Annotated in this window: 111 protein-coding genes and 7 pseudogenes (1 of these 118 only partly in view); 45 read left to right on the plus strand and 73 right to left on the minus strand. The window is 53.7% G+C overall.

From position 1 onward, the window contains the following. The first annotated feature begins 336 nt into the window (after positions 1–336). The 3 genes from JMV15_RS09720 to JMV15_RS09730 are packed head-to-tail and all read left to right on the plus strand — an operon-like array spanning position 337 to position 2,070. Complete coding sequence (locus tag JMV15_RS09720; RefSeq protein WP_201491358.1) at positions 337–1,119, plus strand: PFL_4669 family integrating conjugative element protein; 783 nt, start codon at positions 337–339, stop codon at positions 1,117–1,119. Beyond that, on the plus strand, positions 1,106–1,678 hold the full coding sequence (locus tag JMV15_RS09725) for a DUF3158 family protein (RefSeq protein ID WP_235991932.1): 573 nt from the start codon (positions 1,106–1,108) through the stop codon (positions 1,676–1,678). The genes JMV15_RS09720 and JMV15_RS09725 overlap by 14 nt, the downstream gene beginning before the upstream one ends. Before the next feature lie 2 nt (positions 1,679–1,680). Continuing rightward, positions 1,681–2,070, plus strand: a complete 390-nt coding sequence (locus JMV15_RS09730) for a single-stranded DNA-binding protein (RefSeq protein ID WP_201491359.1) — start codon at positions 1,681–1,683, stop codon at positions 2,068–2,070. Between the two features lie 310 nt (positions 2,071–2,380). On the opposite strand, the gene JMV15_RS09735 is transcribed toward JMV15_RS09730, so the two are convergent. Next, entirely contained in the window at positions 2,381–2,692 is a 312-nt protein-coding gene (locus JMV15_RS09735) for a hypothetical protein (RefSeq protein WP_201491360.1), read from the minus strand. Positions 2,693–2,711: 19 nt separating this feature from the next. Further along, on the minus strand, positions 2,712–3,269 hold the full coding sequence (locus JMV15_RS09740) for a hypothetical protein (RefSeq protein ID WP_201491361.1): 558 nt from the start codon (positions 3,267–3,269) through the stop codon (positions 2,712–2,714). Positions 3,270–3,600: 331 nt separating this feature from the next. Between JMV15_RS09740 and JMV15_RS09745 the strand changes: the two genes are divergently transcribed. Then, the gene (locus JMV15_RS09745) at positions 3,601–4,242 is read left to right on the plus strand and encodes a hypothetical protein (protein WP_201491362.1); all 642 of its coding nucleotides are present in this window, start codon (positions 3,601–3,603) and stop codon (positions 4,240–4,242) included. 143 nt (positions 4,243–4,385) lie between these two features. On the opposite strand, the gene JMV15_RS09750 is transcribed toward JMV15_RS09745, so the two are convergent. Beyond that, positions 4,386–5,072 carry an SOS response-associated peptidase family protein gene (locus tag JMV15_RS09750; protein WP_201491363.1) on the minus strand — a complete coding sequence of 229 codons (687 nt, stop codon included), beginning with the start codon at positions 5,070–5,072 and terminating at the stop codon, positions 4,386–4,388. 388 nt (positions 5,073–5,460) lie between these two features. Here JMV15_RS09750 and JMV15_RS09755 point away from each other — a divergent pair, with 388 nt between their 5' ends. Beyond that, entirely contained in the window at positions 5,461–5,886 is a 426-nt protein-coding gene (locus JMV15_RS09755; RefSeq protein ID WP_201491364.1) for a LexA family protein, read from the plus strand. Then, complete coding sequence (gene umuC / locus JMV15_RS09760) at positions 5,879–7,153, plus strand: translesion error-prone DNA polymerase V subunit UmuC (protein WP_201491365.1); 1,275 nt, start codon at positions 5,879–5,881, stop codon at positions 7,151–7,153. The genes JMV15_RS09755 and umuC overlap by 8 nt, the downstream gene beginning before the upstream one ends. A gap of 94 nt (positions 7,154–7,247) precedes the next feature. On the opposite strand, the gene JMV15_RS09765 is transcribed toward umuC, so the two are convergent. Next, positions 7,248–8,198, minus strand: a complete 951-nt coding sequence (locus tag JMV15_RS09765) for a LysR family transcriptional regulator (protein ID WP_235991933.1) — start codon at positions 8,196–8,198, stop codon at positions 7,248–7,250. 102 nt (positions 8,199–8,300) lie between these two features. Between JMV15_RS09765 and JMV15_RS09770 the strand changes: the two genes are divergently transcribed. Further along, positions 8,301–9,521 carry an FAD-dependent monooxygenase gene (locus JMV15_RS09770; protein WP_201491366.1) on the plus strand — a complete coding sequence of 407 codons (1,221 nt, stop codon included), beginning with the start codon at positions 8,301–8,303 and terminating at the stop codon, positions 9,519–9,521. A gap of 203 nt (positions 9,522–9,724) precedes the next feature. Continuing rightward, positions 9,725–10,345 carry a tyrosine-type recombinase/integrase gene (locus tag JMV15_RS09775; RefSeq protein WP_201491367.1) on the plus strand — a complete coding sequence of 207 codons (621 nt, stop codon included), beginning with the start codon at positions 9,725–9,727 and terminating at the stop codon, positions 10,343–10,345. Between the two features lie 336 nt (positions 10,346–10,681). On the opposite strand, the gene JMV15_RS09780 is transcribed toward JMV15_RS09775, so the two are convergent. The 3 genes from JMV15_RS09780 to JMV15_RS09790 form a co-directional block, all read right to left on the minus strand. Further along, complete coding sequence (locus tag JMV15_RS09780; protein ID WP_073454119.1) at positions 10,682–10,990, minus strand: hypothetical protein; 309 nt, start codon at positions 10,988–10,990, stop codon at positions 10,682–10,684. A 29-nt stretch (positions 10,991–11,019) separates the two neighbouring features. Further along, positions 11,020–11,622, minus strand: coding sequence for a hypothetical protein (locus JMV15_RS09785; protein WP_003192635.1), 603 nt, complete (start codon positions 11,620–11,622; stop codon positions 11,020–11,022). A gap of 80 nt (positions 11,623–11,702) precedes the next feature. Beyond that, on the minus strand, positions 11,703–13,253 hold the full coding sequence (locus JMV15_RS09790; RefSeq protein ID WP_201491368.1) for an MFS transporter: 1,551 nt from the start codon (positions 13,251–13,253) through the stop codon (positions 11,703–11,705). A 116-nt stretch (positions 13,254–13,369) separates the two neighbouring features. Between JMV15_RS09790 and JMV15_RS09795 the strand changes: the two genes are divergently transcribed. Next, positions 13,370–14,008 carry a TetR/AcrR family transcriptional regulator gene (locus JMV15_RS09795; RefSeq protein ID WP_003192639.1) on the plus strand — a complete coding sequence of 213 codons (639 nt, stop codon included), beginning with the start codon at positions 13,370–13,372 and terminating at the stop codon, positions 14,006–14,008. A gap of 837 nt (positions 14,009–14,845) precedes the next feature. Next, the gene (locus tag JMV15_RS09800) at positions 14,846–15,454 is read left to right on the plus strand and encodes an RBBP9/YdeN family alpha/beta hydrolase (protein WP_003192641.1); all 609 of its coding nucleotides are present in this window, start codon (positions 14,846–14,848) and stop codon (positions 15,452–15,454) included. A gap of 802 nt (positions 15,455–16,256) precedes the next feature. Here the strand turns inward: JMV15_RS09800 and JMV15_RS09805 are convergent. From JMV15_RS09805 to JMV15_RS09830, 6 genes are all read right to left on the minus strand, one after another. Further along, a complete protein-coding gene (locus JMV15_RS09805; RefSeq protein ID WP_032900782.1) occupies positions 16,257–16,541 on the minus strand; it encodes a hypothetical protein in 285 nt (94 codons plus the stop codon). Between the two features lie 159 nt (positions 16,542–16,700). Then, complete coding sequence (locus JMV15_RS09810) at positions 16,701–17,057, minus strand: hypothetical protein (RefSeq protein ID WP_003192646.1); 357 nt, start codon at positions 17,055–17,057, stop codon at positions 16,701–16,703. A gap of 293 nt (positions 17,058–17,350) precedes the next feature. After that, positions 17,351–17,833: a Mov34/MPN/PAD-1 family protein gene (locus JMV15_RS09815; RefSeq protein WP_201491369.1), complete on the minus strand. Its 483-nt coding sequence runs from the start codon at positions 17,831–17,833 to the stop codon at positions 17,351–17,353. Then, positions 17,818–19,485 carry a ThiF family adenylyltransferase gene (locus JMV15_RS09820; RefSeq protein ID WP_201491370.1) on the minus strand — a complete coding sequence of 556 codons (1,668 nt, stop codon included), beginning with the start codon at positions 19,483–19,485 and terminating at the stop codon, positions 17,818–17,820. The genes JMV15_RS09815 and JMV15_RS09820 overlap by 16 nt, the downstream gene beginning before the upstream one ends. An 8-nt stretch (positions 19,486–19,493) precedes the next feature. Then, positions 19,494–20,663, minus strand: a complete 1,170-nt coding sequence (locus JMV15_RS09825) for a CBASS cGAMP synthase (protein ID WP_201491371.1) — start codon at positions 20,661–20,663, stop codon at positions 19,494–19,496. Beyond that, the gene (locus JMV15_RS09830; RefSeq protein ID WP_235991934.1) at positions 20,647–21,678 is read right to left on the minus strand and encodes a CBASS cGAMP-activated phospholipase; all 1,032 of its coding nucleotides are present in this window, start codon (positions 21,676–21,678) and stop codon (positions 20,647–20,649) included. Before JMV15_RS09830 ends, JMV15_RS09825 begins: the two co-directional genes overlap by 17 nt. Positions 21,679–22,370: 692 nt before the next feature. On the opposite strand from JMV15_RS09830, the gene JMV15_RS09835 reads away from it, so the two are divergent. The 10 genes from JMV15_RS09835 (at position 22,371) to JMV15_RS09870 (ending at position 28,192) form a co-directional block, all read left to right on the plus strand. Next, a complete protein-coding gene (locus JMV15_RS09835) occupies positions 22,371–22,856 on the plus strand; it encodes a hypothetical protein (protein WP_201491373.1) in 486 nt (161 codons plus the stop codon). After that, positions 22,849–23,520, plus strand: a complete 672-nt coding sequence (locus tag JMV15_RS09840) for a Cap15 family cyclic dinucleotide receptor domain-containing protein (RefSeq protein WP_201491374.1) — start codon at positions 22,849–22,851, stop codon at positions 23,518–23,520. Before JMV15_RS09835 ends, JMV15_RS09840 begins: the two co-directional genes overlap by 8 nt. 337 nt (positions 23,521–23,857) lie before the next feature. Next, positions 23,858–24,391 carry a site-specific integrase gene (locus tag JMV15_RS09845; RefSeq protein WP_235991935.1) on the plus strand — a complete coding sequence of 178 codons (534 nt, stop codon included), beginning with the start codon at positions 23,858–23,860 and terminating at the stop codon, positions 24,389–24,391. A gap of 241 nt (positions 24,392–24,632) precedes the next feature. Next, on the plus strand, positions 24,633–24,938 hold the full coding sequence (locus JMV15_RS09850; RefSeq protein WP_057402048.1) for a hypothetical protein: 306 nt from the start codon (positions 24,633–24,635) through the stop codon (positions 24,936–24,938). 99 nt (positions 24,939–25,037) lie between these two features. Then, positions 25,038–25,160, plus strand: a complete 123-nt coding sequence (locus JMV15_RS28590; protein ID WP_268968797.1) for a hypothetical protein — start codon at positions 25,038–25,040, stop codon at positions 25,158–25,160. A gap of 84 nt (positions 25,161–25,244) precedes the next feature. Beyond that, positions 25,245–25,373 carry a hypothetical protein gene (locus JMV15_RS28595; protein WP_268968798.1) on the plus strand — a complete coding sequence of 43 codons (129 nt, stop codon included), beginning with the start codon at positions 25,245–25,247 and terminating at the stop codon, positions 25,371–25,373. A 93-nt stretch (positions 25,374–25,466) separates the two neighbouring features. Further along, positions 25,467–25,766, plus strand: coding sequence for a hypothetical protein (locus tag JMV15_RS09855; protein WP_201491375.1), 300 nt, complete (start codon positions 25,467–25,469; stop codon positions 25,764–25,766). Positions 25,767–25,983: 217 nt separating this feature from the next. Continuing rightward, positions 25,984–26,772: a hypothetical protein gene (locus tag JMV15_RS09860; protein ID WP_201491376.1), complete on the plus strand. Its 789-nt coding sequence runs from the start codon at positions 25,984–25,986 to the stop codon at positions 26,770–26,772. Positions 26,773–27,054: 282 nt separating this feature from the next. After that, on the plus strand, positions 27,055–27,351 hold the full coding sequence (locus JMV15_RS09865; RefSeq protein ID WP_201491377.1) for a DUF7706 family protein: 297 nt from the start codon (positions 27,055–27,057) through the stop codon (positions 27,349–27,351). Positions 27,352–27,829: 478 nt separating this feature from the next. After that, positions 27,830–28,192, plus strand: a complete 363-nt coding sequence (locus JMV15_RS09870) for a DUF3742 family protein (RefSeq protein WP_201491378.1) — start codon at positions 27,830–27,832, stop codon at positions 28,190–28,192. 37 nt (positions 28,193–28,229) lie between these two features. Here the strand turns inward: JMV15_RS09870 and JMV15_RS09875 are convergent, their stop codons facing one another. The 4 genes from JMV15_RS09875 to JMV15_RS09890 are packed head-to-tail and all read right to left on the minus strand — an operon-like array spanning position 28,230 to position 32,443. Then, positions 28,230–29,732, minus strand: coding sequence for a conjugal transfer protein TraG N-terminal domain-containing protein (locus JMV15_RS09875; protein WP_201491379.1), 1,503 nt, complete (start codon positions 29,730–29,732; stop codon positions 28,230–28,232). 1 nt (position 29,733) lies between these two features. Beyond that, positions 29,734–30,078 carry a hypothetical protein gene (locus JMV15_RS09880; RefSeq protein WP_201491380.1) on the minus strand — a complete coding sequence of 115 codons (345 nt, stop codon included), beginning with the start codon at positions 30,076–30,078 and terminating at the stop codon, positions 29,734–29,736. Continuing rightward, positions 30,075–31,472 (minus strand): integrating conjugative element protein, encoded by a 1,398-nt coding sequence (locus tag JMV15_RS09885; RefSeq protein WP_201491381.1) that lies wholly within the window; start codon positions 31,470–31,472, stop codon positions 30,075–30,077. The genes JMV15_RS09880 and JMV15_RS09885 overlap by 4 nt, the downstream gene beginning before the upstream one ends. Positions 31,473–31,495: 23 nt before the next feature. Continuing rightward, entirely contained in the window at positions 31,496–32,443 is a 948-nt protein-coding gene (locus JMV15_RS09890) for a TIGR03756 family integrating conjugative element protein (protein ID WP_201491382.1), read from the minus strand. Positions 32,444–32,839: 396 nt separating this feature from the next. Between JMV15_RS09890 and parS the strand changes: the two genes are divergently transcribed. The 3 genes and pseudogenes from parS to JMV15_RS28305 form a co-directional block, all read left to right on the plus strand. Further along, complete coding sequence (gene parS, locus JMV15_RS09895) at positions 32,840–33,313, plus strand: type II RES/Xre toxin-antitoxin system antitoxin (protein WP_201491383.1); 474 nt, start codon at positions 32,840–32,842, stop codon at positions 33,311–33,313. After that, entirely contained in the window at positions 33,313–33,804 is a 492-nt protein-coding gene (locus JMV15_RS09900) for an RES family NAD+ phosphorylase (RefSeq protein ID WP_201491384.1), read from the plus strand. Before parS ends, JMV15_RS09900 begins: the two co-directional genes overlap by 1 nt. A 157-nt stretch (positions 33,805–33,961) precedes the next feature. Further along, positions 33,962–34,203: pseudogene (locus JMV15_RS28305) on the plus strand (IS66 family transposase zinc-finger binding domain-containing protein); the annotation flags it as partial. A 51-nt stretch (positions 34,204–34,254) separates the two neighbouring features. Here the strand turns inward: JMV15_RS28305 and JMV15_RS09905 are convergent. Next, the gene (locus tag JMV15_RS09905) at positions 34,255–36,795 is read right to left on the minus strand and encodes an amidohydrolase family protein (RefSeq protein WP_201491385.1); all 2,541 of its coding nucleotides are present in this window, start codon (positions 36,793–36,795) and stop codon (positions 34,255–34,257) included. Continuing rightward, positions 36,792–39,431, minus strand: coding sequence for a P-loop NTPase fold protein (locus tag JMV15_RS09910; protein ID WP_201491386.1), 2,640 nt, complete (start codon positions 39,429–39,431; stop codon positions 36,792–36,794). The genes JMV15_RS09905 and JMV15_RS09910 overlap by 4 nt, the downstream gene beginning before the upstream one ends. Positions 39,432–40,029: 598 nt before the next feature. Here JMV15_RS09910 and JMV15_RS09915 point away from each other — a divergent pair. Next, positions 40,030–41,256, plus strand: coding sequence for a hypothetical protein (locus JMV15_RS09915; RefSeq protein WP_122732538.1), 1,227 nt, complete (start codon positions 40,030–40,032; stop codon positions 41,254–41,256). Between the two features lie 138 nt (positions 41,257–41,394). On the opposite strand, the gene JMV15_RS09920 is transcribed toward JMV15_RS09915, so the two are convergent. From JMV15_RS09920 to JMV15_RS28600, 14 genes are all read right to left on the minus strand, one after another. Beyond that, a complete protein-coding gene (locus JMV15_RS09920) occupies positions 41,395–44,193 on the minus strand; it encodes a conjugative transfer ATPase (protein WP_201491387.1) in 2,799 nt (932 codons plus the stop codon). Continuing rightward, entirely contained in the window at positions 44,193–44,612 is a 420-nt protein-coding gene (locus JMV15_RS09925) for a TIGR03751 family conjugal transfer lipoprotein (protein ID WP_201491388.1), read from the minus strand. The genes JMV15_RS09920 and JMV15_RS09925 overlap by 1 nt, the downstream gene beginning before the upstream one ends. Further along, positions 44,593–46,074: a TIGR03752 family integrating conjugative element protein gene (locus JMV15_RS09930; protein ID WP_201491389.1), complete on the minus strand. Its 1,482-nt coding sequence runs from the start codon at positions 46,072–46,074 to the stop codon at positions 44,593–44,595. The genes JMV15_RS09925 and JMV15_RS09930 overlap by 20 nt, the downstream gene beginning before the upstream one ends. Continuing rightward, complete coding sequence (locus JMV15_RS09935; RefSeq protein WP_201491390.1) at positions 46,064–46,951, minus strand: TIGR03749 family integrating conjugative element protein; 888 nt, start codon at positions 46,949–46,951, stop codon at positions 46,064–46,066. The genes JMV15_RS09930 and JMV15_RS09935 overlap by 11 nt, the downstream gene beginning before the upstream one ends. 15 nt (positions 46,952–46,966) lie before the next feature. Continuing rightward, entirely contained in the window at positions 46,967–47,623 is a 657-nt protein-coding gene (locus JMV15_RS09940) for a PFL_4703 family integrating conjugative element protein (protein ID WP_201491391.1), read from the minus strand. Next, on the minus strand, positions 47,620–48,021 hold the full coding sequence (locus tag JMV15_RS09945) for a TIGR03750 family conjugal transfer protein (RefSeq protein ID WP_201491392.1): 402 nt from the start codon (positions 48,019–48,021) through the stop codon (positions 47,620–47,622). The genes JMV15_RS09940 and JMV15_RS09945 overlap by 4 nt, the downstream gene beginning before the upstream one ends. 12 nt (positions 48,022–48,033) lie before the next feature. Continuing rightward, positions 48,034–48,396 carry a TIGR03745 family integrating conjugative element membrane protein gene (locus JMV15_RS09950; protein WP_201491393.1) on the minus strand — a complete coding sequence of 121 codons (363 nt, stop codon included), beginning with the start codon at positions 48,394–48,396 and terminating at the stop codon, positions 48,034–48,036. A 39-nt stretch (positions 48,397–48,435) separates the two neighbouring features. After that, entirely contained in the window at positions 48,436–48,669 is a 234-nt protein-coding gene (locus JMV15_RS09955; RefSeq protein ID WP_235991936.1) for a TIGR03758 family integrating conjugative element protein, read from the minus strand. Positions 48,670–48,671: 2 nt separating this feature from the next. Next, positions 48,672–49,010, minus strand: coding sequence for an integrative conjugative element protein, RAQPRD family (locus JMV15_RS28675; RefSeq protein WP_408003994.1), 339 nt, complete (start codon positions 49,008–49,010; stop codon positions 48,672–48,674). Between the two features lie 278 nt (positions 49,011–49,288). Continuing rightward, positions 49,289–51,250 carry a hypothetical protein gene (locus JMV15_RS09965; RefSeq protein WP_201491396.1) on the minus strand — a complete coding sequence of 654 codons (1,962 nt, stop codon included), beginning with the start codon at positions 51,248–51,250 and terminating at the stop codon, positions 49,289–49,291. Positions 51,251–52,650: 1,400 nt separating this feature from the next. Then, the gene (locus JMV15_RS09970; RefSeq protein ID WP_201491397.1) at positions 52,651–53,079 is read right to left on the minus strand and encodes a hypothetical protein; all 429 of its coding nucleotides are present in this window, start codon (positions 53,077–53,079) and stop codon (positions 52,651–52,653) included. Continuing rightward, a complete protein-coding gene (locus JMV15_RS09975; protein ID WP_201491398.1) occupies positions 53,076–53,510 on the minus strand; it encodes a hypothetical protein in 435 nt (144 codons plus the stop codon). The genes JMV15_RS09970 and JMV15_RS09975 overlap by 4 nt, the downstream gene beginning before the upstream one ends. A 464-nt stretch (positions 53,511–53,974) precedes the next feature. Further along, positions 53,975–54,622 carry a hypothetical protein gene (locus JMV15_RS09980; protein WP_201491399.1) on the minus strand — a complete coding sequence of 216 codons (648 nt, stop codon included), beginning with the start codon at positions 54,620–54,622 and terminating at the stop codon, positions 53,975–53,977. A gap of 363 nt (positions 54,623–54,985) precedes the next feature. Next, complete coding sequence (locus JMV15_RS28600) at positions 54,986–55,117, minus strand: hypothetical protein (protein ID WP_268968799.1); 132 nt, start codon at positions 55,115–55,117, stop codon at positions 54,986–54,988. Between the two features lie 252 nt (positions 55,118–55,369). Here JMV15_RS28600 and JMV15_RS09990 point away from each other — a divergent pair, with 252 nt between their 5' ends. From JMV15_RS09990 to JMV15_RS28310, 6 genes and pseudogenes are all read left to right on the plus strand, one after another. After that, positions 55,370–61,618, plus strand: a complete 6,249-nt coding sequence (locus tag JMV15_RS09990; RefSeq protein WP_201491400.1) for an NACHT domain-containing protein — start codon at positions 55,370–55,372, stop codon at positions 61,616–61,618. Continuing rightward, positions 61,596–62,300, plus strand: a complete 705-nt coding sequence (locus tag JMV15_RS09995; RefSeq protein WP_060691153.1) for a hypothetical protein — start codon at positions 61,596–61,598, stop codon at positions 62,298–62,300. The genes JMV15_RS09990 and JMV15_RS09995 overlap by 23 nt, the downstream gene beginning before the upstream one ends. 94 nt (positions 62,301–62,394) lie before the next feature. Continuing rightward, positions 62,395–62,526, plus strand: a pseudogene (locus tag JMV15_RS10000) (transposase domain-containing protein); the annotation flags it as partial. 153 nt (positions 62,527–62,679) lie between these two features. Next, a complete protein-coding gene (locus tag JMV15_RS10005; RefSeq protein ID WP_201491401.1) occupies positions 62,680–64,452 on the plus strand; it encodes an SIR2 family protein in 1,773 nt (590 codons plus the stop codon). A gap of 497 nt (positions 64,453–64,949) precedes the next feature. Next, a complete protein-coding gene (locus tag JMV15_RS10010; RefSeq protein ID WP_201491402.1) occupies positions 64,950–65,264 on the plus strand; it encodes a hypothetical protein in 315 nt (104 codons plus the stop codon). Between the two features lie 70 nt (positions 65,265–65,334). Continuing rightward, on the plus strand, positions 65,335–66,420 hold the full coding sequence (locus JMV15_RS28310) for an HNH endonuclease (RefSeq protein ID WP_235991937.1): 1,086 nt from the start codon (positions 65,335–65,337) through the stop codon (positions 66,418–66,420). A gap of 166 nt (positions 66,421–66,586) precedes the next feature. Here JMV15_RS28310 and JMV15_RS10020 read toward each other — a convergent pair whose 3' ends face one another. From JMV15_RS10020 to pilL2, 12 genes are all read right to left on the minus strand, one after another. After that, positions 66,587–66,910, minus strand: coding sequence for a low molecular weight protein tyrosine phosphatase family protein (locus JMV15_RS10020; RefSeq protein WP_201491403.1), 324 nt, complete (start codon positions 66,908–66,910; stop codon positions 66,587–66,589). 218 nt (positions 66,911–67,128) lie between these two features. Further along, positions 67,129–67,398, minus strand: a complete 270-nt coding sequence (locus tag JMV15_RS10025; protein WP_201491404.1) for a hypothetical protein — start codon at positions 67,396–67,398, stop codon at positions 67,129–67,131. Positions 67,399–67,676: 278 nt separating this feature from the next. Further along, positions 67,677–68,723 carry a ComEC/Rec2 family competence protein gene (locus JMV15_RS10030; protein WP_201491405.1) on the minus strand — a complete coding sequence of 349 codons (1,047 nt, stop codon included), beginning with the start codon at positions 68,721–68,723 and terminating at the stop codon, positions 67,677–67,679. Between the two features lie 15 nt (positions 68,724–68,738). Then, positions 68,739–70,259, minus strand: coding sequence for a hypothetical protein (locus tag JMV15_RS10035; RefSeq protein WP_201491406.1), 1,521 nt, complete (start codon positions 70,257–70,259; stop codon positions 68,739–68,741). A gap of 1,248 nt (positions 70,260–71,507) precedes the next feature. Then, positions 71,508–72,434, minus strand: a complete 927-nt coding sequence (locus JMV15_RS10040) for an FRG domain-containing protein (RefSeq protein WP_235991938.1) — start codon at positions 72,432–72,434, stop codon at positions 71,508–71,510. A 428-nt stretch (positions 72,435–72,862) separates the two neighbouring features. Beyond that, positions 72,863–73,612 carry a TIGR03747 family integrating conjugative element membrane protein gene (locus JMV15_RS10045; RefSeq protein WP_201491407.1) on the minus strand — a complete coding sequence of 250 codons (750 nt, stop codon included), beginning with the start codon at positions 73,610–73,612 and terminating at the stop codon, positions 72,863–72,865. A gap of 270 nt (positions 73,613–73,882) precedes the next feature. After that, the gene (gene traD, locus JMV15_RS10050; protein ID WP_201491408.1) at positions 73,883–76,051 is read right to left on the minus strand and encodes a type IV conjugative transfer system coupling protein TraD; all 2,169 of its coding nucleotides are present in this window, start codon (positions 76,049–76,051) and stop codon (positions 73,883–73,885) included. A 2-nt stretch (positions 76,052–76,053) separates the two neighbouring features. Continuing rightward, the gene (locus JMV15_RS10055) at positions 76,054–76,569 is read right to left on the minus strand and encodes an integrating conjugative element protein (protein WP_201491409.1); all 516 of its coding nucleotides are present in this window, start codon (positions 76,567–76,569) and stop codon (positions 76,054–76,056) included. Next, complete coding sequence (locus JMV15_RS10060) at positions 76,566–77,081, minus strand: lysozyme family protein (protein ID WP_408003967.1); 516 nt, start codon at positions 77,079–77,081, stop codon at positions 76,566–76,568. The genes JMV15_RS10055 and JMV15_RS10060 overlap by 4 nt, the downstream gene beginning before the upstream one ends. Positions 77,082–77,110: 29 nt before the next feature. Beyond that, entirely contained in the window at positions 77,111–77,833 is a 723-nt protein-coding gene (locus JMV15_RS10065) for a TIGR03759 family integrating conjugative element protein (RefSeq protein ID WP_201491411.1), read from the minus strand. Positions 77,834–77,842: 9 nt separating this feature from the next. Continuing rightward, positions 77,843–78,511 (minus strand): hypothetical protein, encoded by a 669-nt coding sequence (locus JMV15_RS10070; protein WP_201491412.1) that lies wholly within the window; start codon positions 78,509–78,511, stop codon positions 77,843–77,845. Beyond that, complete coding sequence (gene pilL2 / locus JMV15_RS10075; protein ID WP_201491413.1) at positions 78,508–79,083, minus strand: PFGI-1 class ICE element type IV pilus protein PilL2; 576 nt, start codon at positions 79,081–79,083, stop codon at positions 78,508–78,510. The genes JMV15_RS10070 and pilL2 overlap by 4 nt, the downstream gene beginning before the upstream one ends. A gap of 247 nt (positions 79,084–79,330) precedes the next feature. On the opposite strand from pilL2, the gene JMV15_RS10080 reads away from it, so the two are divergent. Further along, positions 79,331–80,176: a DNA/RNA non-specific endonuclease gene (locus JMV15_RS10080; protein ID WP_201491414.1), complete on the plus strand. Its 846-nt coding sequence runs from the start codon at positions 79,331–79,333 to the stop codon at positions 80,174–80,176. A 91-nt stretch (positions 80,177–80,267) separates the two neighbouring features. Here JMV15_RS10080 and JMV15_RS28625 read toward each other — a convergent pair whose 3' ends face one another. From JMV15_RS28625 to JMV15_RS10090, 3 genes are all read right to left on the minus strand, one after another. Continuing rightward, positions 80,268–80,534, minus strand: coding sequence for an HNH endonuclease (locus tag JMV15_RS28625; protein ID WP_328822003.1), 267 nt, complete (start codon positions 80,532–80,534; stop codon positions 80,268–80,270). A gap of 295 nt (positions 80,535–80,829) precedes the next feature. Continuing rightward, complete coding sequence (locus JMV15_RS28315) at positions 80,830–81,468, minus strand: hypothetical protein (RefSeq protein ID WP_235991939.1); 639 nt, start codon at positions 81,466–81,468, stop codon at positions 80,830–80,832. Positions 81,469–81,630: 162 nt separating this feature from the next. Further along, positions 81,631–82,005, minus strand: a complete 375-nt coding sequence (locus JMV15_RS10090; protein ID WP_122734487.1) for a DUF1640 domain-containing protein — start codon at positions 82,003–82,005, stop codon at positions 81,631–81,633. Positions 82,006–82,597: 592 nt separating this feature from the next. Between JMV15_RS10090 and JMV15_RS10095 the strand changes: the two genes are divergently transcribed. Then, the gene (locus JMV15_RS10095; protein ID WP_201491415.1) at positions 82,598–83,479 is read left to right on the plus strand and encodes an FRG domain-containing protein; all 882 of its coding nucleotides are present in this window, start codon (positions 82,598–82,600) and stop codon (positions 83,477–83,479) included. Here the strand turns inward: JMV15_RS10095 and JMV15_RS10100 are convergent. The 13 genes and pseudogenes from JMV15_RS10100 to JMV15_RS10155 form a co-directional block, all read right to left on the minus strand. Continuing rightward, positions 83,472–83,825 (minus strand): annotated as a pseudogene (locus tag JMV15_RS10100) (helix-turn-helix domain-containing protein); the annotation flags it as partial. The gene JMV15_RS10095 and the pseudogene JMV15_RS10100 overlap by 8 nt on opposite strands. 104 nt (positions 83,826–83,929) lie before the next feature. Next, positions 83,930–84,643: a hypothetical protein gene (locus JMV15_RS10105; RefSeq protein WP_201491416.1), complete on the minus strand. Its 714-nt coding sequence runs from the start codon at positions 84,641–84,643 to the stop codon at positions 83,930–83,932. A 118-nt stretch (positions 84,644–84,761) separates the two neighbouring features. Beyond that, a complete protein-coding gene (locus JMV15_RS10110; RefSeq protein WP_201491417.1) occupies positions 84,762–85,028 on the minus strand; it encodes a DUF6953 family protein in 267 nt (88 codons plus the stop codon). Continuing rightward, positions 85,028–85,222, minus strand: a complete 195-nt coding sequence (locus tag JMV15_RS10115) for a YodC family protein (protein ID WP_201491418.1) — start codon at positions 85,220–85,222, stop codon at positions 85,028–85,030. The genes JMV15_RS10110 and JMV15_RS10115 overlap by 1 nt, the downstream gene beginning before the upstream one ends. A gap of 239 nt (positions 85,223–85,461) precedes the next feature. After that, positions 85,462–85,656 (minus strand): annotated as a pseudogene (locus JMV15_RS28320) (recombinase family protein); the annotation flags it as partial. A gap of 155 nt (positions 85,657–85,811) precedes the next feature. Next, positions 85,812–86,306: a RadC family protein gene (radC, locus tag JMV15_RS10120; protein WP_201491419.1), complete on the minus strand. Its 495-nt coding sequence runs from the start codon at positions 86,304–86,306 to the stop codon at positions 85,812–85,814. Between the two features lie 105 nt (positions 86,307–86,411). Then, on the minus strand, positions 86,412–86,882 hold the full coding sequence (locus tag JMV15_RS10125; protein WP_201491420.1) for a DUF3577 domain-containing protein: 471 nt from the start codon (positions 86,880–86,882) through the stop codon (positions 86,412–86,414). Positions 86,883–87,224: 342 nt separating this feature from the next. Beyond that, positions 87,225–88,580, minus strand: coding sequence for a hypothetical protein (locus JMV15_RS10130; protein ID WP_201491421.1), 1,356 nt, complete (start codon positions 88,578–88,580; stop codon positions 87,225–87,227). 286 nt (positions 88,581–88,866) lie between these two features. Next, on the minus strand, positions 88,867–89,199 hold the full coding sequence (locus JMV15_RS10135; RefSeq protein WP_201491422.1) for a hypothetical protein: 333 nt from the start codon (positions 89,197–89,199) through the stop codon (positions 88,867–88,869). Then, the gene (locus JMV15_RS10140; protein WP_201491423.1) at positions 89,199–89,420 is read right to left on the minus strand and encodes a hypothetical protein; all 222 of its coding nucleotides are present in this window, start codon (positions 89,418–89,420) and stop codon (positions 89,199–89,201) included. The genes JMV15_RS10135 and JMV15_RS10140 overlap by 1 nt, the downstream gene beginning before the upstream one ends. Further along, complete coding sequence (locus tag JMV15_RS10145; protein ID WP_201491424.1) at positions 89,420–89,683, minus strand: hypothetical protein; 264 nt, start codon at positions 89,681–89,683, stop codon at positions 89,420–89,422. Before JMV15_RS10145 ends, JMV15_RS10140 begins: the two co-directional genes overlap by 1 nt. Continuing rightward, on the minus strand, positions 89,680–90,027 hold the full coding sequence (locus JMV15_RS10150; RefSeq protein ID WP_201491425.1) for a hypothetical protein: 348 nt from the start codon (positions 90,025–90,027) through the stop codon (positions 89,680–89,682). Before JMV15_RS10150 ends, JMV15_RS10145 begins: the two co-directional genes overlap by 4 nt. After that, the gene (locus JMV15_RS10155) at positions 90,024–90,338 is read right to left on the minus strand and encodes a hypothetical protein (protein ID WP_201491426.1); all 315 of its coding nucleotides are present in this window, start codon (positions 90,336–90,338) and stop codon (positions 90,024–90,026) included. Before JMV15_RS10155 ends, JMV15_RS10150 begins: the two co-directional genes overlap by 4 nt. A gap of 594 nt (positions 90,339–90,932) precedes the next feature. Between JMV15_RS10155 and mobH the strand changes: the two genes are divergently transcribed. The 3 genes and pseudogenes from mobH to JMV15_RS10170 all read left to right on the plus strand — a co-directional run. Further along, positions 90,933–92,819, plus strand: coding sequence for a MobH family relaxase (gene mobH, locus JMV15_RS10160; protein ID WP_201491427.1), 1,887 nt, complete (start codon positions 90,933–90,935; stop codon positions 92,817–92,819). After that, complete coding sequence (locus JMV15_RS10165; protein WP_201491428.1) at positions 92,810–93,733, plus strand: tyrosine-type recombinase/integrase; 924 nt, start codon at positions 92,810–92,812, stop codon at positions 93,731–93,733. The genes mobH and JMV15_RS10165 overlap by 10 nt, the downstream gene beginning before the upstream one ends. Positions 93,734–94,032: 299 nt before the next feature. Then, a pseudogene (locus JMV15_RS10170) lies at positions 94,033–94,125 on the plus strand (transposase domain-containing protein); the annotation flags it as partial. Here JMV15_RS10170 and JMV15_RS10175 read toward each other — a convergent pair. From JMV15_RS10175 to JMV15_RS10190, 4 genes and pseudogenes are all read right to left on the minus strand, one after another. Continuing rightward, positions 94,122–94,648 (minus strand): annotated as a pseudogene (locus tag JMV15_RS10175) (zinc-dependent alcohol dehydrogenase family protein); the annotation flags it as partial. The pseudogenes JMV15_RS10170 and JMV15_RS10175 sit on opposite strands and share 4 nt — an antisense overlap. An 80-nt stretch (positions 94,649–94,728) precedes the next feature. Further along, a complete protein-coding gene (locus JMV15_RS10180) occupies positions 94,729–95,280 on the minus strand; it encodes a hypothetical protein (protein ID WP_019817530.1) in 552 nt (183 codons plus the stop codon). Positions 95,281–95,491: 211 nt separating this feature from the next. Beyond that, positions 95,492–95,857: pseudogene (locus JMV15_RS28325) on the minus strand (BrnA antitoxin family protein). 285 nt (positions 95,858–96,142) lie between these two features. Further along, on the minus strand, positions 96,143–97,366 hold the full coding sequence (locus JMV15_RS10190; RefSeq protein WP_003192716.1) for a benzoate/H(+) symporter BenE family transporter: 1,224 nt from the start codon (positions 97,364–97,366) through the stop codon (positions 96,143–96,145). A gap of 95 nt (positions 97,367–97,461) precedes the next feature. Between JMV15_RS10190 and pdxR the strand changes: the two genes are divergently transcribed. Next, positions 97,462–98,961, plus strand: coding sequence for a MocR-like pyridoxine biosynthesis transcription factor PdxR (gene pdxR, locus JMV15_RS10195; RefSeq protein WP_038450964.1), 1,500 nt, complete (start codon positions 97,462–97,464; stop codon positions 98,959–98,961). Positions 98,962–98,988: 27 nt separating this feature from the next. On the opposite strand, the gene JMV15_RS10200 is transcribed toward pdxR, so the two are convergent. Then, positions 98,989–99,336: a hypothetical protein gene (locus JMV15_RS10200; RefSeq protein WP_038450963.1), complete on the minus strand. Its 348-nt coding sequence runs from the start codon at positions 99,334–99,336 to the stop codon at positions 98,989–98,991. Between JMV15_RS10200 and JMV15_RS28605 the strand changes: the two genes are divergently transcribed. The 3 genes from JMV15_RS28605 (at position 99,335) to JMV15_RS10210 (ending at position 101,605) form a co-directional block, all read left to right on the plus strand. Beyond that, positions 99,335–99,457: a hypothetical protein gene (locus tag JMV15_RS28605; protein WP_256200684.1), complete on the plus strand. Its 123-nt coding sequence runs from the start codon at positions 99,335–99,337 to the stop codon at positions 99,455–99,457. The two genes, JMV15_RS10200 and JMV15_RS28605, sit on opposite strands and share 2 nt — an antisense overlap. A 170-nt stretch (positions 99,458–99,627) precedes the next feature. Then, positions 99,628–100,302, plus strand: a complete 675-nt coding sequence (locus JMV15_RS10205) for a response regulator transcription factor (protein WP_019817535.1) — start codon at positions 99,628–99,630, stop codon at positions 100,300–100,302. Then, positions 100,295–101,605, plus strand: a complete 1,311-nt coding sequence (locus JMV15_RS10210) for a sensor histidine kinase (protein WP_038450961.1) — start codon at positions 100,295–100,297, stop codon at positions 101,603–101,605. Before JMV15_RS10205 ends, JMV15_RS10210 begins: the two co-directional genes overlap by 8 nt. A 126-nt stretch (positions 101,606–101,731) precedes the next feature. Here the strand turns inward: JMV15_RS10210 and JMV15_RS10215 are convergent, their stop codons facing one another. Beyond that, positions 101,732–103,594 carry a DUF3857 domain-containing transglutaminase family protein gene (locus JMV15_RS10215; RefSeq protein WP_038450959.1) on the minus strand — a complete coding sequence of 621 codons (1,863 nt, stop codon included), beginning with the start codon at positions 103,592–103,594 and terminating at the stop codon, positions 101,732–101,734. A gap of 511 nt (positions 103,595–104,105) precedes the next feature. Continuing rightward, positions 104,106–104,546 (minus strand): hotdog fold domain-containing protein, encoded by a 441-nt coding sequence (locus JMV15_RS10220; RefSeq protein WP_003192702.1) that lies wholly within the window; start codon positions 104,544–104,546, stop codon positions 104,106–104,108. Between the two features lie 134 nt (positions 104,547–104,680). On the opposite strand from JMV15_RS10220, the gene JMV15_RS10225 reads away from it, so the two are divergent. The 5 genes from JMV15_RS10225 to JMV15_RS10245 all read left to right on the plus strand — a co-directional run bounded on the left by JMV15_RS10225 (position 104,681) and on the right by JMV15_RS10245 (position 109,384). Further along, positions 104,681–105,298 (plus strand): TetR/AcrR family transcriptional regulator, encoded by a 618-nt coding sequence (locus JMV15_RS10225; protein WP_014719222.1) that lies wholly within the window; start codon positions 104,681–104,683, stop codon positions 105,296–105,298. A 717-nt stretch (positions 105,299–106,015) separates the two neighbouring features. Further along, entirely contained in the window at positions 106,016–107,227 is a 1,212-nt protein-coding gene (locus JMV15_RS10230) for a YeeE/YedE family protein (RefSeq protein ID WP_038450957.1), read from the plus strand. Beyond that, a complete protein-coding gene (locus JMV15_RS10235) occupies positions 107,217–107,750 on the plus strand; it encodes a GNAT family N-acetyltransferase (protein ID WP_038450955.1) in 534 nt (177 codons plus the stop codon). Before JMV15_RS10230 ends, JMV15_RS10235 begins: the two co-directional genes overlap by 11 nt. Positions 107,751–107,841: 91 nt before the next feature. Next, positions 107,842–108,384, plus strand: coding sequence for a cysteine hydrolase family protein (locus tag JMV15_RS10240; RefSeq protein WP_038450953.1), 543 nt, complete (start codon positions 107,842–107,844; stop codon positions 108,382–108,384). 4 nt (positions 108,385–108,388) lie between these two features. Further along, complete coding sequence (locus JMV15_RS10245) at positions 108,389–109,384, plus strand: GlxA family transcriptional regulator (protein WP_014719218.1); 996 nt, start codon at positions 108,389–108,391, stop codon at positions 109,382–109,384. Here JMV15_RS10245 and JMV15_RS10250 read toward each other — a convergent pair. From JMV15_RS10250 to JMV15_RS10260, 3 genes are all read right to left on the minus strand, one after another. Beyond that, complete coding sequence (locus tag JMV15_RS10250) at positions 109,356–109,526, minus strand: DUF2986 domain-containing protein (RefSeq protein ID WP_014719217.1); 171 nt, start codon at positions 109,524–109,526, stop codon at positions 109,356–109,358. The two genes, JMV15_RS10245 and JMV15_RS10250, sit on opposite strands and share 29 nt — an antisense overlap. Before the next feature lie 43 nt (positions 109,527–109,569). Next, a complete protein-coding gene (locus JMV15_RS10255) occupies positions 109,570–110,595 on the minus strand; it encodes an alpha/beta hydrolase family protein (RefSeq protein WP_014719216.1) in 1,026 nt (341 codons plus the stop codon). 95 nt (positions 110,596–110,690) lie between these two features. Then, positions 110,691–111,521: an alpha/beta fold hydrolase gene (locus JMV15_RS10260; protein ID WP_019817542.1), complete on the minus strand. Its 831-nt coding sequence runs from the start codon at positions 111,519–111,521 to the stop codon at positions 110,691–110,693. Positions 111,522–111,698: 177 nt separating this feature from the next. Between JMV15_RS10260 and JMV15_RS10265 the strand changes: the two genes are divergently transcribed. Continuing rightward, a complete protein-coding gene (locus tag JMV15_RS10265) occupies positions 111,699–112,157 on the plus strand; it encodes a MerR family transcriptional regulator (RefSeq protein WP_014719214.1) in 459 nt (152 codons plus the stop codon). 14 nt (positions 112,158–112,171) lie between these two features. Here JMV15_RS10265 and JMV15_RS10270 read toward each other — a convergent pair whose 3' ends face one another. Both JMV15_RS10270 and JMV15_RS10275 read right to left on the minus strand, forming a co-directional pair. Then, entirely contained in the window at positions 112,172–113,098 is a 927-nt protein-coding gene (locus tag JMV15_RS10270; RefSeq protein WP_019817544.1) for an acetoacetate decarboxylase family protein, read from the minus strand. 106 nt (positions 113,099–113,204) lie between these two features. Then, on the minus strand, positions 113,205–113,784 hold the 3' portion of the coding sequence (locus JMV15_RS10275; protein ID WP_038450951.1) for a type 1 glutamine amidotransferase domain-containing protein. It continues 161 nt past the right edge of the window; only the last 580 of its 741 coding nucleotides appear in the window; its start codon lies beyond the right edge, outside the window — the gene reads right to left on this strand; its stop codon occupies positions 113,205–113,207.

Raw genomic sequence — 113,784 nt, forward strand, 5'->3', positions numbered from 1 at the left:
CATCATTTCCATACTGATCACCCTGTGTTCTCCTGCTCAAAAATTGAGCAGAAGCAGTTGAACACCTGGGTCAGTTTTCAGTCGGCAGAACAGCCTCTACTGGGTCAGTTTTCGGTCAGCGGCAACATCATGCTGACCGGTCGAAGAGGGTGATTCCACTGGAATCACTTAGATGATGGGAGGGAGGGCGATTCCACTGGAATCAGGTCTCATGAATTTGGTGTGTAAGCGGTTCTTAAGGGGCAAAACACCGGCTCTGTAATTCTGTTTCCTGGCTGACGGGCTTGATGCTCCTATTAACACTGCTCGCGTGACATCTACATGCAGGAGCAATCCATGTCTGACCTTTTTCAATTGAATCTCGGCCCATTACGTAGCGACATGAGCCTCACACTGCACACCCACCACGCAGCTCGCGTTTGGCATGGCAGACCATCGACGGAGGGAAAGAACGGCATTATCGGACTGAGTGGTTTTGTAGCTTTGATGAATAAGATCAGGCGTAGGGCTGAGCAGGATGATCCCTATGCTGACTTTTGGATGATTCAAATTCAAGAAAAGTTAGAGTCATCTAAATCAGAGCTGCAAAACATCAAAATTCGCTTGGACCAATCCATGAGTGGGCTACCTGATGCTTTAAGCGTGGGTGAAAATGTCAATGTGCATCCCGTTACGCTGCCCGTTTTTATTAGCTCACCCTTTGGCTTTTTAGCCGTCTATTTACTCATCGCATACGACGATATCGTTCGACGCTTGTTGTTGGCTCACCACACGGCATTGATGGGGCGGCGGGATATGGAAATCTGGATCAACGCAGGGGGCAAGGTGTTGCGTAGCCTATTCGGGTTGGCGCAACGTTACAAAGTGTCTGGGGCTACTCGCGATGATTTCATCGTTAACAACGCCGTCGCACGTCAGGCGCGGGAAAAATTTGGAGAGTTGCCACAGGACGTACTGGAAGGAGTTCGTCGCTCGGATTACGCCCCACCGATCTTTCTGCCTCCGCCGCGGGATGAGCTTCATGGCGACTGCGCCGATGACGACATTCCCAATGCGTTGCGAGATGGTGACGCGGTTATGCCAGAAGCTCCAGAAGGGGAGCGCTATGGATCATTCTGAAAGCCTCACTATGCCGTCAGCACCAGAGGATTCAAGGAACTGCGCAAAACACACGCCCTTCCAGCCGCTGCAACAGTCCGCCTTCTCCGCGTTAGAACACACGGCCTTCCTTAAAGGGCTTTTAAAGCCTTTTAAGGGTAAGGGGGACCTAATGCAATTTGGTGATGATTGCAGTCAGTTAATGAACGGTTTGGTGCAGTTGGCTAACGAGCAGGTTTTGGCTCAAGCAGAGCGCTATCCATTTACGTTGTTGCCTATCCGCCTGACGAGGCAGTCCACCGGGGCAGGGACTGTATTCCTTCGTTGGAGTCGAATGGATCGAAGCAAAATGGGAGTCGAATTATGGGGAGACCTGCTTTTGGATGGCAGGACACCAGATGGACTGGTCCCGGAGTTATTAGCCATTGAGCGGCAGCGCGTGACTATTAACATGCAAATTAGCCTGATCCATAGCATCAGCCGCCAAGCGTTCCTTTGCGCTTCCAAAATTAGTGCTGCGGAGCAAATTTATCAGCGGCGAATCTCTTCGCATCATGGAAGAAACACAACGGAGGGATGAGCATGTCTACCAAGTTTTGGGGTGAAGGAAACATCGGCACGAAACCAGAGTTCAGGGAATTTGCGAATGGCAACAAAGAGCCCAGGCGATTGCTCCGTCTCAATGTCTATTTTGATAACCCGGTGCCAAAAGGCGATGGTGAGTATGAGGATCGAGGAGGTTTTTGGGCCAATGTGGAGCTTTGGCACAAAGATGCCGAGCGCTATTCGGAGCTATACAGCAAAAGCATGAGGGTGGTGGTCATTGGTAGGTTGGTGATGGATAAATGGGAGGATGACAGTGGAGGGGAGTGCAGAGCAATGAAGGTGCAGGCCAGTAGGGTTGGAGTTCTGCCGCATCGTATTCAGACCGTTCTGATGACAGCCACTGATCAGACTGCCCTAGAAAATTAGATTGGCGACATTTTTGGTATCGCTAATATAGCAAGCCTAGTCGCAGGCAATTGGTGTTCCGGTGGGCGTCTCCAGTGAAGCCCCGAGGGCTGGTCAGATTTCCCGACGCTTGCCGCATCTTCCTGCACGCTCTCAATCGATCGATTAGCAACGTTTCCTCAGCAGATGATTCGCTCGATAAAACAAAGTGAACGTTGATTCCCGCCGTAAAGAATGCTTCATTAAGAGTACTTGAGCAGAGATTTTTATGTGCGGGAAGCAAGAGTGGAGGGGATGACTCGTTGCCATTGGTACGATAGCCGAGTTTTCACTACTTCGCAGGTTTGACGGAAACTACCTCAATGAACCGATATTTCTTCTGTGCCATTTTCTTCGCATCAAGTTCAGCCTGAAGCGTGCTTAATGTATCGACTTCGTAGACAAATAGCTCGGTGTCCCCTTCAAACACGTTACCTACGCGTAACATGACCTGCAGCTTTGGTACAAATCGTTTGGCCACCTTCCGCGTGCTGGCTACTGTCGAAGGCGCGACGACGATGGCATCCGAGTGAATCTGTGGATCCGTTAACTGCTCAGCATGCGCCGATCCAAACAATGCTTGACGCATATCTTCTTCAGTCATGATGTTCTCCGTTAATGATTTATTTTTCCTGAAGAGAGGTAGAAAAAGCACCGAGGGCATCGTCAGTGAGTGCTTTCAGCTCTATCGCCTGCTCACGAATGTAATCCAGGTTATTTCTGTAGTAGCCTGGCGATCCGGAGCGTTGGATTGCAGGGATTGAATCAAGCCAGTGCTGCATATCTATCAACTGATAAATCAACACCCTTAGCGGTCGAGCCACAGCTGAAGGAAGTTGCGTGAGTGTAGATGTCGCAGTCAGCAAGTCTGGAATGTGTTTCTGGAAATCTCCATCGTATGGATCGATGTTGATGAATTCATCATCCTCGGAATATGAAGGTTCGCTTGTTTCTATGAAACGTTCTAATGAACGATGCATTTTGAGCAGTGGAGCGTAGAAGCTGAGAATGAGATTTTTCGCTTTTTCACCATCCTCAGCTACCTTGACTCGTCTTTGGTTCCAGTTGGTAATAGCGGGTATAGCGACAGCCACGCAGATGGCTGCAATTGAGCCTACTGCTTGAACCCACGCGGCCTGTTCTGATGAGGACAAGGCGGACCACCAAAGGATAAGCTCCATATCAGTTTCCTATTACAGTTCACGCTCGCGGCGGTGGGTGGCAGCTTTGAGTTGATGTAGCTGCTGTGCCACTTTTCCCCAAGAACGTCTAAACGGATTTTTGGTCGATTCCCACTCTTTTTTCAGTAGATGTCGATTCACGTTTGTACACCTCTACTACTTTAACTCTGGGTACAGCGTCAGTGCTTGCAGCGTTTTCTACCTACCTTGATAGCGAAGCGGGGATGGAAAAAACGAATTAAATCTTGCAGACCTCACACGGCAATCTATATTCAGCTTGAGCTGGATAGCCACATGCCATCTTTTCATTCTCGAATTGCTGGAGAATACCTTGAAAAAGCTGTTCGTCGCTTCGACTTGTGTCGCTCTGCTATCTGGTTGTGTCGGTGATTTTGCCCCGACACCGGAATGGCCATGGAAGAAAACATCTCCATGTTCAGGAGCCTGTACCGACGAAGCGGCCGACAAAGCTTACTCAGATGCGATGACCTATTGCAGTGAGACGCAGGAATATTTCTATCGCGGTGGTAAGTACATTGCCGGAGGACGTTTTGCTACAGCTGCTGTGGGCACAATTGCAGGAGCTGTATTAGCACCAATCACAAGTGGTACAGCGTCCACTGCTTGGTCAGGTATCTCAGGTTCTTCTAACGCCTTGCAAGCGTCTATGGATGACAACTTCGCTCAGGCTGCAGCTGTACGTCGCAGAGCAAGCGTTGCCGAAGCAGGGAAAACTGGGATTCTGGCGTACAGCAATGCGACTACTCCTGGATCAAAGGTCACTATTGCGGTTTCTATGGCTTTTAACTGCAGCGTTGCCGGCGCATCTGCAGATGCATCCAGCTTGCAGGCAATTGCAGCGGCACCGGTCAATACGCCTAGTGGTTCAGCCGTCACGCCAACTTCGTTTCCGTCGGCTCCCGTGACAGTTCCTCCTGAAGCTCCCGCCGCGGCCCCCCCTAAAGATAAATAAAGGTACCACCCGTGTTTGCTAGAGCATTAGCGGCTGACCAAGGAGCTTTGGGGAGCAACTGAATGAGCTGATGCGGGAATTTAATTTTGCTTACTGCCAGGGGAATTTTCCAAGTGATATTCATCAGGATTTTCCTCAATCACTTAATCAGGTGTAATCAACTCCGGTCCCTGATTCCTGACATTACCCACAGCCTTCCCTACCGGAAACCATTCAAATTCCTCTGTTGGACGGCAATGCTCTTTTGCAATTTCTTCAGCTCGTGACGATGTAATCCCGGGATCAAGCCATTCATTGGCGTACTCCGCTGCCAACACCAAGGGACGGCGATCGTGGATGTCCACCATCCCTTGGTCACTTGCGGCGGTGATAATTACGAATCCATCCCCCTCATGAGGTTCGACTCCAGAGTGGACCTCAGCAAGAGCCCCGAAGAACATGGGGCGCCTGCTTTTAAGACGGATGAAATAGGGCTGATTCTTCTTCGGATCATTCGGATCTTTTACCCATTCATACCAGCCTTCGCTGGGCACAATCGCACGACCGTTTGGCCACAGCTGTTTAAAGAACTTTCCGGTGGTAACCGTCTCGACTCTTGCATTGATTGGGTCAGGTCGCTTTCCCTTGGCCCAGAACGGCGCCCATCCCCAGCGCACTGCATCAATGTGCAAGCTATCCTCATTGGTATGCAACACCTGCACGCGTGTCGTCGGCGCGACATTGAATCGGTTGATCGGCTCCGCATCATAGCCGCTGAATAATTCGATCTGAGGACTCAATTCCTCAATAAAGATTGCCATTCCTTCGTACTGCACAAATCGTCCGCACATAAAACTCTCCGCACGTCAGAAGCCTGGAACGGCTGGAACCGATTGCTCTCTACACGATAGACCTTCGCGAGAGAGGTTCGTCGTGACCTTCGATAACCATCAAATAACCGAGGCGGAACTTTGGTTTGACCTAACGATAGTCTTGCTCCTATAGCCGGCTTACTCGAATACCGTGATGGGGCGCGCTTGACCTTGGCTGATGATCTCTAGAGCCGCGAAGTCATCAATGCATACGGATGGCTTGAACTGGTAGCGGAGGGCGTTCGCGCCTACTTCGAGGGGCTCTGCTGACTCTGCCGCTTGTCAGATATCTCTTACGCAAAATTGACCGCATTCTCGTCTCAATATTAACTGTACGTTCATACAGTAATTGTAGAAGGGCAGCGTCATGAGCTTCAACATCCTGGGTTCCATAGCTACTGGCGGCGCTCAGTTGCCTCTGTGCTCGTTTCAGGTGCCGGCGGGCTTTCCGTCGCCGGCGGCCGATCACATCGAGCAGCATATTTCCCTAGATGAAGTGCTCAACATCAGGGCACCTCATGTTTACTTGGTGATGATCACAGGCGATAGCATGCAGGGAGTTGGGATTTTCGAAGGCGACTTGGCGATTGTTGATCGCTCGATTGAGCCGGCTCACGGGAATATTGTGGTGGCGCTGCTGAACAACGATCCTATGTGTAAGCGTCTCTGTAAGCGCGGTAAGGACGTGATTCTGCTATCCGAAAACCCGAAATATCCGGCTCGATACATTCTGGAAGGTGATGAGCTATCGATCTGGGGCGTGATCACCAGCACAGTGCGCAGTCATGTCTAAATCGCCGGTGTTCGCACTTGTCGACTGCAACCGCTTCTACGCTAGCTGTGAGCGCGTGTTTCGTCCGGATCTGGCGCGCGTCCCGATCGTCGTCTTGAGTAACAACGATGGCTGTGTCATTGCACGTAGCTATGAAGCCTCTCCCTTCGTCAAAATGGGCGAACCGTACTTTCAAATTAAGCACAAGCTCAGACAGCACGGGATTGTGGCCTTCTCGTCGAATTACGCGCTGTACGGGGATATGAGCGAACGAGTGATGACCCTTATCGAGAGCATGGTGCCTGCCGTTGAGATCTACAGTATCGACGAGGCTTTTGCGGATCTCACAGGGGTGGATGGCCTCGATGCGCTGGGACGTCAGATCCGAGCCCGAGTCCTTCGCTGCACAGGTATTCCTGTTGGCGTTGGCATAGCCAATACCAAGACGTTGGCAAAATTAGCTAACCACACGGCAAAACGCCTACAGGCTCAGACTGGTGGTGTGGTGAATATCACCGATCCGGTGAAGCGTGACTGGGTATTGCGGAATACCGATGTGGCAGAAGTTTGGGGCGTCGGCCGCAAGATGAAACTGCAGCTAAATGCTCTGGGGATCAAGTCAGCTATGGACCTGGCCAACGCTGATCCGTGGACGCTCCGAAAAAAATTCAGCGTGGTGGTCGAAAAGACCGCTCGGGAGCTGAGTGGTATGCCTTGCCTAGAGCTAGATGAACCAGATCCTCCAAAGCAAGAGATCTGCTGCAGCCGCATGTTCGGTAAGCGTCTGACGGAGTTAGCCCCAATAAAGGAGGCAGTGGCTACCTACATGATGCGAGCTTCTGAAAAGCTCCGAGCTCAGAAGTCGTTGTGCAAGAAGGTGCGGGTGTGTATCCGCACGGGCATGTTCAATCCCGAGGAGGCGAAGTATGCCAATGGAGTTGTGATGGATATGCCATACCCCACTGACGATGTGCGCCTGCTGACTCAGGCGGCGGTAGGTGCGCTTGATCGCATATTTAGACCTGGGTTTAAGTACAGCAAAGCTGAGGTGATGTTGCTCAACCTTTGCCAGCCCGGCGAGTACACCGATGATCTGTTCGCTACATCGCAACCCGTGGAGGCCACACGGGTGATGACAGTGTTGGATGAGATCAACGGGCGGTGGGGAAGGGGAACATTACGTTCGGCGAGTGTTCCGGTGGGTCCTGATTGGGGTATGCGACGTGAAATGATGAGTCAGAGTTACACGACTAGGCTTGACCAGCTCTGGTCAGTAGATTGTAAGTGAAGTCAGCTATCGGCCAATTGCAGTCATACAGGAAAGGCAGAAAACGACCCGGGGTAGGACCTCGGCCGTTCGGACGCTGCCCTCATTACGACTTTCATCTTGAGCCGCTCCCAACTCGTTCCAACCGCAGCTGTATAAATTCCAGCAACGCCCGAACCCGCGCGGTCACGGAATGGCGGTGGCTGTACGCGCCAAGCAATTGCAGCGGCGCAGCGCGAAGGTCCAGCGACACTTCCCGCAATCGGCCCGCGGCAAGATCTTCCTGGCATGGATAGGCTGCCACTATCGCGAAACCGATGCCTTGCCGCGCGCCCGCCAACGCAAGCTCTCCGCTGTTGACACGATAGCGACTACGCACAGACACCTTCACGATTTCGCCTGTGCCGTCGAGAAACAGCCAGGGCTGGCCCTTCAATGCGCTCAGTGTAGTAATGCACGGCAAGGACTCTAGTTCGCGCACTTGTCGCGGAGTTCCCGTTTTGGCTAACAGAGCGGGAGCCGCGACCACAATGCTGGGTAGCGTAGCGAGTTCGCGGGTGATGATGGTGCTGTCATCCTGGCGCCCACGATGGAAGACGATGGAGAGGTCCACGTCTTCCCGGAGCGCTTCTAAACCGGTCAGGCGTGTGTCGCACTCCAATTCGACGCCGGGATGGAGGCTACAGAATTCGGCCAGGATAGGGGCCAGTAGCCTTGGCGCTTCGCCTGGCATGCACATCCTCAAGGGCCCCCGCAGTTCACGCTGCACCGCGCCAAGTTCTTCCTCAGTGGAGAGCAAGGAGTCGAGCAAAGGTTTTGCACGTTCGTAGAGAAGTCTGCCGGCTTCAGTCATGCGCAGGTGGCGAGTACTTCGCTCCAGCAAGCGAACGCCCAATCTGCGTTCCAGCGAGGCGACGTGGCGGCTGACGTTAGAAGATGGCAGGGACAGCAGGCGCGCCGCGCCGGCAAAGCTTTGTGCATCGACGACCGCCACGTATACACGGACGGTGTTCAGGTCGAGGGCATTGCGCATGATTATCCCGATTAAGGTATTAAAGTCGCCCATTTTTACATAATAGTTCTCCCCATTGACGGAATCTAAGATGCTGTCTCGTCCGATGGGTTGTCGCCGATGGCGCGTTGGGGCGGATTGAATAGGAGATCCAGCGTGGAAATCGGAATACTTGGCGGCGGAATTGCGGGGTTGAGCATGGCGCTTGCCTTGCGCAAGCGGGGACACAGTCCCCGGGTATATGAGCGCCGGGCGGGGCCAGCGACCATGGGGGCTGGCGTGACGCTTTGGCCCAACGCTGGCTTTGTGCTGGAGGAACTGGACCTCCTCCAAGACATCGCGGCAGCGGGTGGCCGGCCAGTGGTAGTGCGCCGCCAGGACGCTGCGGGCAATTCGTTGGGGGGCATAGATATCGCGCTGCTGGACGAGACAATGGGATATCCGACTCATACCATTTTGCGGAGGGACTTGCAGGCCGTGCTGCTGAAGCATGCGGCACAGAGCGGAATCCCGGTGGAGTTCGGGCATCGGGCGGTGGGGATAGATCTGGAGGCTAATGGCAAAGCGGTGGCGCGCTTCCAGAACGGGGTGAGTATCCGTCCAGATCTGCTTATCGGCGCCGATGGCCGTATGGGGTCGGTGGCACGCGAGTTCGTTGCGGGGGATAACACGCCGGTTTATCAGGGATTTGTGAACTGGATAGGTGTGGCGCAGGGGGAAAGTGCGTTGGTGAGCGATATAGCGATTCAGGACTATTGGGGTTCGGGCAATCGCTTCGGTTGCGTGCCGGTCCGGCCGGAGTTGGTCTACTGGGCAGCGGCGCAGGCGCGGCCATTGTCAGGGCCGACGCCCGCAGCCGATATGCGCAAGGAGATCGAGGATCTGTTCGCGGGATGGCCGGAGCCTATCGCCCGTATCATCCAGGCAACGCCGACGCACGCCATCCGAATGATTGCCGTGCACGACTTGGAGCCGCTGCATGCGTGGAGCCGGGCTAATGTGCTGCTTGTGGGAGATGCGGCGCACGCGCCGTTGCCGACATCGGGCCAGGGCGCTTGTCAGGCGTTGGAAGACGCTTGGCACCTTGCTAGATGCCTGGAAGGAACGAACGGCCTTGATGAAGCCTTGCAGCGCTTCGCGGAGATCCGCGGGCCGAAGACCGCCAAGCTGGCCGAGCAGGGTCGAGTCTTCGCTCGAGGTCTGTTTGCCACTGATCCTGAAACCTGCCGCATTCGCAATGAACGCGCCAAGGCGTCCGATCCCTTGCGTGACGTGCAGGCCTTGGCGACAGGATGGTCACAGGGTTTGCCGATGACGGGCTGCATGGAGAGCACGCCGATGGATGGCGCTGACTTCGGCAGTCTGTACCGCCTCTGAAAGACTGTGGCAATCTGGACACCGCATGGCGTCTCCGGCCCCGAGACGCCTCACTGTAAACCGTGGCCCATGACATTGCCCGCCGCGCTGGAGCGCCAAGTCTGGCAGCTCACACTGATGCTCTTCATATGTCGGCTTCTGGCCGGTTAGCGACCGTTGCTCTGATTAGTCATCCTTGTCCTTCACCACGTGGAGGACTTGTCGTGAACATCATCGCTACCTGCAGCCGTCAGCCCTGGAACAAAGGAAAACTGGTCGGGCGGAAAACCCCACTCCGACTGAGCGATATCTGGGCCATCCGAGTAAGGCTTCAAATTGCGGAAAGAACCCGAGATCTGGCTCTCTTCGATCTGGCCATCGACAGCAAGCTTCGAGCCTGCGACTTAACCAAGCTCCGCGTGCGCGATGTCGCTCATGGCGAGCACGTATCATCACGAGCCATGGTGATGCAGCAGAAAACGCAGCGGCCTGTGCAGTTTGAGATCACTGAGCAAACACGGTCTGCTCTCGCGGCCTGGATACACCGGGCCCAGCTACACAGCGAGGACTGCCTTTTTCCTAGCCGGCTGCATACTTCAGACCATCTATCTACTCGTCAATACGCTCGTATCGTCAAAGGCTGGGTTAAAGCCGTAGGCCTTGATCCTGCGATGTATGGCACACACACAATGAGACGTACGAAAGCATCACTGATCTATCGCAGGACGAAGAACCTGCGGGCGGTTCAGTTGCTGCTCGGACATACAAAACTGGAGAGCACTGTGCGATACCTGGGGATTGAGGTCGATGACGCCCTGGAAATGGCGGAACAGACTGAGGTTTGACCATGTATAGCGACGGTCGAAGTCAGACCGTCGCGAACCGGCCAGAAGCAGTCATCCCGTGATCACTCTACAACCTCTACGCGCAGTATCAGCCAAAAGAGCATCAACGCAGTGAGGAACAATACGGTGTGAGCGGTTTATAAAATGCTCTATTGCACAAGCGCGCGGATGGGGATGGATAAGCTGGCATATTTGAGGGTGTGCTGCTGAAAGCCGACGCGATTTTTGCAGAGAAACTCCCTGAAGAGCGGTTTAGATGCCTATTGAGCTGACCGTCGGGTCGTTGTTCGCCGCAATCCGACTTCTGGGCACTTTGCGTGAGACCAGCGTGATGGTTCAGCCTCCAGATGATTCTGCATCGCACAAAAGCTCCAGCAATTCATTCGCCAGGGCCGCCGCTTCTTGTCGATAGTCGGTATTCCAGCGGCTCGACCAGTTAATAGGCTTTCCCTCATCCTCCCACTGCGCCAATGCAAGCCAGTTGAGTATTTCCAGCTCGAACCAAATACGCTGCCAGGCGACGGCGTCCTGGACTGACGCTGTGTCTTTCCACTGGAATTCTGTTTGCGCGACAAATGCCGCCCATGCGAACACATCTTCTGAGGCTCGCTCGCCGAGCGTTCGGAAGTATTTCGCGCTAGCCAATTAACGATTCCTTGTAGTCGTGCACCTGTCTAGTAAATGTCCATCCCCGGATACAGAGCTTCAGGTGGATGATAATCGGGGTCCTCAAACCTACTGTTCTGGTAATAGGTTTGGGCCGTCGGTCCATCACCGTTGTAGGTCACCTGCGGATTCGGCGTGAGATGCCAACCGTTTCCTTCTGTGTCGCGCTCAATCAGCGATGCGTACACCCTACAGCTGCCTGATGAGCCGGATGTTAGCCTGAACTGGTAATAGAGTCCGGCTTGGGGAGTAAACTTCGTCGAGATGTGGCAGGAGCGAGTGCGTGACCCCTCCCAGAAAAGATCCACCTGCGTTTCGATACCGGGTCGGATCCGCGTTTCGTAATAGTCCCATGTGAGGTCTTGCCCTGCCTTGGGCATGCCCACGTCTTGTGTATGGGTGAACGGCAGGAGGCCGGTGCGAACAGCGCCGCCCGAACGTTTACCGTTTTCGTATTGGTAAACTTCGGCATGTTGCGTGTAGTCGACGATACGTACCCAGGCAGGATTGGGCTCGTTTTCGGGCGCGGTGAAGTAGTTGGTGTGGGGCAAATACTGGCAACCTGCGAACAACGGCAGCGTCAGGAAACAGAGGGTACGGCGAATAGACATAAAACAGTCCTTTACGGGATTGTTGTACAGACCACAGAACTGCAGGTGAATTTCAAGGCTGGCTCCACTCTGAAGCAAAGTCAGCCGCCATCTGTGTGTTTCGGTGGGGGCGATGGCAAGGTGTCGGCCTCAAAAGAGGTGATTAACAGCATCAGGGCCACCAGTGCACAGGCGAGCCCGGAAACCATCATTGCCACATGAAACCCGTGCTCCATCGCGGGAACAAAAAGTGTAGAAACAATCAGCGAGTCACTTGATGCCACACCATGAGCAATCACATACCGCGCAATCTCATGCGCTTTGGCTACCCCTTGATCACGCAGCGCGGCAGCTAGCACTCGTGACGCCTCGCTGCTCATGAGCGTGCCCAAAAAGGCGACGCCGATTGTCATGCCCATCTGACGCAACGCGTTCATCGTGGTAGAGGCCACCCCCATACGATCAATCGGTGCGGCGGTCATAACCGCCATGCTGGTGGCAGGTACTGCGAGACCGGCTCCGAGCCCCAGAAGCCCGAACAGGGTGCCCACAATCCAATAAGGGGTATGTGCTGTGAAGGTCACCATGGTAGACATCGCCAGCGCCGTCACGCCATAACCGGCCACCAGAAGTCTTCGCGATGTCATCACTGCGCTCAAGCGCCCGTACAAAATCGACACGCAGCCGGTGACCAGAAACTGCGGCATCATTCGCCAACCCGTTTCTACCACTGACAAGCCTTGAATCGTCTGTAAATAGATCGAGAAGAAGAACAGGCAGCTGTAGTACGAAAAACCCAGGGTAAAAGAGGCCAGGTTGACCACGGCAAACGAACGCCTGCGAAACAGCGAAAGTGGCAATAACGGTCGATCTACACACCGCTCTACAAACATAAACAAAATAAACACCACCAGGGCAACTGCCAGCGCCGCTATGGGTATCAAAGAGTTCAAGCCCGGCTGGCCGATACTGATGAGCCCATAAGTCAGGCTGGCAAGACACACGACGCTGAGCACTTGCCCTGCCGGATCCAGCGCTGTGCGCGCTTGCTGTTTGTGCTCCCTGATCCCCCAGATGCCCAGGCCTATGGCAATCATCCCAAGAGGCAGGTTGATAACAAAAATACTCTGCCAACCTATGCCATGGAGCAACAAGCCACCCAGCAATGGCCCCAGGATAAGCGCCAATGCGCTGAACGCCGACCAGCCACCAATGACGTGAGCACGCTCTTCAGCGTCTGGAAATGCATGGCTGAGAATTGGCAGGGCACCCGGGATCAGAAGCGCACCGGCGACTCCCTGCACCGCCCTCCCGAACAGCAGTAAATCCAGGTTGGATGCCATAGCGCAAACTGCTGAGCCGACAGTAAACACCCCTACACCTGCCAGCCAGGCCCGCTTATGCCCATAACGATCGGCGATTGGCCCCGAAGACAGCATGAAGGCTGACAAACAGATCGTGTATGCATTGACGATCCATTGAAGACCGGAAATATCCGTTTGCAACGCGTCTTGCAGTGTCGGTAGTGCCACGTTCACGACGCTGATATCCAGCGTAGCGAGAAACGTGCCGAGGTAGGCTGCACATAGCGCCGCTACGCGGGGAAAGCGGCGGGTGACCGGGTTATCTGAGGCGGAGCGATCAATGTTCATGCCTCATGATATTTGCCGACTGACCGTCGGTCAATGGATCATTCCAACTTTTTCCCACCTCGATTGGTTCCCTCCTTTACACTGATTTCCTTTGACGAATTGTTTGAAACGAGACGATGAAAACCAAAGCCCCCGTAAAAGCTCCGGCGACAGAACGTGCTCCCAAGCCCCGGACCAAACCCGCCGAAGTACGTCTGGATGAACTGATGGCGGCAGCCGAGAAGCTTTTTCTAGCTCAGGGGGTCGAGGCCACCACGATCAACGAGATCGTTGAGTCAGCTCAAGTGGCCAAGGGCACGTTTTATCACTACTTTTCTTCCAAGAACGAAATGCTTGACGCTCTGGCCGTGCGCTATACCGAGCGCTTCATGCTCAGCCTGGACAATGCAATGGCGCGCTGCGCTGCCGATGACTGGGAAGAGCGTCTTCGCGCCTGGATTCACGCCAACATCGAAACCTACGTCAAGACATATCGTATCCACGATATCGTCTACGTGAACCACCACCATCATGATCGTGCCAACGGCTCGAAGAACGCTATTCTCGAGCAATTGCTTGCGATTATTGAAGGGGGCAAGCTGGCCGGCAATTGGGCGCCAGAACATCCGAACGTTGTGGCATTGCTCATTTATGCGGGCGTCCATGGCGCGACTGATAACATCATCGCCGCTAATACCGAGGACTTCGCCCCGTTTGCCCATGCCGTTGCTGATGCTTGCCTGCTGATGTTACCCAACGGCGTCAAACAAGCCTGATCGGAGGCGGTGCTTCGGCCAGAAGCAGACGCTCGCCAGTATATTTTGGTGCCTTATCGTTCTACTTGGCGTTGCCTCAGGATATCGGTGGCTGAAGGGAGCTACCATGTGCCTCGTAACCGACCGGGGCACATGAAATGCTCAGGCTTGCCTGGCTGGAAAGGCGCTGACCTGGCGCTATGCATACGTCCCCCCGACATCTCACGCCTGTAGGCGCGAGCTTGCTCGCGAAAACCCCATCAGCCCTCCAACTCGCCAGCCCGATAAATCGCAGTGTGATTGTGAGCCACCCACGCCCTCGACGGTTTGGTTTGTTAGGATCTTTACAGGTAGGTCGACTGACTTAAGTGGACGGTTACGCTGACATTTTCGCATGATCGGAAAAGCGTACGACAACGGTATACCAAGGAAGCTGCTTATGCGCAGACGTCACCTAGGAGCCATCCGCCACATCCAAATCAGTGATCCATTGCCATTGCCGCCTGTGCCGCAAAAAACACGACTGCATCGCTTCTTGCGGCAGGGCGAGTTTGCCGAAATCAGGCCTTGTGTCACTCATGCGAAATTGGCCCTCACTTGACCACTCGTTTGCATCGCATTTGACCAGCCATTTTCAACGGAGTGACCAGCACGAGTCGTGGTCATTGACGGCCACGAATTGCCATCAGCCCTAGATTACAACCGCATTGCCGATGGCCGCGATTGGACGCATACCACGACACGCGTTGCAGGGAATCATCCAGATCGCTCAATTTATCAGCTGTGACATCCTCGCCGGCCGAAAGCAGAAAGTGTAGTATCTGCGACCGATCAATCCGCTGATCTCTGATACCCAATATGCATGCAGCCAACAGAACATCGAACCGCTATGACGGTAAACACGTTGTAATTGTGCATGGTTATACTGCCTCGCCCAATGTGAACTGGTTTCCTTGGTTGGCGGAGGTGCTACGGGAGCAAGGCGCGCAAGTTAGCATTCCAGCTATGCCTGATTCGTTCAATCCTGATCCAATAAAATGGGCATTGGCGTTGCAGCAATCACTGCCAGCAGCTGACACAAACACGATCCTCATAGGGCATAGTCTTGGATGCATCGCTGCTCTACGGCACTTGTTGTCCTTACCCGCACACACCCTAACTGGCGGAGTCTTGCTGGTCTCCGGCTTCGATAGAACGGTGTCTACGTTGCCAGAGCTACACGCCTTCACAGATGCACCGCTGGACCACGCGGAAGTTTGCCGTCGTACACAGAAAATCATCTCGCTGTTTTCCGACAACGATTCAATTGTTGAGCCGGCAGCATCTATCGAACTGTCCCGCAACCTCAAAGCCGAGCAAGAAGTCGTTAGTGGTGGGGGACATTTTCTCGACCGCGAGGGATTTGTACAGTTTCCAGAAATATGTACGGTTATTGCGAGGCTTCTTGGGCACGAGACACAGATTTAGCCGCTGGCGTATCCACGGGACACGCACTCGTTACTGCTATGTCTCGGCGAAGTTCACGCTCCAAGCCGGACGCTATTACCAATTCATGTTGACATCCGGTTCGGGCGGGACATGTACGTTGTATCCGTCGCTGATCGAACGCGACAAAGATGGGACCGGATGGCATCTGACTCCCAATTCTGAGGTGACGTACGAAGGCGAGGGGCCTACTGCCAAAATGCATTACAACAATAGTCGTTTTGAAGATCCCGATTACCACCCACCTGCGGATCTTTATCCTGGCATCGATGTTAACTGAAGGGCGTGTGATTCACGCCTAGCCGATGGCTGCCACTTACGGATCAATGTCAGGGGATATTTTATGGGTGCCAGGACGTACTGGCTCAGCGAGAGCGAACAAGCGTCGGAGAATCTCTTTGCATGGTCGGCTTTTGTCGCGCAAACCATCGCGCAAATTCTGCACTGAACCATCCACGAAAGGTTCGAACGAATCCAAGCCCAAGCCGTTCTGGTCTCGGCGTGTAAAAGACGCAATGGCAGTTTCGGATCGGACGCTGCCTAGGGCATTAGGCAACCTTGACAGCTTTAAGTGCAACGTCGAGCTGCGATCTGGCATTCGACTCATAGCGGCAGGCGAGCAGTCAAATTACCGAACTCTACAATGTCCGAAACGGATTCCTTCTGAGGCCTTGAGGGCTGCAACGTCTTGCGAGCGATCATCGGAAGGGGCTCCTCTTGATCAGTTGCGGTTCTCACTCGTCTTTTAACGCCGAGTCAGGAACAGGCCCGGTAGCTGCTCTAGCTACCATGTAATCCGATCAATTTCCTCTTGGTTCATCGCACGCCAATCAGTCTGGTGGATACCGTAATCAGCTTGAGCGTACTCAAGTGCCTCCTCCAGCGAAAGCATCAGATGGTCCCCTTCAATCTGCTGGCTGGTGTAATCAATGAAGCGAATCTCCATATAAACCGGTGGTTCGTCCTCACCCTCAACCTCGAGACCAAACAGCACGATAGCCGTAACACTGGGGCGATACTCACAAATGCACCGCACCTTGGCAAAGAGGTACAAGGGGGGCTTTTTCATATAGGGACTCCTTCACTGCTCAAGTGGTGCATGGGGTACAAGCGACAGCACAGGGTCGGTTGCAGCCTATCTCTACCGGCAGCTGACGACCCACAGGCGTCAGCAACCAGAGTCAGAGCGGAGGCCGGGGCTCGCGTCGTATAGCCATCGCGTTCCTGGCTACCACACCAAGATGGGAAATATATCGTGCCGCGTACTCACGACATAAGACTCCAATCCATTTTTCTCAGGATGGATTTGCAAGATCATTTGCGTACTGAAGGTGATGGTGAAAACCCCAAAACTATCAATTGAAAAAGCTTCTACATCGTGGTTTAGAAAGTCGAAAAGTAAAGGGCTTGTGGCAGCATCTTCACCATGCCCCCACTTGCATACCCTATTGATATCACAAGCGAATGGGCACTGAATTAACACGCTAGCCATATCGCCAAAAAGCAGGATCTGCGAACCGATCCCGACAGTTACACCTGTTAGCGCGGAAGGAATCATTTCGGCCAAATCTGAATCATTTATCATCGTGCCGTGCTCTTTTCATACAGGTGGTTGTTGAAGAAGCATAGGCCTGAATCGGCTCTCATTTAGTAGGCAGATCATATAACCATTTGTTAGCGCGGCCACCCAGGCTGACCGTCCGACGTTAGCGGAAGCGGCTTGGGTGACGTCAGCTTTTGGCCGAAAACGGTACTTGGATGAATGACCGCTTTTGGCCGATTGCGGCCCTTCGCGAGAGGCAGCAATCTGCCAATAGCTGCCGGTGGCTACAGAATGCACTGGGCTAAGAAACCTAATCACCAATCGCCTCGAAGTAGCTAAGCCCCCTCGGTGGTGGTTGGGCTGCATTTGATTAGCGCGTTGTTAACAGAGAGCCCCAACCATATAGTTCCTGTCAAACCTAAAATCATAAACACCATAGGCTTGGTTTGACGATTTGTGATCTTGACCCACTCATTGATATCCACGCCTGAAGGAGATGGATTGATTTCTGGATGTGTGTGCCATTCGCCCAGATAGTCCATGGTCTTTTCACTAACATGCCATTGGTCCAAGGCGATTTGCTGATGATGATGAGCGGACCTGTCAAATCGGAAGCGGCGGCACCGGTCGGTCAACTGCGGAACTGTAACTTGGACGATGTGAAGGTGTGGACCTTTCCGATATCCCAGTAAAATCCCGCCCGCTTCGGTTTTGTCGCTTCGATCTTGGCGGTACCTATCCATGGTCTGGAGAGGCGCGCCTTCTACAAGAATTTTGTGATGATGTGGCGAGGCTTCCCACACTATTGCGGTTCGCATGCAGGACAGCCCTTGATCTTCGAGAGATTTTTATTTTTCAAGCTGAACACGTCGGCGTTTGCTGTGGCACGCGTTCTGAAGCATGGAGTAGGCGATCCCTGTAACCAGTCACACACCATCTCTGTGGCCAGTGCCGCAGCATGTAGAGGTGCGGAGACGGCGTAAGGTGTGTACGCGCGGCAGCCATCCGTTCTGCGAACAGACGGGTTTTTGAGTACCCGATAGCGTTCTTGCCGATGAGCATTGGCACTGGGAACGAGAAGGCAGCGATAGCACCCGCCGCCTTTGTCGTCAGTCCAAAGCGCTTGTACTGCCTCTCCGTTACCACGGATCCACACATGTAAAATAGGTATGTGGCTTTTTCGCTGTAATCGCAGGCCGTTAAGGAGTTCGCTTACAGCTTCCTCACCGGTCGCGTCAATTATCAACTCCGATCCCCATAGCCCTTGATGAGCAAATACGCTCCCTGTGATCGACTCAATCTTGCTGTGGGGAAACTGACGATTCAAATCTGCTGCAAGTGCAGTGGCTTTGAATTCGAAAAGTGACGGATAGCCAAGTATGTGGCGGCCTAAATTTTCTGGCCCTATCCGGTCTGGATCAATCAGTTTCAAGCCGCCAAGTTTCCCTGTGCCTGCACCTAGGCGCAGCATTGCATGAGCGACAAATGAGCCGATGGCTCCGCAGCCCACCACGGTTACCCTTTTATTATAAAGATCTGGGAAGTGAAGGTTTCTGCTGTGAACAAACTGACTGCTGACCTGCTCGATGGATAGCCGGATGAGAGGTGTTTCTCCTCCCTTGTTGTGAAGCCATTGCCTGTAACGATTGGGGCTTCGGCCGTAGCCTTTTCTTTTTAAATGGTCCAGGTTGAACCCAAAACCAATCCAGCCGACAGGCGTGTCGATGGCAAAAGAAACATACTTGAATTTCAGGTAGTCAGGCTCAGAGAGGATTTTCTGGACGCTGGCTGAAAGAGCCTTATCCCACGTGCGTAACCAAGAAAACAATTCCTTAACAGTCCCTGGCATGGCCTTTGGTACTGCCGGGGTGATATGGGTTTTCAACAGCCAGCAACGAAGACTTGAAGGCCTTAGCGTCCCACCCAACGACGATGCGAACGTTTCTGCTTCTTCACGGTCACCTGAAATGAATACACGCTTCTTGCCGGATTTTTCGATGATGAAATAGTGCGCGCACAGGTCTTTTTCGGTCGTGTGTCCCATGAGGACGTTCCATGGGGCGCTCATCTGGCCATATTCCCAATGAGTGGGAAATTCATCTTGAATGTCACTGTCTCGGTACTGGGGGTCCGTAGCGATTCGATCGAGTATCGCAGTCGCTTGGTTGAGGCACTGCAACACAGCGGTCGCGGGATCGTATCGATCAAGCGTTACGGAGCCGGGTGCGAAGTAGCAGAGATTACCCAACACATCGATGTGCGGCATCAGTTCAGGGAGGAAATCAGGACGATCCAATATGCAGATCGCCGGATAGCTCAGGAAATCCCAATCTTTGATTGTAAGTTTGACTGACACGTCGCCTTTTTTACACGCCAGCCCCCCTTTAAAGGCACTCACCGGTAGCTTGGCAGCTACCGGTGTAAAGCCACGAGCTCTGAGCGCCCGTAAGGTTTCGCCTAAAGCGCTCATAGGGTTCTTCAGCCTGCACTACTGGACAGAACGACGGGTGGGGCTACTTTTTCTGGAGCGGTGTTGCGGATCGCATCCGCTTCACCGCCCACCTCAATCAGTGTGGCGTCCCAGGGCATTCGGCTGCCGAACTGGGCTCTCATTTGAGTCACCGCTTGGCCTTTTTGATGCTCTCGCATCATCCGGCTTTCGTAGATTGCGGCTCCCAGTTCGGCAAAACGACGCGCAGCAATTGCACGGTCAGGCCCCTCAAGGCGATTGAAATCCTCTTTCTTGTCATCTATCCCGGCTTCCCTTATCTCGCCCTTGAAGACAACACCCAAATGTTTGGCTGCTGCTTCAGTTACTAGGTCATCGCGACCGGATTGGGCAACAAAGTTCTGGGCAACTGCAATCATGATCGAGACGGATGTTGGGCCGCCGTTATCCCAATGCTCGTCCCGCCAAGCCTTGAGGTAGCGACATACTCGACGCAGTTGTTCGCCATGCTCTTCGACGCGGTCTCGAAACCAGTTTGCTACTGCTTCCGGATCAGACTCACGCCATTCGCCACTACGAGTAGCCATTGCAATATGGTCAAGATCTTTCCACTGCTGCGACTGATAGCTTTCATCCATGGCACGGGCATTTGCGATGTGTTCGATGCCATCCAGCATCGCTTTCTCAAGCGAGACCCGCTCGGTAATGGTCTCGAATTCTTCTTCGGGTGCAGCGTACAGGGGAAGGTCGATATGGGCCCAGTCAGCAATTTGAATACGTATGCAGGTTTTTTTGCCAGTGATCAGGTCCCATTTCTCTGCCTTGCACAGGTCTTTCAGCAGCTCTTCGACCAAAGAAAAGTATGCTTTGGCCATCTGGTGGGGCGGGCCATTTTCCTCCCATACAGTGACAGGGAGGTAAACACCATAATCCCAGTCCATTTCTTGAGCTGGGGACTTGGCAGGCACGACGCACGTGTTATAGGACCAGGACCCTTGAGTTCTGAATCGTGGTTCCACCACATGCTCCATGCCTAAAATAGTTTTTGTAGCTGCACGAATGCGTGGCTTCAAATGTTCACGAACCTTGTTTTTGCATTCCATCAAGAACTTGCGCTGCTCTCGCGTAGGTGCAATTCGATCCTCAAACACATTGGCGTCCGCGCCACCCTTATGGAAGAGCTTATTCAGTTTCAGCATTTTCACGACTCCCTTGGGTAGCGTTAGGGCCATAGAAGAATTGCGGCGGTGATGACCGGTGAGCAAGGAAAGGTTGAAACTCGTCCTTCCCCAGCCAGAACTTAGATTGCTCAGAGGCGGCGCCCAGCAGGGCCTCTTTTGCGGGGCGGTCTGCTTTATCGAGCGCGACTGCGCTAGCGCGCTCGTCAGTTAAGGTTTCGTCGATATGGATGTAGCGGCCAGGAAGACGGTGACGAAGCATAAAATCGCTCAGCGACTCAAGAACTGATATGGATAGTCCAAAGAGACGCTTGGGCGTATTAGAGGGGTTGATGCCTCCCCAGTCATAGGTCCCCCCATCGCGGTTGCGGCCGGGGTTGGCGGTGAACTTCGAAGACATGGTACCGATGGATAGCAGGTGCACGGTCTCGGAAGGTTGACGGAAGAAAGTCTGCGTTTCGTGGTCGGCTAACAAGCCTGGAGCATTGGCATACAATCCTCCATCGACGTACTGGTTGTTATTGAATGTGTGCCGGGGGAAATAAGCAGGAGCGGCGCTCGTGGCTAAGGCGATGTCTACCAGCCGAAATTGATGGTCGCGTTTGAAGCTAGGATGGTGTGAGGTCTTGAAAACTTGAGGCTGTCCGCTCGAGTAGTTGATTGCCGGGATGAGCACTGGGTGTTTGCAGTCGCCCAGCGTACGTTGACCGAAGAGCGACGGAGCACTGAGCAGGCTCTGCAAAGGTTTTGCAGAGTACGGTGCTCTCAGCATACCCATCAGAGAGAATCGCCGTTTGAAGATTTCTTCCCCATGCTCAACAAATAGATCAACCATAGTCTTCGCAGGAATACGGGAAGCGATTGCCAAGGCAAGAATGCCTCCGATAGAGGTGCCTGCTATCAAGTCAAATCGGGTAGCTATGGGCGCCCCAATCTCCTCCTCTAAATCCGCGAGAATCTTGGCTGTGTACAGCCCCCTAAAACCACCACCTGATAGCGCTAGAATCTGAAAGCGCTCTTGCTTCGATTCAACCACAGTACTTCTCCTCGCTAGTGGATAGTGGGCAAGAAGCATCGTTTTGATCTATCATGCTCAAATCTCCAAAAAGCACAAGATATGGGTTCGCCATTCCATTCAAGCACAACATAGTGTGGTTTGTCGGCAGTTGCAAGGCTTATGCCTGTGGATAACTTATTAGTATGTATATGGATACAGTCTGTAAGCCACAGGCTTTATGGGCTGTGGCCTTCAAGAAAAAAACCTTGGATCCGGAATTTTTTAACCGCGTCGCTGTGGGTGATTTTTGACGCCTGAAAATCGACGCAGATAGCTGTGGATAACTTATGCCCTGCTGACCCTTGCACCACCAGACGGATGGCGGAGATCTTGATTTTGCAGAGGTTTCAGTTAAGCCCGAATGCCCATTAATTGGTGAAAGTGATGACGGCCCAAAAAAAGAACTGTTTTTACATCTTCCGATGATCTGTTGCGTTGATCGGGCGGTTTGGCTTATGAGAGAGGGTGGCATCCAGATCAGGCTATGGGGCTGGACAGTCAATTAGCCCGGAAGATCGAAATGCATCTAGCATTTTCACACATGCCGCCCCGCGAGTGGGCACTAAGGTTGGAAGTACATGGCTTTCTAGCTTTACCTTAGCCACCTCGGGACAGCATCATGGCTTGATGGGCCTCTACAAATGCAGGACCAGTTAACGGAATATTACATAGTGGAAAACGATACGGTATTGCAAGATCAAGACTTTCCAGTAAGGGTGCTGGAACAGATCAAACGGTTGAAATCGGAATTGTTCTCCGGAGTCGGACTCGTCTTCTACTCTCACCTTGAAGAGTTACCGAGCGTGCCCCTGGGACATAGCAACGCGATGAAGCCAGATCTCCCGATATTAGGGGCCGAGGCCATATCGCGCATATTAGCTAAAGTTTCTGACTACGCGTCACCCTGGCACGACGGATTCCACATGATCGACGTGAAGTCACAATCGCTCACACATCTTTCACAGTTTCTAGCGCCTCCATTGACGGGCTTAGCACAGCTTCCCGAGGATTTGCCTGGTGGTGCAAGGCAGATGACAGCGCTGCTGACATCCCTAATACCCGGGATTGCGTATGTAGGTGTGCTCAGTATGAGTAACGAGGTTGTTGTGTACAAAAATGGAAGGACCCTAAAGGGAGCGACTGAGAAAGATGAATAACCTAAGCCTCACAGAAACCGAACTGCAACGCTTGTTGAAGGTATACGTCAGCCTGGTTTTAGCTGTCGCGATCTTTCTTTATTTCATCCTTCTTCTTTTAGGATACGAAATGCTTACCGCCGGGTGGCGTGCTATTTCATACGGTTTAACTATTATCACGTTCCTATTCGGTATTTTTTTCAAGCTGGCGTGGAAATCCTCGCGGATTGCGCGATGGATGCGAAGACCTATAGTGCATGGAGTATGGCGCGGTACACTTAGCTCAGACTTTCAACAGGCCGGTAAGTCGCCGTTAAAAATCCCTATCATCTTTGTAATCCGACAAACGTATTTGACCATATCGATAGAGTCATTCACGAAGTCTCAAGAAGGGGAGTCGAAGCTCGAAGCGTTGATTCAAAACGGTAGAACTGAGGCTACCCGCCTTTGTTATGTTTTCGAACTTAAAAGGTTATACCAGGGTGAAAACAAGCTTACCACTGGGGCAGGTGACCTGCGCCTGGTCAATGATTCTAAAAATCTCAGAGGTCATTACTGGACCAACTCACCGACCTTTGGGGAACTCCAGCTGGAGCTAATTTCCCGTGAATGTGCTGGTGTGGATTGTTACGAGGTGGCTGAACTGAAATGGCCGTCTACTATCATCTATAGCACCTCAGCTTAGATAATTCGGTGCTAGCTGACTGACTCCTTTAATCGCCTCGAACTCCGTAGACACACCGAGTGACTACTTTTGGCCGAAAGGGGAGAACCACCAGGGACGGCTACCGGCCAAAAGCAGGTAGCTTGCGCGGTTCTGGCTTAGTCCGATAGTCAGTGCTCACAGCATGCGACTGCATATCTAAAGTCATTCTGGCTTATTGCTTACACCTATATCCCTATATGCACCTCTCATTTCCCGTGAACACCACGGCACACGGGTCTGTAAGCTATTCAGGAGGCCCGTTGCAAACTCTCTCAGGATAGTCCGCGATTCGTCATCAATCCTGACAGAGAACCCTATGACTACACCCATCCGCCGCGCAGCATCCCTTAGTCCAGGGCAATTCGAACACTTGATCCGCGTTGCATCTATTACCGGCCGTCTGCCAGAGCGCGACGTGATGCTTTTATGGCTCACACACACCACTGGGATTCGCGTCACCGAACTGGCCTTGCTGAAGGTCGCAGACCTGCTGTACCTAAGCGGAGCTATTAAGTCCGAGGTGTATCTACGAGCAGACATCACCAAGGGTTGTCGACGCCGCAATGTATACCTGACACATGCTCGATGCCTTGTCGCCTTGGATGGTTGGATCGCGGTTCGGTTGCAGCGCCGGTGGGGCCGGTCCGGCACTGATGAATATCGGGGCCTGCGCCCAGGTTCAAAGCAGGTTACTACACACAAGGGCCAAGCGTTTGAACTTGCGTTTAAACATCGCCAATTGGACAACGGTGCGGAGGCTTACCGTGCCTGTGATTCGCTCCAGCAGACGATCAGTCGGCTCTACCGGCAGGCCGGTATCAAGCAGGGTTCGTCACACAGTGGCAGGTGATCTCTGGCGGCAGAGGTGCTGGCTGCTACCGGCGACGTGGAGACGGTACAGACCATCCTCGGACATGCCTGGCTGGATCACAGCAAGCCGTATCTAAGTGTTGACATCGAGGTTATCCGTCGTGCTTTCGAGCTGGCACTGGCATAGTGATATCGGTAACTCTTTCCGCTAATCAGCATTGATATTGAAATGTCCGTCCAGGGGCGAGGTTTTTGCCCCCGAGAGCTTGAGGAAATCAACAATGGCTAGGCTCACACTGACCGATTTTGACGAATGGCTCGATGGCGCTGTACAGACGGACGTAGAGGACGTGTACGCCCTCCATGAAGCCGTTGACGGTGAAACAGAGTTCGCTCAATACAAAGCCGAGCGTGCACCAAATGGACAGCTCTTGGTCTCGTATGGCGACGATAGCCCTTGGTTGAGGCTGTCCACGGAGGAAGCTAAGCAGGGTTTTCTTCGTCGTCTTGGCGGCCGTTACGTTGGGGAAGGTTGTATGGACATCGGTGCGTGGTATGTGATGCACATGGGATTAGCGTCCGATTAATCGAAATCGCACCAGGTACACCACAAGCTCAGCCCTAAAAAGCTGGGCCGTGCCCGTAGGAGAGGGGCACTTTTCGCTCCCATGATCAGTAGGGAAATTATGGATATCATCGCATTGCTAAAGCAGGCGCGGGACGCATCTAACAAATTACGTGACCTAGCCAAAAAGGTTGGTGTCGGTGATTTGAAGATGATCGTTGCTGATCTGCACTCGGCAGAATAGATGTTGCAGGCCTGCTAAGTTGGTCTGTCGAGAGCCGATTTCGAGAGTCGGTTGCCGACAGTCACAGGCACAATGGAAAACGCGATGACCGCAAAAGAGCAAAGCAAGCTGAAAAGCCTGCAATCGAAATGGGCTCAGCGTACCGCTACACCTCGCGAGGTCGAGCGCTGCATGGAGCTAGAACAGAAGGCCCGCGCAGCGGCGCGTTCGTAAGGGAAAAGTCGCAGTATCCACAAGCCTGCCGCGTCGCGGGCTTTGGCAGTGTAAGGATGCGGCTTTCGCGTCCTCAAGAACGAAGAAGGCTCTATGAATAGCATCTATCTTGAAGCAATTCAGGAATTTGAAGCCCTGACTGGCACACCCTACCGCGATGAGCTTTTTACATCTCCAGCATCTGTTCCGTCTGAACTGCTCGACGTCATCAGCAAAGCAAAGATCAGTCAGGCTAACGCTCAGCAAATGAGCATTACCCATCAGATGCAGCAGTTCAAAAAGGGCAGCATCGTTGTACTGCCAGACGATAAGAAGTACCTGGTGAGTGAGTTTGAAGCGTGCGGGGAACAAATGGAACTCTGGAGTGCTGCGCGCTCACGTCAAAATAAGTAGGAAAGTCAAATGACCATGCGCACGTATGAGTACTTCGCCTGCCCTAACGGGCATCAGGGTGAAGAAAAAACCTCCGAGAACGATCAGCCCTACTCAAAAAGCTGGGAGAAGGTATCTACCAAGGGGATGAGGGATGGTCCGAACGGGGCCTATGTGTGCACCGTTTGCGGTTTGCCAATGTCTCGTGTTCCGAAGCCTCTGTCCTAGGAAAACGACGATGGATGATCTTCGCGCCATTGAGCTCTACACACAATTCCGCACCCACTTGCAGCAGCGCAGCCCTCTTCCGATCGTACAAGCCCCGCATTTGTCAGGCGGGCTACCCACGGCCGGACCGATGATGCCATTTGTGGAAAGCGCCTCCGACTTTTTGCGCGAACTTTTCAACTCGATCAACGACTTCAGGCGCTGGATACTCACGCTTGAAACGTGGGGTCGAGTGTATGAGGGCTGCGGGGACGATGACCGCTTATCAATACTTGTTGAGCACATCCGTCCATTTGCCACGCTAGTCCTGAGCGGGCCTCAAGCCATTCGGGGGAGGATAATCCATGCTGCAGCGGTCGGTTGCAGCCATGCCAATCATCTGCTCCACCGCGATGATCATTCCCTGCAATGGGATGGTACGGGCCATCTATCCATGAAGGTTGCCTCGAGGATTGGGCAACCCTGGGAGAACTGGAAAACATTGGCGCCGCTGCTGAGTCAAAGATTGGGTTATGGCCGGATTCATGACCTCACCGGTGATTTCCGAAACCAGCACGAGCATGGCCACCCGCGAAATATTGGCCTTGGCCTTACGGCATCTGTGGTAGTGGAAGAGAGGAATGGTGGGCAGCGAAGCTGGTCGATTGGGACAAGGGAGGCGATCTCTATCGCCACAGTGATCGAGCTGACATCTGAACAGCATGCTCTAGCGGTGGAAGCTTACGATTTGTTCTGCGAGCTTGCCAGAGAGCAATTTGAGGCCCTCATTGCGACCACCAGCGTGCTGCTTCGGCGATAAATGAATGTGACAAGGTATGCCAAAGCCCAGCCATGAGCTGGGCCGAGGCAGTAGAGGACACCGGTCGGCGTCCGCCCCATAGAAGGAATGACGACATGACGACAAGCCCGTGAGTTTGAGTAAACAAGGCGGGTGTTGCTCCCAAACTTGTACGCCTCGGATGGTTTCTAGGAGACGAAATTGGTGCTGTGGATGAGGCTGTTCGGGTCGCTATCGAGCAGCCGGATGAGACGCTTTTGACCTGGCAGGCTCTGGCCTCGTCCTCGCACCGAGCTCACTGATATGAACGTCGAAACCGGTTCGCCAGGCCTTCAAGGAAATCGCAGAGGAAGCCACATGAGCGATAGCCCAGATCTGATCATAACTGACGACAATCCACGAACTGGGGAGACGGTGTATACCGAGTTTGAGCGAGCCGAAGCCTACGCTTTGGCCCGATTGTTCAGGAGTTTGGACTTGGAAGATTGTCGTTCCAAAGCCGTGAGTGACGATGATGCACATCTGATGACGGAGGGGCTGGCAAAGCTACAGAGCTTCTTCGCTGCTGCTGGTGAAGCGCCCTTATCAATCATCCACTGAGCGGTGTTGGATCAACGGCGTCCGACCATAGGAAAAGACGGCTGAATACGAGCTTCACTAATTTCTACGACACGTCAGGTTGCATCGCTCCTGATTTCATAGACGCGTTCAATTGCCTGACTCCATTTAGCTAGTTCTGAATGACGGAAGCGGGTTGGAAGCCGCCTGATCCGACCGGCGGCTTTTGAACGAAGGCAGTCTTCGAATGCGGTTCCAGTGTCACGGATTGGCTTTAGCGTTATCGATCAGTCCAGCTGCTCAGCGATGGTGGCCTTCCAATTACGACTGAGTTCTGATCGGGCGTTGAACGCTCAGCCGGATTGAAAAATTTCCTGAATTTTTTCGTTCGACCGCTATCGCTCAAAACGTTAATTTCCGAAAACACCTCTGAAAATAAGGAATTTTCCTGCAACCACTCTTACTGAGCATGTGCAAGTCTTTTGGCCCCAGCCCATTGGACGCGAAGTGAATTTGGCGCATGGTAGAACAGGATAAATACGACATGAGAAAAAAGGAATGCACTCAGTTAGTTGGTCGCCGCTTGGCGAGCATCTTTAAAATTTACTCAAGGCTAGATGCTGCACTTGCCCGCTGGTTGAGAGGGAGGGGAATGCCGGCGATCGTTGTGATTTGGGTAGTTAGAGTCCTAAAGACATTGTCGGCAGGAGTGCTGCTTTACGTTGCATTCTGGGTGACGCTTTTCTTTGTGGGCTTCTTTGGACTTTTGGCTTTTTTAACATTCGATGATAGTGACGAGGGTCCTGTTGCTGAATTTCAGAGCGAGAAGCTGTTTCCTGACCACCACTCGCCTACAAACTCCCACGATTCTAAATTCGACTAATGGTCAAAAAGGGTTGCTACATACTCTCCGAAAGGTTTTAGGTGATTTTCTTGATTGCGTCTTTACCTTTGCCACCTTGCTGTTGCGCCCCATTTGTCCCATCTGACATACCTTGCAGAGTAGCACCTGCCTTGATCCCTGCTAACGCGAGAGTAGTCATCCAGAAGGCGGGAAGGATTATAAACAGTGCCGCCATTATGTAGTTCAATAGCATATCCGCTTGCGTATTGTTCATACCCATCAGCGGATTTAGGCTGGAGTGAGGGGAGCTGGCACCGTACAACGCGTCTAGGATAGTGGTATCTATCCAGCGCGCAATTTGAAGCCAGAAATCGACGAAAATAATGGCGAATTGTACGACCGAGACGGTGATGGTCGTCTTCAAGTCATAGGTACTGAATATCAGCACCAGTGGGATGCAGATCACCAGTGCCATTTTGAGAGCAGCAAGCACCATCGGCAGGGCCTGGCGTACGACGTCCATCGCAGGAAAGTACGCCAGGGTACCTACCGTTAATCCAACCGTGCCTGTCACTCGGCTCATATCATTGAACAGTGATCCTCCTAACTGGCCGCCGTAGTCGGTGTAGACCTTGCCCTGAGTCATCCTCTGACTGCTCGGCGAAACCACCTGCCTAATGATTGCGTCGTTGACCTCATCCTTGGACATAAAGCTGGCCCAGCGAACAAAGTGCTCCAACAGACTGCTGTCGACTTGGTTGAGCACTCGATCACGCAGCCCTCCATCGCTATCTCCCCACCATTGGCTACAGGTCGGGTATCCGCCACCATTCTTCACTTGGGCGAGTCCCATATCTCTCATGGGGTCGTAAGGCCACTCCGTGCGGGGTGTCTTTGATTGATAGGTATCGTAGTAACCCACTTGGCTAGAAAAGTACTTGGAACCAATCCAATTGATATCGTCGGTCAACTCGTCGGTGAGGTGAGGGCGATTCATGAAGAGCTTTGCCCTGGCGTAGCCGTAGCAGTCGTTGGTGAAGTCAGCGACCTCTTGGGCTAGCACCGGATCATGCAGGCGTGTGTTGTTCACCTGCATACGCATCTGCCTGAGGTCAGTCCCACACGGAATGGCCGCAACCGCTGCGCCGGTTATGGCTTTGGATACCGAGTGCACGAAGAACCACCAAACAGGCACTTGAGCGCTCTGATTATTCAGCGAAGTGAAGGATCGTCCCCAGCCAGTATCAGCAGGGGCGGGTACCTGGTACTGACACTGTTCGGAGCGACTTTCATCGAACCTCAGCGTACTAAGATCGAGATGGATGAAAGGCATGCCTGCGAACATGATCACAGCGGTGCCCAGCCAAAGACGGCTTTCGATTCGAGTGCTTGCTAGCAAGCCTTTGTTGCCTTCGTCTGCACCTTCGCCTCGTGCCCTGAGCCATTCCTGGAGGAGGATAGCGAACAAGGGCAGGGCGAACATTCCTGAGTCCAGCAGGACGTCCCAGATGCCATTACTGACAAGCCAGCCTACGAGAGTCAGGTAGTACTCAAGGTAGTCGTTCGTGTAGAGCGTCATCTCATGATCCCTGCCGCAGCAGGGCACGAATTAGCTCAACCAGCAGTAGCGAAAAAAAGACTGCGATTTCAACTCTGTGCACGCTCGATGTGGAGCCTCGTTCGCCTTGAAACAGCCGGTCTCTGTACAGCAGCCAACCCCATAAGATGATGCAGTAGAGCGCTACTCGCCATACAAAAAAATGCCAGTAGGTAAGCGTTCTCCATTCTTGCCACGCTGGTAACCCCTTCATGACGTGAATGCCCAGAACATTGAAAATGAGCGCGACCAGAATGACTAGGCAGGCCATGGTGATAGGTGCCCAAACCTTCATACTGAAGAGACGGAACCAATGGTTTTTGATCATGGTGCTGATCTCCGACCGCTAGCAGAGACGCCTTTTTCCGCCTGCTCAAGACGGTTGGTTTCTGGATCGCCTTCGTAGATCATCCGGGAGTTGTCTTTACGCTCTTTATGGCGAGCGATGATTGCCGACGGTGAATTGCTGGTCAGAGACCGACGTAGTTCTAGTTCGGTTTTAAGATTGGTGATTTCCTGCTGAAGAGATGAACGTTCAGCGTTCACCGCGGCTGTAGCCATTTCGTTGGCTGCCACATTGGGTTCTTTGTTGCCGGCGAGGAGGGCGCGCTGTAGTAGCAGCGCCTTCTCCAGCACGCTGGTGACTGCGATTTCCGAGGCCAGGCGTTGTGCCAGGATTTCTTGATCAGGTTCGTCGCGTAGCGCTGCGATGACCCCACGGGTGATGGGCATCGAACTACTGCCCGCTGAATTCAAATTTTCGGTGTTTGGTGGCTTGGAACCCGATATGAGCTCCTGAAGCGTTTCGAGCTTTTCCTCGTACTCTTCCTGAATGAGTGGGGTCAGGCCCACACCGGCAGTCGTGGTGCTTTTGGTACACGTCTCACATGTTTGTTGCTGTATCTCTCCTAGCACACGGTTAGCGAATTTTGCTGCCTCGTCAGGGGCGCGCCAGGTACCGCAGAGCATTCCGCTGTTGCAGTCTTTAGGGCCGATGGCGGATGTGTCGGTTGCAGGCCGATTATTCAGCAGGTTGTAACCAGCCTTGGTTACTTCGCTGACCACGCGTATGGGCGCTTGTCCTCGACCGCCTGCTTTGTTCCCGCCTACCCAAGGTACCCCAGTGTTTCCGTTGTCGGATTCGGCTTGAGCGGTAACAGCTACGGCATCCCTGTTTTGCCCTATGGCTTCTTTGAGAGCCTGGCTTTCAGCGAGAGAGCCCCAGCCACTGTGATTACCTGCAATGTTGACCATACGCTCGGCGATTGAACGACAGCTTGCCTTTGAACGGTCGAAGTCCAAGCGCGCTTGAAGAATGCCGTTAGTAAGCAGGTTGTATAATCCAGGATCTGCACGTTGAATGATCAACGCTGGGAGTGAGGCAACGGCGCCCGTAGCATTTTGGATCACGCTACTCATGATGCCCTGAAAGCCACCCGTCAGGCCGTTGAGCTGATTATGCAGCGTGGTCGACAGGTCCATGTTTCCGCACATCAGGTTGCTGTTCCAGCCAACGCCAACCCCGATGCTTTGCATGTTGCCGGCGCGCCCCATAGAGACGGCATTTCCTCCACCGATGCTGTACAGGACGTCATCCCCAATGACGCTGCCAGCATTACTGAAACCTGGTGCCGCGGCAACGGAAGACGGGTTGCTCAGCATGACTGTTAGGAGCATCCAGGCGCCTGTGGAAGAGAGTGCTAAAGGTGACGTCCGAGTCATGGTGGAGCTCCGTGTGGAAATTGTTAATGAGGGCCTGTACTGCCGAGGAAGGTTTGTCCCTCCCGCTTGCAACAGGTATAGGGGCGCCAGAATGACCATGCATACGCACCGTCGATGGCTTGGGTGTGCGGACCCGGATCGGGGAAGGAGGAGCAGGCATTCGTCAGTCGCGGAGTGAGCTGTTGCCACTTGCCGGTCGTGGGATCCGACTCTCGTAGTTCACCGGCAGGCCAATAGCCGGGGCTAGGGGCAACCAGCAGAGGTTGATAGACGTGGACCTGGCCGGGACGCGTGACAATGTCTCCTGCGCGTTGGGCCATAACAGCCGAGGCTTTGTAGTCGTCAACTTGGTGCAGGAAGCCGCTGCGCGGGTAGATGTTTCCCCAGAGATTTAAGGACAACCTGCTGCCGACTTCACGCAGGCCAGGTATGAGCGATTGTGGGTAGATGCGTTCGGGGATGCCATGGCGCCACCCTATGTAATCCAGCGTGCTAAGCATATGCGGCACATAGGGATTGCCGGCGCCGGAGCAGGTGTACCCCGAACCGCTGGCGAATGCATTAAACGCTGCGATACCTGGGTGACCAATGACGTCGACGTTCTTGAAGATGGACAAGTTGTTTTCGTGTTGATTGTTGGTGGTGCCGCTGCCGCCGCCCTTGGCGTGTGAAATGGGTCCGCTCAGTGACCGGACTTCATTCCAAGGGTTCTCTCCTGTTGAGGAGTAGCTGGAGACCACTGCGTCGGGGACATAGTGGCGAACCTTCGCAGAGGTTTTGACCTTGCATCCAAAGTTAGTACAGCGAAGCCAATAACAGGCACCGACGACCTGGTATTCAAGGCAGCTGGGTGAGGCGACAGAAGGGACGATGGTAGCGGTATCTAATGCGAAGCTATGGGCGCACTGGGCCAGGGTGGCAATGGTTATCACTATGCGCCTGATGCGACGCTGGCTGTCGGTCAAGCTCATGGTCGAGCTTTGTAGGAGGGCTCAGCCGCCGACGAAGGTCGTGCTAGCTTGAGTGCGACGGAGCTGTAGCTGTCACGGATGATGGTGGAGCATGCGTTATAGGTATTAGTCCTGACCAGCCCCGCAAGGTAAGCGGGCCTAAATGCGCTCTTGAGTCTCATCGCCGAATCCAGTGAAGAATTATCCGGATCCTCTACGTCTCGACCTTTAACAGCATTACGAAAACTGGTTCGTCATTCCTCGTATTACTCATTCGGGTGTTTTCAGCCGTGGGATGCTTGTCGTTCAGCCCAGGAATTCGTAAGTGAGCATTGAGGAAAGCAACCGTCGTCGGATGGGTTGGCTTTTTTTGCCATGTGGCGTTATATTTTAGCCATATGGCAGAGGAGTGCGATCATGATTGCTGCAAGCAAAACCTTGCAAGTAACAGCTTACGACCCCGCGAGGCCGCTACAGCTGTTGTTTGGAGAGGGTAAGAAACTCAAGGTCACCAGTGCGTTTGAGCTGCATTCGATGATGGAGAAGGGGTTCCCGTCGGAGTTGGTGATTGCGTTTGTCCAATCTTATAGCCAGCTACGGGACCACCATGTGTTTTCGAAGGTGCTCGGGCTATCAGATCGAACAGTGCAACGGCGGATAAAAAAACCTGAACCGCTGACAGCTGAGCAGACCAACAGTACCTGGCGTCTGGCTAGCGTATTAAGCAAGGCGGAAGAGGTACTGGGGGATCGTCAGCAGGCACTCAATTGGATAACCTCGCCTGCCATGGGGCTTGAAGGGCGGACGCCTCTCGATCTTCTGACGACTCAGATGGGATTCGAGTTGGTTGAGGACTTTCTGACTCGCATGGAGTACGGGGTGTATTCCTGATGATCAGTGTGCCAGGGAACGGAGAGCTGTATTTGTGGCGGTTGGATCAGGAAAAGCATGCGTCCACCTGGTCGTCCGGCATTGGTGCTGAAATTGCCGGCGGCCGGTGGAATTCTAAAGGGTATAAAGCGGTGTACTGCTCAGCGGATCCGTCGACCGCGATCCTTGAGGTTGCCGTGCATAAGGGCTTCCAGGCGTTGGATACGATTCCACACGTATTGACGTGCGCCCGAGTGAAGGACGTACAGCTCGTTCACCACGTCATGCCGGATTCAGTTCCTAACGCCAACTGGTTGTTCCCGGGCTCACCGGGGCGTGGTCAGCAGCAGTTTGGTGACAGCCTATTAGCGCAGCATCCCTTTGTTTTGATTCCGTCTGCGGTTTCTCGACATAGCTGGAATGTGTTGATGAATCCATCCGCGGTTGAGGATTTGTTCGAGTTGGTCAGCCAAGAGCGATTCTCATTAGACACAAGGCTTAACCCTCCTTAACGTTTTCTGCCGCCTTCTGTTTCTAGCGTCTGCTAATTGTCGTAATACCGATCCTGGCCGGGTGCGGTGGTTCATGTGATCTGCAATTGACAGAGGTTAAGTGGTCGGTTTTTACCCAGTCGGTCTATCGGTGTGCTGATGTGGCGTAACCGCCCGGCCACGTACCGTCCTGATCCTTCACGAACCGCAAGGCAGCCAGTGCGCGTGCGTCTGTTCCCTTCAGCGCATTGGTGGGGGCTCAGCGAGAAGCTCGATCACACCCTGGGCGTGTTTACCGTTGAGCAGCATGTACGCGGAAGGTGGGCGTGCCGCGATTGCGAAACACTGAACCAGACGTCTATACCGGCCCAAGTGATTAACAAGAACACCCATACCGCGGGCCAGTTGGCAAACGTAATCGACCTTAGCTTATTTTTTATGTGCGCAGGTCGATAATCGCCTGGGTCATACTCACCCCACTAATGGATCATGGAATCTATACGCCCGGCCGCGTTCATTTATTGGGGCAAGAAGTGACAACGCTGCATGATCACTTATGCCTCGATTGCGCAGAGCTCCATACAATTGATAGAACTCACCGTTTAAATCTCCTGCGAAAATGCCTGGGTCATCTGACCCGAGGGAAACCATAATTTCAGGATCTCCATCTTGTACAAAACCTGGTGCGCGCATCCAGCGTAATGAGTGATGCTCACTGAAACTATTGTACTGACTGATGCGCACATTGCTTGAAGGCAGCGTCTCGATGATAACGTTGCGTTGAGCAACTTCCCGCATCAATGCTTGCTGGAGATGCAGGTAGGTAGCTTCATCGAAGTACGCCGCGTCAACGCTGTGCAGTGCCTCACTACGCTTCCACAGGTCGCGGTCGCTGAGCCATTCCCACAGCAGCTCTAGATGTTGAGGGCTGTCGCGTTTAGCATCCGAAACCCTTTGTGCTTCACCGTGCCATAGGTCATTCAACGGAGTTATGTCTGTCGACCATTCTTTTTCTTGCGCTGCTTGTACAAAACGAACGTTCAAGTGCCGGAGTTCCATTGCGGCTTCGAACGAGGTGCAGCTCAACTCTCGGCGAAATATCTCGCCCGCGCATTTAGCCAAGTCATTTGCAACTCGTGTAGCTGCGGCTGCTGCGCTTGGCACGGTACGAAGTAGCCGCCAAGCTGCAAGCAAGTCCAACATCCATTCGCCTTTCCTGACCACTAACTGCCCCGGCATGCGCTCCAACCAAAGCCGAGGCGAGATTCCCATGGCAGTACCGTGACCGATACGATCACCATCGCGCAGGTCTAGAAGCTCCAGAGCATCATATATGGTGCGTAGACCGCTCAGAATGTGCGCGAAGTCTTCGCCAGCATGGTAGGTCCTGTGAGTTAGGCCTGCCCGTTGGCATACGCGATAGCAGCTGGCAAATATCTCAGGTGGTGCGTGAAGTTCGTTGGCAGCAGCATCTATACCGCGTATCCAGGTTCTCAGGCGTGGCCAACGAGCAAAGCACTCGAGCAAAACGTTTGTTGTCAGCTCGAGTTCCCCACGCTGTTTATAAAATCGGTAAGGACCTGCTTTCCCGCCTGGAGCCCAAGATTTTTTAATGAAATGCAAAACCAGAGCAAGGCGATGATGGGAACGATCAAGAGGAGACGTTTTGCGAAAAAAAGCTTCCAGCTTTTCCAGCAGTTCGCTAAATTTTTGAGGGGGTGGGTTCGTACTATGGCCATAGGGTTCCTCATTTTGAAGGTAACGCCAGTAGCCACCCAGAACAGCTTTGAGTAACTTGTAGTTCTTGCGCAGCGTATCCTTTGGAGAGAGTCGCCCTTCGAGGTAGGTCGTTCGGCTTACATTATCCGCTTTGCCATGCATCGCCCAAAAGCGCGGCAGATAGTCCTCTTCGGCGGGGTCCCGCAATTTGTTATAGGTGAATTTTTGAAATTGGTCGAAGCCAAATTGTTCTTCGCTTTGCACTAGAAGACGGTAATACTGGTTCTGTAGCATTAGATAAGTATGAAACATGCGCTCAAGCGTAATGCTAGGGTATAAATGAAGCCTGCGTAAAAGTTGCTGCATCCAACTTATCTCGTCCGCCGTAGAACTTTTGGGCGAGAGCTCAAGATGCGATGAGGATGGAGGCGGGGCTCCTTCATCCGGGGGGGCGTCGTCCATCAATTCTGAAAGGTCGTGCGGAAGGCGGGCTTCGACACTGAGAGTGTCAGTTGCAGCGGCAATCAGCCATGCTCTCAAACGTCCTGCCGCTACCAATTGACGATGCAATTCGGCGGGTGAGAGGTCCGGGTCGATTGACCGCGCCAACTCACGAACTGCAGCGGCGTCGGCTGCATTGGGAGTGTGCCACTTTAGGCTGAAATCCTTTGTTTCTTGCTTGGGTATACGTAGTGCGCGTAGCCAGCAGTTCTCCGCATGGGTGCTTCCGTTAAGATGCAAGTGTGTTTCATGCAATCCTTCACGGCCTAGGTAATCTTCCACTAAAGGGTCGTAGGGGCAGACAACTGGCAAGTTCTGGCTAACCCAAGTATTCGAGGGCTCCAAAGGCCACTTCGTATGCCAATCTGTAGTTAACCTAGATGCTGATTGAGTTGAAAAGTGTACAGCGGCCAGCAACGGTAGGCTAGATATGCGACTTACGACGCTTTGCTGCCAAGCCCCAAATTTTTGTTGTTTGACATGCAAGTTTCCGTGGCGGAGCTCTAAAAACTCTTCACCCATTTCCTGCAGTACGCCAACCAGCAAGCCAGCCCTGTTTTTATTCGCAGATTCTTGGGCCAACAACTGCCAGCTATGCTCAAACACATGATCTGGAAGGCGCGACGACCATGGCAAGTAGCCAAGGTATATCGCCTCATGTAGTTCAGATGGGTTCAGGGACCGACAAAAGGGTGTCTGCCGGGCCAACTTTAGAACTCTGTAATTGGACAGCAGTGTTGCGCCTATTTGCGTGATGACAGAGGCAGGTTGTTCACGATTAGTATTAATCATGATTTAGCCGGTTTACGAGCAGTGGTAGTGCTATTAATTTTTAAGGCGGCCGAGCCCCACTTCATTCCTAGTACATAGGTACGGCTTAACTTTTCCCAGTTCTGTTGATCACAGAGTAGCTGTTCTGCGGCAAATAAAATACTATCGTTTGGATTGGTCACGTCTGTATTAGTGACCTCTGGGTGGCTGGATACGATCGTGGAAACAAACTTTCTTGCTTCAAGGCTCGGCTCTAGAAGACCCAGTATTAGAGGGCAGGTTGCAACAAGGTACGTAATCGGATATTGCTGATAGGCATTGTGTCCCCATTTGATCTTTTTTATAAAAAACTTGGCCGATTTTAGTGGGTTGGTGCGATCTGAGTCTTCATTTTTTAGCGTGCCATTGGTGCTGTTTAATAAGTGGTAATCACGCTCCTCAACATAGAAAGCATTAATAACGCAGAGGGCAAGAAGCTCCATTAAGCCGCCTGCTCCCATAGCCCTCTTGGCGATGTCGCCACGATTGTCGTCACATACCTTTTCTAGACTGAAATACAGACGAGTCCAAATTTTCCCAATCAGAACGGCTGAGGGATGGAGCTGATTACGTAGAGAATAAGTTAATCTTAACCACTCTTCGACGGAATCTGCCAGTTGTGCCAGCTTATTTGTATCCTCATTTATGTCTGAGATATCTTCACCATCGTCCTCATCTGCATTATCGGCTTCCCATTGAGGTAGGGACACGGTAAGTGGAGGGTAGGGCTTAGGTAAGACACTCATCACATCGTACTTGCCATCTTTCGGCTCTAGTGAAAGTAACCGAGCCATTAAGCCTAGGATGTTGTAGATCGAAGCATAGGTTCTTGAGGATGAGCCGGATACGTCCACTAGACTTAATGCAAGTGCAGGCAGTTTTTTACAGGTCTTGAGTATGCTGTCAACGGTAGTATACTGCGTATTCCCAACTCTTGGCTTTCTTTTATTAAGACCAATAACTCCTGAATAAACAACGGGAGTTGTCGGGCTTGCTCCGTACGGTACTGTAAGAATGCTCACGGCATGGCGGGCCCAATTTAGGGCGTCTTCTTTTCGTCCTATGCCCATATATTGCTCAAACTGCTTGCGAATGATTAACCGATCTTCACTAGTCCCTAGATCTTTAGCTTTGCGTCTAAGAACTTTTCCAAAAAGTGCCACGCTGCCAGGGGCGGCAAGCATGTAGTCAATCAGTGTTCCTGGCTTTCCTGCGCAAAGTCTGGTTACGTCGGCCGATAGCGCTGCAAAGCAGTTTTTCAAATCTGCATCAATTGGTTGGGGGCGCAGGTAAGCAGCAGTGTCGAAATCGCCGTCACGAACAGCCAAGTCAAACACTGCGCTGCTCAATGCTGGAAGTTCCTCGGCCGCAATGGCGTCCACATCTACTCCAAACTTATAGAGACTACCCAATGCTAACGCCCGCAAGCTTTCGCTAAGCGCTTCAGAGAGCGCAAGGTTCCATTTGTCAGAATTTACAAGGTCGAAGACAGGGGCGCATCGAGAGAATACTTGAAGTATTGAACGCAGAGGTTGCTTCAGCAAAAACTCTCTATAGAGTTCTAAGTCTCGAGGGTTTTTTATCCGTAGTCCGCGTCGAATTAAGGAGTTAACCATTTCGTCTGGTGTTAATTGTTCACTCCAGTTTTTGTGGCTCAGTTGGAGTTGTGCTTTTTCGTGTTGTAGAAGGTTCCATAATGGGCGTAATTGCAGTCGACGATGCATGGGGAAAAGTTTCAGTAAATACTGATCCTCTAAGTGATCAACCATTTTATGACGTTGGTCGGCTCGCTCCTTCACCTGGCCATGTTTAGCATCTCCAAGGCTGTCATAAAAATGATCTCTCACCATCAATGAGTACAGCTCTATATCTCCCGTCACTAAAACTACAAGACGAGGGGTGTCCAGATACTTACGTATGCATTCCATTACGCTTCGCGCATGTTGTGAGTGTGTATCTGCATCGTCAAAAGCAATAATCAGCGCGTCAGCATGTAAGATGTTGCAGGATAAATCGAGTAGTGCATGAAAGTTAGCTCGTAAGTCCTTGCTGTGACCGGCTCTCTCTAGGCCCCATTCAAAGAAAAGTTCCGGGTCTAGATCTTGGAGCTGATCGTGGTTCGAGCTAAACAAACTTAATCCGCCGGCTAGTTTTTTAAACTGTTCACGGAAGCGTTGAATTAGATTCTCTCCATCTAAGTTGGACCCGACGTTCGCGCTCGTAATAGAACTTTTCAGAGCTTTTAGAATGCTCAGGAGGATGATCTCACTTCGTTCGATACGGCTGGGGTCTATATAGGCTAGTGGGTGTATGCTATGTGAAGCCTTGTCATCTCCAAGCGCATGAAAGGCACTTTGCAAGAAGGTAGATTTGCCCGCGCCACGGGTGCCATCAATAAAGTAAACTAACCCGCTGCCATAGGGGTAGTCATGCTCCGTTCGGGTAAGTTTTTTCGAAGATGGTGCTTTCTCGGAATTCTCTAAATCCCTATCGATTTGAACCTTAAGTTTTTTATAACTTTGGGAGTGCACAAGCTGCGTTACTTTAAGTCTTGCGTTGGTATCGTTCTGATTGAGGTCGATAATGATAGGGGTCGGGTTTTCGGCTGAAGTGCTCATATACGTCCTGGTAAATGTCTGCGGCGTAGAAAAATAAAGCTCTGCGATAGCCTGAATAATCAAGCTCAATGAGCAACAGTTACAGCTTCGTGCATGCTGCGATAAGAGCTACGGATAGGCGCATTTCATACTATCGTCCTTGAGTAACGCTGAGTGGGTGACGTCATAAGAGTACCTATGGCGTTCAGACGTCCCATGGGGTTGAGACAGAGCATTGGTTGGATAATGGCTAATTGCCTTTGCAAGCTCAAGGGGCTGTACGACTAATTTTAACGATACGGGCGACTCAGCTCCGTGAATAGGGCGCTCCCTTCTGGAAATTGCGCCTTGCGTGGTTCGCATGCAGGTGATTAAGAGCTTCATACTGGTGGCCAGACGTCAAACGGACGCTGAGTTTTTGACCATCCTATTGTTGGTGGATATTGCTTTTGGCTGAGGTGTTGGGCTAAGTTGATGACTGCGCTAGTGCGGCGCATCTGAACCTGAGAGGGACGCACTGCTGTATAGATAGCTCATGGCTCCTGGTGCCTGAATCCTGTTTCGGGTAGAGCCTTTTTTTATGACCGTAAGGCGCCCTCAACGCGTCAAGAGGCAATAAATGGCAATTTCATTGATTCGCAGCCTAACTGCGTCTGTCGTTCGCAACGTTTCGGCTCTCAAACGAGATGCTAAGCGTCTTCAAAAGCACTCAAAACTCGTCTTCGGCACAGAGTATCCCCTCAAAGTCTGCCAGCACGCTGTGTCAGTCTCGCGTGGGTTTCGTTCTCTTGCGGATGTCGAAAATTTAGCTCACCGCCTTGGTCTGGAGAAAGATGCGCCTTTCTGGACCATTGTTGGTCGTAACGATACCCATCAAGACGCTCTGAACGCCCTGTATCGGTTAGGTCTTGAGTATACGGAGAACGGCCCTATCGTTTTCTTGGGTGAGCAGAAGCATTCAATAATTCCAGCATTGGTTCTATTTCATGAGCAGATGAGCCTCGGGAAGCGGCCAGGTTTGATCCTTGTGGAGACAGAGGCTTCGTCAATTCAAGACACGCTCATCTTCGAGGGTGTTAAAAATCTTGGGCTTGAAGAAGTATTTGATGGCTTTCGATGCCTTGATTTGCGCGATAAAAACTTGCCTGTATCTCTGGGTACAGAGGCTAGGTGCTGGGTCGATGCAATCATTGACGTGCTACCCAAGGATGTTAAGAAAGAGCTTCAGAAAACAGACTGGGCGATGGCATTGGAGCTGAGCGCTAGGGAAAGTGCTAGGTCTCGAAATCAAATCAGCGAGAAAAAGGACTTTTCGCCCATCCCGTTCTACTCGGTCAAGGAGGCCGTACACCAACTGGTATCATCGCGATCTTGGCCTGTTTGGATGAGTGATGACGCTTCGCTGCACACCTCCATTATTGGTGAGTGCCCTCCGGGTCTTCACAAGGATTCAAAAAGTGTAGTGCTTGACCTCATTCGAGATTTGGACGGCCGTAGTTTCGAAACAGGGACTTCAAGTGAGCATGAAAGTCGGTGGCGCCCCTACGTCGTTCTGTTTTCGAGAAGGGACCCTGCAAGCGAAGTACTGGCAAGCGTAGTGAACTCGTACTTTTCGTGGCGTCCGAATCGGGACGAGCGTCCACCGGTACTCTATGTGTCTGACGGAGTCATGCCTTACGCCCCGTGCTTTCTAAGGTTTGGTGGACACACCGCGGTGGTGAATGGCCTTGAAGAGGTTCCTACCGGCGAAGAAGATGGAGAGTTTTATGGGTACAAGAACGCTCTCAAAGTGACAGGGTGCGCAGAAGGGCTTTTGTTCATGGGCAAACGAGTAGCATTGAGTTAAGCGGCATCTCCGCTCTGATATTCACGGCTAGTGTGCTCATTGGTCCATGGCTCCATCAGTAAAGTTATCCAGTAAATTAGGCTGAGCAGTAAATCTCTGCCTGGGTGCTCCAAGTCGAGCACCTAGCGCGGTGGTTGTTCAACTGATGGGCCATGCCGAGGGAAGTAGAATTCCTCTTTTTTGGTCAATCCACCTAGCGACCGCAATCGCAGCGTCGAGCTCACTGATTCCGTGCGTTGTCATCAGCCTAAATCGCTCAGCCTTCTCCTCCGGCTCCGTCATGGCCATCGCCAAGTACAAACTGGGCGGTACGGTCCTGAAGAGTACTTCAGTGGATTTGGACAGGATGACCCCCTCCGTAAATTTCCCTGACTCCTTGCGCGCAGACAGCATCAGTTTTTTCTGAGCGTCATTCAACTCGCGAAACCGGGCAATTTTGTTGACCTCATCCGGCGGCATATTCAAGCATACCCACCATTCGATCATGTTCAACATTGGCTCTGCGGCCTTTGGTAGGTCCTCAATGTTCTGAGTAGCGAACCAGAACCAGGCACCTAGCTTTCGCCACATTTTGATGATCTTCAGCGCGTAGGAGCAGAGCAATGGGTTCTTTGCGATGATGTGCCCTTCATCAGTCACGTTGATTATCGGCCTGCCAAGCATCTGATCGCGCTCAGCGATGTTGTTTACGGTATTGATCAGCGAGATATAGGCGATGGACAGTTGGGCGTTGTAACCTTCGCGAGCGTAGGTGGCGAGGTCAATAATGGTGATGTCCGCTTCCGGCCACGGAGTTCCCTCGCTGTTGAATAGGTCCCCATCAGCCCCTAGGCAAAACATGTCCATCGCATCTGCCATTTCGAGCATGCGTATGCGGCGTTGCTCCGGCAGGCTTATGTCGGTACCCAACGCTCTTAGAGCGTCCCGGACGTCTTGAGTCAGGACCGTTCTGTTCTGTTCGGAACAAGCTATAGCAGCATTGATGATGCACTGACGAATCATGCTGCGATCTGCGCGGGTTAAACGTTGTTCTTCTTTTTCCTCGCCACCCGTAATCATCAGGCGTGCAGTAATTTCCAACTCGCCCAGAACGTCTCGCTCGTCGTCTTCGGTCTGTTCAGCGTCATCCAGCGCTTCGGAGTCGACGGTTTTAACTCTTGAGGGGGAATCGATGAGGCGATGAGCATCGGCGAAGGGAGCAAGACTCACCCCCGAGCCGGGTGCCAGCTTGACCCGATTGACCGTTAGGCCCTGGCGTTTTGCGAATTCTGCAAATAATCCAAAGCTATTGCCGGCCTCAACAATAAAAAGGCGTGGCCTATAAATTGCCGTGACCTGATTGAGCATGTTGTTCAAGGTGGCTGACTTACCAGCGCCGGTGGGGCCGAACAAAAACAGGTGGGCATTCATTTGCCGATCAAGGCTGTTGAGGGGGTCAATGGTGATGGTGCCGCCCCCGCGGTTGAAGAAGGTGATGCCTGGATGCCCGGTACCCTCACTACGGCCCCACACGGGCGCCAGGTTAGCTAGGTGCTGTGCGAACATCAGTTGGGTGTACCAGTCGCTATTGCGCATTCTTGGATTGAACATGCAGGGAAGCCAGCGCAGGTAGCTGTTCAACGGTGCTACTTCGTGCTCTTCGCGCACTGGCTGAAGGCCCGCGTTGAGCATCACGTTTTGGAGCAGCAGGGTGCGCTCATCCAATTGCTCGATGTCCTTTCCTCGCAAATAGAAGGCTACAGCACCTCGGTAAAGTTTATGCGCGCTACCAATATGCGAGCGGGCCCGACGCACGTCTTCCCGGGTTTGTTCCGACGCCAAGGTATCGCCAACAGACTTGCTGGCTAGATGGTTGAGGTGCGCCTCAAGCATGTCCTGCGGGGTGATCACCAGGGTGATACACAAAAGGGTATCTTCAGGCATTTGATCGAACAGGGCGTTGGTGGCGTCGCCGCCTCTCGTGGTCTCGCCTGTCAGGTGCCCCGTCGCGGGTGGGGATCGCAGACGATCCAATACAACCACACGATGCGGCATTTCATCTAGGTACCAGAGTCCTTGTTGAGCGTCGGAGCGTGGTTGTTCAAAGAACAGGCGCTGCGCAAAGTCAGTTCCGCCGGCAAGCTCCAAGTCATCGCTGAATTCATTTTCAGACAACGCCGCCAGTTGGTAAAAAGCCTTCCGCGCTTCTGCTGTATCGCCTAGCAGACGTGGGTTGGGGTTAAACCATCTCAGTAGCCAGTTGTGAATACTCGCGCCACACATGCGTCGTGACTTCACCCCCGCATTATTGAGTCCAGCGACCAGGCGATCGCAGATGCTGTTGAGTGCTTGCTCGCTGGATTGGCCGCGTCGTGAGGGAGTGCGCTGACTACGGCGGTACACCAACATTCGCACCTTGCGTGTCTGTCCGCGCCAGGGAAGCTTGGTCACCGCAGTGTCTTCAAATAGGCCACCTGGTTTGGAGATGGCTTGCAGGTGCTGTTCGAACAATTGAAGATAATGCTCAGTGAAGGCGGTGCCCTGCGCACGCGGCTGGATATACGCTTTCAGCTTTTGCATATAGTCATCCCAGTCGGTTTCGTCCTGGGCATAAAGTTGCACGATCCATGGCTGATCCTCGAGCTCGTCAAAGCTGTCTTGCAGTGCGTTCTCCAATGCATCTCTGACGGTTTTCAGCCAGCTTGCTTCGCGGCCTTCGGTACCGACGGGCGTTAGCTCATAGAAAGCAGCAACGGATTCTCCGTCCTCGAGCAGCAAGCACTGAGAATCAGGTAGAAATTCCACCCATGGCAGCAAATCGACAAAGCTTGGGGCCTTTGCGTACAGAGCTTGTTCATCGGCATGCGTGCTGTTCGATTTGACACCAGGTCCGGGCACCTGCGGCGCTGTATGCCTTTCTGCACGTTTTTGCGATGGGGCGCTGTAAATGTGCTCCATCAGTATTCCTCCGTGCGTTCACCCGGCATGGCGTACTGCACTCGCTGATAGAACGGGAATACGGTGCTGTAGCCGGGCACAGGGACCGGGTCAGAGCCCGCTAGATGGGGAAAGACGTACATCACCAGGTCTGGATTGGGTAGACGTTTGAATTGACTGTAGATCTCGTTCTGGGCGGTGCGGGTATAGGCGTTCAGATCCTTGTTTGCTTCGTTCAGGGAGCGTTTTAACTTTGAGCGTGCGTGCTGCAACTGTCTGTCTACAGGGTTATGCGTCACTGAGACGGCGTTGGCATTCCATATATCCAGCATGGTGTGTTGGCCGTGGGGCAGCAGTTCATCCTTGTGGGTGGAACACCCTGCGGCGGTTAAGACTCCGACCAGCACTAGCCATCCGGCATTAATCGAGCGTGGATACATGCGCACCTCCAGAAGCGTGCCGTACTTTTCGGCCTATGGGTTCGTAGTCAATTTCGAGTTGTCGATCCAAATGCACGGAAACCTGGGCTCCGGGCTCTACATAGATCGCTGCAAAGGCTTGACCATAGAGTTTGTTAACCCATTCACCGATATCCTTCACGCCACTGGAGAGGATGGTGTTTACCGCGTCAGTGCCCGCGGCACCTGCGCCTACTGGTGTACCGCTGGCATTGAATACCGTGCTGGAGTTTAGTTTTCCCGAGTCAAACAACTTAGCAATGCCGGCGCCGGCAGAGGTGATCAAACTCTTGGTGCCCAGATACTGCTCGGCATTCGAGCGCCTCGCCCCTGAAAGGCACGGAATGCCGTAGGGATCACTGAGCCAGCCGATTCCGCCTTGGATTTTGTCGAGCTGAGAACTACTGGCTTGGCCCCCGCTTTGGCGGCTAGTCAGCTTTTGCGGAGTGGGTATGGTACGGATTCGGCCGTCATTGAACACAAACGTCATGCTGGTGATTTGTCCTCGGACGCATGAGAGTGTCCAATCACCCGCGGCCGTCCCGCTGAGCACGGCGCCTGCGACGTCCGGCAGATCAATCCCATTGGCGGTGAGGTTGTCAGGACCAATGAGGACTTTGAAGGGGTAGGGGTCGTTAACGACACCGTCTACCGGCACGCGGCCGATCAGTGCTGTCATGGCGATGGAGCCAGTGAGCGTGCTGTTCTCAGGTAGGGTATAGACGGCTTTAGCGAAGCCCTTTTCGTCGGTCGTCCTGATATTCCGTCCAACCGTTCCGGTGCTGATTTTCAACTCCCGCTGAGCTCGGTTAATTTCATCGCTGAACGCTTCCGGGAAGTTGAAACCTGTGGCGGTTTTTTTGGAGCCAGAGGGTAGCGGCTTACCTTGTGCGTCGATCGCTGTTGCATCGACAGGATCAATCCACATCAGATCAGATCCTCCCTTGGAAAAATGCTCGCCATCCCCAGGCTGAAGCCCCAGGCCAATGGGCAGGTCGGCATTACGATGATTCAGAAAATCAGTTGATAGGCGCTGTTTCAGCTCCTCGAAAAGACTTTGTGTTTCTTGCTCGTTCAAACGACGAGGGCCTTCGGATTGAGTCTTGTCTAACTCAATGTTCAACGCTTGCCGGATCCGCAGATCAATCTCGCTATCTTGCTGGCGTAGGCGAGCGTTTTCTTCCTGTTGATGCTTGTTGTCAGAGAGGAGTGTTTTCAGCTCATTACGCATGGCCTTGGTCTGAGCAACGAGGGTGGCCACCGTGTCGTGAGGTGTATCGCCCTCAATCCCCAGCTGTTTCATTTCGTCATTAGATAACTGTGGTTCGTTGGTTTGGATTGAAGGGGTAGGTGATTCTTTGTTTGAGCAGGCTTTGAAAACACCGAAAACCACGAGGAGTATCAGTACCAGGACGAGCCATTTGAGCAGGCCGTTACTCTGCATGAGCGCCTCCGTTGACGAATTTCAGATTGGAGCTGGCATTTATCTGGCTGATAGCGGGTGGTATCGCCTGAGCCAGACTTTTGCCCCGGGTTACCAGGTAGGCGACTGTGGTATCCGTAGCCAGCGCAGAAGGCCCCAGGTAGTGGTGTTGAAAGGTCGCACTGACGAGTTCGGCCTGCAGTACGCGTGGATCTAGTTTGAGGGTGTCACTTGAGGTATTACGCAGTTCAACGGCCGTCACATAATGATCGTCCAGCTGCCAAGCTCCGAGTAACGATGGGACAACTGGTTGCATCGGGAGCAGGTGGTTGAGATTTATTTCACGTTGAATTTTGATTTGAGCGACGCCAGGGAGGGACTCGACCGTGCGAAGAGGCGCGTAAAGGTTCTGCGCGGCGTAGCGGGTGAGCACGACAGGTAGCGGTGTTTGGTGGGGACTTGACGGAGTTCGCTCATGCTCGTCGTCAGACGAGTCGACGGCTTGATTCGATGTGGTTGAGTCATCGCCGTAGCGTGAGGTGGCCAGAATCGCTTTTACGATTTTCACGGGTTCAAGGGGTAATTGGTCTTCAGCCGTAGAGGCGGTGACGTCGATCAGTATGATTTCGCCAGTACGTACATCTTGCAGTTGCAGGCGGGTAGGTGCGATCGGCGCTGATGCCCGTAAATACAAGGCGCCCCCCGCGCTCTGGATACGCAAACTGTCGGCAAGTGCGCGCGGCACACCCACTCTGACGTTTTGGTCGATAAAGATAATGCGCTCTTGGTCAACATACAGAGGCACGGCAAGCGGTAACCGCTCCCACTGCATAATTTCGACAGCGTGAGCGACCGCACAACCCAGCCAGAGTGGCAAGACGAAACGTAGACGACGCATTACAAGCCTCCGTGCTTATTTGAGTGTTTTGGCGGTGGAAGAGGGAGGAGAAGAAATGCGCTGCGGGAGGGAGTCGAAACAGTCCAGGGCCAGGCCGAACGGATTTTTTTCTGGATCGATGTCCAGGCGCACCACCTTCAACGGATAGCGTACAAAGGCTTGTTTGACCCGTTCAGATCCATAGAACTCTTCTGTCGCCAGGTCCAGGTTGACCAGCCAATGATCACGCCCTTGCACCTGGACACGCAGTTCAGGGTTGTCGCCATAACCGCGAGCGGGAATCTCATAAACACTGCGCGTACGGCTGCGTAGCTCACTCGCGTTTTGGCGTTTCTGAAAATCGCTTTCCAGTTCAGCTTTGCAGCTAGGCGTTAAATAGGCGCTGAGCGTGTGGATCAGGCGGGGGTAGTCTTTTTCGCCATCTGCCGGCCAGCGATTGAGCTGTTGGAAGATGTAGAAGCTGAAGGTGTAGACCGACTCGGGGGGGATCTCCCACCATTTGCGTGTGCTGCCCGAGCGTAAGTCAGGCGGGTTGTGGATGGTTAGGTTTCTTGGTGAATCCCACCAGCCCACTGCCATCATTACGGCGATCCCGAATATTAAACCGCAGCCTGTACGCAGGGTTTTGATATGCGATTCAAGCCGAATTACTTCATTCCTGAAACGACTCATAGGCGATGACTCCTGCGAGTGCTCCATCGACAGGAGCGAGCCACCAGGTCTGCGCCGCCGGTCCATGCGGTGAGAAACGGCCAACGCATCGCGATGGTCCATTGGAGTTGCCGATAGAGCCACGTCGCGGGTTTGCCGCGTTTATAGCGGCGCAGCAGTTTCCCGCTGATAAACAGTCCCAGCCCAATGCAGAGCATCATCACTGTCGGCGCCATCGCGATGCTTTGAAAAAGCAACGCAATGGCAACTCCAAGCCCAAAGCCGGTTATTCCAGTACACGCCACAGTCACCCACATCTCATCTGCTGTAAGTCCCAATACGATGACGGGCTGACGGTTCAGGCGTGTTGGCAGGAAGCGCAGTGTTCCATCGGGAAGGCAGTGGTCTAGATCGTTCATTGCTCACTCACCTCAGAGCACGCCAGTACCTTTGGTCAGCAGCCAGATGATGATCACCAGGAGGAGGGCACCGACACCGCAGGTGAGACCGAATTGGCCCCAGGTCTTCTTGCCGCTTTGTACTTCCGAGTAGGAGCCGTAGGCGTGGTAAGCAACGCCGCAAAACGCAGCGGCGGCAATCGCTAACGCAATGAGCCCAACGATATCGAAACCGTGATTTTGTAAGGTTTGGATGATGCCGTTGCCTTCACCACGGCTTGGAGCTTCCATTTGAGGCAGTGCTGCATGCGTACCGGAGGATATGACGGCACAGAGGGTTAGGGCATAGAATGAAAGGCGATGAGTGAGGTTTTTGAACAGTGAGCGAGCATGCATGGTTGCCTCCAATGGCGATGGTTGAAGATTGAGTCTGCGTCAGTGCAGCAACAGGAACGTGAGCAGGATGTAGATGAGGGTTACTTTCATGGTTAAGCCGACGAACTTGGCCTGTGAGATCTGGCCGGTGGCCCAGCCTCTATAGCCGCTGCTGAGCGCCCAGGCGGCAAACACCAACGCACTGGCGAGTACCAAGCCGATGAAGAAGGTTGTGCTCTGCTGCGGCGTGAAGCCGCCCATGGCCTGGAACGCTGTGATCTGTTGTGGGCTCATGCTCATGGCAGACGTTGGCCCGACCGCGTGTAATGCCCAGTTAACTCGGGTGGGTGTCGAGGTTGAGCGCGGGAAGGCGTTAGATAGCCGCTGATGCCCTGGCGGATCAGATCGAGGTCTGCGGATAGGCGAGCGTAGTCAAAGGTGTATCGGGCTTGGGTATCGATGATTGCATTCGTACTGGCCGACGATAGACGATCTATCGCATCAAGCTGACGAAGGATGAGGGTGAGCAGTTGATGCTCCTCGCTCGCCGGCGCTGCCAGCGCTATAGGTGCAGATAAGCACGCAAGAAGCGCAACCGTACCGAGAGATGTGTAGGGTGAGGGCATTGAGGGCATCCATGCGCAGAAGATTTTTCTGAGTGTCTCGCATGGGGACTCCCTTGCCAGTACGGAAACTGGTTTGGTCTGGGAGTCTTTCGTGAAGCGGTTGGCGTATGGCTGGAACAAGCCGGAGCGTCTTGTTTGCTGGTCGTTTGTGCTGCGGCAATTGAAGAAAAGCAGGTAATCAGTACGGGGCGCACTGATGAGGATGGTCAAAGACCGTTTTCGTTTCCTTCTGAAAAACCGGAGAAGCCCGACTATTGCCACTAGTCGAGCTTCTCTGGCTTTATCTATCAGTGATCAAAGGCACCGAGCATCTGCGTAACGCTCCGAGGTTTTGCTCTTGGCATGACTTGACCTACATATGCGTAACCATGATCAAGGGCTTCGCGACGGAGACTCTTGTCGCGTTCCAACGCAGCCTGGATATTGTTGATCCGCTCTTCTTGGGCTTGCAGCGCTTCAACGAACCCCTTCAAACGTATCGCTACCTGGTAGATGTCATTAAGCTCCGTGACGCCAGAAAGCCATTCCGAAACAGCCACCGTATAAGGGAGGCGTGGGAAGAATGGGAAGGGCGCTGGGATCTGGTAGCCAACGTGCAGCATGACCAAACTTGCCAGAATGTCGGAAAGCTGAAGTGTGTCCAGGTAGATGTCATCAAATGCCTCACCAACGCAGTGAGTAAAAATCGCACCAGAAATGGCGAGCGGACCGTAGCACGACAGCTCTGGAAAGCGTTGAGCTATCAGAGCTGCAACATTATCCGCATTTTGGATTAGCGCGGAGTTGCCAGAGGCCCCTAATAAAGCTCCGCCAAGCTTCTCCATGTCGACCGAAGACAATTCAGCCTTGCAAGCAGCTAAGAACTCACCCGATTTCCCTGCATTCTGCAGCAGCGATTCGGCAGCCTTATGTTTACGATCCAGAATGCTTGATGCCCGCTCTTGAAAAACGATGGATTTAGGCGGGAGGAAAATCCGATTTGGCGCTTCCCGGAAATCGGCGAAAAAATCCTTGCGGCCTGCATTAGGATCCGCGCGATAGTCTGGGAACAACTCGGGCATATCGTTTTCGGACAGCCAGCGAGTGGTGTCGTAATACGTAGTTTCAAGACTGCTCAGGTTGTCGGCGTTTTTGCGCACGGGCTCACCATCCAAAGCCCATTGCACCGAAGGTGCTCCTACCACTTTTTGGTAGCCGAGCGCTGAAGCAAGCAACCTTGGGACCAACATCAAGTCGGACGCCTGTACCTGGGGCTGTTTAAGAGGATCATTGATAGCGCCCACTGGCTGGCTGGCTCCAGGTTTCAGCGTGAACACTGGTGTATTCCCCTTGGGATTCGCAACGTATGGAATGTCCCTTGATGAACCCCGCTGAATGTAGCGTCCCGTCATGACATCGGAAATGCCTTCTGCCACTTCAGCATCAGTCAGGTACAGGCGAGGAAGGACGCCCCCATGTGCTTTATGCCGAATAGCGCGACCTATGCATTCGCCTGACTCCACGAAGATCCAGATTACCTCGTGATCGAGAATCTCGAGGCCGCTTTTGACGTATATCTCTAACGGTATCCACGATTGGGGAATGAGTTGCTTGGACAAGAAGCTATCCAGGGCTTCGTCGCTACCTACAGGAAACAGTTCGTTCGGATCGACAATGGACTGATGAAGCCTCGAATCGCGAATGGCGTTGTACAGGTTAATGAAACTGGGCCAATGAAAGGCATGGCCGCTAGAGTGAACGGTCAACTCGAAGCTAGGCGCACCGTTGTTGAAGAACCGTTGTTGTTCGGCATGCCAACGGATGTTGGTACTTGCTGGCGGCTCAGGAGCGTCAGGTAGTTGACCAAGACGGCCTTTGAGCTGCTTTTCCCGCTGGTGCTCAACGGTTGACTCATCAATGGACAACCTATGCAGACCCGCTCTGCCTGCTCGTTCCCAAGCTTCAAGAAGAGAGACTTTGGTCAGCTTACTGAAGCCAAGTGCAACAGAGAGTTGAATGTCCGCGCGGGTGATTGTGCCCGTGGGAGGGAAAGGATATTTCCCAGCGCAGGTCGTTAAGTCATGCATATCATCGTAGTCAAAACACTTGGCGAACAGCTCGCGTAAGCTATCAGGATTTTGTGTTTTGGCTTCCAAATCACGATCGCGGAAAGGTTTTTTGGGGTCGATGCTGCTTAGCCCACGAAATAGGCTCTTAGCGATATCTTTGAATTTCGAACGGTCGTGTTTCTGAAAAGGAATTCGGTTCATCACATGTGCCTTTGAAGATTGCACAGACGAAATGTCCATGCATACGGTAGCGCGATGACTCTGTGGTTGCTGGCTGACCCGGTCGGTGCGCAAAACCGAAACTTCTCGGTGTGACATTACCTACTGGTACTGGGGGTAGAGCTGTACTGCTGATGTTCCTGGGTTCCTGTCTCGAGATCACACGTATCAGGCCATGCCAGCGGCCCTTTTCGAGACCCCATCAGCATAGGGGAATCAGAAACGTGATGGCAAGAGGAATTCGCATAGTCTTGATCCCGACTCATGTCGAGTGGATGAGCTGCACGACTTGAGCGAAAATGGCGTTGCACCAGACGGTTTGACATTGGCTATGTGGTGATACACGCCTTGCGAGAGCAGCAATCAGCCAATAGAAGTCGTTGCCGCTTCCTGGCTGCCGATGTTTTTGTCCTTGCAGGGTATTGCCCCATTGTCGTGGTGAAGCGTTCCTTCGACGCATACTCGAGACTGGCGAGTCGCTGATATGACAAATTCTTGGGTTCATTTGACGGGGGCGCTGACGCTCTCGCTTCTAGCCCGCTAGCGAGCATGAATCCGATAGTTTTTATACCTACCAATGGCAATTCATTAACCTGTAGCGCACACACCTTGCCTGAAAAACCTGCACGTAATTAATGGCAACAAATCTACAAACTGGTTCGTAGAACAAATGGGGCTGCTGTATGGCGCGAAGGCCAAACTGCGTCTCACACTTTATGAAGGGACTATAAATTTATCGCGACACTGTCACTGCCACTCGCAAGGTTTGGACTTTTTCTACCATGGCGAGGCGGTGGACCGTAAAGGAAATATGCAGTACGCGCCACGCCTGGCGTACGACGCCTTCCTCGGTCAATACCTTGAGATGAGGGAGAAAATGGAGCCTGGGTTTCGTATCAATACTCCACCGACCAGCGTAATTAAGGTTACCCCAGATCCAAGCGTGTGGGGTAAGCAAAGATATCGTAATTGGGGGGCTGAAATGCAGGCGGAGGAGTGTCGTCATATGTTTCGCCGCAGAGTAGGTGGAAAAAAATTTGTTCTTGGGCCATGCAGGAGCCCCAATAATGTCTTCACCTACAAACGCGGGGCTTGTAGGTATTACAGGCGAGTCAAAATCATTATCCGGCTCCAGCGTTATCGTCATACTGCCCAAGAGGGCTGCCGAGATCGAGGCGTTTCTATCCGGTATAGCAGGGCGACGGATGCGTCTTTATCAATACTCGGAAGCATGCGTGATCCGCACCGACGATGGTTGGCAGCCCTGAGCGTTTGCTGGTCTTACGAACAGCCACCTTGTGTTGATTTTAGCCTTTCGTGACCGGCAGCAATCGGACGAAAGCAATTAACGACAGAGAAATAAATTAGCTCTTTTTCAGCTCTCAAGTGTCTTCTCTCAAGGCGCTTCCGATAAAGTAGAAATTAAAGTTGTGGCAAACTCTTTCGAGCTTGTCAGAGTCTGTTGGTATAACAATGCTAAAGTCTCGATGACTTTTGAGTTGGACTTTGTTTCCAATGTACCGCAGATGAGGATTTATTTTTTCTAGATTGAACCAGAATGATCCATAATGCTTTGTTTTAACTACATAAAGAGTAGAGTCCGGATTGTTTTCGTTAGCCATGACGAGTGCCAAGGAAATTCGTTTTCCATTATCCATTGCGTCGAACGAATAGCTGTAGACGTATCTACCGTCAGCTTCTGATTCTAGTAAAAATAGACCAGGAGAGTAATAATTTTTAGGAAGCTCCTCGGGAGTTAAAAAGCCGCCACGCTCACCGTAAAAGCTCAGATAATATACGAGGTTATTCATCGTTTCCTCCGAAGCACGCTATTGCCATTTAGGAATACTTCGCCTTTAGAAGACTCCCACTTATGCTGGTCGGAATAAACTTTTGGGCCTCCTACAATTGGCCCCCATACAACGTCTTTTGAGAATAGATAAGTTCGTGTAAAATCTCTAGTCCTAATATAAGTTCGATACTTAAATGCCTCTGTGTCAGTAAGGCTTTCGATGTCGAAAGCCCAGAACTCGTCATCATCGTATTGAAATTCTATAACTGATTCACAGCCATGCATCTGCACCGCCCACGCTTTAGCTACGTGTAATGCAGTACCCAAATAAAACCCTTGTCCTAATTCCCCTCCGCCTCGAGAAACATCAATTTTCCCTTCCGCGATCTCATCAGCATATCTATCAGCCGTACCGTGGTACGTTGAGATTTTGTTATCAAAGTTATTCATGGGTTCCTTGTGATTTTATCTAGAGTGGGCGAAATATTTCGGTAATATTTTACCCCATGGTTTTACACAGCACCGTTCATCCATGCTTGACCCTTTAAATTTGCTACAGCGAACGCTAGTGGCGCGACAGTGGGTATGGGACAAGATTTAACCCAAGAGTACGAGGCCATCAGTGCCGTGTCTACCTTCAGTTATGCAGTGGTGGCTTCCATTGATGAAACTCCGATGATTGCCGATTTTTGACCTCTGTGAAGCGCACATTTGGGTCAAATGGCATCTTTTGTGTATCAAATCTAGCAACTGGCTTGAGTCCACCTTGATCGGCAGAGGCCGACCAGTTACGGGTCCACATCGCCTCGGAACCAAACGGTTGCTCACGGACGCATGACAATGCTTGAGAAGAAGACTGTTAGTGCATCTGCCTTAGAAGAAATTATTCGCTAACCGCGCGCAAATTTAATCCGTTAGGGATACTGGGTCAGCCCGAACTGAATACGGAGTCTCAGCGCCAGTCTCTCCCGCCATTTCCCCACAACAAGATCTGATAAGTCTTTCAGGATGCCGTCACTTGTTCCGGTGATGGCGTGGACCGCCGAAAGCATATTATCCGCCAAGTCCTGCTCGGGACTCATTCCAACGGCGCGGACTAAGTTAATCGTGTCAATTTGTTGAGGTTTCACGCTTCCATGCCAGCCCTCCGGCCACTCGAAGCGATGTTTATAAAAATTTGCTGCTCCGTTTGCGATCGCTACATAGCTAAGACTTGTCTTCAAATCGAGCTCTGTGTCCAACGACATCAAGGTATCCTTGCGTATCGTCTGTCCGTTTAGTTGGTAGATCCGGTTTACGATCGAGACCGTTTCAGTGATGGCCGCCTGAATAAGGACAAACATGGCTCCAAGCAGTACGCCGGCTTTGTCGTACATCATCTCCGCTGGATGATCCCAGTATTTGCGGCTTGGACGCCCTAGATCTCTTAGGCGCTCAGACCAATCATCGAGTGCTTGTTCGGTTAACTCCGCGTGCGATCTGATTACACTGGAAAGTGGAAATTGGTCGAGTAAGTCTTCTAGCCCTTGCACCAATCTCAGTGTTTGTGTTTGTGCGTCCAAAATGCTCTCCTACGATTGCTATGACATTGGTTGATCTCGACACTCCTCGCATGGCGCGTGCTACGGACGAGTCACAGGGTCAAATTCGTTGAGTGAATCGCCCCGGTTTTCCTAGAAATAACGAAACCTCAATAGAATGCAAGCTGAGGTAAGGTTCAATCAGTACGCTTATGGCCGGCTTCAGCCCTTCACAATACTGAGAATTCAGCCAGTTGTGATCGCTGTTGGAGCGGGCTTACCCATAAGGAGGCTGCTAGATCAACGCACATAATCTTCGAGTTGAATCATCTGCGCTATCGGGAGCGTCTATTGAAATGCCTGTATAGTGCTCACTGTGCAGCGTAAGCGTGTCTGCGGCCACCATCAGAATACAGTCGCGCTCGTCTGACCATCGAGCTTCTCTTTCCAGCGACCGCCCAGACCTCGCTCAAGAATCTGGGCCATGTCCTCGAAAAGCTTCCAGTCGGCTTCTTCTGATACTTCAACCGTCGCCATGTGCTACCTCACCATCAGCAGTACCCAATTCTGGTGGCTCCAGCGGATGGCCGCAATGGGTAGTCATCGTTAGGAATTGACTGCTTATAGCCGATTGCTGCCCGTCACGAACGGCGGCAATCGACCCAAAGAAAACATTGGGGGGCTATCGTTTTGTGACGCTCATCGTTGTTGCAGCCATAGTACGAGCAGGGATGAACTCTACTGGATTGAGGTAAGCTCCGCTCTATCGAAGGATTGTGAGAAATTGAAATGGCAGACAAGGACTTGGTGCGTCCAAGCCGCGACGGGGATCAGTTCCACTATCACTGGGCAGCAAGGCAGTGCCTTGCCTTATTGCCAGGCTCGAGCGATCTGAAAGCGGTCACTGTCGAAGGACCTTCGTCTAATGAGAGTGAAGACATAATTGAGCAAGGAGTCGATCTCATCGACGTTGGCCTCTATTATGGCTCTGAGACGTTGACAGGAGCTCGATGCGTTCGCTACATCCAGTTAAAACACTCAACTCGGCAAATCGTTGAGCCTTGGCAAGCTGGCGGTTTGAGCAAGACACTGCGTGGTTTTACCAATCGGTATAAAAAACTTCTTGAGCAATTTTCCGTTGCAGAATTGAAGGAGAAATTCCGCTTCGAATTCACTACGAATCGCCCCATCGATCCCAAGCTGAAAGAAGCGCTCCACGACCTGGCCAATGCCGCTGATGCTCGCCATCCCACCATCGAAAAAACCCTGCTGAGCTACTCAGCGCTTTTCGATACGCAGAACGCTGACTTTTTCAGCCTATTTTCATTTGATGGGGATGAACCAAGCCTATGGGCTCAGCGAAACCTGCTTTCCCAGGATATCGCCAAGTATCTTGCGGATTCCGATTATGATGCTCCAGTTCAGTTGAAGGAGCTTGTCACGCGCAAGGCTGGCAGCGAATTTACAAAAGATCCCGCAATCCGGCGACATGATGTACTTCGATCGCTAAAAGTGAGTGAACTGGAGCTTTTTCCGGCACCTTGCCAAATTGTTCGCCCGCAGAATGTCTACGCGCGCGCTCAGGAAGACGAGATACTAGAGATCATCCTCCATTCAGCGCACCCAGTAATCGTGCACGCAGACGGCGGAGTAGGAAAGTCGATCCTCGCTCAACGGCTGGCTAGTTCAATGCCCAATGGCTCTGAGTCGGTGTTGTATGACTGCTTCGGCGATGGTCTTTACCGCAATGCGCTTCACTATAGGCATCGTCATCGTGATGCCCTGGTGCAGATTTCGAACGAGCTTGCTGCGCGAGGATTTTGCCATCCGCTTCTTCCCTCCAGCCTTGCTGACTCCAAGCAGTACATGCAGGCGTTTTGTAGCCGACTGACCCAAGCAATCGAAATATTGCGAGCAGAAAACGCGGGGGCAAATCTCTGTCTGATCATCGACGCTGCCGACAACTCGGATATGGCTGCCGAGGAGCTCAGCGAGCATGCTTTTGTCAGAGATCTGATACGAACCTCGATGCCCAATGGCGTGCATCTGATTTTTACCTGCCGAACTCATCGACGACATCGCCTGAACGCTCCGCCTGATAGCACCGAGATTGAGCTCAGGCCTTTCAATGAGTTTGAGACCGCGCAACATTTACGAACTCACTATCCTGAGGCGACCCTAGCCGAAGTTGCCGAATTCGCGTTTTTGAGCAGCTCAAATCCTCGCGTTCAGGCTCTGGCACTCGAGCAGCGATTACCTATTCTTGAGATGCTTAAGCAGTTGGGGCCGGAGCCTACAACGGTGGAGCGTGCGATCGGAGATTTGCTGCAACGCGCGGTCGATAAGTTGAAGGATCAAGCAGGGGTCGAATCCAATCAAATCGACCTAATTTGCCAAGGATTAGCAATCCTGCGTCCTCTCGTGCCGGTTGGGGCGCTTGCAAGGATTTCCGGAACTTCGGAAAGCGCCGTGCGATCCTTCGCACTCGACCTTGGCCGGCCACTCTTCATCAAAGGTGAAAGTCTCCATTTTCTCGATGAGCCCGCAGAAACCTGGTTTCACGAAACGTTCAGACCCGATGCGGATGGGTTAAACCAGTTCCTCAATCGCTTGCGTCCGCTTGCCAGCGAAAGCTCCTATGTCGCATCGACGCTTCCTCAGATTTTGTTGGCCGCAGGACGGATGGATGAGCTGATCGATCTTGCGCTTTCCGAAGAAGGACTACCCGAAGCTAAGCCCTTGGAACGCCGTGATGTCGAGCTACAGCGGTTGACGTTCGCTCTCAAGGCTTGCCTTGAACAGGGACGCCACCTGTCCGCAGCCAAACTCGCGCTAAAGGCTGCGGGAGAAAGCGCTGGAGAGACACGGCAGACAAAGCTGATTCAGGAAAACACAGAAATCGCTGCCCGACTGCTGCCGCCAGATCGAGTCAACGAGCTGGTTTCACGACGCACTTTCGAATCCACCTGGATGGGGTCGCACCATGCCTATGATGCGTGTCTGTTGTCTGGGACCAAGGAGTTCACTGCTGAGGCCGCGAGCCGGCTTCGGATGGCGATGGACTGGTTATATGCATGGGCGAGAAGTATTCCGGGTGACGGTCCGCGCGAAAACGTCACGAACGCCGATAGAGCCGAGATTGCATTAGCGACGCTTCGAATCCAAAGCCCCGAAGCCGCCGCGCAATTTCTGAGGCGCTGGAAGTCCCGGCACCTCGCGCTCATGAGTGGTAAGCACATCGCCCAGAAACTGATAGATCTGGGCGAGTACGCGGAGCTTAACGCCTTAGCGCATGCTGCTGGGAATGATGTATGGCTTCTTCTCGGCCTCGCCAGTGAAGCCGCACAAGCCGGTGTAAACTTTCCTGTCCAACCGCTGGCGCGCCTTATCCGTCTCCTGGCTGATCGACGTGTGAAATTGTCAGAGTCCTCGGGCTGGAACGAACGATGGGAGGTATTGTACGCGGTGCAATCGGCGCTCTTACTCGCAATGCGAACCCTCCCGACCGATAACGACACTTGGGGCGCGATTATTCAACGCTATCTTCCGCAGTCGCCTCCCACTCTACTATCTGATTCATACGGATCTGAGCGTGCTCCAATGATCCGCGCTTACGCGCTCGAAGCCGAGTTGCGCGGAAATGAGTTGACGCTCATTGAGTTGGCTCCTGCTGATGTACGCCAACAGCTCACTAAAACTGAGTCTTACGGACAAAACCGCGAAACACAGGTGTTCAAGCGTGACGTTGGCGGATTGCTTCCATGGATAATACTCTCAGTGAAGATCAGCTGTGGTCGTTGCCCTTCTGATCTGGGAGCGCATATTACGACTGCGATTCAGGCCACCAAAAATGCTGAGTCAAGCGACTATCAACGCCACTCCACGATTCGTCAGTCAGCTGCGATTGAATGGATTCAAATTTTGCGCGACTCACCGGCTGTAAGCCCGCAATACATCACAGAGTTTCAGGTCTGGGTCAGCGACCGAGAACGGCCTCTTTGGCCTGACACCCTGACAACGCTATGCCGTCTCGCTGCTAGAACAAAAGCGCTGACTCAACTCTCATTCGATTTTGCGTTCGCCGCCTACGAAGCTCTGGAGCAGCTTCGTGACGACGCGGAAACCCGAACGGATGCGTACGTGCGTCTGGCTCGTGCCATTTTGCCGATAAGCCTATCGGAGGCGGATGCTTACTTCAGTCGAGCCGTCGAAATCGCTAGTCGAATCGGTGATGAGAATTTATCTCGCTGGTCTGCAATGCTCGATTTGGCCAACGCAGCTTCATCAGTAGAATCATGGTCCCAGACAGCCTATCGCTTATCAAGGGTAGCCGAGCTGACGTACGAGTATGTTGCTCGCGATAAGCACTTTGACTGGAACAGAACTGTAGAAGCGCTCGTCGACCTCTGTCCCTCATCAGCACTTGCTATTTTGAGCCGTTGGCGGGATCGACGATTTGGCGATGAGGCTCGATTATTGCCAGCGGCCATCAACCACTGTGTATGCAGAGGCCATCTTCCGATAGTCACCCCGGTAGCTCTCGCAGGGATCGATGGTCACTGGAGCAGATTGAAGAACCTACAGAGCACGCTTGACGATCCGAAATCACCATTCGATGCCCGCACGGTTACGCAAATCGCCTATCGGTACCTTCGTATACAGTCTCACGGTGCAGGTACTTGGCAGGCATTAATCAAGAGAGGTCGCGACGTTGATCTCGAATTACCGGATGCTCAGCGTTTGTGGGTGGATAGTCGAGCCGCATCAGTAGCCGATCATACAAAAATGCCTGCGGCAGGGAGCCAATCACACGATTCCATCGTCAGAAGCACACCAGATTGGTTACATTTTTTCGACGAAACTGACATGGCTGATTCTTCGGCATTGAGGACTGCGTACGCTGATCTCAAGAAATACGATACGCCGTACCAATTCAACGAATTTTTCCGTGAGGGAATTCGTCGTGTCGGGTTAGGGGAGATGCCCGCGTTCATCCAGGCGATTTCTGAATGGGTCGAATTTGGCGTATTTGAATTACGTTATCTACTCGATGCCATTCCTGATACAGCATTGCGAATGATGTCTTTAAGGTTCGCTGTGCGAGAAGCAGTGCGCTGCGTGTGTAAGCGTGAACCTGAGCGCGCTGGGCACCGTGGATGGGCAAGCTTTCTACCGTTTGACCGATTAGTCTCGTCCGGGATATTGACGGATCGCGACATCGCATCGGCCACCCTTGAAGGCTTTGCCGTGCATGCTGATAAGTTAAGCGCTAGCGGACTATTTCAGCTGATTGAGCCCTTGGCATCATTTCTGAGCGCCGCTGAGGCGGATGAGGCCTTGAACTACGGGCTCGACTTGCTTGAGGACGTATTACGCCCGGAAGATGGTGATGGGCCTTGGGCTGAAACGCTTCGCGCGCCCGTAAACTGTGTCGACGCACTTGCAGGTTATATCTGGACAGGGCTGGGATCGCCAGTTGCTGCCACTCGTTGGGAGTTCGCGCATGTCGTACGAGCGTGTTCCGAACTGTCATGGCTCGAACTGTTGGTCGCACTTGAGCATTGCGCACTAGAGGGGATCGCTCCATCATTTGTTGATCAGGGTCTGGAGTTCTACGAATGGCATGCTCGGCAATGGATGCTGATCGGGCTAGTTCGGGGCGGGCGTGAAAATCCCCAGAGCATTGCGCCGTTCCTCCCGTTTCTGCATATCTGCCTGAAAGAAGAGCATGTCATGTTGCGTGCTTTTTCTGCTCAAGCGCTGCGTCTCGTGCATGATGCGAAGTTAGCAGCAGTGGCGGCCGAGCAGGGCCTCGATTCCATTAATGCACCTCACCTTCCGCCAAAAATTTACAGCGGCTGGGACGAACTCGATGCAGATGACGACAACTTGACAGACACCGTTATCGGAGATGGCGAGCGCTACTATTTCGGTGTCGATATAGGCCCTTACTGGCTAGCTCCTCTCGGGCGTGTGTTTGGGGTCGGTGAGAACGCGATGGAAATCAGAGCCCGCAAGGTCATCCATGACCGGTTCGGGGGGGCTACAGGGTGGTCAAGAGACGATGCGCGCTATACCAGAAAGATTTTTGTAGATGGTGAAACCAGCCACTCCCACGGCAGCATGCCTCAGACAGATGACCTCTGCGCTTATTATGCGTACCACTCGATGATGATCATCGCGTCCAATCTTTTGGAACAGCGAGCGGTTCGGCACGCGAGTGAGGAAACAGAAAATGAATTTGACCAGTGGCTGGATGAGCATTTGCTTACCCGCACGGATGGTGGCTGGCTTGCCGATCGTCGAGATCCACCGCTGGTGTCGCGTCCCTTACCGAAGGAAAGTTATTCCGACAACGATTGGTGCTGGCGTCTAACCCCTGATTACCTTGACCAGCAGCTGCTCACTGACGACGGGCTACATGTATTTTGGGGCCATTGGAGCACTGGAGACAAAGAGAACAGAGAAGAGGTGTCCGTTCGAAGCGCACGAGTCTCACGCAATGGCGCCCATGCGCTAATTGCAGCGCTTCAAACCGCACCACAACTAGATAACTTTTCTCTGCCCTCCGCCGATTATCAGGACCTGCAGGCAATCGGCGATTTTTCTCTGAAAGGTTGGATCGTACACGACGGAAACTCACGTGGCCTGGACGAGTACGATCCTTGGGCTGCGGAGATTGGTTATCCTGCGATTTCGCCTGGCTTCCAAGCGATTGAAGATCTTGGACTGCGCATGTCCGTGGATGGTCGGTGGTGGAACTCCGAATCGGGGGGGCAACTGCGTAGTGAGTCCTGGACTCAGGCTGTAGGATATGGACGCGAGACCGAGCAGATAAAAGGTGCGCGTCTGAGTGGTAACACTGCATTTATCCAATCATTGTTTCAGAGCTACCCACGGGACTGCTTGGTGCTCAGCGTTTCGGTTAGACGAAGGCCATCTCGTAATCGTCCAAAAGACGACGAGTTTGAACCCTATCCTGCTCCCTATGTGCGTTATTACTTAATGGATCGCGATGCAATCAAGCACCCACTCTAAAGCAGTATTGGAACTCGGCAAGCTCTTGGTCGCTAAGCTTGGGCTCGCCGATGACCTTCTCGGTCAATGGGTGGCGCATGACGTCGCGGCTCGTATCAATGCGGTCGAGAATAATCCCGAGCACGCTACCACAGCGATGCGAGACGAATGTGTAAAAGCCATCCTCACCCTTTGGGAGCACCGTAACACTTTGCCAAGCCATCTGAGGCCGCTCCAGGAAATCGAGCCAATAACCAGAACACTGGCGGCCCTGGATGTGGAGCGCGGAGACGACTATCGCTATTTTCGACCTATTTTAAAAGATGCGGTGCTGGATACCGTTGATGAGCCTATGAGGCATTGGTTGGAGCTCGCTTTCAGCCTCGACTATTCCGCACGTGTGCTTATCCAACATGCCCTGCAGTCCGCAGGTACAGCCGCAGCTTCCCAAGCACAGCCGTGGGTGGAGGCTGCGCTGAAGGCTGGTGTAGAGGCCGAACCTGATCGACAGACCATTGAGTTTCTGCTGGAGCGCTTGTACCCAGACGATGCTGACCGCGAAGAAAAAACAGAAATGGCTAGAAAGAAAACTTTACGCGACAAGATCCTAAGGCTCGAGAGTTTTGCCGAGCTGGCGGGGGGAGTTGCAGCTGAGCTTCGTGAGAAGCTAGACACCAATCTGAGTACTCAAAAGGAACCATGATCTGCATGGTCGCTGACGCAGGATCAAATCAGCGCTCACATCGTTTATGTGAGCCGCTTTCATAGACTGGAGATGTCTACGGTGTCGGGGGCAGTCCATGATCCAGTCGGCCAAGCTCAATGGGCATGATGTGTATACCTATTTGAAGGATGTGCTCACGCGCCTGCCGACGCAGCGGGCAAGTGGAATTGGGGAGTCGTTGCCGCATCGGTGGCCACCCGCTTAGTTGCGCAAGCAAGAAGGGGGGCCCGGACGCTTATTCGAACTCGAGAGGTACGATCACTGCACAAGTGATGGCCTTTGGCTAGAATGCCCCCACCCAGAACAGGGCTGGCGACTTCGTGATACACGTTGCTACCCCGAATACAAGGAAGACTCTATGCCCATGATCGCCAATGACCCCACTACCCAGCTTGCATTCTCTGTATATGAGAACAAGGGAGTCTACGCGTTACTCCTAGGCTCAGGAGTATCCCGCGCCGCCGGTATACCGACCGGCTGGGAGATCACAATGGAGCTAGTCAAGCGTGCCGGTATTGCCTCAGGTGTCGGCGAGCAAGAGGATTGGTATGCTTGGTATCGAGGTCAGACAGGAGAGCAGCCTAACTATTCCACGCTGCTGGAGACCTTAGCGGGCACGCAGAGCGAACGCAGAGCCATTGTGCAGAGCTTCCTGGAGCCTACAGCCCAAGAGCTGGAGGACGGTTTAAAAGTACCCACCAGGGCTCATCGAGCTATCGCAGAAATGGTGCGTGCTGGACACGTGCGGGTCATCGTGACCACCAACTTCGACAGGCTGATGGAAAACGCACTGCGTGATGCAGGCATCGAGCCCACGATCGTGAGTTCGGTCGATACCCTGGCAGGAGCAGAACCGCTCACCCATTCCCAGTGCTTCATCCTCAAAATCCATGGCGATTACAAGGACGCCCGGATTCTAAATACGGATGTTGAACTGGGCGACTACCCCACTGAATTCAACGATCTGCTCGACAGAATAATCGATGAGTTCGGGTTGATCGTCGCCGGCTGGTCAGGAGAATGGGATCACGCCCTGAGGGCTGCGTTTCTACGCGCCCCTTCCCGACGCTACCCAACCTACTGGCTCGCCCGAGGAGGTGTATCTGAGCGCGCCCAAGAGTTGGTCGCACGACGCCGCGCTTCGGTGGTTAGTGGGACTGATGCGGATACGTTCTTCGATGCTCTTAACCTGAAGCTTGAGACCATTCAAAAATTCCGCCAGTCCAATCCGGCGAGCGTCGAGCTGATGATCGCCATGGCAAAACGCTTCATGGACCGGCCTGAACACAGAATCCAGCTCGACGACCTAGTCACGGCTCAAACTCGACAGAGTATTGCTGATTTTTCACCTCTATTTGCAGGACAGGGTGACGTGAGAGCCCAGGTGTTCAGTGATTGGGTTCCAGAGTACGAGGCTATCGCAGAACCAATCGCACGCCTTGCGTCAGTGCTAGGCCGATGGGGCACAGGTGATGAGCTGAGTCTCGTACTGGATGCCGTTAAAGGGCTATATGCCGAAGCTCATAGGCAGCAGGCTGGCTATACCCACTGGCTCGCCCTGAAGAACTACCCAGCTGCGTTGGTCGTTCTTGGCTATTCACTGGGCCTGACCCGTGCAAATCGCCTTGACGTTCTATATAGCCTGCTCAACTCAACCGTCATTAACCGCCGTGAGCAACCAGGATTGATTGGTTATGAGTTGTCACCGTTCTATTTAGAGGCCGGCAACGGACTGCTGGCGCACTGGAAAACCTTAGAGGATCAGAGCAACGCTCGTACACCGCTATCCAATCGCCTGGCCAGCCTCATTACCTGTAAATGGGCCCCCTCGTTCGCCGGAGTGCAGGATCCCGAGCTGCTGTACGAGCGTTTCGAGTTTCTGAACCTGCTGTTCTTCGCTCAAGCGAACGGCGTCAATGAAGAAGAGCTAAATAATCGAATACAGCAGAGTCAATTTCGAAACATCGCGATGGGCCGTCTGTCGTGGCACTCGGAGACAATCTCGCGCTTTGCTCAGGAATACTCTACGGCGGAGTTCAAGGCACCCTTGCTTGCTGCCGGCTTTGCTTATGGCAGTGAGAGCTACCTCCAGCGATTCTTAGAAGGATTAGGCCGAATGAGCAGGTGGTAAAGGCACCCCAAGGCTTCCCTAAATCCAGATCATGGGTCACTGATCTCAGCGACCCGCAACCGTCAGGGTGAGCGTCGGCCGAACACATCTTGCGTGATTAAGCGGATGCCCACCTAATCCATGAGGTAGGAGTGTTCACCGTTCGCTTACACCTAAACTGCTTCCAATACGTCCCTGGTAGCACTCCGATCATCTTGCTGAATGCCTGTGTAAAGGCGGCCTCCACTAGTGGCCGCAGGCATCGGCTGCACGACCGGTTGGCCTTGCTGCATACGTCAGGCTTGGCGCATGATCAAGATCACGTGGCCGGGCGAGATAACAGTCAGTTCTTGGAGGTGCTTGGAGAAGGCCGAGCGCGATAGGCCGGTCACGGAATACATGACTGGGCGGACTGCTGTGGGGGGAGCGGAAAAGAGGAAGTGCAGGAAGTTATATTGGGCAAGGATGAGATGAGCCAATCCGTATAGTTTAGGGCTGCTCAAAAGCCAGGGGGCAACATGATCAAAATCTTCGAAGACGATGATTCCGCATGGAAAATCCTTGTTCATGTTCTGGAACATGGGATTGCCGGTATCGCGGGCGGCAGAATGAGCACCCGCGACAAGTTGGAAGAAGTGAAGGAGAAGGGCCGGTCAGATCGTCACCACAATGTCGTTGCCCTTTCTACAGTTCATCATTTCTGGGGTGAGCTGGCATTCATCTATGATGAGCAAATCTATCGATTTCAAGAGGCCAAACAACTGGTGGTCGAGGCCTACGACAAGCAACTTGCCGCCAAGGGCATTTTCTATGATACCTATCCTGGCAGTTAACTAGGGCAGCTTTGCGCCTTGTGCGTACGTTACCATCGGACGCTTGAAACTATAGGGAGCAGCGGCAGACATGGCGCGTTTATTTCAGATTGTTTCTGATGATGGTAATCCAATCGACGCGCACTTCGGGATCGAGTCGGACGAGATTGTATTCCACAGTCGTGGCGGTACCAAAGGTAAGGGCGCGATCAATTCCGAATATGCTCTAGGGCTTTCTGTTTTACTGACCAGGTTGAAGCGGGCTTCGTTTGCAGTAGAACTCGTCTGGGTTGATAGCAGCCGCGTTCAAGGCATTCCCATTTCTCAGCGAACGATACTGACCTCGGAGGAGGGCCTGGTGCCTGTTGATCAGGTTGTGAAAGTCCTTTCCAGTCGAATGAAGGCCATTGGCCGATCGTCCTCTGAGTCCTCGGGAGGCAACTCCACTCGACGCATTCGGATGAAGATATCTGGGGGCAATGCTCAGGCATTAAGTCTCGCGCTTGGTGGTATTCCTGTAGCTAAAAATCTACGAAGCCTCGATCGGCTTCCGGTTGAAGTGCTTCGTGGAGTCACCGCCGAGCATATATGGCGTGCTGTCCAGGACCTGATCAGAGGAATTGATTCACCTGGCTTTGCTGAGTCAACCGATTACGACCTGATCGTTGATGAAAATCTCCGTTTGCCACCGAAGGCGGTATTTGGCTTAGCTGCTACACGCGCTTTGGGATTTCAGATACTGCCAAAACATTTCATCGCTGGCGTTAGCAGCGTCTGTTTTCAAATCCTGGAAGGTGCTGGCTTCCGTATAGTGCCCAAAGGTGCCTTGATAGCTGATCCCGCACTGCCAACACTGAATGAAGATCGATTATGGACTGAGGGGCAGCCCAGGCTCGTAGCTCATCTACGGAAGGAGCGCGCCCCAGGTTTGTCGATTGCCAAGAAAGCTGAATTCAAGAAGAACCACGGACGACTCTATTGCGAGCGCTGCAAAATTGATCCGGTTGAAGCTTACGGCGCCGATAACGGAGAGGCCTGCATCGAGGTACACCATCGGACCGTGCAGGTTGCGCAAATGGCGGCAGGGCATCTGACAAGCCTGGAGGATTTACAATGCCTCTGCGCGAATTGCCACCGGGTTGTACATCGTGAACTGAGTGTTGGAAAGGAGAACTAAATTTTCTGGGTTGGGAAGCTGCTTGTGGTCAGGGGTTGATAACCGGTCCCTGCCGGCACTTAGAGAGCTACTACGGGTTGGCAGAGATGACGGGAAAAGGTCTGCTCTCGGCCAAGAGCGGTCAGTCGACTGATCAGGTGGAGACGGCCCAGATGCGGACATAACATCAGGAGGATAAATAACGCCCGACTCTCGCTTCCAGCAGCTTGATCAAAGCAGGTGCCATATATTCGTAATCATCCGAAATATTCAAACAGATGATACGTTTATTGGCCAATGCCGAGGTGAAGCGAGCAGTCAGTTTCTTTCGATGGATTTGCTCCATAACAAAAATGAGATCGGCCCACCCTAGAATCTCCTGGCTTACAGGCACATCCGCATCGTTATTGACACCAGCCGATGCTGTCTCAACTCCCGGCCAATCAGCAAAAAGTTGCTCGGCGGTCGGGCTACGTAGGCGGTTTTTGCCGCAGATGAACAACACATTCAAAGTGGATTAGCTCCATACTGTTCCGGGAATCCGAAGCTCAGGTTCGGACACGTTGACATACTCAGAGCGTAGCTTCTGGGAATAAAGGAATGTGTCCGTTCTGGCCGATTATTGCCTGACAACAAGGGCTGCTATCGACGTTCTCTGCCAGTCGCGCGAGACAGAAAGCGACCTAATATAGATAGTCCATGTCGATCGCAACAAACTGTCGCGATGAATTACTCCCGGGATTGCAAGCGCTCGATGGCTTCGAGAAGCTGGCCGTTGAAGTACTCGGTTTCATCTCGTTCCTGATCTTTCATGCGGCGCTTCGCTTCAATCAGCAAGTGTTCCGTCGCGATGTTCTGATTCAAAAAAGTAGCGACCATAAGATCATTCAAACTCTTTAGAGGTGTGTCCCATGCTTCCCTGCAACGCTGAATGAGTCCTGTGGGGGTATCGCCACTCCATGGACCTAAAATATCCGACACTGCCAGGGTGGAGGTCATGAGGCTGCCTTTGAGAGAAATTGAAGAGCTGGTAATTTCGCACGCTCGGGAGATTGATGAATAGCGAAATCGACCGACAGCTTCTGGCCGCTTTCTGAACGTCGCGAGAGGCAGAAAGCGACCCATAGATGCCGGTCGGAATCGCTACTAACAAGAATTGCTTGAACCTGACAATTTGCAATTTCGCCGGCTATTAGACATAAGCCACACCCCGGCAAATCAAGCGCAAACGCCAAATTTTCCTACAGACTCTCCAGCACCCAATAAAGAGTCACGTGCTAGAGCAAAACATCCACAAATCGCTCTCCCCCCTTCGGGTACCGTGTATTGAAATCAGGCCAATTTGCTGGTCTGAACTGCCAGTTCCCTGGCCAGCCTTCAGAATAATTGAAAAAAATCTCAGGGTTGTCATGCCGAGCAACCAGCCGCTCGATCAAAGCATGATCAGGGTGTTTGTGCATCTTTCCGCTCGTGCTGATCAGAAATTTCCTGCACCCGAGCATATCCAGCAGAGGTTTGTCCGTGTTGCCCTTGCTGCCATGATGAGAAACCTTCAGTAGGTCAATCGATTCTTTACCAGGCAAGCACATCGCAAGACCCCTCTTGATCACATCAGAGAATGCATCTGCAGCGAGAAGTACACGTTTCTTGTCGAACGTAAGAAGCAACGCAATGCTGCTTCTATTCGGCACTGATGTGTCGGACACAAAAGTAACGCCTCCGTTTAGAGAGAATCGCTTCGGAGGCCATGTCTCGTTGCGCCCAAGTAAGTCCCTAGGAGCGGATTCCGAATCCGATGGTGGTATCGCCGGATCGGTCCAATGTCTCGCTAAAGCCGTCAACCCATCCTGATCCGGTGACAGGACCCTTACCTCAAGTCCTCCTCGCAAAGAGGCTGCATTAGAAGATTGAACGATAGCAGCGTCGTTGTAGCCATTTTGCTGATTCCGAAAGCTTGCGTTCCATGAAAGCCCGTGACTGCGAATTAGCTCAGTTAGCGTATCGCCCTCACGGGGCCCAAGGATGTCCGAAGGTATTAGATGATGATGACCGTTGAACCATACTTCACCAATATCAAGCCAGTCAGGCATATCCTCTAGCAACTCAATCACCCCCTTGATGTGATCGAGGTCGTAATGGGTCACGACCAATGCCTCGAGGCGAATTCGGCCTCCAACGCATTCGGACTTCAGCACGGACTTCACAATTTGCAATGACCCGGACGGGCCACCGTCCACAAGCAGATGGTAGAGCTGTTCGTCCATACCGTAGCTGACCAGTAATGAGTCACCGTGTTCAACTTGAATTGACCTGACACGAAACATGACCTACTCCTGAGTTCATTCTTTACCTAGCACAATATCGGCGTCCCCGAACGCGACGACTGCCAGCCCTAGAGCAAGCCCATCGGCTAGTAGTTGTCTTCTCACTGCACTGATGATCTCCCCGATAAAAGTCGATCTACGTGCTACCGCAGCTTCTTTGATATGTATTGCCAAATCACGAGCTACGCGATTGGCATGACGGCCAAGCACCCCTGTCATTGCAGCTACGACAACACGAGCACCATTTATTTGAAGGATTGCAGGCAAGCTACCACCAGGAATGTCTGCAAGTCCTGTAGAGCAACCAATGGCGATGACTACTGGAGCATTACCGACATGTTGAACATCGATCGCGCCTAGATTTAAGCCCTCTTTCGCGCCGACGTATACAGCTTTTTTTTCTAAGTGAACCAGCATCAACAGCATTGTTGGAGAGTGCTGCGCGATCTGGGCTTTCCAACCTGACCAAGTGGATATTTTTTTAACGCCAAGTGATTGTTCGATGCTCGCAATCCGTACGATTTCATGGTGCTGGAGATCGGCGTCTGCGAACTCGTCTGCCTTGTCGCTGGCCGCGAATGCAATTGACGATAAATCTTCAATTCGGTGTCGTTTTGGATTGTTTCCTCCTGGCGGCCCCCACAAGCGTGGATTATGTCCAGCTTTCCACGTATGCCGCTCAACAACACCCGAGACGCCCATAAAGCCCATTGGACAGAGCTGTTCGCCGGCTTCCCGAATAGGGCAGCCCGTGATCGCTTTCCCCTGCTTCAAACATCTTCCACTTTCGGTACACAGAGCTGCATCGGGCGACTCAGGTACCTTTCCGTCGTAGAGGTATTCGATCGGGAAGAAAACTTCACTTTGCGTCACCAGTTGGATACGACCTTCGCTGCCTGGCCAAGTCGGGACGATTGATCGTAAGTGCTTCAAGAGCACTGCGCCGCTATTAGCCAACTCAAGCATTAAAGGTGACAGCAAAGCATTTGGATTAACGACAGCTTGCTCAAGAATTCGAAGCAGGTCATCGCGTGCGCACCCAATGCCGTTCTCAGAGAGAGGGCAAAAGACAACCTCACCGTCCCTACTAATTACGGCTACGCTCGGTTGGTTACCTAGGCTGTCATTCATTAGTAGCGCGACGTCGAAACCCGCTTTTGTACGATGTACAGGTGTAACGATATTCTCGATAAAAAAGCGGATCTTCTCACCCGGAACGGCCTGGAGCCGGGCAGTTTGAAGAATCCGCGCATCGTCGCTCACCATAAAGCGAAGGTCGACTGGAGCAATCCCTCCGTCACGGGTGAACGTAGCGGCTGTTGAACTTCCCGTCCTCGACAACTCAAGGGTTTGACTCTTGGACTCACGTCCAAATTCGAACATATGAACCTGAAGGACCTTCTTAGCTTCCACCCACTCCACCTGATCATCAGGGAACGATGGACGATCTTCCCTATCCCGCAGTGGTGTCTTTAGCTGAATTTCGATGTCGATATCTACGACACCGTACCTCGGCCATTCGCCAATTTCCTGCATACCTTGCCGAGTCCGCGCGTTCAGGACTCTCTCAACAGGCGGAGCAGGACGCGAGACGATAGGTCGCCGGCCTTGGAGAGTCGGGAGCTCCCGAAATGTCACTGGAGCGTCGAAGCGTGGGAGAGCATCACCAGTACTGTCCGTTACCCCGGATGGAGGCGCTCTTCTGTTCGACTCAGAATCATCGCTGCCGCTCGGATCAACGAGTGCTGAATCCGCCGATGATAAATCGCTTACTCGGGATGGCGGACCGTCCCTTCCTCCGACTAAACGATATTCATTAGAACTCCGACTGGCCTCCTCCACAGTTGTCAGGCCTGAGAACGTGTCTCGGCCGAGCAGGAAAGATTGAGTTGATGAAAGAACCAACGTACGTAGGCCTGAATCGGTCTCCGCCATTTCGATCGCATTCGCAAATGTCTCCCCCCACTCTGCCCATGAAGTCATCATGTATCGTAACCAATTCGCGATGCTTGTTTCGTCGGTAGCAACGTGTACTACACACTGCGCACACAGGTCATTGCGCAGGCGACTAACGAGAGCAAGCTCCGTCTCAACGAATTGGCCGTAAAGAATCACTAGCCTTGCAGCTTTGATCGTGTAGAGCGCATCGATAGAGTCAGCAATAACGATATCGGCAATGCTGGCATCAGGACGCCAGTTGATGTACTTCTGAACAGCTCCAATACGCTCGTAGGGAAAAGGATTCAGGCTCGTTACTATAGGCAATCCCTGTTGCGACCTCGGGACAATGGGAAAGCGCGGCCTAGCATTTCTCTCCCACTCCGGAAACACATGCCCCGGCCCGACCAGTTTCGACATCTCGAGAGTGACAACTCCGACCGTTTCGGCACCATCTGGCCAGCCCCAGACCGTTCTCACCACCTTGATCTTCAGTGATCCCTGCCATAGCAAATCACAGAAAGCCCGACCCAGTCTGAGCGCCCGCTGCGGGTCAACCCACTGATCTGCGTCCATCACGCTTGAGTCCCCGCCCCACCTAACGGGACTGTGACGCGGCACGGCTCCTTGCAAGGAGTACAAAGCTTTCGATGGGTCATCCCACCAGGTCCAGTCGTCCCTTTCAATCAGGATGCCGAGCGCAGCTCGTACTGCAGGGCCTAGAAGAGCCTCCTCTTCGCCTAGCCACAGGACATCTCTTTGATACCTATCCATCTTTAAGTCCATATTACCTAGGGTTCATCCTGACTGAACGGTTGCTTCGAAGGTCAACTAACGGACTGCTATTTAATGGAAGTCTGGATCGTAGCCATCTTCATTATATTCCTGAATGAGCGACTGAGATGGCCTCACACCCACCTCAACGTTAGCCCAATCTCTTACGCTTTTTGCGACACCATGAAAACCGGGAAAAAGCGTTGATCCATCAACTCCAAGTCTCGAGCAAAGGTCTAGTAAGGTGGGGGCTTCCTCAATCGGCAAGGTCATTTTGACAAGTGGCGTATGGCTCCCTGTCATGCTGTAAATCTCATCCACATCCTCCAGCGCTTCTACCTGATACAAATCGTCTCGGTTATATCCTTTAACCTCATGTGTGGTGAATAAGCCCGACTGAGCAGCCTGATTTTTGCTTGTTCCCCCGGGAGTCCTAATCACCTTCACTGTTTTCCAGTTGGTCGCATAAGTGGTGTCTAGAGCCCAAACTGCCAGTCTCGGCATCTGCCTGCTATCAATCTCAAGGTTTGCCGATGAAGCAGCGAAGTAACAAGCGACATAGCTTCTCTCAGTCCAGTCCAGGAGGCGAGTAGGCACATCGTAGTGTTGAGCTACGGCCATGATTTCGTATAGCTGCGAAGGTGGCCAAGATATATGCTCACTTTGGAGCGAACCCCAACCATCGGCAAGTGTTCCGCTCAACTGTTCGGTGTAACCCGGAACATTCAATCCAGAGCGATTACAGCCAATCAGAAATTTCCTTAAAATCTCCAGCTCAAATGCCACTTGCCCAGCCGTTGAGGCATCTAACATCCTCCTTGGCGAGCCATATGCGAACGAGCCTGTTCCACGCCTGCACACTGATGGTGTCAGTTTGTACTCATCACTTGGCTGACCTCTAAAGACGAATCTTCCAACATCCCAAACAGGGTTTAGAGGGGACAAGTGTTCAAGCAACTGACGTGCAGTGTGGAACGGTATCTCTGCTGGTTGTGCCATCGTTCCTTGACTCCGCTTCCGTTTGGCGATTTCTAGTGTAATGGCATTTTGGTATGCAGGCTATTGCCGTTCACTTAGGCCATGGCCGCCCTTGAAGGGATATGAAAAGCAGCACATTCGTGCCGTTTTGTCAGGGTCGATTACGGCTTTTTGAAGCGTTACGGATTTTGGAGAAAACAGTTGTTAGGCCATTGCTGAACGGCCTGCTCGTGGCTGACAGACGAAATGGATGAGCATCTGCTATGGTTCGATACACGCAAAGTATTGGATTCAGCTCCATGATTTTTGCCGGCCAACAAGGCTAAGCGTGTATGACGGCGAGGGTGAGACAGCGTTTTGTCCTCGGCGTATCGAACTTAGAACGTGGTCAGCCAAATTTCTGTGCGCGCCGCGATAATTCCATGATGCTTTGGTAGCGAAATTTTGGTTTAAAGGTATTTTTTGAAGCTGCCAGCTGAAACGCTAACCATTAGTCCGAGCGCTGTTGCGCTCGGAAGTAGGACGACGAGGGGGCTGATTGTTACGGGAATCGCTGGATAGATGATCCAAGGCAAGACTAGCAACGGAAGCATCATCATTTTGGCACGATGGTATATGAAACCAGATTCGCGGCCAGCACCGAACCTACGAAGGTCGCGACGCACCAAGCCATCCACCAGCCCAGTGAATCCTGCCATCAAGAATAGCGGTAGGGTCAGCGTCAAAATCAGCAGCCTTGCCAGAAATGTGAGCGTTGCGTAGACGGCAGCCAGCCCGTAATTCTCGACCTGTACATAGGCGACGCCAATGTAGTACTGCAACCCACCATCACTGGCACTATTCTGCCTGGCCTGTTCTGATGAGTATGTGATCCAGTCGATGATGCCGGTTTTTTCAAAGCACCATTCGTAAGCAGCGCCAATAATCTTGCGGGCCGCGAGGTTTGGGTCGTGGATCAGTACGCTCTGCTTGAATGACGTGGACAGCCATTCCAGTTCGCTATTGAGCATGCCCCTAGAGTGGTGCCAGCCATCTTGCTCCCAAAAAAAATACAATCCAATCCACTCCGTCACGATGCTGAAAGTCAGTGAAACTAAAAGGATTCCAAGCAGGGTGAATGGCATGCCTACCGCTTTGCTGATCCAGCCCTGTCGGCGGTACTGCTGTTGATTTTTGGCGGTATCCGATGTGCTTGCCATTAGCTCGTCCCGCTCAGTGAATGGTCATGTGGCAGTGTTCAAAGCAGACGAGGAGGGGGCCTGCGACAGGATCCTCTATGTGGATGTTGCTGGGATTGATCCAGTTCGGTTTGAGACCCTCATCTCGTAGGTGATCGAAAAGTACATGGCCGTCGTAAATGCCCAACCTGGCGTAGGTCAGCAGATGCTGTAGTTCCCCCGAAATCTCCCTGATCGTAGGTGCCATTGCTCGCAGGTTGATGAAGCGCAACATTGTGCGTGTTGGCCCTCTCATGGTTCAGCGTTCCTTGTGACGTATGGCTCAACAAAGTCTTTAAGCAGTTCGTTTGGTATTGATTCATCCAGCGGCCGGGTGCTGCTATTGGTCCACCATTCGCCGCCACTGTCGACGTAGCTATTGCGCATCGCTTCAACAAGTGTCTGAAGATCCTTTGGCATTAATTCATCCGAATCAGGTGCAGGTAGGGGCATTCGAACCTTCCAGAGATTCCCACCCTCAATCAGCGCAAATGCTTGGCCTTTGGGCAGGCTGACGATATGTGCCGGCTCAATGAGTGGGACGCTTGTTGAGCTCACTCGGTCCTGAGTGTTGCTGGTAAAGTCAGTGTTACCTGATGGGTCTGAGCTGTCAGTAGCGCCGCTCACGAGTGTTGTTGAGTACACATCAACCTTGGGGAGCTGCTTGGTCAGCAGCTCGGCCGTCGCCGTTTCGCGTACTCTAAGCATGAACAGGTTGTTGAAGTTGCCAACTACTTGACCTGCTTTGGCACGGTTACCAACCTTAGCCTCGATGTCGCTGAGGGTTTGGGTGTAAGCACTGACCCGAATGCCGGCGCCGCCTCCTTTGTTTACCATCGGGATGAACTCATCACCCATCAATTCGTTGAATTCGTCGGCATGCAGGTTGATCGGGATTTTTTGTTCATTCGAGGCGCCAGGCAGCCCGTCATCAATGCCAAATTTGTAGATGTGGCCAGCCACAGACACAAGGTCTGAAAACATCGAGTTCCCGACTGCTGCAGCCACCTCAGGATCCGACAAGGCATCCAAGCCGACGTATACGATGGCTCGCTTGCGGATGATCTGTATCCAGTCGAAGATTGGGCGCGGGTCATTCAAATCTGTGTAGTCGGGTGAAAGCAGTTCTGCCATACGGCCGGTGGTCAGCTTTTCTAAGAGGGGCAGCAATGACGCGACGATCTTGTCGAAGTAGGTCTTGTCATACCTGACTGCCGATCGCAGTCCATCCATCACTGGATCAGCTACGCGAGTTTTAGATAGGTAATGATCAATCGCGACTACGCGCTTTTGGCGGCCACGCATATTGAAAGGCGTATTCTTTTCGTTGAGGGTGCCTTCGATGTTCACGATTGACTCCCAAGCTTTGGTGTCATGCTTGGCAAAGTAATAGCCGCTGTACTCGACGAATAGCGCATCGATATTGATCACGTGCTGCTGGATTTTGATGTAGTCAGGACGCACTCCAAGCTCAACCAGAGCACGCGCAATGATGTTCACGAATCGCCAGGCGAACTCGCGGAATGCGGCGCTATTGCCTTCACCTGAAAGCTGTCCAGAAATCCTACTGGCAACCTCTGAAATCCTGCCGAAACGACCGATTGCGTTGTACCGAGAGGAAAGCTCCGGTCTGCCCAAATGAAAGATGTAAAACTCGCCATCGCGCCCTACGCGTTTGGCTTCTATGTACATGCGTTTCAGCAGTTCCGCGTCATCCTTAGGATCGAACACAATTACCGGTTCGAACTCCTGGAGCCCATCAACCCATTTTGTACGCCGTATATCCTGCGTGATGAACAGCTCTGCCAGACGGGTCTTTCCTACCCTGGTAGCCCCCAAAATCAGGCTATGGCCCACGCGCTCTCCCAAGAGAAGTGAGACCTCGACTTCATTGGGCTCAACACCGTGTAAACGTGCAGAGCCGCCTACAGGAGGAAGAGGGCGGACAGGGTTAAGTGGGCTGTCCCAAGAGGTGAGTTTCGGAATAACGCTCAGCGGGAATCGTGCATATTCCATGCGCTCCTCGATGCGTCGTGCAGTCTGGAAGAGAGCGGTGGGGTCGACATAGCGCCGAAACTCGGGCCTATAGGTTTGCATCAGTCGTTGGGTATGTCGTTGCTCCCACTTGAACCCGATGCCAATGAACAGACGTCGGTTGCTGACAGGAACGTTCTTGCTGGTCATGACATAGCGGGGCAGGCGCCGGATATTGCGGCGATAGCGCAACACAACCAATGCTTCGCGCAGGCGGATGCCGCCCAGACCAAGGAAAAAAAGGGCAGCGGCTATTCCGAACTCCGGAGTAAGCGCCAATGACCATGGCGCAAATACACTGAGGTACGCCCCAACGACGCACACCGCCACGGTGTAGAGCTCAACTGCAGGGCGCAGCAAAGCTTCAATGGTGTGTGATTGGGCCATGGTTATTGTTCCATGCCTGTTGCAGTGATCAGCAGAGGGTAGTGTTGAATATTTAGCACCGAGGCGAGCTCGTCTGCTGACGCAGGCACCATCTCAAGTCCCGAGCCTATAGCCCGAAGCAGTGTCAGCGCTTCCAGGCGTTGAACGTTGACTACCAGTCCAACGGCACCCATTTCGCGAAGGAATGACGACCGTGCTCTCAGCCAGCTTCGGGAAAGCTCGTCGTCACCAATCAGAAAAAACGGCGCTAACCCAGGAGTATTTGTGGCGCGGTACAGCACTTTACCTGGCGTCAAACGCTCAGATACCACGGGCAGCATGTCGGCTTCGCTGTAAGGTTCCGTCCGAATAGTTGGAAGTGACATGGTGTGTAGGGCGGGGGAGTCGTTGGAGAAATTCAACGTGCGGTAGTAATCGCGTCTCGAGGTATCTCTCAGGTCCTCAACCACGGTGTGTTTTGCGCAGGTGACAGTCGAAAGTAGGAGCGAGAGTGTTCCGATTATGAGGTTGGCTTTCATGGTGCCTTCATTCCTTGAAGTGGTGGTTGGGTGATTCGAGAGAGATGTCTGGAAAACGATGCGCGATAGCGGGCAGCGGCCGCTCCACCGGCCGGGCGATGGTAGCGGCCGGCTGCGACGACCCAGTTGTTGTCAGTGGTTTTGCGTTGTTGAAGCAGCGCGCTCGCTACTGCCAGATTCCGGTACGGGTCTAATGCTTCACAGGGATGAGTAAAATACTCACCGTTCCAACCAATATTGATTTGGCCCAATCCCGCATCTACCGATTTCGCGCCCACTTCATAGATGGCTAATAAAAGTGCATCGCACGCGCTATCCCTATAGGCAAAGCGGTAAGGTTTGCCAGCGACATTCAAGGTCCACGGCCAGGGGATAAATACACCCCGTATAAGCGTGCCGCTTTCCTGCAGGGCAATTGCATAGAGCACTTCTGCTGGAACGCCAGTGCCGCGTGTCGCGAGGTGGTAAGCGAGAGGAGGGAGTTCGGATGCGATCGCGCTGGTGAGCCCCATGCAGCCGCTCAGAAGCCATCTGCTTAGGGCTAGTGCCGCTGCCATTGTCCATTCACCTGGCGCATGAGCGCAGGAAAGCTGCCCTTATCACCGATGCGAAGCCAGCGGCCGGCGTCATGGTTCAACGTAATGTCGCGACTCCGAACCTTCTGTGAATCAATCCCAGCACTGTTGGCCCAGCCGCGGATCACTTCATCGTTGTTGCCAGTGCCAAGCACATAGAGATCGAATTGATGGCCTGCAATTTGGAGGCGTTGAACCCTCTCAATACATCCCTCGCATTGAAGCGAAACGAATACGGCCAACCTGGTAGTAGTGACGGCAGGGGATGCCAGCGTAGGGGTGTTAGAGCCAAGAAGATTTGCTATCAACAGGTTTGGGTAGAGTCGAGTGAAGGCGTCGTTATAGGCGTTTTGATAAGCAAGCAATTTGGTTACACGGCTGTACTCTGCATGTGCCTGCATCTCGGTGTAGCGCTTTTGCTCTTCGCTATCACGGGCCTCGATGCCCAGTGCTGTAAGGGGGTCTATCCCAGGCGAATAGGTACCCAATGGCCCTTCCATCAGGTGCCGGTAACGGCGCCACTCTTCCGCTTTAAGGTTCCATGCTTGAGCTTTCGACTGTTCGAGTGGAGCAATGAGCGAAAGCTCATCAGCGCTGTGTTTGGCAACTGACGGTCGCTCCTGGGCATGTGCACGAACGTAGTGAACAAGGCACAGGCAAATAAATAGGCCTAGCGAAGTTGATCTCATCGTTCACGTCTACCTGATCTGAGCAGTGAAAAACTTGCCATCAGGACGCCTAAATTGAGCCTCCGCCAATGCTAGCGTTTTAACTCTCCAGCCCATGAACGAGTGGCTGGGACGAAGCAATTCAACGTTGGCTAGATGGGATAGGTCCATAGGTGAGACGGCTAGAAAAAGCTCGTTACCACGAGATTCAACACCCAAGATTTGGAAGGGGGGTGAAGTATCTCCAGTAGTGTTTTTTTTTCTAAGAGGGGCAGGGGATTGGCTGATAACGCCGGGCCGAACGGTGGGTGCTGGACGCGCCTCGATAGCGGTTTTCAACGTCAGTATTTGCGCCTGCATACTCTTCATGTCTGCAGCAAGCTCAGCCAGTTCGAGTTGCAGTACTTCAATGTCAGGGGGCTGCCGCAAGGTTTGACCTAGCTCCTCCAGCTCGAGGCGTATTTCGCGATTGCTCGCCTGTTGATCGGCTGAGGTTGCGAGACTCATTTTCTTCAAGTCATCAACCAATGAGTCAACCCTATCGATGTCTTCCTGGAGGCTAGTTAACTGTTCGTTAGAAGGGTATTGCTGCATCTCAGAGTTAAGTGTCGAAAGCTGCAGTGCCAGGTACAGCGAGGTACAGGCGAGCAGTATCAGTGCTCCGTTTTGGACAGAACTCAAGACTGCGATACGTATCATTGGTCACCTCTGGCAGACTGCAAAGTCGTTGCTGGTCGGATCATTAATGGCCCAGGCTCGATGCCTGTATCCGTATGTGCCTTAAAGCAGACGGTTCTCGACCGTTCATTGGTCTCTAGCTGCCACGCATAACCTGCTAGCGTGATGAGCGCATCGCGTAGAGAGATTGGTCCTAGGTGGTTATGCGAAGCAGGTAGAGGGTGGGCGTAGAGCTGTTGAACCTCTTCATCCCCGGGGCAAAGGCGGTAACCAGAGTGCCGGAGTACATAGTCCATTGCCTCTTTGACCGTTGGGGAAAGATTCGCGGGGATTCGTATGTCGACAATCTGGCTCAGCAGGTCTATTTGATCGGCTTTCGGGGAAGTAGATACGAGGGTGTAACGGCCATAGCGAATCGCCGCTGCCTCATCCCGTTGGTGCAGCTTTGGATTGACTACATTGGCAACGGCTACAACCTCTTCGGTTTCAGAAGCCTTCTTTGCAGAAACATCGGATGTCACGCATCCGGTTAAGAAGGCTGCGAACATCGGTGCAATTATGGCTTTCATTGGCCGGTTCAGCAGGCAATGCATGCCGGTGTCCTCGTGAGCGAAAGAGACAAGGTGGCAAACCGAGTCACTGAACGCTGCACGAAAACTGATATTGAGATTGGCGGTTTAGATATTGCGTTAGCCTGGAAGTCGACTCACTCAAACCCCTTAGTGTCGTCACAGCTTTCAGCTTGAAACGTTCATCTATGGTGCGTGCAGATCCGCTCCGGAACCGAAGCTACTGATTTGCCACTTATTGTCCTCACTTGCTTATCAAAGGGGTAACACCATGCAAGGACGAAGCAAGTTAAAGCATCTGTGTGTCTTGCTCATTCCACTCATTGCCGCTTGTACGACACCCGATCGAGCACGTGAATTTGAGGTCGGTCCGCGGTTACAGTCAGAGCAAGTTGGGTCTTTTGATAATTGCTCAGTGGGCTGCCCATCAGGCGGCAGCCCTGTGACGTTGATCCGACAGGCTTACACGCTTAACAACAATGGCTCGACCAAGTTTGCCAATTGGGTGTCGTACAAAATTACAAAGGCCTCGCCGGCAAGTGGACGCCCTCGTAACTGGAGGACTGATCCGGATATTCCTGCGGGGGAAACGCTTGACCCCGTGGACTATAACGGTGCGAACGTTGCCCTCAAGATTGACCGCGGGCATCAGGCAAACCTCGCCTCCATGGGCGGTGTTCCCGACTGGCAAACCCTCAATTATCTTTCAAACATCACGCCTCAGAAATCAGAACTCAACCAAGGTCCCTGGGCTCGTCTGGAGGATCAGGAACGGAATCTCAGCAAGGATCCAACTATTGACCAAGTCTATGTCGCTACCGGTCCCCTTTATGAGAAGTTCATTGGGACGCTTCCAGGAACGAACAAGACTCACACCATTCCGAGCGGATACTGGAAGATCATTTTCGTGGGCACCTCACCTGAAAACGGGCTGTACGCATCGTTCGTGATGAACCAAAACACACCACGAAGCGCCAGTTTTTGTGCTTTTCAAGTAACAGTTGCGGAGATCGAGGAGCGTTCAGGCCTAACGTTCTGGCAGGGTTTGCCACAGCCTGTACAGGATGCTCTGAAGTCTAAGCAGGGCCAATTGCACAGTCGCCTTGGATGTAAGTAGTCATTGAGTGGGTAGCGAAAGGGCTGAAGACCTTTGTCAGCCTTTTCACTTCCTTGGTCGTGAATAGCTGATGTGCATGCAATCGGTAGCGCTAAACTCCATCAATCTGAAACGAATGCCATGTGCCTTTTTTCAGCTTCCGCTGGACCAGCTCTCGATAGGCATTCGGGGAGAGGTGATCATTTCGTCTGTGTCGGCGCTGATTGCAAAGCTTGCAAGCGGCCGAGATATTCCAACCATGATCTTTACCACCATCTTGCTTAGCCAGCAGGTGCTCTGCCGTGCATTTCATGTGCTGAGCCTGTGTGATGGTACATCCATAAAACTTGGCGTACCGCAGTGCGGAATTGACCCACATCGGATAGTCGCAGTAGAAACAGCGGCCTTCTTGCCGGTAATAAGCATAAGAGCGAGATTTAGCGAGAAGGGTGCACACCGGTAGCTTCCTGACTGTCAGATAAACTTTTCACTCCAAACCTCGCGGCAGCGGCGTGCTAAAAAATCAGCAACCTATAACTTGGTTCTGCCGTGCATCCTTGAGGCAATTTGGGGCCCAGGAGCGGGCATCAGAGAGAGGTGAAATGAGCCGTCTAAGAGCCATGCAGGCCACTTAGACGGTTGATTGGTCATGCATCAAGCATGGTGTGTCACGATCAATATTCGCTAGGTAAAAGCAGTGTGGTGACGCTTCTGTCCCGTTCAGTGATGATCCAAAGCTTTTTTTCGTCTGCTGCTTCAATTTCGTATGCCGAGAACAGACGCTCGCCGTATTGAAGCGCTTGTTGGTTGCTCAGCTTGTCTTCGTCGCATATCTCACCCCAATCACCCGCCAGGTGGCGATTGAGGTATGAATGGACGTTCAAATGTCCCTGTTCGATTAGTGTGTGGACCCCATGGGTCATCATGAGGGCACCTGGCTCAAAAAAGACGTCTGGAGCCTTTAGACCGGCAGAGCAGCTTTCACGTCTGAGCATGATGCGTAGCGTGGTAGGTGCGTCCTGTTCATGCTCGACGATCAGCCGAAGCTCCAACCAATGACGATCAACTCGATCACGGTTTGGAAGAAAGCGGTACAGGCCGAAATCGTAGAAAGGCTCAACCGCGTCTACTTTTTCGGTTCTGTAGAAGAGGCAGGTGTAGGCAGCTTCGAGGGTGTCGCCTAAGCGGCTGCCCAAGTCTCTGAAGCTCGCTGGTTGCTCTAGGTAGACAGCTTCATACCAAGCGCACTCTGTGAAGACGACTGGCAGTTTGAACAGTTGGGTTTGCAACGAGGTGAGGTTTTCGATTTTCATGTGTCTCTCCGAAAAAAGCCCAAAACGGAGAGACACGCCGCCCGTACGGGGAGTGTTCCCCGCATGGGCTGAATAGGTATGAATCAGGACACGGACATGGCCGATGTCTTAAAGCTAATAGGCCACAGGTTGGTTACCGATGGCTGGAGGTGTCGCGATAGATCAAGGAGTGACGACTTTCCCGTAAACCTCGTAAAGGCTCTTCAAAATGGGGAAGCCAAAACAAAGAACCAGGAGCCAGAATTGCCAACGAAGCACCGTTATGTTTGATTCTAGTTTTGACACTGAGCTTTGAAATTGACTGGCTTGGCGTTCGACCAGTGTTCGCAAATCTGCACCTTGCTCCTTAATCAAGGCGGTGAGGTCAGTGCGTAATGCAGTGATCGAACCCTGAAGGTGCGACTCGGTACGCTCTAAGTCGGATATTGAAGCGAAATCTTTCACATCGTCCTCCCATGCGTCTACAACAGCTTTAGCTTTGTTATTTGGCACACTGATGGATGTCAGAGCGTCATATAAGGCAAGCGATAGTTTCATCATGTCTCCTGCGATTGGCAAGTGACGTAGAGACCCCACCTGACGGCAGGTTCCCGTCACAGTGAGGGTTGGTGCATTCGGTCGGCGAGAATGTCGACGACTGTTCGCGCTACCGAATGCTTTGCGAACTGCAGCTGATCAACGCGGTTAGCGTCGTGACCTTCAGGACCAAGGTCACCTAGGTTGGTGCTGTCGACGACAGCGATCCAGCTCAAATAGTCGACTTAAACGTTGTGATGATCCAGTCAGACATTTCCTAGAGTCTTGTAGGGGGCGTATGGCGTGACTGCTTGCGTCAAATGTCATGTCCTTTTAATCTCATGGAGCGATCCCCGTATGTTTTTGCCCTTTCTTCAGGGAAAGTTGGCCGTTTGAATCGGCCCTGGGACACCATATAATACAAGGCCTCCAGAGATTTCTTGTTTCTTCGAACTAGCGCCATGCATGGGTGCAGGGCGGGTGCATAAGGAGTGCTCTCAGGCAGTAGAAAGCCCTCCGTAGGATGACCTAGTGGAGCTTTTTTACGCCGAATTGGCTCTTGTGCAGTGGATGATGCTAACAACGAAACGGATTCCTAGCGAGGATGCTGAAAATGGCTCTGAAGGACCCAGAAGAGTTCACGTACGAAACCGCTGAACAGCTCTGGTTGGCTTTGTCGCCAACGAATCAGTTCCGCGGCGGTTTGGAAAATTTTGTTTACAGGGGACAGGGTGATTCGACCTTGCCGCTTTTGCCGACTCTTCTTAGATGCACCAACCGCCTGCCCATTTTCCAGGACCAAATGGTTCACGCTGGAGATATGGTTTTCCACGAGCGTGTAATTCTCAAGAGGTTCGTGAAACATTGCGACGCTGTCGGACTGCCCATCCCGCATGACTCTTCTGAGCTTAGGGCCTCGCTTGATGCGAAGAGAGGCTTCAGCTTTGACAAACACCCGTCGCTATGGCCTCTCCCGGCTGCATTAAATCTGATTGCGATGGCACAGCACCACGGTGTTCCCACGCGGCTTCTCGATTGGACAACTAAGGCATACACAGCTGCATATTTTGCCGCCAGCTCTGCACTCAATCGATTTGACCGATGGACTCCCGAATCGAAACTTATTATTTGGGCACTGGACAGGCTTTCGCTGGATATACATCCGGATATTGTGCTGCATTACTCGCCAGGATCCACCAGCCCTCATTTAGCTGCTCAGGGAGGCTTGTTCACTGTGCATCCTTCCGTGGGACCGGAGCTTAGGTTTTATCCGATTCGCGGGCTCGACGAGCATCTCCGGGATGTTGACTACAATCCATTCATTAAGATGACCCTGCCTGTAAATCAAGCTCCTGAGCTTTTGCGCCTCTGTAGTATTGCAGGGTTCAATGGTGCGAATGTATATCCAACTGCAGATGGCGCAGGCAGAGCGGTGCTAGACGACATCAACAGTTTCGCGGCTTACACAGTGCTTGAGACTTTTGATATTAAGTAGCAAGACTTTTCACTCTTAGGACGGTAGTTGTTGAGCATTTGGCGTGCCGTGCTGTTGCACGAATCCCCAGACCAGCGCCGAGCAATTCAATGATGCGTTTGTGCAAATCCTCATCGACCGGTCGCCCTTGGTACTTACCGGTGGCCTTGGCCTTCTCAATACCCTGCGCTTGCCTATCGCGGCGCTGGTCGTAATCTTTGCGGGGAATAGCGGCCATCATTTCCACTAGCATCGAGTTGATGGCGCACAGCATTCGACCGGTGAACTCGTCCCCCTTAGTGTCCTGCACTCCCTAGTGGCTGGTCGGAAGGTCTAACGCGACGATACGTAGGCCACGTAGGTTTAGCAGGGTGCTGTATACATACTGTACAGAGCTCACAAAATCCTGTCCGGTATTATTTTTAGTTTGCATATTAATATTGATATTTTGCGATGATTGTGCGTGAGGTGTTATGTGGTTGGGGTCGGTGGGTTTATTGTAATTCCTCCCGCTTCATACAACTGATCTATATAGTTTTGTGGGTCGTCTTCTGGATTCATTCTGCCGACAAAACTTAAACTTATGAAGGTTATTTTTACATTTGTTTCAGGTAGAGGCTTGATCAGTGCCGTTGCTTTTAAAAAATATAATGAGAAGTCAGTATATTGGAGTCCTTTCGTGACGTATCGAGATTTGATTACGACAGGTATGTTGATTCTTGTGAATTGGATGTTACCGTCTAAGGGTTTGTGTTTTTCTAGTAGCATATTTTCTAGTGTAAGCAGCATATCTCCCATATATAAAATTTGTCCGTCAGCTTCAATGGGTGAGGGTGATTTAATTATTGAGGAAGGAAAAAATGCCTCTCCTTCAAGGAAAAAGTTTTTTTCCGATATCGTTTTTACGGCGATATGTGTATTGTCATTTTTATCAAAAACACCTTTGAGGACTAGTAGTTTTTCCTGCAGACTTTGGGTTGCACTTATCTTGTATGTTTTCCATGAGGCTATAGTGCTGACTACCGAAAGTATGAGCGCGAAGAGCGCGACGTATAAGGTGTACTTTTCTTGCGAGCTCTCAATTTTATTTTTTTCTTTCGGATGTTGAATGGCTGTCAGCTCCTCTGATTGTGATTGGCGCTGTGGAGTAGGAAGTAGGGTGTTTTTTTTGCGTCTTCGAGTCATTTCAACAGTCTTAATATTTGTTGTTGGCTTATTCAGCCTTCTGAGACAGGTATGCCGGGCCGAGAGGCCCGACGTATTTAAACATGATTATAATTGGAATCTGTCTTGCCGCGTCAGCTCAGCCCCTTGCATCTCGCCCCGGCTCATCTTCAGCAACCCTGAAGCGCCAGTATCGATCTGGCTTAATCCAGACCACAGTATCTAGAGTCAGCTTGCGGAAAGCAGCGAGCACCCCTTTGCTGATGACCTGATTACCATCGGCGTTTTCGGTTAGCAAATCTTCACGCTTTGCTTTCACCAGGTGATCTACGACATCGTCTTGGTAGATGCACGCTTCATTGTGAATCTTAGCTAGCATCCAAACCGCAATCGAGTCGGCGTCCATCAATTCACCTTTTCGTCTACTGTTGTAGCTTCCAAGCTATCTGGAAAAAACTCTCCCTGCTCAAGCTTCTTTCCTGCGAACCATTGGCAAATGAATGCATCGCTAATCTTTCGATATCCCTTCACTGTCATCACTGGGCCACCCGACTTCAGCTTTACAAAGTCTCCAGTAGCAAATTCATTCCCTTCAGCCATGGCTCTGAACCCTTTCTATTTGAGGGGTAATTCCCTTGAGCGAAAGTACATGTAATGGCTATTTGTATTCAAGCGACAAAGCTTGCGAGTCCGTGCAAGGTACAAACTGTTGAAAGCACTTGGGTGAGACCAAAATGTCACGCAGCTCGATAACTTACTGAATTTTAAAGTTTTTGTAGAATTTTAATCTGGAGATGAGCTAAATACTCTGAAAAAATTTGCAGGAGCCCCTATGTCTATGAGAGGCGATCTATCGACTCCACCAGCAACACGCCCCCTCTTGCGGGCATCCTGAGCAGGCGCAGCAGCTCAGGTCAGTCGGCGGTGGAGCCGCTGGCCTTCTCTAGGTATACGCCCGCAATGACTTTGTTGTGATCGCTGGCGAATTGCTCGAGCGAGGCACGGGCGCGGCCGGCGCCTTGTTCTTCGGCGGAAGTTAGGCGTCACGCACGTATGAACTTGACGGATTCCTCAATCAGTTAGGGCTGCCTGAGTTGCACCCGTCGATAAAGTGAGATTCCTAAGTAATGTCTATTAACGTCCAGGCATGAGGGAGAAGCCGACGCCCCGGAGGGCGTCTTGATCAAGGTTAGAGCCAACCGCATTCAGCAAAAGAAAATGGTGTGCCTTCTCCGATGATGAAATGATCGAGTAGTCGTATGTCCATGAGTTCTAGTGACTCTTTCAAATGCTTGGTGAGCCCGCGATCTGCCTGGCTAGGGTTGGTGCATCCAGAAGGATGATTATGAGCAACGATGATAGCCGCTGCGTTCATAGCTATTGCCCGTTTGGCTATTTGCCTCGGATAGATAACGGCTGCATTGATGGTTCCGTGAAAGAGCACCTCAAATTTGATGGGTCTGTGCAAGCTGTCCAAGTAAATGGCAGCAAAGACCTCATGCTCCATTTTTGCGATTTGTAGCTTCAGGTAGTCCGCTACTTCCTGAGGCTTTTCAAGCTTGGGCCCTCGAGTAAACAGCCGCCGATCGAGCACCTCTAAAGCGGTGTTGATCACCAGGTCCTCATCCTCACGGCATTGGATCGGTAAAACAGTCTGCCCGACTTGGGTGTTGGAAACACTCATCAAAACCTCGTTAATAAGTCACGGAGGTTCGCGTTCCCAGAGGGAATCGTGTTCCCCCAGAGTTAGGTGTGGGCGCCTGTGAAGGCGCCTTAGATAGGTGGTCGATCAGTCTTCGCTTTCAGCAGGCGCTGAGCGGTCCATGACAATGTCGGAGGAGGCTTTCTGTGTGGTTTCCTTGGGCGGAGCCCTGAACACAGTTTTGCCGTTGATTCTGAGCATGGAGATGTAAAGCAACCGGCCTTTGAGGCTCGCGCCTGGCTGACCTTTTTTATCCCCTGTTTGGTAAGTAAAAGGTGATATCCAAATATCACCTATCGTGAAACCCACCAGGACTTTGTCGCCCGAGTTAATTTCTTCCTTGCAGTGACGAATCAGCATATCCGCTTCAGCGCCAGTTACCCGACAATCGATATAGGTGTATTCCGCGTCATGGGTGGCACCGTGCAGCGCAGCCACGGTGACCGCCATAAAGGGTTCAGCTTTTCGAACGCGAACCTCACGAGCCCGACACAGATAGCCGATACCGCGTGTGTGCAGGTCGAAATATTTGGTTTCGTTAGTGAACGGTTGAGGCATGGGTTTCTCCGTTTTACATCGAAAACGAGAAATCACTCGCCCCAGGGGAAGATGATTCCCCGTTGGGTGGTGTGGTAAGCATTCAACGTCGAAAGCACTGACGTTAGGCCGCATAAGAATGAATGCGGGAGCGGCCGTTTGTTGATCGACGCACACTGTGGGCGCTGCAGTTTTCTCGATCAGAACTGCCTTTACCATGTTGCCGACAACGTCAGCAGGCACACGGGAAGGATGAGAATGTCAGTAGGCTATGTATAGTGGTGGATGTCGATACAGGTTGTAGGAGAGATCATCCTCGTGCCGCTCGTCTTCGATACATAGCACCGCTAGCCTACCCAAGACTCATTCTGTTTTCGCCCCAACTGCACGAACATTTCTGAGTTCTTTCGCAATGGCAGTAGCTTGCTGTAGAGCCGTGCGGTCAAGGAAAGAGGCATTCAGATCAAAGGTAATAGCGTCATCGTCGTAGCTTTCCTTGATCGAATAGGGGCCGAACAAGATATCAGTCATGCCTTCAACATGCGGTTGAAAGCGTGACAATGGATTGCGGCTGTCGTCACCGTTATGAATCGCAATTGCGGAGCCGTTGTCGCTATACATTTCCCAAAGGGTGGCTGGGTTGCGTTCGCCGCTGATCCACTGCTTAGATTCGGTGAGGTTCCCCTTGTCCACCAGGGGAACACGCATGAGGTAGTTCACCACGCCTGGTTCCTCAATACGATAGAACGGCGCCCTGTAGTCCGGCTCCGTACTCAGTACACAATCAATCCCCACCTGCACATCAAAGAATGCCATCTGCCCAGCATTTGCTCGGACGTCATACAAAAGGTCTAGGAGCTTTGGGTTGTCTTGGTCTCCCTCAGAAGGGCAGAACGTATAGCGGCCCTTGATCACTGGCATGGCTATCAAATCAGGCGTTACTGCAGTGACTGTAGGCTCCGGCACATGAGGAACGATGCTCACCGGTATTTCCTTAACTGATTCCTTATCAGGTGCAGGCAAGCTAGATTTTGGGGCATCTGCGTCGTCGGCAGGGGGAGACTGCCATAACGCCCACAGAGCTGGTATGGAATAGCCTGATAGTGTTGCCAGGTTGCTAGGCAGCGTAGTCACAGCGATTAACAAAGCAAGCCCAGCAAGGGTTCGTTTACCCCAGGACGGTTTCGATTTGATGACCTTAGTCGTCATCGAGGACCGGCCGCGCAGCTTGAGAATATGGCTACGGAGGATGAGCCATCGCATGCGTAAACGGTCCCGCGTAAAAGCCGTCTGATCGACAACGCTTGATGCTCGGCAGCAACTTGCGTAGTCCAGAAATATGCGGTCAAGCCAGTCACCTTGAGTGATGTCCGCTGGGCTATCGAACACACCCCAGAGGATAGGTTTGACTGGGTTTGGATAAAGCGCGTAGGGATAAATGAAGACTACGACATGACCGAAAGTCGTGTCCTGAGAGACCACTAAAGCTGCACCACCCTCTACCTGGATCTCCTTTTGATCTTTGATTGAAAGAGGGTGGTTACCAGCCCATAGCTGCACCATTCGCCGGTCATCAATTTTCAGGACGTAAAGGTGCTCAAAATAATCGTGCCTGGCCTCTTGAGCGTGAGCATTCATCTTTTGCTCGATCACGGAAGCATGAAGCGCCCAAGTCCGCATGCGGGTCTGCGGTGTTGCCTTTCCAGCAAAAATACTCATCAAACCCTCAAAAGACTTCTTACGCTTTATAGCAACGGGGATCTCAACCAATTTGCAATTCGCGAGAGCCGCTAACGTGCATAGAAAGCACGTAGGGTTTACGAACATCGGAGAGCGCTGCTACATCCGGGCGGAAGCCCAAGCAGCAAAGGTCAGGCACGCTTGGTTCGTAGGGCAGCGATTGAAAATCGCCTCGAAAGAGACATGCAAATCAGTCAGTCAGACTCACCAAGTATGAAGGATAGCGACGGCCGGAGCTAGGCCGTCGCTGGTTGAGGTCAGTTGTTCAAATTACAGTTTTGAGTTCTGCCATACGCAGGTAGTGGATTGCCTCATGCTCAACGTGACGAGCATTACCAGAGATCTCCCCAAGCATCTCTAGCAGCCACCCAAGGTTGCGAATGTGTAAATCATCCAATTCTCCGACACAGACACCGATTGCGGCGCCTACTGCACTGATGCCAAGTTCAGCTGCCAGTGCTGAGTTAGCAGCTCCAGCTTTCAAGACTTGAAGCCTTGCGACTTGATCATCGGTAGGTTGGGCGTTGGGGTTCAATGCTAGTGCTGAAAACTCAGTCAGCATGTCGGGGAGGAGGGCAGTGATTGAGGGCGAACTCATCAGGATCCCTCCGAGGCGTTCATCAAGTCGCAAAAATCGTTGTGCGCTATTTCACCGATGAAGGTGATGGCCGAACAGATAGCGCTTTCGCCTCCTGAATCTATCTGCGGTGGGTCTGCACAATCTTTATAAGCTGCGTTGTTCGACAGCACTTTGGAGAGCTCGATAATGGTCAGCAACTGGTTCTCTAGGCGATCGGGAAGGGTTTCTACTCGGCTCATCAGTGCACCTCGTCCTTTGCTTGACCAATCACCTCTTCGAACTGGTGCTGATAGTCCTCGTGCAGGCAATCCAGTCCCCCTGCCTGGTCCATGCAGAACAACTCGCCCATCCGTGGCATGTGAAAGGCATCGGACTGCTCGCTGACGATTGTCTTCAGTGCCTTGAAATTGGCCTCAGCTGATTTCAGCGCTTGGTGGGCGTATTCCAGTGCGCTCAAGGATTCGTCCGTAATCGAAATCATCTTGTTGAGTGAGGTATTCATTGAGCACCCTCCCGATGTGTTTGTTTTGTCGTTGGTATACGGCTCCAGGTCAGCGTTGAAACGGTTTCAGACACTCCATGTATTTCTTGCCGGGCCTGTTCTTGGTCGGCGTCGCTAAGATAGGTGGGGTTATCCGCTGTTTCCCATGCCTCAGAGATCGCTCGTTCTATCTCCAAAGCTAGGCACTGGATTGCGCGAAGGTATCCTTCCAAATGTTCATCTCGGATAGCACAGGAATGTGGTGAGATATCGCTTAGGATGGCGTTGGTAATCAATACATCAGTGAGCGCACTGAGCCCCTGAGAGGCATACATAAGCCGCTCAGCTTTTGGCATATAAATCATTTTTCACCGCCTTGGCGGTTGCCGAATTCGACGCTAGCTGTAGTTGCAATCAGCAGTGCTTGTGAAGCTTCTATCAGAAAATGCAGGCCGTATACTTCTGTTGGGCGCGTTTTACCCTCCATCATCTGTTCGCAGAAGCTGGACGCGGCCGCCAACAGACAGTTAGAGGCATTCAATGCGTCGATAACAGGTGCACCAGGGAGCACCTGCATGAGGAACTCTTCCTTGGGCAAGCACCTGTAGTGGTGGAAAGAATAGGCGGTGGTTAGCAGTTGCTCGTGCGTAATGTGGGTCGTAGCTGGACTGTTCATTTCACACCTCCGTCAGTTTGTAGGCTGCGAGCGATGTCGAATTAAAAGTTTGACTGTTCGCGGTCTGAGGCACCTGTGTTCAAGAGCCCCGATTTGCTCGCCATTCGAGCATAGGAAAAACAAGCGAAATCTTCACGAATACAGGCTCTGGAAAATTCGCAAAATCGCTGCAGAAAACGCCTACCGTTTTGATGGAAAACTGCCGATTGTAAGAAGGGAGAAAGCCACATTTTCTTCCTGCGAAATCTCCTAGAAATACACGTGCATTTTTAAACGAATGGATCAGGTCAGTGGATGAAGAACCCTTATGAACAGGGGCTTGTAAGGCTTCCTATGACCAGTCGTCGTTCCATGCCTATCTAGGGACTGCCGGTAATAAGGTGGTCTTAAACGCAGATGAATAAAGAATAAACACGCAGGCGTTCAAACCAGTTTTTTCATCGTTTCAACAGGACCAAAAAGCCATAAAGGGGGGGCGAAAGGGAAATGGTTCATGGGAACGGAATCTAAGGGGAAGAGGCCTACCTGCAAATGGGCTGTCATGAGCTGAAAGGCGAAAAGGCTCTCCAACGATTGACGCAGGTGAATAGCTGAATGTTTTGGCAATTGAAGCTAAAAAAGGCTGTCCGTAAGGAATCCTCAGATGCCACGGGTACGCCTTCGGGATACCACGCGCCTCAGACGGCAAATCAACTTCTGAGCACTCCGCGTCGGAGCAAGCTCATCGAGCATATCTGGCAACGTACCTCTCTCTCCCGAATTCAATTTGAGAAGCTTTATCTGGATCCAGTGAAGCGATACGCCGAACTTGTTCAGGAGTTGCCGGCCTCGGAGAACCATCATCACGCTCACCTGGGTGGCATGCTTGATCACGGCCTAGAGATCGTCGCCTTTGCACTCAAGATTCGGCAGTCCTACCTTTTGCCAGTAGGCGGAACCCCAGAAGCTCAGGCAGCGCAGACCGAGGCTTGGACAGCCGCTATCGCCTACGCCGCTTTGCTTCATGACTTGGGGAAAATTGCTGTTGATGTGGAGGTCCATTTTACTGACAGTTCTCTGTGGCATCCGTGGCATGGACCAATTGATCGGGAGTATCGCTTTCGATATTCGAAGGATCGTCAGTACAAGCTGCACAGCGTCGCAACCGGCCTTACCTACATTCAGGTGCTCACACGGCCCATCATGGACTGGTTGAGCGGCTACCCCGAGCCCTGGCGCGCCTTACTCTTTGTTCTTGCAGGGCAGTACGAGCATGCAGGAACTCTTGGCGAGCTTGTTATCCTGGCTGACCAAGCTTCAGTCGCACAAGAGTTAGGTGGTAACCCCTCACGTGCCCTTGCTGCGCCTAAGCACTCTATTCAGCGGCAGTTGATTGAGGGGCTTCGCTACCTTGTAAACGAGCAACTCAAGCTTAATCAGCCCCGCGCATCCGATGGCTGGTTAACTGATGATGCCTTATGGCTCGTGAGCAAAACCGTCGCAGACAAATTGCGAGCCCACATGCTCTCCCAAGGCGCTGAGTCGATCCCTACGTCTAACTCCACGTTGTTCAACATCCTGCAGGACAACGCGATCATTCAAGTGAATGCTGACGGCAAGGCTATTTGGACCGCGACGGTTCAAAGTGGTAAATGGAACAAGACCCTAACTTTTCTAAAAGTTGCGCCTGCTTTGATCTGGGAGCGTGGAGAGCGTCCGTCCGCCTTTGTCGGCAGTGTCACGGTAATGCCTGTTATAGACACTTCAGAGGATAATGGAGACGGTTCAAAGTCATCACTCTTACCGCATTCGCCGACTTTGCCTTTGGAGGAAACGCTGCTTCCTACGGTATCTCCTACAGATAACGGTTACAAAGTCGTGCCGCTGGAATACATGGAGGCTACGCAGTACCCAGACGTCATTTTGGAAGGAATGCCGACATACGGAGAGGGAGAGGGCGGTTACCCGCTACCTAAGGAGGATCAAGCAATTGTCCCAACCGACCAGGATTTCGCACCGCAGCTAGCAGCGACAGGGGGGCAACCAGAATCAATAGTCAGTTCGGCTTGTGGCGGCAGCGCCAAAGAGCTGGGAGAAGCATTTGTCCAATGGCTGCGTCAGGGTGTTTTGACTGACAAGATCATTATCAACGATGCAAAAGCAAAGGTGCACAGCGTCGCCGGCACCGCTCTGCTAGTGACACCGGGAATTTTCCAACGTTACGCACAGGAGCATCCCTCTATCGCCAGGATGGCGAAAGAGCAGGGCACCACTGATTGGCGTTGGATCCAGCGGTGTTTCGAAAAGCTAGGGGTGCACAGCAAGTGCTCCACCGGACTGAACATATGGGCCTGTGAGGTTCGGGGCCCAAGAAAGACCAGAGACATAAGAGGCTATCTGCTCAAGGATCCGCTTCTGATTTTTTCCGAGAAGCCCTATGACAACCCTTACTTGGCGTTGAAGGGGTCGCAATTATTCAAGGACGAGAATTCATGCATTTAATCTCAGAGCTACCGGAGATTTATTTTTTTGAGAAGCATCTTCGAGAGACGTCGCAGCAAGGGTATCGCGTTGCTACAAACGCACTGATTCGGTTTTCTGGTGATTGCCTGATTGATGAGATCAACAGGACGACTGTTCTCAACTGGCGTAGATCGGTCCTGGGCAGCGATATCAAAGAGGTGAGTTGGAACACGTACTTGCGGCACCTACGAGCGCTCTTTGGCTATGCCATCAAAAACAATCTGACCAGTCAGCTCGACAATCCATTCGAGGGTTGTGGCGTGCGCTGTCCAAACCGTCCACCGAAAACCGTCAAGCACCGCGTTGTACGGGATGCACGGATCATTCTAGTCGGGATGGCGCGTTCCGAAATGAAGACGCTTGCGATGGCATCGCTCCACCCCGCGTGGTTCTGGCGAACCGTGTTCGAGACGTTTTATTACACGGGCATTCGGGCGAATGAGCTGTTGAATCTCCGTCCCCAAGATGTGGATATGGATAGCATGCAATTCTGCATTCACCCTGAGGTTTCCAAGAATTTCGATGAGCACTTCGTCCCCATACACAGCAAGCTTGCCAAGCACCTGAGGATCTTGCTGTTGAATGCTAAAAAACGCGGCATCAAATCCAATGAGCAGCTCTTCAACGTCAACAAATTTTCACAGCGCCATATGCGCAGAACGATGGATATGAGCCAGCTGTCACGGTTTTATACATCGCTGAGCCGCAAGCTTGGGGTGCATGTGAGCCCGCATCGTTTCAGGCATACAATTGCTACCGATTTGATGAAGCAGCCCAAGAGTAATCTCCATATCGTCAAGGATTTGCTAGGGCATCGAAGCATTGCCACTACCTTGAAATACGTACATGTCGACGTTGACCAGGTAAGGCATGCATTGGAGCTGATGCGGTAGCTGACTCCTACCGTCTCCTTTTCCTACAGCCCAATGAATTACCCTGCTTTGACAAGCTAATCCAACGCGACTAACTTTCATGGCGTGATGCGTTCATGCGCTCGCGCTACACAGCGTTTCTATGTCTCCACCACGTTTTTCGTGGCACCGGTGTGACTAACAGGTAGCAAATGACTGTTAATCATTGGGTCCCTGGTTCGAGTCCAGGTCGTGGAGCCAGATAGAGAAAAGCCTGTAGAGATACAGGCTTTTTTTTCTTGGGATTTGACCCAGCAACCCAGCGCGCTTCCCATGACGCCATCAACGGGCATGATCCGTATGCTTATTTGAAGGGCGTGCTCACGCGCCTGCCTTCGCAGCGGGCGAGTGAGATTGAAGTGGCTGGGTCCTAAGCAATTTTGATTACTACCTTACCAAAGGCGCCTCTGGCCAAATGTTCGTACGCTTCGCGTGCTTGATCGACTGGATACACGTGGTCGATTACCGGGCGAATCTTGTGCTCGTTCAAGAATTCGTTCATTCGGTCAAATGCCGAGCGTGGAGCAACGGCTATGCCGCGAATCGTTGTTTGCCGGAAAATCATAGGCATCAGGTTCAAGGTAGAGGTCTGGCCTGTCAGAAAGCCGATCTGTGCGATACGTCCACCTGCCTTTGTTGCAGCAATCGATTGATTGATGCCGTCACCGCCTGCCACATCCAGCAGGAGATCCACTCCCTTGCCGTCAGTGAGCTTCAGAACTTCCTCTGCCCACTCAGGGGTAGTGCGATAATTTATACCCGCAACAGCGCCCAGTTTTTTACAGCCTCCAGATTGTCATCACGGCTGGAGGTGACGATAACCTTGGCTCCCAAAGCTGTAGCAATTTGTGCTGCAAAAACAGAAACACCTCCAGATCCCTGAACCAAGACGGTTTGCCTGCGCACCAAGACGGGCGAGTGCAAGATGTGTTCGGCAGACGCTTACGGTGAGTGGGCCGGACGGTTACCTTACAGTTTCAAAGCGAACAAGGATTAACCAGGTTTACGATAGAGGTCATCGTCATCCCCGCTCTCCCTCGCCCCGTGTCCCTTACATAATCCTTTTCAGTGCCCACCAAGGTTCGTTTTCCTGGTTGGAGCAGGGTTTCCACAATGAGCTTTTTCTTCGCGATATCCGGTTTAAAACTCGGCTCTACTGGCCAAATCTGCACGGCATAGTCTTGGGCGAACAAAAGCAGATTGGGAGCGGTATCTACCGGCGTTTGTAGGTGCGCGCACATGACGTCGCTGGCTCGTACTTCAACAACTGTTTTGTAGTGGGGCTTGTCGTAACTGGCCAATATCAATTTTGTCCGAGTCTGAACCCCCAGCGCTTCCTGAGGGTGGCAAGGCGTCACTTCTCCATAGGCGTAGGCGCACCAATTCACCTGGGTCATTGTGACAATTTCCTCAGGCTTTAATAACAAGTCTTTCTGGATGTTCAACTGGTCTTGCGGTTTTTCGTAGGGGATTGTCGTGCAGCCAGTGAGCAATGCGAGTGCGAACAGAGTGATGAACTTGAAGTACATGGCTTTCATTTCCTATGAATTACATCGACCTGATAGAAACGACTTCCACAAAACGGAATTTTTTCCTAGCCGCCTTGGTAGCGTCTTACTCAGCTAGGATACTTGGGAGAGACTCTTGCTCGGGAGGCGGGCTGCAGAGATGCAGGCTTTTTTTGCCTAGGATTTGGCCTGCATGGCGCGATTCGCAAGAAGCCAACTCTAGCGCTTCGATTTAGACAGGTTTGCTTTTTGATTTGGCAGGCAGCGGATTAACAAGCATTCGATTCAATTCTCCAGCGAGCGCTATCAACTGCTGTTCCAACGCTTCGACCTCTGACACGCTGATGCCATTGTTGAGAACTTGCAAGGTTTTGGCTTATTTCTTCGAGGCTGGCGCTAGGTTATAGGTGTCCTGGGACACCAATGCCTGCCGCAGTAGATTGTTGATTACGGTCTGATAGCCGGTGCCTGCACTCTGCGCACGTTCACGGGCGGCTTCGATCACAGCATCGTCCAGCATGATCGTGATACGGGTTTTGCCTTTGTTGCTTGCGATGACGCCGCGCTTGGCGTTACTGAAGTCGTATTCGTCTTTCATGGCTCAAACCTCCAGGTACTGGCGCCGTTCATTTTTGGATGCATGAAAAGCGATGAAATGGACGATCGGCTGTGACAATCTATATCGTGGACACGCCATTTTCCCTCCGATCAGTTGGAGCTTGATCTTGCAGAGATTGCCTGCGGATTTCCGTGCGCAACGGGCGTCTGTTTACGTAGCCATGTTCTGTATGCTTTGTCGGAAGGCATGCATAGACATGACCGAATGCCATATCGAAGCGTTTGAGTGGTAGGCGGGCTGCGTTTGAGCCCAGGTCGCGGAGCCTCAGTTAGCAGCGTTCTCACGAGCATCAAGCCCCCGACGCGGCAACTGCCCATTAAGCACGACGTACGCCGCCAACCCAATCAGCAGCCCCCAAAACGCCCCGCCAATCCCGAACAACGTGATGTTGGCGGCCGCTGCCAGAAAGGTAATCAGCGAAGCCTCACGGGAGCTGGCATCGGCCATGGCGCCGGCCAGGCTGCCGCCGATAGTGCCGAGCAGGGCGAGCCCGGCCAGGGTGGTGATGAAGGTGGCCGGAAAGGCCATGAACAGCGCGGCGAGGGTCACGCCGAAGACTCCGACCAGGATGTAAAAAACACCTGCCGCAATGCCGGCGATCCAGCGCTTGGAGGGCTCTTCGTGGGCTTGCTTGCCGGTGCAGATGGCAGCAGTGATCGCCGCGATATTGAACGCGTGGGAACCAAAGGGCGCCATGAGCAAGGAGCCCAGCCCGGTGATGGTCACGATAGGGTTGGCACTGATGTTGAACCCATCGTTGCGCAGCACCAGCATGCCGGGCATGTACTGGCCGGTCAGGGTGATCAGAAACAGCGGCAGCGCGACGCTGAGCAAGGCGTTGAGCGAAAACTCAGGCCGGGTGAATATGGGCGCTGCCAGTTGCAGTTCCAGGCCCGACAAGTCGACCCGTCCCTGAGCCATCAAGAAGGCCAGTCCCAACGCCAGAATACCCACAACCGCGTAGCGTGCGGTCAGGCGTTTGAGCACGAGGTAGGCAACAATCAGCAAGCCGACCAGCATCGGGTCAAGGCTCATGCCGCCGAAAGCACCGATGCCGAACTGCAACAGAATACCGGCGAGCAACCCGGCGGCCACGCCTGGCGGGATCAGCCGGATGACTTTTTCGAAATAGCCGGATAAGCCCAGCAGCACGAAGGCCGCGGCCGAGATCATGTACGCGCCCACCGCCTCGGCATAGGGCGTGGTGGACAGGGCCACAACCAGAAAGGCAGCAGCCGGTGTGGACCAGGCGGTGATGATAGGTGTGCGGGAAACCCAGCTGAGAAACAGCCCGGTGACCCCCACGCCGATGGACACCGACCACACCCAGGACGCCGTCAACTCAGGGCTCAGCCCAGCGACCTTGGCGGCCTGGAACACCAGAATGAAGGTGCCGCCATAATTGACGATGACCGAGATCAGGCCGGCGACAATCGGCGGGATGAGGTCGCTGAGGCGAACCGATGCGTTGGGTGTTGACGAAGGCATGGCGTTACGTTGCTCCTTGCAAATGGCGAAGCGCAGAGTCTACGGATAAACTGGCCTGCTTCATCCTGCCAATTTATTCATATAGAGCAGACCGTATGGCGCAAACCTTCGAGCTCGAAACACTGAAAATCCGGCTCAACGATGCCGAGTTTCAGCGGCTGGATCTGCACCTGCGAATCCAGCGCGCCTTGCGGGCATTGATTCTTGAGGGGGCCCTTGATGCGGGCCTCAAGCTGCCGGCAACCCGAGTTCTGGCCAAAACGCTAGGTGTTGCCCGCGACACGGTCGAGAACGCCTATGTGCATTTGCACCGGGACGGCTTCATTGTGCGGCGCGAGGGTTCGGGCAGCTATGTATCGGAGGCAGTGGGCACCGAGTTACGCGGGGCTGCGCGCCAGCGCATCAACATGCAAGACACCCAGCGCAGCGATGCAGTGCCAGGGGCGGGCTTGAGCCGGCGTGGCCGGATGATGTTCGACACGGGTGGCGTGACCGATCAACAGGCGGTGAAGGCCTTTGCCACCGGGCTGCCGGAAACCCGTACCTTTCCTGTCGATATATGGGCGCGTCTGCAACGCCAGGCCATGAAGGACTACCGGGGTAACGTCCTGCTGCATGGCGACCCGCAAGGCGCCGAGCCCCTGCGCAAGGCGATCGCCACCTACTTGAACCTCGAACGCGGCGCCAAATGCTCACCCAATCAGATTCTGGTATTGAGCAGCACTCGCCAGGCCTTGTACCTGTGTGCCCAATTATTAGTGGATGCCGGCAAGCCCATCCTCCTGGAAAACCCCGGTTACTACGGTGCCAAGAAGGCTTTTGAAGCGGCCGAGACCCAGGTGGTGCCTATTGAAGTTGATGCACTGGGGATCCGCACCGACCTGTTGCGGGCAGACCGCAGCGGTGCCAATTGCGTCTATGTGACGCCTTCGCATCAATACCCCACCGGCGCCACGTTAGCGCTGGAGCGCCGGTTGGAGCTGATCAACTGGGCGGCCGAGCAGGGCAAGTGGATCCTCGAGGACGACTATGACAGCGAGTTCCACTACGACGGGCCGCCGATTGCCTGCGTCCAGGGCCTGGACCCGTACCAGCGCACGATCTACCTCGGCACCTTCAGCAAAACGCTCTATCCCGGATTGCGGATGGGCTACATGGTGCTGCCTGCCGAACTGGTCAGCGCATTCACCTATGCGCGAAGCATCATGGACGGTCACACGCCACAGATCCTCCAACTGACCCTGGCGCGCTTCATGGAGGACGGCCACTACCACGCCCATGTCCGGGCCATGCGCAAACTGTACGCTGCGCGCCGGGCCGTCATGCTCACCGTCATCGGCAAACACCTGAAGGGGATTGCCACAGCCTTGTGCCCCCATGGCGGGCTGCAGATGCCCTGCCTTTTGGCCGATGGCTGGTCGGAGGAAAACACCATCCGCCAAGCTGCCAGCGCAGGCGTGCAGTTGCCCGGACTCAGTCGGTTGTACGCCGGCGAGGAGAAGAAACAAGGTTGGCTGTTGGGGTATTCATCCTTGACTGCCCATGAAATCGAAACAGCCATGGGGCGGCTGGCTGCTGCGCTGCGCAAGCAATAGGCCCGTGCCGTTCAGTGCGCGAGGTATCTAGTGCCTGCTCGGGGTTTGAACCGCAGGCAGGATGGAGTCGAACCATTGCGCCAGGTTCGAGCCTGATAGCCGCTGCACCTGATCGACATCCATCGATTCATCCTCACCGGCGGTGTAGCACTGATCACCACTGCGCCTGTCATCGGGATAGACCATAAAACCACCACGGCCGTCAGGGCAGTCGGGCAGATACACCGAGGACAGGTCGCGTTGCTCATCAAGGTGCGCGTTCAAGCGCGCGATATAGATACCCATCGAAACCGCCACGCCAATAACCAGCACCACACAGGCGACCAACTGGCCGGTATAGCTGGCGCCAATCTCATCACGACCCACGGGCGACATGACACGACCCTGTCTGCTCAACATTCTGGCCAACCAGAAACCAGCCATTGCCTCCCATGCGTACCAACTGCGTTTGCTGTGGAAGGATACCCACCATCAGCGCGAAGAAAATCACGGCTAACAGCACCCCTTTGATCATCGAATACAGGTTCATGACGGTGACGAGCTCTGGATAAGAAGGGCCTTAGCCTAAGCAGCACCAGGTTAACGCCAGGTAAACATCGGGGGATAAAGCCCGACTTCCGCTATTCTTCACACCGCTGCGCACTGCCTGCCCGAGGGGTTTTTTCCGTGCATATTCATCTGCTGCTGGTCGAGGACAATCTGGACCTGGCTACCACCGTCATCGAGTACCTGGAGATCAGCGGCATCGTCTGCGATCACGTCAGTAATGGTCAGACCGGACTTAACCTGGCCCTCAATCAGCATTACGACGTTATTCTCCTGGATATCATGCTGCCGCGACTGGATGGCCAGCAGGTATGCGATCGGTTGCGCCAGCAAGGCATCCAGACGCCGATCCTGATGCTGACCTCGCTGGACGCGTTATCCGACAAGCTTGCCAGTTTTGCCGCTGGCGCCGACGACTACCTGGTCAAGCCGTTCGAACTGGCCGAACTGGTCGCCAGGATTCGTGCCCTGAGCCTGCGTCGCAGCGGCCAGACCAGTCGGCTGCAAGTGGACGACCTGGTGATGGAACTGACCACGCGTAAAGTCAGCCGGGCAGGGCAGGAGCTGCATTTGTCGCCCATCTGTTGGACCTTGTTGGAAAACCTGATGCGCGCAAGTCCTCAACCGGTCTCTCGGGAGCGCCTGGAGGCGAAGATCTGGGGCGATGAGCCGCCCGACAGTAATTCGCTCAAAGTACATATGCATCGGCTGCGCAAGACGGTAGACAAACCCTTTGGCCGGCCGTTGATTCATACCCTGGCGGGTGTCGGCATTCAGGTAAAACCCCATGCGTAACGGCCTAAGTCTGAAGTGGGTAATCAGCGGCAGTTTCCTGTGTCTGATTGCGGTGGTGCTGGTGATCTACAGCAAGCTGCTGCCTGAATTCACCGTGCGCGGCCTGTTCTACACGGCCAGCGCGATGATGGAGGAGGAAGCTCAGTATTTTCTCCGGCATTACAAACAGGACCCGACCACGCCGACGCCGCACAATTACTTCTACACCAGCGTCATCGGCAAGGAGGCGTTGCCGCAGGACGTGCGCGAGTTGCTCACTACATCGCCGAGCCTGTCCTTCGGCGCGGTGAATATCTTTGGCGATCTCTATTCCGATGACGACGACGAGCCCTTCCAGATCATCCTCGAACAGCCCCTGGGTGACGGCAAAATCCTCTACATGTACGACATCGATCACGATAAGGAAGCAGGGGGAGAGGTCGAGACGCCGTTGTCTGACGCCTATTTCGATCAGGTCATAGAGAGTGTCAAGTTCATCAGCCTGGCGGTATTCGTGCCGGCGCTGATCATCATCGCCTTGCTGGTCTGGTGGCTGGTTCGGCCGCTGGGGCGCCTGGTGCAATGGTCCGGCACACTCAAAGACCCTGAGGCACTGACCGGCACACGGCCGGGTTTCAGTTTCAAGGAGTTCAACATGCTGGCTGATGCCCTGGCCAAAAGTGTTGAGCAGGTGCAGGCCGCCAGCCAGCGCGAAGGCCGCCTGTTGCGCTACACCAGCCATGAACTGCGCACGCCCCTGGCGGTGCTCAAGGCCACTATCGAATTGTTGGCCCTGCAATCGGGCGGTGTGCTGCCACCCTCATTGCAGCGCATAGAACGCTCGGTGCTGAATATGCAACTGATCGCCGAGACATTGCTGTGGATGAGTCGCGAGCGTCCAGAGCCGCTGCCGGAAGAAGACGTTGACCTGAGCGAGCTGGTGGGCGACCTGATTGAAAAACACCGCTACCTGATCGGTCACCGAGATATTGAGCTGAGCATCGGCATCCACAACGAACCTTGCCGATTGCCCCCTACGGCGTGTCGTATCGTGATCGGCAACTTCCTGCGCAATGCGCTGCAATACGCGGAAGAGGGCACGGTGGATATCAGTTTCAAATACCCCCGGCTGGTGATTGCCAATTACATCAACGAGGCCAAGCCGCGGCAGGAATCCGACGACTATGGATATGGTCTTGGGTTGCAGTTGATGCGGCAATTGTGCGCAAAGCTGGGCTGGCAGATTGAGGTGATCCGTGAGCAACAGAGGTTTACGGTCATTCTTGATTTTACGAGCGGGCGGGCTGTCGAGTCAGAACGTTAAAGGCTGATAGCGCCTCACAGAAGCGCCAACCGGGTTAGGAACGGTTTTATAGCTGCGCCTCAGCATGCAGTCCCCGCTTCCCGCGCGCCAGTGCATAACCACTGACACGCAAGAAGGGCCAGGGCGTTACAACGTCTGCACAATCACCTGGCTTTTCAAATCGTTGACCATGCCTTCAATCGCCGGCTGCATGGCCGCAAAATCCTCCGGCGTGCAGAGAATCTCTGGCTTGCTAAACACATATTGGCGCGTGATCAGCACCGTATTGGCCTTCTTCACATAGGTCGAGCGATAGTCGAAGCCCGCCTGTTTCACCGACACCGCCTTGGGCACCGCGAGGATCTTCACCTTGGCGGGGAACTCCAGGCGCGCTACTTCTGATATCTCACTCGAAAGGCAGGAGAAGTTCTGAGTGCGTTCCTTTTCGGCCATCAAGGAAAACACGCTCTGGCCAATACCGCCGGCCAGGCTGGAGAGGGTAGGCACCCCAGTGGGGCCCGGCAGGTTCACCAGGTTGCTGGTGTGGCCATTGATCGCGAACTTGAAGGTATTGGCAGTACTGTCCAAAGCGTCAGTTTCGATCACGCCGCTACCGGATTGCCCAAACATGCTCAGGACCTGTTGCACCAACTGATTACGGTCGGCTGGCTGCATGGCCTTGAGCATGAAGCGGTTAAGCTCCGCGCCCCAACCGTCGATGGTGGAGTCATTGGTAAAGTCTGCAGCGCCTTTGGTGTTGACCTTGAACACCATGGTTGTGTCCACTTTGCCAGGCTGGCGGGACGGTGTCTGCTTACGCTCACCGGTCTGTGTCAGCAATACCGGTTTGCCGAGTTCGGGCAGAGGCAGGTAGCCAGCGGCGATGGGTGTCGCGGTGGAGTCCAGGTACAGATCGAGGCTGGGTACATAAGTGATTACATGGTTGAGCACGCCCAGGGTCGGCACCTGGGGCAGTACGTAGGCGTTGCCGGCGTTGATCAGTGCGGGCGAGCTTTCAATGGCGACGGCTTTGAGCAGCGCTTCAAGCAGGGCTACATGGTCTTTGCAGTCGCCATAACGGTTATCCAGCACCGCCTGCGCTGAATGCGGCACCACGCCACCGGCACCGACGTACACGGCCACATAGCGAATGTTCTTGCGTACCCAGTCACTCAGCACCAAGGCCTTGCTGCGTGGGTTGTCGAGGTTGGCGGTGAGTTCCTTGGCCAGTTGGGTCATGGCCGGGGTCACTTCTACCTGTGCGCGTGCGGCGTAGGCCTGGGCAAACTGTTTGTAGTCGGTGAACGTCGATACGGCCAGCAGTTGCCCGTAGTCGGTGTAGGCAACGGAGCCATCTTCCACGCGATTTTTCTTGGTTTGTTCCACGTCCCAGCGGTACACCGTTCGCCCGTTGGCGTTGGCTGGCGTGGACGCTTTGAAACCCCGTGAGTCGGCGTACAGCTTCATTTCGGCGGGCATGTCGTAGCTCAGGCGCACCTGCTCATTCTGGTAGAAATCCGGCGAGAAAAGGTCTTCGAACTGCCCCGCAAACAACGGCGTATTGCGATGGCGCTGGTACCGCAGAACCATGCGATCACCCACTTGCAGCTCCGGGAAGATCACCACTTTGACCCGCGAGTCCTGAAACATCGGCGCCTGGGCAGACTCCAGTTCCTGCTGCTCCTTGATCCGGTCTGGTGTTACCACGACTTTGCGGCCATCGGATTTGAGAGTGTAGGCCTCGACAATATCCAGAGTTTCCAGGGTGCGATTGTAGGTCACAGAGCGCTGGGCGTTGGAGGTGATCGCGCGCTCTTCATTGATCCGCATAACCCGTTCGACATCCAGCACAAAGCTACCGTCGGGGTTCACGACGTAGGACTGGATGTTTTTTTCGTGGGTCAGGGAAAGGTCGGTGTAATCGGCACGGGCTGGCGTCGTCAACAGCGCGCAGACCGTGACTGCCAGCACACCGAACAGGCGTAACGAAGAGAGCGGGAGGCTTTGCATAGAGATCCTTCTGAGCTAGGGGGCGCCATTTCACCGGCCGTGTGTTCCTGAATAAGCCGATGGATAGGACTCGCAAGTGCTTCGCCTACTCAATTGGCTGACGTTCAGGGGTTATGAAGATTTTTAGGTTTCTCTCGCACGCTATGTGTGCCGAGACTTCCCATTGAGTAAGACGTTTTCGAAGGATTTTATTTAGCGCTGGTTAATCAGAAAGTTAAAAGCTTTGATCCGTGTCTCCTGGGAGAAGAGGTATTTTTTTGACGGCCGATGATCTTTCCCGTCCTCTTATTTGATATGCCGATAAGGCGTTCGCCATTGATACCTCCGCCCTGGAAAAGACCGGTTCAGCTCGCCGTTGGCGGTATTGCCGATGCGCAATTGATGCCGCACGTCGCCGGCGATACCACCACGGCAATCCGCACCGCTTCGCAGTGCATCGTCGACCGCACCAGGCGTCCAGTCACGCATTGCAGATGCTGCGTAGCTGATACTGCCTGGGCCGGCCGATTACCTAAGCGAGCTTCACATTCATGGTGATGTGGGCGGTGAAGACCTTGACGCCACCCGCATCGAAAATCTCGACCGGCACGATCTTGTCCCCCGCAGTCTGCCAATCGATAGCGCTGCCATCGGCAACAGCGCGGATATCGGTTTTCGCCTTGGCCAGGTATTCCACAGTCATGCCTTTGGGAATCCAGCGTGCGCCTGCGGGGATCGACGCGTCGGTCATCATGCCGCCGGCCAGTTCGGCGGCGTTGCACAGTGCGATGGCATGCACCGAGGCCAGGTGGTTGGTGATTTCCTTGCGAAACGGCACGGTGACCACCGCATGGTTGGGTTTGAGCTCCGCGATCTCGGGAGTGATGGTGCTGAAGTAGGGCGCCATTTGGCACGCCAGGTTGCTGAATGCGGCGGGGCCTACGCTATTGAACATGCTCAGGGCTTGGCTCATCGGAATATCCTCAAAGGGTAGTTACAGAATAATATTCTGTACCAGAACAATATTCTGTAGATTCCATGGCTGTCAACCTGAGCTTTCTCTGCTGGGCGCTCAGCCTATAAACTATTTCGATTTGGCGTTCTCCCATGCACTCCATCGATCTCATTGAGCGCACCTTCCCCGGCAGGCGCAGCGACCTCAAACGCACCATCCTGCGTGAGGCGCTGGCCTGTTTTAACGAGGCAGGCATCGAGGCGACCAACATCGAGACCATTCGTGCGCGCTGCGACACCAGTGTGGGGGCTATCTATCACCACTTCGGCAACAAGGAAGGGCTGGTCGCCGCGCTGTTCTTCGCTGCGCTGGAAGACCAAGCCGCCCTGCGTGACCACTACCTGCAAGCGGCGGATACGGCCCATGCCGGTGTGGTCGGCCTGGTGTACAGCTACGTTGAGTGGGTCACCGCCCAGCCGGACTGGGCGCGGTTTGTTTTCCAGAGCCGTTTCGCCGTGTCCAGCGGGCCGTTCAAGGACGAGTTGATTGCCCGCAACAAGCAGCGCAACCAGCAGTTGAAGGAGTGGATGGGCGGGGAAGGGCGCAAGGAGCACTTCAGTCATTTGCCCGCAGAACTTATCCCTTCGCTGATCATTGGCGCGGCCGAAAGCTACTCGCGTGCGTGGCTGTCGGCGAAGGTCAAAAAAAGCCCCTTTGAGTACCGCGAACTGCTGGCTGAAGCCGCGTGGAAGTCGATCAGCCTGGGTTAGTCAGTCCTCCATCCCCTGTGGGAGCTGTCGAGCTTCAGCGAGGCTGCGAAAGCGGTGGTTCAGGCGCTGAAGATTTTGCCTGTGCCGCCGCCATCGCAGCCTCGCTGGGGCTCGACAGCTCCCACATTTGGGCGGTGTTGCTGTCGAGAGTTGTGTTTGGCGCAATGGCCCTGCAAACCGATATTCCACATACACCGCCGATCCCCTGTGGGAGCTGTCGAGCTTTAGCGAGGCTGCGAAAGCGGTGGTTCAGGCGCTGAAGATTTTGCCTGTGCCGCCGCCATCGCAGCCTCGCTGGGGCTCGACAGCTCCCACATTTGGGCGGTGTTGCTGTCGAGAGTTGTGTTTGGCGCAATGGCCCTGCAAACCGATATTCCACATACACCGCCGATCCCCTGTGGGAGCTGTCGAGCTTTAGCGAGGCTGCGAAAGCGGTGGTTCAGGCGATGAAGAGGTTGCCTGTGCCGCCGCCATCGCAGCCTCGATGGGGCTCGACAGCTCCCACATTTGGGCGGTGTTGCTGTCGGGAGTTATGCTTGTCGCGATGGCCCTGCAAAGCGGTATTCCACATACACCGCCGATCCCCTGTGGGAGCTGTCGAGCTTTAGCGAGGCTGCGATAGCGGTGGTTCAGGCGATGAGCCTTTCGGCAATGCCGCCATCTGATCAAATTCCGTATAGGGCTATACTTGCCTCCTTCCAACCAATCGAGAACCCCATGAGCACCTCTCTTTCCCTGACGCCTGCGCGCAAGCCGCTCGCGCCACTGATTGCCTTTATCATCCTGGTGGCGGGCGCGCTGTTCCTGCAAAACATGGTCGGCGCACGCCAGGTGTTGCTGCTGGTGGTCGGCGCCGCTCTGGGCCTGACGCTGTATCACGCGGCCTTCGGCTTCACTTCGGCCTGGCGTGTGTTCATCAATGATCGGCGTGGCGCTGGCTTGCGTGCGCAGATGGTGATGCTGGCGGTGGCGGTGCTGTTGTTTTTCCCGGCGTTGGGCGCGGGCACTTTGTTCGGTCAGCCGGTCGTGGGGCTGGTGGCGCCGGCCGGTGTGTCGGTGGTGTTCGGGGCGTTCATCTTCGGGATCGGCATGCAGCTGGGTGGTGGTTGTGCGTCGGGTACTTTGTTCACCGTGGGCGGCGGTAATGCCCGGATGTTGGTGACGCTGCTGTTCTTTATCTGCGGCTCGTTGATCGCCACCCACCATGTCGACTGGTGGTTTGCACTGCCATCGTTCCCGGCGGTTTCCATTGTCAAAAGTTTCGGTGTGCTGCCGGCGCTGGTCTTGAGCCTGGCGGTGTTCGCGCTGATTGCAGTGGTGACAGTGCGCCTGGAAAAGCGCCGTCACGGCCAGCTTGAACAAGGCGTGCAAAGCGAGCGCCAAGGGCTACGCCGCTTCCTGCGCGGACCCTGGCCGCTGGTGTGGGGCGCGATTGGCCTGGCGCTGCTCAACTACGCCACCCTCGCCCTGGCCGGACGGCCGTGGGGCATCACCTCGGCGTTCGCGCTGTGGGGCGCCAAGGTGGCGAGCGGGCTGGGCGTGGATGTCGCCAGTTGGGCATTCTGGCAGATGCCGGGCAATGCCAAGGCCCTGGCTGCACCGGTGTGGGAAGACATCACCAGCGTCATGGACATCGGCATTGTCCTCGGCGCGTTGCTGGCCGCAGGCCTGGCCGGGCGTTTCGCGCCCAGCCTGAACATCCCGCTGCGCTCGTTGATCGCGGCGGTGATCGGCGGCCTGATGCTCGGCTATGGGTCGCGCCTGGCCTATGGCTGCAACATCGGCGCGTACTTCAGTGGCATCGCCTCGGGCAGCCTGCATGGCTGGGTGTGGCTGGTGGCGGCCTTTATCGGCAACGGCGTGGGCGTACGTTTACGGCCCTTCTTCTTTGCGGGTGAACGGCCCCAGGTGGCATTGAGTGGCTGCTGAGCAGTCCACCCACATTCGCCTGGCGCGCGCGCAAGATGCCGGTTTGTTGCCCGCCATCGAGCAGTGCGCAGCCCAGGCATTTCGCGCAATCGAAGGGCTGGCTTGGCTGGCGGATGCGGCGTCGATCAGCATCGAACGCTATCGGCAATGGATCGCGCTATCGACCTGTTGGGTGGTGGTTGATGACCACGATCACCCTCAAGGCTTCCTCAGCGCAGAACGCTTTGGCGACGACCTGCATATCCATGAAGTGTCGGTTGCCCAGCCGCTGCAAGGCCAGGGCTGGGGGCGCAGATTGGTGGAAACGGCGATAGAGCATGCCCGCGCCCAACACCTGCGTGCGGTGACGCTGACCACCTTCAAGCATGTACCCTGGAATGCTCCGTTCTACCGGCGCCTGGGCTTTGCAATTCACGTCGATCCGCGTCTGGAAACGATCCTGACGGATGAATACGCCCATGGCTTCGAACCCGGCAGCCGTTGTGCCATGGCGTGCCCGGTGATATGTCCGAATCCGTCCTGAAGTAGTCTGCCTTGCGTCTGTCGCGCACTGTGGGTGGTCCTTACCATGGCGTGCATCGTTTACCCACTGATGCAAGCCACAAGGACCGTCCATGACCCATAAAGCCCTGATCGTGATCGACGCCCAATATTCGTTCCGCCATTCAACCTACTGGTCCGAAAACGACCTGCCCGACTATCTGGAAAAACAGCAGGCCCTCATCGATGGTTGTGTTCAGCGCGGCATCCCGGTGGTACAAGTCTTCCATGTTGAAGACCAGGGGCATTTCTCCATGCAATCGGGCAACGTCAGGGCATTGAGCGAGCTGTCGATCAATCCACAGTTGGTGATCCACAAGCGTTACCACAGCGCCTTCGCCGGTACGCCCCTGGCCGCTCGCCTCACGGAGATGGGCGTCACCACGCTGATCGTCAGTGGCATCCGGACCGAGCAATGCTGCGAGACCACCACGCGGCAGGCGTCGGACAGCGGCTTCAAAGTGGACTTTGTCAGTGAAGCCACACTGACATTCCCCATGACCCACCTGCGTAGCGGCCGGGAGTACACCTCGGCGCAAATCCGCGAACGCACGGAGCTAGTGCTGGAAGAGCGTTTTGCGCGCATCGTCACGGTCGAACAGGCCTTGGAAGGATGAACCCGTGAGCGTGCCGGTGCTGTTCGTGCTGTTGCCCAATGTGCTGATGCTCGACCTGGCGGGGCCTGCCGAAGTGTTGCGCCTGGCCGCGCAAGCCGAGGACCCGGCGGCGGTGGATTTCGATCTGCAGTACGTCAGCCCGGTGGAGTCGCTGCACAGCTCCATCGGCTTGCCACTGACCGGGCTGGCGCCCCTGCCGCAGACTCTGGCGCCCGGCACGCTGGTGGTGCTGGTGGGCTCCACGATGAACGTATCAAAGGCCCACCAAAAGGCTTTCGAATCGGCCAGCCATCAGCTCACCCTGTGGTTGCAAAACGTGTTCGCGCCCTCGGCCGAACGCCTGGTGTGCGTGTGCGCCGGCGCGTTGAGTGCCGCCAGGGCCGGGCTGCTCGATGGGCGCCAATGCACCACGCACCATTCGCTGTGCGTCACCTTGCAAGCCCTCGCACCCAAGGCCCGGGTCCTGGAAAACCGCCTGTACGTCACCGATGGCCCGGTCAGTTGCAGCGCCGGTATCACGGCGGGTATCGACCTGATGTTGCAGCTGGTCGCCGAACTGGCCGGGCCACGCTTGGCCTGCGCCGTGGCGCGGGACATGGTGGTGTACCTGCGCCGCAGCGGCAGCGACCCGCAGCTATCGCCTTGGGTGACCGGGCGCAATCACCTGCACCCGGCGGTCCATCGCGTGCAGGACGCCATCGCCGCCGCCCCCTGCGAGGCCTGGACACTCACCCGTATGGCAAGCCTGGCCTGCACCAGCAGCCGACACCTGGCGCGCCTGTTCCAGGAGCATGTCGGCATCAGCCCACTGGATTACCTGCATCGCCTGCGCCTGGCGGTGGCGCGGGAACTGCTGGCCGAGTCGGCCCTGGACATAGAAACCATCGCCGAGCGCGCAGGCTTTGGCTCGGCGCGGCATTTGCGGCGTATCTGGGGTAAATACGAAGCGGCAACCCCTTCAGCCATGCGTCTTACTCAGCAGGCGTCTCGCCAGCCGTAACCGGCTCTTGGCCGGCCTCGGTCGCCAGCTTCAAACGGTCCGCCTTGCTGATGTATTTGTCTTTGCTTTTAGGTGCCAGCTTGGCGCTGGCCTTTTTCGCTTTGGCTTTGAAGAGCTGCTGAAGTTTTTTCTGGCGGTTCATGTTTCGTTGCCTGAAGGGGAAAGGCGCGGATGATACTACCGGTTCAGCGCGCCAGGAACTCGCTGATCAGCGTGATCACTTGCTGCTGGATCACGGGCCGTGGCCGCGCGCCTTCGCCGTCCTGGCAAATCATGCTGTCGCCGGGCACATCAGCGTCAAGCACCGCTGCCGCGCCCGGTTTGCACTGAGACATAAAACTGAAGTGGTTGGCGTCCTGGATCTCCACGTACTGAGTCGACATTTTTGGCAGCCGCTTGGCCATGTCAGCCGATTCCATTTGCGCCGGCAAATCCGCTGACGGCACACCGGCAGCGATTACCAACGCCGGCACCGGCAATGCCGCTAGGCTCGCATCGGTAAAGCCGCGCGACAGGCCCAAGTCCAGAGACACCACAGCGGTCACGCGCTTGTCGCTCAAGTCCGCGGCCACTTGAGCCTTCCCGCTCGGCGTACCTTCAGGGTTCATCTCACGGTAAGCCTTGCACGCCACCAACGTCGGATGGGCGTCGCAGTCCCGGGCAAACAACGCCGGGTCAAAACGCGCCCCCGCGCTCTCCATGACCGTCCAGCCCCCCAGGGAATGGCCTATCACCGCGATCCGGCCACTATCCGCCGCGCCAAATGGCGTGGCCTGCGCCAGCAGCGCATCAATGGCCCGGCTCAAATCCTTGGGCCGTTGCCACAACTGCGCGGCGGCTTGCGCGCTGCGATCCTGGCTGGTGGTGCCAGGGTGATTCACTGCCGCCACGATATACCCCTGCCGGGCCAGCGCACTGGCCAACCACGCCTGCTTGCCCCAATTGCCACCGTAGCCGTGGGAGAGCACCACCACCGGATGTTTACCGGGCGTCGGTGCGGCATCAGGCACCGCAAGCACACCGATGAACACCAGGTTGTCAGCGATCAGCTTGGGTTGGGCGGTGCTGGTGGAGGGGTACCACACGGCCATTTCCAGTGGGCGAATGTTGTGAGTGTCAGGGATGGTGGTGGTTTGGAAACCGATGGGGTCGTTGGCGAGTGCAGGCCCAGTCAGGCTGATCAGGAGCAGGGCGGCGAGGGGGGCTTTCATTGTTTTTATCGTCCTTGAAATGAAGGACGCAGCATGACCTGAAACGAGCGGTTCAGGTAGAGGGGAGGCGGTCACCCGCCCCCCCCAATAATCAATCAGCTCCTTATAAAAGCCAGCAAATCCGCATTAATCGTATCGGCATGGGTAGTAGGCATGCCATGCGGGAAGCCCGGGTAGATTTTCAGCGTGCTGTTTTTCAACAATTTGGCGGACAGCACCCCGGCATTTTCATGGGGGACGATCTGATCATCGTCGCCATGCATGACCAATACGGGAATCTGGATGCTCTTCAGGTCTTCGGTGAAATCGGTCTGGGAAAACGCCACGATCCCGTCATAGTGCGCCTTGGCACAGCCCATCATGCCTTGCCGCCACCAGTTCAGGATGATGCCCTCGGACGGCTTGGCGCCTGGGCGGTTATAGCCGTAGAAAGGTCCGGCGGGAACGTCCTGATAGAACTGTGCGCGGTTGGCTTTCAGCTGCGCCTGCAAGTCGTCGAACACTGACTTGGGCAGGCCACCAGGATTGCTCGGGGTCTGGACCATCAAAGGAGGGACGGCACTAATGATGGCGGCCTTCGAGACGCGGTCTTCGCCGTGGCGGGCGATGTAATGAACCACTTCACCGCCGCCGGTGGAGTGACCGACATGCACCGCGGTTTGTACGCCCAGATGCTCGACCACGGCCGCGACGTCGTCGGCATAGTGGTCCATATCGTGCCCGTCCCAAACCTGGCTGGAACGCCCGTGGCCACGTCGGTCGTGGGCAACGACCCGGTAGCCTTCGCCCAGGAAAAACAGCATTTGCGCGTCCCAATCATCTGCGCTCAGTGGCCAGCCATGATGAAAGAAAATGACCTGGGCATCGCGTGGGCCCCAGTCCTTGTAGAAAATTTCAACACCGTCTCGCGTGGTGACGTAGCCCATGTTCGCCTCTCCCAAATGAAATGATGGCCTGATCGAATCGCGATCATGGCGCTGGATTGACCCACTGCAGCCCATTCGTGTCTGGCAAGCGTGCCGTCTACGAATCGCCGCCTTGGCCGCCCAATGACTTTAGGTTTAAAGTCAACTTTAAGGTCAATGGTTTTTTGTGGGTGGTACATGAGAATAGGCGAGTTGGCAAAAATCAGCGGGTTGGCGGCCTCACGCATCCGTTTCTACGAAGCGAGCGGCCTGATCCAATCGGTTGAGCGTAAATCCAACGGCTATCGGGACTATGCACCCGGCACCGAGGCGGTGTTGGAGATCATCAAGGGTGCCCAGGCAGCCGGTTTCTCTCTGGAAGAAATCCGGCAGTTAATGCCCAGAAGTGCCGGTGGTTGGCAGCATGACGAGCTGCTCAGCGGGCTCAAGCACAAGGTCGAGGAAATCGAGGTGCTGCAACAACGGCTGGCCCAGAACAAGGCTCAGTTGCTGAACGTCATCAAGGGCATCGAAGGCAAGCCCGAGGGCATGGCCTGTGCGGAGAATGCGCAGATGCTGATTAACCGTCTGCGCGAGGAAGGGGGCGCTCCAGCCTCATCCACAAGAAAAAGCGCCCGCCGGGCCCCGAGGGCCTGACCGGCGCACAAGGGTCAGCGTTCGCCAATCAGGTTGGCGAGCGGCTCTGGCGCATAGAGTGCGCTCTGGAACTCGGGTACGTATTCGTACTTCAGCATTTTCCCCAGCTTGAGGTCGCGCAGGTAATTGGACAGGCTGCCATCGCCCAGCGTGAGGGTGGCTGAGTCTGCGTCACGGCTGGAGCCATGGCTGAGCTGGCGGGAAACCGCGTACCCGTAGGCCAGTTGGCCGTGGTGATCGAGATTGGTGAAACTGCTGGTGACCAGGTCCGCATCATGGGACAGTTTCTCAAGCTTTTTGGCCTTGAACGACACGTCCAGCTTGCCGGTCTGGCTGTCGGTAATGTCATACACCACCGAGTGCCCATCCTCTTTGCGATCAATGCCGGTCAGCCATTTCGGCAGGTTGTAACCGACCACGCCGCGCACCCGCGCCAGCTCGGTATTCACCGGCAGCTTGAGCACATAGCCCCAAAAATCCTGCGACATCGACTGGCCCACCAGCGTGAAGGGGCCCAGGTTGGCTTTGCCAGGTTTGTTAGTGATGATCGACACGGCGACTTCGTTATAGGCGTCGTTATCGCAATGCTCATAGGTGTACGCAGTAAACGCGATCAGTCCGCGACCCGGCCAGACTTGCAAGGGTTGCACGGCGGCCAGTACCTGCGGTGGCATCAACGCCCGAAGCTTATCGATGTCAGCCGTATAGACCGCTGTTACCCGACTGTTCTGATAGTAAAAATTGGGCGAGTAGGATTCAAAACCGATGTCGACCTTGTGCTTTTGCAACCCTTTGAACCAGCTTAAATCAACCTCTGGTAATTCTGCTGCAACCACCGACAACGGCGGGTTGGAGCGAAAGCGGTCGTACAAGCCGCCCTTGACGACGGGCACCTGCTGGCCGGCGATATCGATGTGGGTTGTGTCGTTGGGGCTGGGCATCTCGGGCGTTCCCGCCAACGCAAGGTTGGCAAAAGGGGTGAGCAGCAATCCGGTTAAAATGGCGCTTGGAATGTTCAATCGGTTTTCTCCAGAGAGGGGCTAGGCGCTATCGTTCGTGGGACAGCTCGGTTATTACGGCGAGTGCGACGGCCTTGGGCGATTGCGGGTTCTGGCCCGTGATCAGGCGGCCATCGGTGATGACAAATGAGGTGAACGGCACCCAGCCCTTGCGGTAACGCGCCCCTTGGCTCAGCAGCCGGTCTTCAAGCAAGAACGGCACCTCACGCTTCATGCCCGATAGCAGTTCTTCGCGATTGGAGAAGCCGGTGATGTTTTTGCCCTTGATGATCGCGTTGCCCTGTTCATCCTTCAGATCCAGCAGGCCCGCCACACCGTGGCACACGGCCGAGACGATGCCGCCCTGGTTGTAAATGGTTTGGGCGACACGTTGCAGGTCGAGGTTGCCTGGGAAGTCCCACATGACACCGTGGCCGCCGGTGAAGTAGATCGCGCGAAATTGCGACGGATCGACATTGGCGATGGGCAGCGTGTTTTGCAGCCGGGCGCGAAAGGCTGGGGACTGCAACTGCTCACGCGCCGGCTTGTCCATGTACAGCCAACCGAGGCTGCGCTCGTCCAGGGGCACAGCGCCACCTTTGGGGCTGGCAAACACCGTCGTATAGCCA

It is taken from the genome of Pseudomonas paracarnis (assembly GCF_904063055.1).
Taxonomy (GTDB): domain Bacteria; phylum Pseudomonadota; class Gammaproteobacteria; order Pseudomonadales; family Pseudomonadaceae; genus Aquipseudomonas; species Aquipseudomonas paracarnis.

Bases quoted from the DNA above. Each gene is read 5' to 3' on its own strand.
- JMV15_RS09720 (WP_201491358.1), top strand. From the start codon at position 337: ATGTCTGACCTTTTTCAATTGAATCTCGGCCCATTACGTAGCGACATG.
- JMV15_RS09725 (WP_235991932.1), top strand. From the start codon at position 1,106: ATGGATCATTCTGAAAGCCTCACTATGCCGTCAGCACCAGAGGATTCA.
- JMV15_RS09730 (WP_201491359.1), top strand. From the start codon at position 1,681: ATGTCTACCAAGTTTTGGGGTGAAGGAAACATCGGCACGAAACCAGAG.
- JMV15_RS09735 (WP_201491360.1), bottom strand. From the start codon at position 2,692: ATGACTGAAGAAGATATGCGTCAAGCATTGTTTGGATCGGCGCATGCT.
- JMV15_RS09740 (WP_201491361.1), bottom strand. From the start codon at position 3,269: ATGGAGCTTATCCTTTGGTGGTCCGCCTTGTCCTCATCAGAACAGGCC.
- JMV15_RS09750 (WP_201491363.1), bottom strand. From the start codon at position 5,072: ATGTGCGGACGATTTGTGCAGTACGAAGGAATGGCAATCTTTATTGAG.
- JMV15_RS09755 (WP_201491364.1), top strand. From the start codon at position 5,461: ATGAGCTTCAACATCCTGGGTTCCATAGCTACTGGCGGCGCTCAGTTG.
- umuC (WP_201491365.1), top strand. From the start codon at position 5,879: ATGTCTAAATCGCCGGTGTTCGCACTTGTCGACTGCAACCGCTTCTAC.
- JMV15_RS09765 (WP_235991933.1), bottom strand. From the start codon at position 8,198: ATGGGCGACTTTAATACCTTAATCGGGATAATCATGCGCAATGCCCTC.
- JMV15_RS09785 (WP_003192635.1), bottom strand. From the start codon at position 11,622: ATGTCTATTCGCCGTACCCTCTGTTTCCTGACGCTGCCGTTGTTCGCA.
- JMV15_RS09790 (WP_201491368.1), bottom strand. From the start codon at position 13,253: ATGAACATTGATCGCTCCGCCTCAGATAACCCGGTCACCCGCCGCTTT.
- JMV15_RS09795 (WP_003192639.1), top strand. From the start codon at position 13,370: ATGAAAACCAAAGCCCCCGTAAAAGCTCCGGCGACAGAACGTGCTCCC.
- JMV15_RS09800 (WP_003192641.1), top strand. From the start codon at position 14,846: ATGCATGCAGCCAACAGAACATCGAACCGCTATGACGGTAAACACGTT.
- JMV15_RS09805 (WP_032900782.1), bottom strand. From the start codon at position 16,541: ATGAAAAAGCCCCCCTTGTACCTCTTTGCCAAGGTGCGGTGCATTTGT.
- JMV15_RS09810 (WP_003192646.1), bottom strand. From the start codon at position 17,057: ATGATAAATGATTCAGATTTGGCCGAAATGATTCCTTCCGCGCTAACA.
- JMV15_RS09815 (WP_201491369.1), bottom strand. From the start codon at position 17,833: ATGCGAACCGCAATAGTGTGGGAAGCCTCGCCACATCATCACAAAATT.
- JMV15_RS09820 (WP_201491370.1), bottom strand. From the start codon at position 19,485: ATGAGCGCTTTAGGCGAAACCTTACGGGCGCTCAGAGCTCGTGGCTTT.
- JMV15_RS09825 (WP_201491371.1), bottom strand. From the start codon at position 20,663: ATGCTGAAACTGAATAAGCTCTTCCATAAGGGTGGCGCGGACGCCAAT.
- JMV15_RS09840 (WP_201491374.1), top strand. From the start codon at position 22,849: ATGAATAACCTAAGCCTCACAGAAACCGAACTGCAACGCTTGTTGAAG.
- JMV15_RS09845 (WP_235991935.1), top strand. From the start codon at position 23,858: ATGACTACACCCATCCGCCGCGCAGCATCCCTTAGTCCAGGGCAATTC.
- JMV15_RS09850 (WP_057402048.1), top strand. From the start codon at position 24,633: ATGGCTAGGCTCACACTGACCGATTTTGACGAATGGCTCGATGGCGCT.
- JMV15_RS28590 (WP_268968797.1), top strand. From the start codon at position 25,038: ATGGATATCATCGCATTGCTAAAGCAGGCGCGGGACGCATCTAACAAA.
- JMV15_RS28595 (WP_268968798.1), top strand. From the start codon at position 25,245: ATGACCGCAAAAGAGCAAAGCAAGCTGAAAAGCCTGCAATCGAAATGG.
- JMV15_RS09855 (WP_201491375.1), top strand. From the start codon at position 25,467: ATGAATAGCATCTATCTTGAAGCAATTCAGGAATTTGAAGCCCTGACT.
- JMV15_RS09860 (WP_201491376.1), top strand. From the start codon at position 25,984: ATGGATGATCTTCGCGCCATTGAGCTCTACACACAATTCCGCACCCAC.
- JMV15_RS09865 (WP_201491377.1), top strand. From the start codon at position 27,055: ATGAACGTCGAAACCGGTTCGCCAGGCCTTCAAGGAAATCGCAGAGGA.
- JMV15_RS09870 (WP_201491378.1), top strand. From the start codon at position 27,830: ATGGTAGAACAGGATAAATACGACATGAGAAAAAAGGAATGCACTCAG.
- JMV15_RS09875 (WP_201491379.1), bottom strand. From the start codon at position 29,732: ATGACGCTCTACACGAACGACTACCTTGAGTACTACCTGACTCTCGTA.
- JMV15_RS09880 (WP_201491380.1), bottom strand. From the start codon at position 30,078: ATGATCAAAAACCATTGGTTCCGTCTCTTCAGTATGAAGGTTTGGGCA.
- JMV15_RS09885 (WP_201491381.1), bottom strand. From the start codon at position 31,472: ATGACTCGGACGTCACCTTTAGCACTCTCTTCCACAGGCGCCTGGATG.
- JMV15_RS09890 (WP_201491382.1), bottom strand. From the start codon at position 32,443: ATGAGCTTGACCGACAGCCAGCGTCGCATCAGGCGCATAGTGATAACC.
- parS (WP_201491383.1), top strand. From the start codon at position 32,840: ATGATTGCTGCAAGCAAAACCTTGCAAGTAACAGCTTACGACCCCGCG.
- JMV15_RS09900 (WP_201491384.1), top strand. From the start codon at position 33,313: ATGATCAGTGTGCCAGGGAACGGAGAGCTGTATTTGTGGCGGTTGGAT.
- JMV15_RS09905 (WP_201491385.1), bottom strand. From the start codon at position 36,795: ATGATTAATACTAATCGTGAACAACCTGCCTCTGTCATCACGCAAATA.
- JMV15_RS09910 (WP_201491386.1), bottom strand. From the start codon at position 39,431: ATGAGCACTTCAGCCGAAAACCCGACCCCTATCATTATCGACCTCAAT.
- JMV15_RS09915 (WP_122732538.1), top strand. From the start codon at position 40,030: ATGGCAATTTCATTGATTCGCAGCCTAACTGCGTCTGTCGTTCGCAAC.
- JMV15_RS09920 (WP_201491387.1), bottom strand. From the start codon at position 44,193: ATGGAGCACATTTACAGCGCCCCATCGCAAAAACGTGCAGAAAGGCAT.
- JMV15_RS09925 (WP_201491388.1), bottom strand. From the start codon at position 44,612: ATGTATCCACGCTCGATTAATGCCGGATGGCTAGTGCTGGTCGGAGTC.
- JMV15_RS09930 (WP_201491389.1), bottom strand. From the start codon at position 46,074: ATGCAGAGTAACGGCCTGCTCAAATGGCTCGTCCTGGTACTGATACTC.
- JMV15_RS09935 (WP_201491390.1), bottom strand. From the start codon at position 46,951: ATGCGTCGTCTACGTTTCGTCTTGCCACTCTGGCTGGGTTGTGCGGTC.
- JMV15_RS09940 (WP_201491391.1), bottom strand. From the start codon at position 47,623: ATGAGTCGTTTCAGGAATGAAGTAATTCGGCTTGAATCGCATATCAAA.
- JMV15_RS09945 (WP_201491392.1), bottom strand. From the start codon at position 48,021: ATGAACGATCTAGACCACTGCCTTCCCGATGGAACACTGCGCTTCCTG.
- JMV15_RS09950 (WP_201491393.1), bottom strand. From the start codon at position 48,396: ATGCATGCTCGCTCACTGTTCAAAAACCTCACTCATCGCCTTTCATTC.
- JMV15_RS09955 (WP_235991936.1), bottom strand. From the start codon at position 48,669: ATGAGCCCACAACAGATCACAGCGTTCCAGGCCATGGGCGGCTTCACG.
- JMV15_RS28675 (WP_408003994.1), bottom strand. From the start codon at position 49,010: ATGCCCTCAATGCCCTCACCCTACACATCTCTCGGTACGGTTGCGCTT.
- JMV15_RS09965 (WP_201491396.1), bottom strand. From the start codon at position 51,250: ATGAACCGAATTCCTTTTCAGAAACACGACCGTTCGAAATTCAAAGAT.
- JMV15_RS09970 (WP_201491397.1), bottom strand. From the start codon at position 53,079: ATGAATAACCTCGTATATTATCTGAGCTTTTACGGTGAGCGTGGCGGC.
- JMV15_RS09975 (WP_201491398.1), bottom strand. From the start codon at position 53,510: ATGAATAACTTTGATAACAAAATCTCAACGTACCACGGTACGGCTGAT.
- JMV15_RS28600 (WP_268968799.1), bottom strand. From the start codon at position 55,117: ATGGCGACGGTTGAAGTATCAGAAGAAGCCGACTGGAAGCTTTTCGAG.
- JMV15_RS09990 (WP_201491400.1), top strand. From the start codon at position 55,370: ATGGCAGACAAGGACTTGGTGCGTCCAAGCCGCGACGGGGATCAGTTC.
- JMV15_RS09995 (WP_060691153.1), top strand. From the start codon at position 61,596: ATGCAATCAAGCACCCACTCTAAAGCAGTATTGGAACTCGGCAAGCTC.
- JMV15_RS10005 (WP_201491401.1), top strand. From the start codon at position 62,680: ATGCCCATGATCGCCAATGACCCCACTACCCAGCTTGCATTCTCTGTA.
- JMV15_RS10010 (WP_201491402.1), top strand. From the start codon at position 64,950: ATGATCAAAATCTTCGAAGACGATGATTCCGCATGGAAAATCCTTGTT.
- JMV15_RS28310 (WP_235991937.1), top strand. From the start codon at position 65,335: ATGGCGCGTTTATTTCAGATTGTTTCTGATGATGGTAATCCAATCGAC.
- JMV15_RS10025 (WP_201491404.1), bottom strand. From the start codon at position 67,398: ATGACCTCCACCCTGGCAGTGTCGGATATTTTAGGTCCATGGAGTGGC.
- JMV15_RS10030 (WP_201491405.1), bottom strand. From the start codon at position 68,723: ATGTTTCGTGTCAGGTCAATTCAAGTTGAACACGGTGACTCATTACTG.
- JMV15_RS10035 (WP_201491406.1), bottom strand. From the start codon at position 70,259: ATGCAGGAAATTGGCGAATGGCCGAGGTACGGTGTCGTAGATATCGAC.
- JMV15_RS10040 (WP_235991938.1), bottom strand. From the start codon at position 72,434: ATGGCACAACCAGCAGAGATACCGTTCCACACTGCACGTCAGTTGCTT.
- JMV15_RS10045 (WP_201491407.1), bottom strand. From the start codon at position 73,612: ATGGCAAGCACATCGGATACCGCCAAAAATCAACAGCAGTACCGCCGA.
- traD (WP_201491408.1), bottom strand. From the start codon at position 76,051: ATGGCCCAATCACACACCATTGAAGCTTTGCTGCGCCCTGCAGTTGAG.
- JMV15_RS10055 (WP_201491409.1), bottom strand. From the start codon at position 76,569: ATGAAAGCCAACCTCATAATCGGAACACTCTCGCTCCTACTTTCGACT.
- JMV15_RS10060 (WP_408003967.1), bottom strand. From the start codon at position 77,081: ATGGGGCTCACCAGCGCGATCGCATCCGAACTCCCTCCTCTCGCTTAC.
- JMV15_RS10065 (WP_201491411.1), bottom strand. From the start codon at position 77,833: ATGAGATCAACTTCGCTAGGCCTATTTATTTGCCTGTGCCTTGTTCAC.
- JMV15_RS10070 (WP_201491412.1), bottom strand. From the start codon at position 78,511: ATGATACGTATCGCAGTCTTGAGTTCTGTCCAAAACGGAGCACTGATA.
- pilL2 (WP_201491413.1), bottom strand. From the start codon at position 79,083: ATGCATTGCCTGCTGAACCGGCCAATGAAAGCCATAATTGCACCGATG.
- JMV15_RS10080 (WP_201491414.1), top strand. From the start codon at position 79,331: ATGCAAGGACGAAGCAAGTTAAAGCATCTGTGTGTCTTGCTCATTCCA.
- JMV15_RS28625 (WP_328822003.1), bottom strand. From the start codon at position 80,534: ATGTGGGTCAATTCCGCACTGCGGTACGCCAAGTTTTATGGATGTACC.
- JMV15_RS28315 (WP_235991939.1), bottom strand. From the start codon at position 81,468: ATGAAAATCGAAAACCTCACCTCGTTGCAAACCCAACTGTTCAAACTG.
- JMV15_RS10090 (WP_122734487.1), bottom strand. From the start codon at position 82,005: ATGAAACTATCGCTTGCCTTATATGACGCTCTGACATCCATCAGTGTG.
- JMV15_RS10095 (WP_201491415.1), top strand. From the start codon at position 82,598: ATGGCTCTGAAGGACCCAGAAGAGTTCACGTACGAAACCGCTGAACAG.
- JMV15_RS10105 (WP_201491416.1), bottom strand. From the start codon at position 84,643: ATGACTCGAAGACGCAAAAAAAACACCCTACTTCCTACTCCACAGCGC.
- JMV15_RS10110 (WP_201491417.1), bottom strand. From the start codon at position 85,028: ATGGACGCCGACTCGATTGCGGTTTGGATGCTAGCTAAGATTCACAAT.
- JMV15_RS10115 (WP_201491418.1), bottom strand. From the start codon at position 85,222: ATGGCTGAAGGGAATGAATTTGCTACTGGAGACTTTGTAAAGCTGAAG.
- radC (WP_201491419.1), bottom strand. From the start codon at position 86,306: ATGAGTGTTTCCAACACCCAAGTCGGGCAGACTGTTTTACCGATCCAA.
- JMV15_RS10125 (WP_201491420.1), bottom strand. From the start codon at position 86,882: ATGCCTCAACCGTTCACTAACGAAACCAAATATTTCGACCTGCACACA.
- JMV15_RS10130 (WP_201491421.1), bottom strand. From the start codon at position 88,580: ATGAGTATTTTTGCTGGAAAGGCAACACCGCAGACCCGCATGCGGACT.
- JMV15_RS10135 (WP_201491422.1), bottom strand. From the start codon at position 89,199: ATGAGTTCGCCCTCAATCACTGCCCTCCTCCCCGACATGCTGACTGAG.
- JMV15_RS10140 (WP_201491423.1), bottom strand. From the start codon at position 89,420: ATGAGCCGAGTAGAAACCCTTCCCGATCGCCTAGAGAACCAGTTGCTG.
- JMV15_RS10145 (WP_201491424.1), bottom strand. From the start codon at position 89,683: ATGAATACCTCACTCAACAAGATGATTTCGATTACGGACGAATCCTTG.
- JMV15_RS10150 (WP_201491425.1), bottom strand. From the start codon at position 90,027: ATGATTTATATGCCAAAAGCTGAGCGGCTTATGTATGCCTCTCAGGGG.
- JMV15_RS10155 (WP_201491426.1), bottom strand. From the start codon at position 90,338: ATGAACAGTCCAGCTACGACCCACATTACGCACGAGCAACTGCTAACC.
- mobH (WP_201491427.1), top strand. From the start codon at position 90,933: ATGTTTTGGCAATTGAAGCTAAAAAAGGCTGTCCGTAAGGAATCCTCA.
- JMV15_RS10165 (WP_201491428.1), top strand. From the start codon at position 92,810: ATGCATTTAATCTCAGAGCTACCGGAGATTTATTTTTTTGAGAAGCAT.
- JMV15_RS10180 (WP_019817530.1), bottom strand. From the start codon at position 95,280: ATGTACTTCAAGTTCATCACTCTGTTCGCACTCGCATTGCTCACTGGC.
- JMV15_RS10190 (WP_003192716.1), bottom strand. From the start codon at position 97,366: ATGCCTTCGTCAACACCCAACGCATCGGTTCGCCTCAGCGACCTCATC.
- pdxR (WP_038450964.1), top strand. From the start codon at position 97,462: ATGGCGCAAACCTTCGAGCTCGAAACACTGAAAATCCGGCTCAACGAT.
- JMV15_RS28605 (WP_256200684.1), top strand. From the start codon at position 99,335: ATGACACGACCCTGTCTGCTCAACATTCTGGCCAACCAGAAACCAGCC.
- JMV15_RS10200 (WP_038450963.1), bottom strand. From the start codon at position 99,336: ATGTCGCCCGTGGGTCGTGATGAGATTGGCGCCAGCTATACCGGCCAG.
- JMV15_RS10210 (WP_038450961.1), top strand. From the start codon at position 100,295: ATGCGTAACGGCCTAAGTCTGAAGTGGGTAATCAGCGGCAGTTTCCTG.
- JMV15_RS10215 (WP_038450959.1), bottom strand. From the start codon at position 103,594: ATGCAAAGCCTCCCGCTCTCTTCGTTACGCCTGTTCGGTGTGCTGGCA.
- JMV15_RS10220 (WP_003192702.1), bottom strand. From the start codon at position 104,546: ATGAGCCAAGCCCTGAGCATGTTCAATAGCGTAGGCCCCGCCGCATTC.
- JMV15_RS10225 (WP_014719222.1), top strand. From the start codon at position 104,681: ATGCACTCCATCGATCTCATTGAGCGCACCTTCCCCGGCAGGCGCAGC.
- JMV15_RS10230 (WP_038450957.1), top strand. From the start codon at position 106,016: ATGAGCACCTCTCTTTCCCTGACGCCTGCGCGCAAGCCGCTCGCGCCA.
- JMV15_RS10240 (WP_038450953.1), top strand. From the start codon at position 107,842: ATGACCCATAAAGCCCTGATCGTGATCGACGCCCAATATTCGTTCCGC.
- JMV15_RS10250 (WP_014719217.1), bottom strand. From the start codon at position 109,526: ATGAACCGCCAGAAAAAACTTCAGCAGCTCTTCAAAGCCAAAGCGAAA.
- JMV15_RS10255 (WP_014719216.1), bottom strand. From the start codon at position 110,595: ATGAAAGCCCCCCTCGCCGCCCTGCTCCTGATCAGCCTGACTGGGCCT.
- JMV15_RS10260 (WP_019817542.1), bottom strand. From the start codon at position 111,521: ATGGGCTACGTCACCACGCGAGACGGTGTTGAAATTTTCTACAAGGAC.
- JMV15_RS10265 (WP_014719214.1), top strand. From the start codon at position 111,699: ATGAGAATAGGCGAGTTGGCAAAAATCAGCGGGTTGGCGGCCTCACGC.
- JMV15_RS10270 (WP_019817544.1), bottom strand. From the start codon at position 113,098: ATGCCCAGCCCCAACGACACAACCCACATCGATATCGCCGGCCAGCAG.